Origin of the sequence: Streptomyces sp. NPDC059649 (assembly GCF_042734445.1) — a bacterium.
Lineage (GTDB): Bacteria > Actinomycetota > Actinomycetes > Streptomycetales > Streptomycetaceae > Streptomyces.
Window position 1 is genome coordinate 57,672 of the sequence record NZ_JBHWDV010000008.1, and the last position, 87,639, is coordinate 145,310.

Consider the following 87,639-nt stretch of genomic DNA (forward strand, 5'->3'; position numbering starts at 1 on the left):
GCGGGGTCGGGCTGGTCGCCGGCGAGGGCGATGGCGGCGTCGCCCGGCAGCGCCTCGGTGAGCGCGAAGACCAGCAGCACCACCGCCACGGTCTGTGCGACTCCGAGGAGCAGCCGCCGGGCGACGAAGGATCGCAGTCCCGTCACGCCAGCCACACCTTGTCGAACCGGGCCCAGTCGAGCGTGTTGGCGGGCGCCTTCCGGTCAACCCCCTTCACCGTGCGCGCCGTTCCCAGGATCCAGTCGGCGAAGCCCCAGATCAGGAAGCCGCCTTCGGTGTACAGGCGGCGCTGCATGCGCGCGTAGACGGCTGCGCGGGCCTTGGTGTCGGGGGTGGACTGCGCCTGCTGGTAGAGGGCGTCGAAGTCCTTGTGGTGCCACTTGGTGGCGTTGGTGGTGGAGTCGGTCAGCAGCCGTTGGGAGAGGTGGGCCTCGATGGGCATGGCTCCGGAGCGGTAGCAGCACAGGGTGCCGGAGTCGAGGATGTCGCTCCAGTACGTGTCCTTGCTGCCCGTCTTGACGTTGATGGTGACGCCCGCCTTGGCTGCCTGGTCGCGGAAGATGCTGGCGGCCTCGGTGAATCCGGCGGCGACGGCCGAGGTGTCGAGGGTGACCTCGAGCTTCTCGGCGCCGGCCTGCTTCAGCAGGGCACGGGCACGGCCCAGGTCCTGCTCGCGCTGAGGGAGGCCGTCGGCGTAGTACTGGTAGCCCTTGCCGAACAGGTCGTTGCCGATCTCGCCGGCGCCGGACAGGGCGCCGGCGACGAGCTCCTTGCGGTCGGCGATGAGGAAGAACGCCTGGCGCACCCGCTTGTCGTCGAACGGGGCCCGGTCGGTCTTCATCGCGAAGCCCTGCATGGCGCTGTTGCGCAGCCGGATGATCTCGATCTGGCCCTTGCCTTCGTGCGCGCGGGCGGTGGTCGGGTCGAGTTCGTGGGCGTACTCGACCTGTTCGCCGAGGAGTGCATTGACGCGGGCGGACTCCTCGTTGGCGACGACGAATTCGATCTCGTCGAGGTACGGGGCGCCCTCCCAGTAGTCGTCGTAGCGGCGGAAGACGGCCGAGCGGCCGGGGGTGAAGGAAACGAAGCGGAAGGGGCCGGAGCCGATCGGATTCCTGTCGAACGCGGTCGTGTTCTCGGGGACGATGTACGCGCCGAATGCAGCCAGGACGTTGGGGAATTCGGCGGTGGGGCGCTTGAGGACGAAATCGATGCTCCGCTTGCCGGTGGCGCGGCTCACGTCGAGGTCGATGGGTTCCAGGGACGCCTTGGCGCGGAACCCCTTCTTCGGGTCGGCGATCCGGCGGTAGCTGTACAGGACGTCCTGGGCGGTGACCGGCTTGCCGTTGTGAAAGGTGGCCTTGCGCAGGGTGACCTGCCAGCGGTCCAGGGTCTTGTTCGCCTGCCACTTCTCGGCGAGGCGGGGTTGCGCGGACAGGTCGGCGCCGTAGTCGGCCAGCTTGTCGAAGAGCGCCTTGGCACGGGCGACATCGGCGAAGAGGTTGGCCAGGTGGGGGTCGAGGGTCTCGCTCGCGCCACCTCCGGCGAAGGCGGCGCGTAGCCGGCCGCCCCGTCGGGGCCGGCCGTCGCCCTTGCCCGTGCCGTCGTCGGAGCCGGGGCCGCCGCAGCCGGTGAGCGCGAGTGCGCCGAGCGAGGCGGCGCCCGTGGCGGCGAGGAAGCCGCGGCGGGGCAGGCACGGGAAGGGCTGTTCGGCACGGAAGCCGAGGTGGCGGGCGGTTTCTTCGTTCATGCGGGTGTCCTCGTGGTGTGGATGGGTCACGGTGCCTGCTCGATGAGCCGGGCGACGACGTGCAGCCGGTCGGCGTCCGTCGTCTCTCCCGGGGCCATGCCTTCTCGCCAGGGCGGCTCGGTGCGCGGGCCCGGACCGTCGTGCAGGTCGAGGACCTCGAAGCCGTGCCCCGCCAGGAGACGGCGGAGTTCCAGCGGGAAGAGCAGCCGCCATGCGGAGCGCTGTTCGACGGGCAGGGACCCGTCGTCCGCGGTCCATACACGGGTTCGGCGCAGGAGTTGGGCGGTGCGGTCCACGGTGAGCGTGGTGGTGGACCGGTAGGCGGTGCCGTGCCAGATGAACTCGTGGACGGTGGGGGTGTCGAGCAGGTCGGTACGGCCCAGGAAGTAGGCGCCGTTACGCATCTCCGCGACGAGCAGGCCGCCCGGGGTCAGCGCGCGACGGCAGGAGGCCAGAAAACCGTCGAGCTGTGCGTCGGTGTGGCAGTACAGCAAGGAACTGTCCAGGCAGACGACCGCGTCGAATGCGCTGTGGCCCAGGTCGAATCCGTGCAGGTCGGCGTGGACGTACACGGGCCCGGGGTGGTGGGCGCGGGCGTGGGTGAGCATCGCCTCGGAGAGGTCGGCGCCGGTCACCGTCCGGCCGCTGCCGTGCAGGTGGGCGGCGTCACGGCCGGTGCCGCAGCCCATGTCCAGCACCCGCGGGCCGGCGCCGTACCGCCGCAGGCAGTCCTCCGTCCAGCGGCCGGCCAGCCGGTCGGCGTCGGGGAAACGGGCCTCGTACAGCTCGGGGTGGTCGGTGAGCAGGTTGTGCATGTCCTCGGTGGCGGTGCGGGTCATGGCGTCTCCTTCCTCAGGCCGCCACCGTCAGGGCCGGTTTCGGCGTCGTCGGCAGCGCGTTGCGCCGGTGCAGCCAGGCCACGCCGCACGCGGAGGCGAGACCGAACAGGGCGCAGCACGCCCAGGGCAGCCAGGGAGCGCCGCGTTCCCCGGTGTCCATGGCCCAGCCGACGGCGGTGTTTCCGGCCGCGGCGGCGATGCCGGAGACCACGTAGAAGATCCCGTAGTAGGTGCCGGTCAGCTCCGTGCGGCCGAATCCGGGGATGAGCTCCAGCACGAAGGGCTGGGCGATCATGACGCCGAGGTAGAGCAGGAGGGCGCCGAGCAGGACGGGCAGCGTGCGCAGCACCGCGTCGGCGGTGCCGTCCGGGGCGCCGGACCCGCCTGCCACCAGTGCCGGCGGCAGGAAGGACAGCGCCATCACCACGAGCCCGACGGAGATCCAACGCGCCCTGGAAGCACGGCCTTTGAGGGCGCGTGTGATGCGCAGTTGCAGGGTGAGGTTGGTGACGGTGCCGACGAGGAAGACGAGGCCCGCCGCGCCGTCCCAGCCGGTGGTCCGCCGGGCTCCGTCGGGCAGCAGCAGGTAGAGCTGGTTCTGCAGGGTGAACATGCCGACCATGGCGAGCGCGAAGGCCAGGAAGGCGCGGTTGCCGAGGACCTCGCGCCAGTCGGCGAGGACGCCGCCCTCGCTCGGCTCCACCTCGCGCGCGGGCAGGACTACGGCCTGGGCGACGGTGAGGACGGCGAAGATGCCGGCGGCGGTGAGCGCGGACGTGCGGAAGTCCACGAACAGCAGGGCGCCGCCCAGCAGCGGACCGATCAAGGCGCCGGTGGTGGCGAAGACGTTGAACAGGGCGAACGCCTCGGCCTTGCGCTCCCCCGCCTCCTGTGCGAGGTAGGCACGCACGGCCGGGTTGAACAGGGCGCCGGCGAGCCCGCTGAGCACGGAGGCGGCGAGCAATACGGCCAGCCCGTCGCCCAGCGCGAACAGCGCGAACCCTACGGTGCGCAGGGCGCAGCCGGCGATGATGACGCCACGCGCGCCGAGCCGGTCGGAGGCGGAACCGCCGATGAGGAACAGGCCCTGCTGGCTGAGGTTGCGGACACCGAGGACGATCCCCACGACGGCCGCCGACATGCCCAGGTTCTGGCTGAGGTGGGTGGCGAGGTAGGGGATGAGGAGGTAGAAGCCGGTGTTGACACCGAGCTGGTTGGCCAGCAGGAGGCGGACGGCCAGAGGAAATCGACGCATCTCGTGCCAGATCTTCACGCCGCCTCCTCCCCCGGGCTGCGCCGGACGCCCAGACCGGGCAGACCACTTGCCCGTACGAAGCCGTCCGTGCCGCCGATCCCGGCCCACGGGTCGTGAGCGAGCAGCAGGTGTCCGTCGAGGTCGGCCCAGCGGGCGCGGTCGGCCAGGTGGACGGTGGGAGCGAGGCCGAGGCTGCTGGCGGTGAGGCAGCCGAGCATCAGCGCGGTGCCGCTGCCGTCGATCGCTGCTGCGATGCGCAGGGCCGCGTGGACACCGCCGCACTTGGCGAGCTTGACGTTGACACCGTGCACGCGTCCGGCAAGGCGGCGGGCGTCATCCAGGCTCACGGCGTCCTCGTCGGCGATGACCGGCAGTGGTGAGCGTGCGGCGAGCGCGCCGAGCGCCTCCGGATCGCCGGGTGCGAGGGGCTGTTCGACGGCCTCGACTCCGAGTTCCGCGAACCGGGGCAGCAGGGCGTCGGCCTGGGCCGTGGTCCAGGCACCGTTGGGATCGAGGAGCAGCCTGGCCCGGGGCGCGGCGTCACGGATGACGCGCACCCGCTCCACATCTTCCTCGGGGTCGGGCGCCCCGGCCTTGACCTTGATGACCGCGAAGCCGCTCGCCGTGAGGCATCGCGCCTCGGCCGCGGCCCGCACCGGCGAGGTGATACCGATGGTGCGGGCCGTGGCGACCACCGGGGCGGTGGCGGCGCCGAGGAGCCGGTGGACGGGGCTGCCGGCGTGTTTGCCGGCGAGATCGAGGAGCGCGGACTCGACGGCGGCGGTGACGGCCGGCGGGGTGTCCTCCCCCGCCAGTTCGCCCGCCCGCAGGGCGTCGAGCGCGCTTTCGGGGTCACGGAAGCGCCGGAGGTCGGTGGCGACGGCCGCGAGGAGCCGTTCGAGGGTGTCGAGGTCAAGGCCGTAGTAGACGCTGGTGACGGCCTCGCCGTGGCCGCGCAGCCCGTCGTGTTCGACGGTCAGCCACACGGCGTCGCGGGCGGCCATGGTGGAGCGGGAGATGCGCAACGGCTCGGCGAGGTCGAGGCGTACGGTGCGCTGAGTGGCCTTCACAGTCTCTCTTCCGAAGGATGCAGGGATTCGGGCGCCCGGAGCGGGTCGGTGATGCGGGTACAGCGGACCCACCCGGCGGCCTCGGCCGCACGGGGGTGCGGTATCTCGACGGGTCGGGCGGCCGCGGCGGACGGGGCGAGGCCGTGCGCGGTGGTGAAGTCGTCGTCGTAGACGGTGCCGAGGTAGCGGTGCGGGCCGTCGGGGAAGACGGTGGCGACCTCCGCCCCGGGGTGGACGCGGGCTGCCCACGCGGCGACGCGGGCGACCGCGCCGGTGCTCCAGCCGCCGCTGACGAAGCTGCTCCGGGCAAGCCGCCGGCAGGTGTCCACGGCCTCGGCCGGGCCGACCCAGTGGACCTCGTCGAAGGCGTCGTAGGCGACGTTGCGCGGGTGGATGCTGCTGCCCAGTCCGCGCATCAGCCGGGGGCGGGCGGGCTGCCCGAAGATCGTGGAACCGGTGGCGTCGACGCCGATGAGGCGCAGGGCAGGCCACTGCCGCCGCAGGGGAGCGATGACCCCCGCGCTGTGGCCGCCGGTGCCGACGCTGCACACCAGGACGTCGAGGTGGTCGAGCCGGTCCGTGAGTTCGGCGGCCAGCGAGGCGTAACCTGCGGTGTTGTCGGGGTTGTTGTACTGGTCGGGCCAGTAGGCGTCGGGCAGCACGGCGAGCAGCTCGCGCAGCCGGGCGAGCCGGGCGGCCTGCCAGCCGCCCTCGGGAGCCGGGCGGTTGACGAGTTCGAGACGAACGCCGTGGGCACACAGCAACTGCCGCATGGACGGCTCCAGTTCCCGGTCGCCGACCAGCACGACCGGGTGGCCGAGGGCCTGCCCGGCGAAGGCCAGGCCGATGCCGAGGGTGCCGGAGGTGGACTCCACCACCGGTGCGCCGGGACGCAGTTCGCCGCGCTCGCGGGCGCCCCTGAGCATCGACACGGCGGCCCGGGCCTTCATGCCGCCGGCTGCGAGCCCTTCGAGCTTGGCCCAGAATCCGGGGTGGGGGTCCGGCAGATCAGCGGTGATGCGCACCAGTGGCGTACGGCCGAGCAGGGCGAGCAGCTCCGGGCGAGCGGTGGGGCGGACCGCGGTCGCGGTCATATGTGGCCTCCCTGACAGGAGTCGCCGTGCGGTCCCCTGTAGCGGTGGACGACTCCGGCGCCGCCGTCGAGCCAGAAGAAGGGGTACGGCTCGGCGCACACCGCGCTCACGCCCTGGCCGAGGAAGCGGGGCAGCACGGCGCTGCCGGTCTGCGCGAACATCACCAGCTGCTTGTCGTGCTGCTGCGCGTGCCGTCGAAGCGGTTCGAAGGTGCCGTTGCCCAGCGTCATTCCGGAGACGAGCAGCGCATCGCAGCGGCCGGCCGCCGCGAGCGCATCGGTGACGACCGGCTCACCCCACTCCGTGACGCCGCCCTTGAGGTCGCACGGCACGTACCGGAGGCCGCGACCACGCAGCGCCTCGAGGAGGGAGTTGACGACTCCGATCACCAGCACGGTGGCTCCGGGCGGCAGGTCGATCAGCTCGGCGACCGCCTCCGCGCGCGCCCGGGACTTCTCCAGCGACGGTCCGGCGGGCAGCGGGAAGGGACGCGCCCCGCTCTCCGGGCTGTGCGGGGTGGCGTGCATCAGATAGGCGTCCAGAGCGGCCACTCGCACCGGCAGCAGCGGATGCTCCAGGAGTCGGGCCACATCGGCGCCCACACAGTCGTCGAGCGCGCTGTCGGGCAGTGTGCCGGGCTCGACCGCACAGGAGCCGACGGCCTCGGCCAGGCGCAGGCTGAGCACTTCGTTGCGGTAACCGGTGCCGCGCCCGTCGTGGCGTACGGCCTGCCGGGTGGTGAAGGCCACGGTGATCCGCTGTGAAGCCGGGTCGGGGCCCAGCCCGCCCGCGCGGACACGGTCCACGAGGTCGGCGTACGTCCGGCACGTCTCGTACGCCACCGCGCCGGCCGCGTCGGTGACGGCGGTCATCGGATCACCAGCCCCGCGCGCAGCCCGGCCAGCAGGGCCTCGACGCGGTCGCGGGCCCCTGGCCCGTCGGCGTCACCGGCCATGATGTGCCCGAGGTACTCGTTGTTGCTGCCCGCCGCCTTCACCACCTTGCCGGGGTCGGCGAGCTGCACCTCAAGCACGCCGGGTGCGTCCCGCAGTTCGCCGCCGTCCAGCGCTTCGAGCGTGCCGGCGGCCTGCGGCACCAGAAATCCGATGGCGGCGCTGCGCAGTCCGGTGTCCGTGGGCCGCAACTCGGGTTGGCGGCCCAGCGCGACCTCCACGAAGGCCGCCGCGAGGTCGATGCCGGTGACGTGGCGGATCAGTTCGGTGATGCGGTTACCCGCGGGACGCGGGTTGACCTCGACCACGCGCGGCCCGTCGGCGGTCAGCTTGATCTCGGTGTGCGCCACGACGCCATCGACGAGCCCGAGTGCCTTCAGGGCGTGCAGCGCGGTCTGTTCGGCGGCCTCGGCGTCGGCGTGCGTCAGGGCCGCGGGGAACATATGGCCGGTCTCGATGAACGCGGGCGCCCCGCCGATGCTCTTGTCGGTCACGCCGACCACGTGGACCGTTCCTGCGCACGAGACGGTCTCGACACTCACCTCGGGACCGTCCAGCAGCTCTTCGAGCAGGACCACGGGCGCGCGCCGCTGTCCGCGCGCATTGAGCGGGAAGTCCGCCAACGTCCGGTAGACATCGGCGAGTTGTGCCTCGTCATCCACACGCCGTACGTGCATGCCGGCGCACAGGTCGACGGGCTTGGCCACCAGCGGGTAAGCGATCTCCCGGGCGGCGCCCGCGATGTCGGCCCACTCCTCGTGTACGGCGAAGCGTGGGCCGGGCACTCCGGCATCGGCGAGCACACGGCGGGTGGCGTCCTTGCGGCAGGCGATCTCGACCGCTTCGGGCCCGGGGCCCGGCAGACCGAGCCGCCCGGCGATCCGCGCCACGGTCGGCAGGTAGTAGTCGCAGGACGTGATCACTCCGTCGAACCCCAACACCGCATGCAGCCGCTCGGCTTCGGACAGCAGGGCTTCGGTGTCGTTGGTCTCGGCGGTGATGACGTTGCGGGCCCCGAGCAGCGGGTGCGCCGCCCCCTCGGGCGCGGAGCGCAGATAGTGGTGCAGGTCGCGGGTGAGGAAGGTGAACGTGTGCCCGCCCTCCCGTATCGCCCGCGGCAGCAGTCGGCTCATCGCTCCGACCCAGCTCTCGACCACCAGCAGATGAGCCACAACTCCCCTTCCGGGCTTGGACTTCGAGTACGGGGCAGCCGAGTGCCCCTCCAGAGGAGGGGAGCGGGTTTGCCCGAGGCACACGTTAACGATAATCATTTTCATTGTCATCTTGGGGGCAGGTTTTTGCCGCCCCCTTGTTCGCCGAGCCCCTCGGAAGGCCCCGTGACCACTCCCCTAGGCCGCACCGCCGCGCTGTGCGCGTTGCTGACTGCCGCTACCCTCGTCCCCGTCGGCCCGATCCAGGCCGCCACCCCGACGCCCCCTCTGCGCTTCGGCACATGCCCTGACTCCCTGCCGAACCCGCCGGCCCCGGAACATGTCGAGTGCGGGCGGCTGCGGGTCCCGCTCGACTGGAACCATCCGCGGGGACCGCACATCGAGGTGGCCGTCTCACGGATACGCTCATCGGGCTCCCGCGGCGAGCGGCGCGGCATCCTGCTGGTGAACCCGGGAGGACCGGGCGGCTCCGGACTCTCCTACGCGGTCACGAAGCGGGCCAAGCTCCCGGAGAGCGTGCGGCGGGCGTACGACGTCATCGGCTTCGACCCCCGTGGCGTCGGACAGAGCGCCCCCGTGAACTGCGGCCGGATGGGCGGCCTCTTCACCAGCCCGGGCACGAACCCCGTACCCGTGGACAGGCCGGCGGAGAAGAACTACCTCACCTCGCTACGAAACACGGCCGACGACTGCGCCGCGGGCGTCGGCGACACGCTGTCCCACCTGTCCACAGAACAGACCGCGCGGGACATGGACGCCATCCGCGCCGCACTCGGCGAACGCCGGACGAGCTTCCTCGGCGTCTCCTACGGCAGCTACCTCGGCGCCGCGTACACCGCGCGCTTCCCGCACCGCGTGGGTCGCATGGTGCTCGACAGTGTCGTGGGCCCGTGGGACTGGTACGACTTCGACGTCACCCAGAGCCGCGCACTGCTGCGGCAGCGCGACACCTTCTTCACTTGGACCGCCGCCCACGCGGAACGCTTCGGCCTCGGCGAGAACGCAGCCGCCACGCGCCGGGCTTACCTGCGCGTGCGCCACGCACTCACCAGGCACCCCGTGGACGGCTTCGGACCCGCCGAGTTCGACCGCACCGTCTACCGTGCACTGGGCCGCACCGAACGCTGGGCCGGCCTGGCCGATGGCCTGCGCACCTACCTGCACGACCGACGCCTCGACGGGCTCCGTCCCACCACCGCCTTCGACAGCCCGGACTCGCGCAACTACGAAGCAGCGAACCGCGTCGTCAAGTGCGCCGACTCCCCCGCCCCCACACCGCACCGGATCCTGGCGGACATCCACAGCACCCGCCGGCTCGACCCGCAGCCGGTCCTGACCGGCATGGAGGCATCCACCTGCGCCTACTGGCACCACAAGCCTGCCCACCGCACCCCGCTCGGCAGCCCCGAGTCCCCACCCGTACTGCTGGTGGCCTCCGCGCACGACCCCGTCACCCCCATCGAGGGCGCACGCCGACTGCGCCGACTGCTGCCCGGCTCGCGCCTGGTCACGCTCGACAACGACTACTCGCACGGCGTGTTCGCCAGCCGGGGCAACGCCTGCGTGGACGACGCCGCGGCTGCCTATCTCGTCCACGGCACGACGCCGAAGGCGGACGTGCACTGCACCGGCCCCGGGCTGCCGGACGCGCCGTGAATGCCGGGGGTGGCACCCCAGCAACAGGGCCACCGCCCATCCGCGGCAACAGTGCCATCGCCTCCACACACCGCACAGAAGCATGCGCACCGAGCAAACACATACGCACCGTGTGCGCCAGCCTCTTCCACTCACTGGACCGTTTCGCCCAGGCATTTCGTTCGGCCCTCAATGGGCGGAGCAGCATCACGGGTGCATCCTGCCGGTGGACCCTTGGCTAGCGGCGGGGTGACTGTCCTTCGACGATGGCGGCTACGCCGTCGAGAAGGGGGCCCAACCCGAACGCGAACAGTTCGTCGAGGCGCAGGTCGTAGCCGTCCTTGAAAGCCCCGAGCATCTTGGTGAACACCGGGTACCGGTCGGATGCGACGATGGCCTGTACCGCGGGGGCCTGACGGTCCATCCACTGGCCATCGGTCAAGCCGGTGGTAGCCTCAACCTGGGCCTCCTGTTCCAGGTTGACCGCAAGGCCCTGGACGTAGCTGTAGAGGAGAATGTGCAGGTCCATCATGGTCTTCGGGTCCAGGCCATGGCCGTCCAAGGCACCGAGCGCCCATTCGGCGTGGACCATCAGGTTGGGCAACATCAAGGGCCGGGTGAGCGGGCTCAGCTGCGCCAGCCAGGGGTGCGAGCGGAAGACCGACCAGAGGACGTGCGCGCCAAGGTCGAGGCGGGATCGCCAGCCGTCGGGGGGCGTGGCGGGGTAGGTACCCTCACCGAAGGCGGCATCGGCCATCAGCAGCACCAGATCGTCCTTGCCGGTCACGTACCGATACGGAGACATGGCGGCCACGTTCAGCCGGGCGGCGACGCCACGCATGGTCAGCGCGGCAAGCCCTTCGGCGTCCGCGATCTCGATAGCGGCCCGGACGATCCGTTCACGGGTCAGCTCGTGATCAAGGAGGGCGGCGCGCCTGGCGGGGGCAGCCCGGCGCTTCGATGGTTCGGGTGCAGGGCCAGCGGCAACGACGGTGCCGACACGAGGGCGGGCCTCCACCAACCCCTCCCGGGCCAGGGCGGCCAGTGCTTTGGTCGCGGTGGCGAGTGCGACGCCCCACTCCTTGGAGATCTGACGGGTCGAGGGCACCCGGTCACCTGGGGCGAGCTCGCCGTCCGTAATACGCCGCCGGATCTCGCCGACGATGCGCAGATAAGGCGGATCTGTTTCCACAGCCATGGCTCGCTGCTGCCTCCATCCATTCCTGGCGTCGCCCGCCTGGCCCTCTTCCCGATTTTTTTCTCGGGCCCCTCGGCCCTGTACTAGTTCAGAACCTAGCAGCAGCGATGCCGCAGATCGAGCCTCTGAACTAGAACAGATGGGCTTCCAAGGGCAGTTGGCAGCGCTACGCGTACGCCGTACATTCAGTCGCGTACACCGTATGAAGGGGGCTTCCCATGCAGACCGTACTCATCTCCGGCGGCGGCATCGCCGGATCCGCGCTCGCCCACCTGCTGCGCCACCGCGGCTTCGCGCCCACCGTCGTCGAGCGCGCGCCAGGCCTGCGCCGGGGCGGCCAGGCCGTGGACATCCGCGGTGTCGCGCTCGATGTCGTCGCCCGGATGGGCCTGTTGGAGCAGGCACAGCAAGTCCGTACCCGGATGCGTGGGATGTCGCTCCTCGACACCGATGGCAACGAGATCGAGCGGTCCACCGAGGCGACCTACAGCAGCGGCCGGCTGGACAGCGGCGACATCGAGCTACTGCGCGAGGACCTGGTGCAGATGCTGTACGAGCGCACCCGCGACGACGTGGAGTACCTGTTCGGGGACAGCATCACGGCGCTCGACCAGGACGAGCGCGAAACACAGGTGCACTTCACGCACGCCGCTCCCCGCACCTTCGACCTGGTGGTGGGAGCCGACGGCCTGCACTCGACCGTGCGACGACTGGTCTTCGGTCCGGAAGAGGACTTCGCCCACCACCTGGGCAGCTACGTGTCCATCTTCAGCGCGGACAACTTCCTCGACCTGGACAACTGGCAGGTCTGGCTCAGGGACGGGGACGCCGGCTTCGGCATCATGCCCGTGCGCGGCAACACCGAACTGAGGATCGCCTTCGGGTTCCAGTCCGGGCCGCTCGACGGCGACCACCGCGACACCGACTGGCTCCGGCAGACCGTCGCCAACCGGCTCGCGACTTTGCGCTGGGAGGCGACGAGACTGACGAAGTCAGCATGGGAAGCACCCGACTTCTTCTGCGACGCGATGGCCCAGATCCGGATGGAACGCTGGTCACACGGCCGGACCGTGCTCCTCGGGGACGCCGGATACTGCGCGTCCCCACTGTCCGGCCAGGGCACCAGCCTGGCCCTGGTCGGCGCACACGTACTGGCCGACGCACTCGTCCAGGCAGACGGCGACCACCGCATCGCGTTCGCCCGCTACGAAGAGCGCATGCGGCCCTTCGTCACCCTCAACCAGGCACTGGCGACCGAGAACCCCGGCGGCCCGGCCTCCGAGGAATCCGTCACACGGGCCAAGAACGCCATCTCACTCGACCACTGATCCACAAACCCCGATCCCCAGTAGGCGAGGGGCAACGCCTTCGCCATTGCGGCGGTCAACAGGCCTCTGGGCAGGTAACCAGTCAGACGCCGGCGAACAGGGCCGCCCGTCGACAAGGCCGCCAACCTTCCTGTGGTGCGCCCGCTGATCGGCTGGGAGAAGCAGGGCGTGCCGAGGGAATGGCGTCCTCGATAGGCCCGCCTACTTCGACCGGCCGGGCCCCAGGGCGGTTCGGAGCGCGGAAGTCCTGTCCCACGTCCCGCACTCGGTCGATGCGAGTGTCCCTGTGACGCCAGACGATCCCAGAAGCCTGTCCGCAGCCGAGGCCGAGCAGCAGCCATCACGGGGCGGGCTCAGGTCAATGGGCCCACCACGGGATAGGGGACGCATGTGCTGCTGTTCTCGTTGACGGCCAGCGGCCGTCCCACGGACGGTACGGCGTGCTGAGGACAGTCGAGGCGTTCGCAGACGCGGCAGCCCATGCCGATGGGTGTGGCGGCGGAGGCGCTGTCGAGGCCGAGGCCGAGGCCGTCGGAGTAGACCACGCGCGAGGCGTGGCGGATTTCGCTGACCGAAGGCGACGGACTGGCCGAGTGGGGGGATGGACCAGTACGAAGACGACGAACGCACCGTCAGCGACCCGCTGATGGACCAGATCGAATTCGCCGACGTCATCGTCCTCGACAAGACCGCTCGTCGATACAGACAGCGCCGATCGTCTTCGTGCCCCGCTCACCCGCCTCAATCCAGCCGCCCATATCGTGTCCGCCCGGCACGGGCGAGTGAAGCCCGGCGACATCCTCGGCACCGGACTCTTCGACCCGAACGAGCCCAGCAGGCCCCCGGCTGGGTACAGGAACTCCATGGCGTGCGCGGTCTGCCAGGGCGGGAAGTCCGCGGGCAGGTTGCGCCCCAACGCGGGTGACAGTGACGGTAGCCGGGGCGTACAACGGCATCACAGGACCTTTCGGCGCAGCAGGGCTCGACACCGCTGTCGATACCGGAAAGCACTGGCTCGTCAGACCGCTTCTCTCATTCCTCCCCAATCGCTTCGCGAGCAGTTTGTCACGGGCATTTACACGACGCCGCCAGCGCCGGGCTGCGATGCGGCATTGAGAGCCGCGTCGTGAGCACGTGCGGCGTTTCTTGCGGCACCGGAGTCGACTCGCCGCAGCACAAAAAGCCCAGCCAGTGACAGCACACTGGGCCCGGCAAGCAGCCCGGAAAGCCAGGGCAGGCCGTTTATCCCTACGATCACCGCAGCGGAGAGCATCGCGACAACAATCAGGAAACCGCCGACCAGTCCGCCCAGGTACAGCAGATGAGCCCTTCGTTCTCTCTCTGTTTGAGCCGCCAGCTGGACTTGAATCACCCGCAGTTGATGCTGTCTGGCAAGCTCTGGTTCGAGCGCATCCAGCGCGGCTTTCAGGTGCTCGGCAGGAAGCTGTGCCCATTGCAGCGCGATCTCAAGCCCAGTTGAGTCGCCCTGTGGCTTCGAATCCGTCACCGTTGACCACCTCCCCCTCCAGGTGCTTCGGATCTGTACTCGCCCAGCAGTTCTTCGGGAGGAGGGCCTAGTTCTCGAAAGATCCGTTCCATGCCTGTGAAGAGAGTAGCTGCGGCTGCAGGAGCACCCTCATTGGCAATGAGGTCAGACAGTTCGGCAGGAATGCCATGATGGCGCCCCTTCACCGCAGCCTTGTTGGCCGGGCGAGCCACTGGGTCCCGCTCGGAAACACGTTTAGCCATGCGCGCGGGCGCGGCACTGACCAAGAGCGTCACATTCTCTTGCTCGAAGAACTCATTGAGACGGCGCAGGAGATTCTTCCACTGGGCAACTGGAATCTGATCTGCTTCAAATGCGCGACGCAGGTCGTCGCCAGCAACCTGACCCTCAGCTCTGGCCCGCTCGACAAGATCTCTTACGGACTTGAATTGAGCGATCTCCAGAAGGAAAGTACTGGACGCTGGCTCGCCTTCGAAGCCGCGTTGAGGCATCCGGGTATCGTCTCCTCTCAGTGCAGCACATGAGGCTGGACGCCGAACGACCTGTGCACAGGACCGCACCTGCCGTTGGCCCCTTGAAGGGCAGCGTACCGGGCACTGGTTGCGTCGGTCACTGCTGCGGTGACAGCGTTCGCTCCACGTACCATCTGCGCGGCGATCAGGCCGTCCGCCGCTTCGACCCGGCGGGCGGCGATCTCGGCCTGCGCCCGCTCTCGCACCCCCACCCCCCTGCTGTTCAGCCGTGCCGAAGTAGCCCCCTGGGCATGCCGGTATTCCGGCTTCCTCATGACCGAAGTGATGCGCGGGACGAGGCCGTCCTCCGTCGGCATGACGGTGCCGCAACCCGGACCATCACGCCGGATACGACAGCACCGACGGGGACGGCGGCGCCGACGACCAGCAGAAGACCCTCCTGAGGTGCGCGAAGACGCACATCGCTGCTGAATTCAGTAGCCCGTCACATCAGTCACTGCCTGACGCCGATAGCTCAGAGTCGAGCACTCCGAGGCAGCGCCTCTCAACTTGTCACGGACAGAACAGGGCATAATTTTCACTGAGTGGAATTCACGCCCCGTCACGAGTTTCGCCTACTGAAAATGGACGGAGACAGGTGCCGGCCGCCGCGCAGCCTGAGGCGGTCAGGTTTGCACCGATGGAGGTCGCGACCGCCGCGCGAGATCTCTGCTTGACCGAGCATGCTTCAGCAAAACCCCAACAAGCCGTGCGCGGCCGTGCACACCACTGAAAGATGCATGGAAGCGTTCTTTCCTCGCGGGGCTCGTCTATGGTGGCCGGCGGTAAGAGGCGCCGTGCCGCCTCACGGCGAGCAGCTCGTCGACCGCAGCCACGTTCCCACTGCGCAGCAGAGTCGAACAGGTGAATCGAGACGATGCTCTTGGCACGCGAGATGCCTCCGACCCGGACCTGCCGATGCTGACTGCCATACAGGCAGCGCGACTTCGAGCACTCGCCGCCTCCCACATCGAGGACGGTCACCACTCCCCCCTGCACAACCTGGCGCACATATGCCGCCGGGTGCCCGAGGACCGCTGGCCCGATCTCGTGGAGTCCCACTTCGCCAATTTGCGGCAGGCCAGTCGTAGCGGCGAGAGCGCTGCAGAACTGCTGGCTGGTGTGCATGCGCGGCTGCTGCCCGTCGAGTCGTTCACCGCGGACTTGGCAGGCTCTTTGAGCTACGCGCGCCTGGTGGCCGACGGGCTCGTCTTCACCTATGCCCTTGACGGGCCCACCACCGTGCGGATCCTCACCGACGTCGACGTGAACCGCGCCGGTCTGGAGAAGCTGGGGCAGGCGGCATACGCGAATTTGATGGGCGTGCCGGTCGAACACGAGGAGGTTGCCATCGACGGACGGGCACTGCTGCACTCGGCCTACGGCGACTCTCCGTTCGTGGAGAGCAAGGCACTTTTCCTGTCCGAGCTGGCCCGGCAGGTGACCGGTGAGCCGCTGCCGAAGGCCGGGGCTCTTGTCGTTGTGCCGACCCGGCACCTGCTGGCGTACCATCCCATCGTCGATGGGTCCGTGGCCGATGCCATCAACGATCTTGCGGCCTACGCCCTCGGTGCGTACGAGGACGGCCCGGGCGCGCTGTCGCCGCGGGTCTACTGGTGGCACCAGGGCGGCCTGCAGTCGCTAACGGTCATCGACCACGCCACCCGCACCTTCTCCCTGCAGCCGCCACCGGACCTGCTCGGCCTGATGAAGGGCCTGGTGCGCCTCGACCAGGCCGGACGACTCGCCAGCCGTGCCACGGCCAAAGCGCCTGGAGGCGCTGCCGGCCGACGTGAGCGACCTGTTGTGGGACCTGAAGCAGGTGCCCTTCATGGACGTCACGGTCCTGCACCTCCTTTTCGCCCCCATCGCCCGTGGCGGCACCGGGCGCACCACCACGGTCACGGATCTGCAAGCACATTCTTGCGACTGCTGCTCCTGGCCACCGACGTGCACCCCACCGTCTTTGATCTCTCTCGGCTGCTTCCCGATACACCCCTCACCGCGTCTCGGTGAGTAGTTCTGCACGCGAGGCCGCGGCCTTGGGCGGCGGCCTCGCCGTGCAGTGACGGTCCCTGCCGTCGGTCGCAGTTTCGCCTGGTCGAGCAGCGGTGGACCAGCCGCGCTGGAGGGTCCGGCGCCCCTTCGCTGGGCTCAGGACAGTGGGGTGTTCGCCATTATGTGGAATCAGGTTTGTCCAGATTCACTCCTGTTTTCCTTGGCGGACTTCCAGGATGGGCAGCATGGCGACGGCGCAGTCCACGAGGACGCCTCTGCATCGAGTACAGCGAGCCTGACAGCCACGTGTCCGCCGCACTGGTATCTCTGGTGTGGCACCGGGTAATCCGGTCGGGTGAGCTCGGCGGCCACCAACTCCTGCCCCTGGCGGGGCACGTTGGGGCATCATGCTGGCATGGCAACGTTTAACCAAGGCAACCAGACGGTGCACGGCAACCAGTACATGGGTGACACCGTCAATGTCACTCACGGGAACCGCAGCCCCATCGATGCCCGGACGGTGGCGAGGGAGTTCGACCAGGCGTTGGCCGCAGTGCAGGAGCTGGAGGTACCCGCCGCCACCCGCGAGCAGGTGACCGCCGAGCTGACCGCAGCGCGCGGAGAGCTGGAGGCTGGGGACACCGGCGCTGCACGGGGCCGCCTTGCCGGGCTCCTCACCATGGGTGGCGCAGTCGCAGAGATGGTGAACAACCTTGCTGGTGCCGTGAGGGTGTTCCTCGGTGGGTAACGCGTACGACCGCGACCGCGGGGACTCCAGAGGTAACCAGGGGCGGGGGGCAAGCTTCAACCAGCAGGGTCAGCAGGTCAACGGCCCCCAGTACAACGCCGACCAAATCAACATCGGCGAATCCATCTCTCCGGATGACATTGCCGAAGGCTTAAGGCGAGACCGTGAGCGCACGCTAAGAGAAAGGGAGAGCGCCGCCCAGATCCAGCGTGAACGTGCCGCCCAGTTCCAGCGTGAACAGGCCCGGCGCAGACAGGAAGAACGGGACCTCGCGACATACGGATACCGGCACTACACGCGGGACAGGAACAGGTGGTTGCAGAGTCTGCCACCCCAGGAAAGGTGGAACGAGGAACGGCGCCGGAAGGCCCGAAGCAAGAACGGAACGACGCCGTGGCGTCACCATCAGCGAATCCTACGTGCCGGAAATCTCCCCCCTGAGACGAGCCCTGCCGACCCTCGATACGTGCAGGCAAAGAGGGAGGTTGAGCGCAAGGGAGATAAGCGCGAGCTGAACTACACCATTGCAAGCCTTGTGGTCGCGCTCGCCCTAATTCTGATCGCCGTATTGGACAATGCCCTCTGGCTGGCTGTAATCCTGGGGTCTCTGGTGATCATTGGCCTTGTGTCGGGCTACCGTAAGGGCAGGGCTTCGCCGTAGTCGGGTGATGTCTGGTTGATCACCTTGTTCCGAGGATGGTCAGGGCCTGGCGAGATCGCAGACGGTGTGTGGGCAGACGGTGGCGATGTTGGTGTGCCGTCTTGGCGGAAGACGCTGACGGCTCCTTTCGGCAGCACATGGCGCGCAGTGCCTGGTGGGCATCGGCGTAGTCGAGGTGACGGAATGTGACCGACTTCAGTTGATGTGGGATCAGGTTTGCCAAGATTCACTCCTGTTTGCCTTGACGGACTTCCACAATGGGCAGCATGGTGACGGTGGCCGGGAGATCAAGCTCCCGTGGTACAGGGCCGGCCGGTGTGGGAATCTCGGTGCGCCGGGCAAGGAGCGCGTCGATAGCGCTTTGGCCGTCGCCGACCGCGGCACGTTCGTCCTCAGTCAGCGGGATGGAGGCGAGCATGTGCTGCAAGTTCTCCTTGGCTTCGGGGAGTTGGGCCTTGCTGGAGTTCTTCGGGGTGTAGAAGTCGCAGCGGGCGCAGGCCATCCGGTGCTGGCACTGTTCGAAGAAGGAGTAGGTGCACCAGCCGTGGCCCAAGTCGTAGTACTGCCAGGGTTCACCGCTGGCTGCTGCCCCGGAGGCCACGGCGTCGCGGTCGACGAGGACCTCGATGGTGCGCACGTTCCGGGCGAAGTAGCCGGCTTCGCGGTATGCCTTGGTCAGGGTCTTGGGGGAGATCTTTAATGGTGGAGTCGGTGTGCCGGTGTCCGGCGAAGGTGGCGATCGCCTGCACCTCCCAGCCCGGCCTCCACGGCGATCCGGTGCACCACCTTCGACCACGTCCACAGACTCAGCGGCTGGGCGAAGTTGCGCCGCGACTCCGACAGGAACAGCCCACCGCGCGCCCGACTGACCGTGGCCCGACGCACCAGATACCGAGACAGCAGGACCCCGGTCGCCGCCGAGTAGGGCACGATCCGTTCCCGGCGGCTCTTGGCGTCTCCGCCCGCACCCGCACCAACCGCCGACCCGGGTCCAGGTCATCGATACGCAGCGAGCACAACTCCTCCCGGCGCAAGGCTGCATCTTAGGCCAAGGCCAGCATCAGCCGGTTGCGCACCGGCTCGGCGGCGGCGATCGCCAGCACGGCCCGCCACTGCTCGTCGCTGGGGATTCAGGGAAGTTTCACCAGCCTCCGCACCAGCCCACGCTGCTGCCCACCACCACGGGCCCCCGGGTGTAGCGGCCTCGGCCGACGGGGTTGCCCTGGCGCAGCCCCTCCTCGATCAGGAAGTCATAGAACAGCCGCACCGACACCCGGCGCTGCTGGAGCGTCGCGTTCGACAACCCGGCACCGGAGTCCAGAGCCACGGCCTTACTTCCCCGGCGGCTCGGCCGCGAGACCAACTCCCGTACATGCAAGGCGATATGGGCCCGCGTGGACCGCACTGGGTCCACGCTCTCCCGCTTGCACAACTCCAGGTACTCCGCCAATCCCCGGGCGTAGGCATCGATCGTCCTCGGTGCCCGTCCCAGGTCCTGCCACATCTGTAGCCAGGCCGTCGCCTGCTCGTGCCGACCGATATTCGGCACTTCTTCCTCAGCTCGACCATCTGGTACGGCTGATCCCTTCAGTCCGTGAGTCCCCGTACGAGACCACCAGCCTCGCAAGTGATTCCACGTAACTTCTAGGACGCGGCGCAGGATGCTCCAGGAGAGGTCGGACTCGGTGGCGAAGGCGCGCTGCTCCTTGGACTCCTCGTCGATGGAGTTGAAGGAGTCACGGCTGTAGCTGTCGCCGTCGTCGTCCTGGACGCCAGTGCCATCGTCCAGAACGCCGGTCTGCTCCGGGTTGAGGTAGACGTGGAAGCTGGCGCCGAATTCGGCGGTGGCGTTCATGTAGCCGGGGCCGGTGGAACCGCCGCCGCCGTCCATCGGGCAGTACACCCGGTGCACGGCATAGTTGTCCTTGGACAGCCAGGCGCACTGGCCGGGAGAGAGGGTGATCAGGCCGAGTTTGCGGGCGGTCCAGTTGAGGTGTTCGTAGATCGCCGCCCGCGGCCACGACATCTACCGCGACCAGGTCCGCGCCCGCGGCATCGTGCCCGCGATCGCCCGCCGCGGAACCCTGCACGGCACCGGACTGGGCACCCACCGCTGGTTCGTGGAGAGGACTTTCGCCTGGCTGCACGGCTTCCGACGTCTGCGCATCCGATGGGAACGGCGGGCCGACATCCACGAAGCCTTCCTCAAACTCGCCTGCTGCCTGATCACTCACCGGCCGCTCGGCGTTTTGCGCTGGTAGAGGTCATCGCGCGGCTGAGCGCTACGGCGACGCAGATCTGCTCTGGGAAGCATCCGTCGGCCTATGAAACGGCAACACCATGCTGCGGTTCACACCCGTCGTGCGGGAGGTGCAGTCGGCGGAGGTCTTGCAGTGCAGCGATGGGAAAGGGTTGCTGAACCCACTTCGCCCGATAGCCGTCCTCGCCATGGGCCTGCAGTACTGACTGAGCGGCCTCCATGACGACGTGAGCGAGAAGGTTTCGCGGCTGCGTAGAGTCCCAGACGAGTGTGCCGTTCTGGTCGGGCACATTGAAGCTCGCGGACATGTCGGGGAAGCGGTAGATCGACACATCAACCTCCGACCCCCTGCGTCGCAAGACCCACCTCACTTCAGCAGGTTCAAGGTCGAAGGAGAAGCGCTGGACAGGTACGGGGCCATACAGACCCGCCACACCGTGAAGCAAGTCGGCAAGAGCATCCGTGCAGTAGCTGACGACGTCCTTCCGCTCCGAAGAACGATCCTTGATGAGGCACGTTGCCCAGCCGCTGCCACTCAGTTGCCAACTGAACTGAAGACCGTTGGTCATCCCGCCCCTCCCGGTGATCGTCTCCGAAGACGGTACAGCGCAGAGATCGGCGGATCCCTCGTGTCCAACGCAGCCCACCGCCGCGGCCCGCCGGCCAGGGGACCGACCAGTTCGCTTGGCGGGTGCCGCCGGCGCGCCCTTCATCTTCCTTGTGTTAGCCGCTGTGAGCCGCGTGCGTTGAGGCGGATGAACCATTCCGTGTTCTCTGCGCCGACCCCGGGCACAGCAACCTGTCGAGCACTGGGCCATTCGAGTGAATGCCCAGCAACCGCGTTGCCTGCGCATTCATCTGGATGGATTACTGGACTCGAACCGGTGGGCCGCCCACTCCCTCCCGGCGATCGGCAGCCCATGGCACGTGTTTCGCCCCCGTGCCCCGCATGCGTCCTCCGCACACGTGATACGGCAATGCCGGTGCCCTCTGGCGTTCCTCAGCCGAGGACAAGCAATCCCCCCAACTCATCGCGAGCGAAGGGGTCTCCATGACCACCGACCTCCCCCAGCTGCTGGGGGCACAGATACCCGCTTTTCTCCATCAAGTGCAGCCTTGGGAACAGGCTGATACCGACCGAGTCGTTGCCGCATTCTCGGCCCTCCAGCTACTGAGGCCGTTCTTGGCGACGGTGCTCACCATTCCTGCCGGGCACCGTTCCGTCGGGGGTGGCGATAGCTCCCAACGGCCACATCTACGTCCCCAACGCCGGCTCGAACGATGCGACGGCGATCAGCAGCACCAGGCTCCAGTCCACGAACAGCCTGCCGCCCTGCATCCCGCCCGTGTGACCCACCCGGCCCCGCCCGACGGGGCGGTTGTCATCGACGTTCGCGACGGACGGGCCGCCCCAAGGGCCGTCCCCGGTCCGCCAGGCCAGAAACGGCCTGCTCCAGTTCTCACCAGAGGGTAAGGGACTCCCCGTGAACCTCGCAGCGTTCCTCATGGCCCTCGGTGCCACCTGCCGCATCACCCGATTCGTCACCAAGGACTCACTGGCCGCCGGGCTCAGGATCTGGGCCGCCAACCGATTCGGCGACGAGTCCAAACCCGCGGACCTGGTCAACTGCAGCTGGTGCACCGCAACCTGGACAGCAACCATCGCAACCGCTTCCGCGTACCTGCTCCAAGATTCCCCCTGGTTCCAGGCTCCGGCAACAGCTCTGACCCTCTCCTACCTCACGGGAATCGCCTCCCGCTGGCTGGACTGAACACCCAACCGCACCTACCGGAAGGACTCGGCACATGGCCTGCAACTGCGGCGGGACGACACCCTCCCCCCAGCCAGTCATCCTGTACCAGCTGACCCTGCCCGACGGCACTCTCCGCCGGTACTTCACCTACCAAGAAGCCCACGCAGCCAACCAACGCGCAGGCGGAACCGGCACCATCACAGCCGTCACCCAATAACCCGCCCACCAGCGCCCCGGAAGCGGAAACGACGCTCGGCGACCCTGGCGGCGCTGCCGCCCGCATCGTGGATCGGCAGCGTCTGCCCGTGCTGCACGCCAAGGGACTTGATCGTTCAGCTGTCTTGGGGTATCTCCGGTGCGAACATGCACGACAGCCACGGCTGGAACCCCTCGTACGCGGCATCCCGCCCATCCGGTCCCGTCGCGGCCCGCGCCGCCGACGGCCGGCGAAGCTGCACGCGGACAAGGGCTACGACTACGACCACCTCCGCCGAGGGCGCCGCAGCCGGGTATCACCCACCGCATCGCCCGCAAAGGCGTCGAGTCGTCACAACGGCTGGGCCGCCACCACTGGGTCGTCGAACGGACCGTGTCCTGGTTGGCAGTCTGCCGACGGTTGCACCGCCGCTACGAACGCAAGGCTGAGCATTTTCTCGGGTTCGTCGGCATCGCCGCCGTTCTGATCAACTACCGTCACCTCACACGCTGAACCGCGCCCGGCCCAGCCTTAAAACGCTGGGAGAATCGATCGCGTGATCCGATGGATACGCCAGACTCCGCGGTGGGTGGTGGAACTGGTGGCCGTGTATGTCGTCGTGCTGGTCTTCGTGGGCGCCACTTCACACATCGCCGAGCTCGTCCGCAGCGGCCTGCATCGATACAGCTGGGCTCCGGACTGGTTGAACCTGTACTGGTCCTCACTGGCGGTATTCGACTCGCTGGCCGCCCTGCTCCTGGTAGGCGGGAGGAAAGCGGGCTGCGCCATACCTGTGGCACATTGCCGACGTGATGTCGAAGCCGGGATCGGTGCCGGTGTCGAAAGGCCCCCGAGGCTCCAGTTCTCCAGCGGGAGTTCGTGGACGACGATCTGAACGCGTCAGTACCTGTTGGTGAACCCAAAGTGGCCTTGCTAGGCATAGATGCCGGCCACGCCTGCGCCAGGTGGCTTGCCGATCCCTCCGCTGAACTCGCCGCATCACAGCATCGTCTGGGGTGATGGGCGCATAGTCCCGCGTCAGCGTAGGTCGATGTATTGGGTCTGCTGCTCGTACGGGCCCCGGGGTTGGTACCGGCTCACGCGCTGCGCAGCTTGCAGATGCTCGCCTCTCTGGTGGCGGCACAGGGGCTTCGCCGAGGTCCGCTTCTTCGTCGGTCGGGCGCCAGAGCGTCGTGCGGCAGGTTGGTGGCGGCCACCTGACAGGAAATGGGCACCCGCTCGACGCACCCGTCCTTAAGTGCAGCGCCCGAGGCGGTCGCCGTGGCCACTCACGTGCGTCGTCGCTCCGGGGTGCGTCAAGGCGGCGGCAGGCGCACGGCTCCAAGCCTGCTCTACTGCGTACGAAAGCTGATACAGGAAGCCGGCACCTGCCCAGACTCCCCACGGCACCTGTAGCCGATCAGTTGCTCACTGCCGCCCGCCGGGGCCGCTTATACCGGGCGCGGGGCAGGGGCCGGCGCACGACCTGGACACCAGGCAGGCTTGCGCACCGGCTTGGCGGGGACGTCCGATGGATCGAAGGGGGCCGGGAGTCGGCTCAGGGCTGTACGCACCATGGCCGCCGTCGCCTGAGGCACGCGGTCCGATACGACGATGCGCGCGAAAGGCGAGTCCGTCGGGCGGAGGTCGATGCGGACCACCGGAAGCTGCCAGGGCCGGATGGCAACAAAATCCTGCATCCCTGCTTGCTGCCGCACACCGAGGCACAGGGAACCCGGAATCCACACCCCCCGGCCGGGTGTGCCGCGCAGAACGTGCCGCCACGAGGGCTCAACGGTTGCCCTCTTCACCGCACAGATCGGCACCTTGACGTCGCCTCGTCGTGCGGCGATCTTCTCCCACCAGCTCAGTTTGACGATCAGCTCTTCCTTTCGGATCACAAGCCGAGCCATGGCCGGAATACCTCCTCGCGACAGTCAGCGATCGCTGGGCGGACTTCTCGAACCCGGGCCGAGAGGACCAGCGGCGCATCGGTGAAAGCCCGAATCCGCGCCGGACGCTCTTCGAGGGATACGCCCCTGTTCTCTGAGGGACTCGTGCTGGGCACTCCTTAGGCGTCATCTCAATTGGTCCTGCTGTGCACTGAATGAGGGTGGCGCTGGATCGGGCTCTACCGCATGATCACGTCATGACGAATCCGGCTTCCTTCCGGGACCAGACCAACTGGTCCGATGGCTACTACGAGCTGGCCATCGAGGTTGGATCGAGTGATGATGACCAGCTTCAGGCCGTGCTGAGTGCTCTGTGGTCCGCCGCAGACGTTCACGGGTGCTTTGGGCACAGTGACCGTGAACCTGAGGAGCAGGATCCCGTGCCGTGCACGGTCGGCTCTCTGACCGAGTTCGGCCATCTTCATGGTCAGGTCCGTCTGCCGACGGGCCAACTGGTCGTGTGCGGTTGCGTGGCGATCCGCGGCGGTGATGACAGTGGCGACTGGCTGGACTTTTACGTCCCCGTAGGTGCGCTTGATCACGCGGGTCTTGCGTACTGGGACGGCCGGCCGTTCTTCAGGTCCCACGTGATGGACGACTGGCTGGCCGCCATTGGGGCTGAGACTTTCAAGAGCGCCTCCTTCAGCCTGGGGGTCGTCGGCTTCGAGGTCTCTGGTTGCACCGACGCATCGACGCTGGCAGGAAAGTTGCCGCAGACACGAGACATCGGATACCTGCTTCCACAAGGCGACGTTTTGCACTACGGGGCCGCCAACACCTGAGTCTTGCTGCTCCGGTGGGCACGAGCCTGCGGTAGCAGATGAGGGTGCAGGCGATGCTCGTGAAGGCGAGAAAGTGTTCCGCTTTGCGCTCGTAGCGTCGGTGGAGACGTCGGCAGCCGGCGAGCCAGGCCATGGTGCGTTCGAGGTCCAGCGATGACGGCCCAGTCGCGTCGAGGTCTCGTTGCCCTTGCGGGCGATGCGGTGGGCGATGCCACGCCCGCGTAACCATCGCCGCAGGTAGGGGTAGTCGTAGCCCTTGTCGGCGTGGAGCTTTCCCGGCCGGCGTCGCCGTCGTCCGCGGCGTGAGCGGATCGGCGGTATGCCCTTGACCAGGGGGATCAGGACCTGGCTGTCGTGCAGATTCGCCCCCGAGATCCCGACGGACAGGGGCAGACCGGTCCGCTCGGTGATCAAGTGGATCTTCGAGCCATACTTGCCCCGGTCAACAGGATTCGGGCCCGTCAGGTCCCCCTTTTCGGGGCCCGCATGTTCACCGAGTCGATCGCACAGCGGGACCAGTCCAACTCGCCACGGGAGCCGAGTTCGTCGAGGACCAGACGGTGGAGCTTGGCCCACACCCTGGCCTTGGTCCACTCGGCGAAGCGCCGGTGAGCCGTCGCACCCGACGGCCCGAACGACGCCGACGGCAACTGCTGCCAAGTGCAGCCCGACGTGGCCACGAACACGATCGCAGCCAGCACCTCCCGGTCACCATGACGGCGTCGGCCACCGCCCTGAGGCCGCGTCGGCGCCTCCGGCACCACGCGCTGGAACAGCTCCCACAACTCGTCCGGCACCAGCCGTTCAACGATCCCCACCACGACCGACAGCCTACCGAGCCAGCCAAATGAGATGACGTCTTAAAACTGCGGCAGCCCTGCAGGCGTTCCCTGAATCCTGACTAGCATCCGCTGCCTTTACTTGCCTCCGCTCGACTCAACTTTCTACCCTTATTTTTCACGGGACGAGTGGTGTGTCGAGAGGCGGGGCTGAGGTGTTGGGTGATGCCTGTGGTGTCTTCACTCCTCGACAGCAGAGCGGCGCGGATGGCGGCAGGCCGGCTGAGGGCACGGGCAGGAACGACGGCCGGCCAGTCGTCGCTGGACGAGGCCCGTCACGGCAATGGTGGTCGGTGGGCGGTGCCGCCGGGAGTGTCGTTCGTGGAGGCGCGCGCCCAGGACCTGGCGCCAGTGACGGTGGCCTGCGAGCGGCAGGGCCATGGTGAGCCGCTGGTACTGATCCATGGCTTGGGACATCACCGGCAGGCTTGGCGGCAGGTGGTGCCGTTGCTGGCCGACGACGGGCAAACCATCACGATCGACCTGCCGGGCTTCGGGCACTCGCCCGACCTCGACCCGGCCGTGCCCCGGAACCTGAGCACCGCGACAGCCTGGCTGGAAGCCGTCTTCACGGCCCTGGGAGTGGACACCCCGCATGTGGTGGGCCACTCACTGGGTGGACTGATCGCGTTCCGCCTTGGACAGGCCGGTCTCGCCCGCAGTGTGACCGCCCTGGCCCCCGCCGGATTCTGGACCGAAACCGAGCGGCGGTACGCCTACGCGGTACCGACCGCGGCTCGACAAGGGGTTCGCTTCCTACCAGAGGCCACCATTGACCGGCTGGCCGGCACCGCCGCCGGACGGACCGCCCTCATCGGCACCCTCTACGGCCGCTTCGAGTCCTGCGATCCGAAAGCCGCTGCAGCTGCGTTGCGGGCCCTGCGGGACTCCGCCGCTTTCACCGCCACTCTGCGCGCCGGCCGTGAGCGAGGTCTGTTCAACGGTGACATCCCTGACGTGCCGGTCTCCATCGCCTGGGGGACCAACGATCACTTCCTGCCGCCCCGACAGGCCGCCCGCGTCAAACTCATGATCCCGGCCGCCCGGCTCGTCCCACTGTCCGGGTGCGGCCACGTACCCATGAACGACGCCCCCGACCTGGTGGCCCGCGTGATCCTGCAAGCGACGAGCACCCCGGCGGACCATCCCCGACCTTCTGCGCCCACGAGAGGGAAGACCTCGACCGAGGGGTCGCCAGCCGGTGGCCGAGCGGTCCGGAGCGACGCTGCATGCAGGAGGCAGCCATGGAGTGGTTCACGGACGCCGACTACTGGCTGAGCAGGCTGGTCTTCCAGCGGGGGCTCGCCGTCATCTACGGGGTCGCCTTCATGAGCTCGGCCCTGCAGTTCCGGGCGCTCATCGGGGAGCGTGGGATGCTGCCGGTGCGCCACTTCCTGGCGGCCATACCGTTTCGGCAGGCGCCGAGCATCTTCCACTGGCACTACTCCGACCGCTGGTTCGCCGTGGTCGCCTGGACGGGTGCTGCCCTATCCGCCGCCGTCACGGTGGGCACGGCAGACCTCGTACCCCTGTGGGCCGCGATGTTGATGTGGGCGGTGCTGTGGGCTCTGTATCTGTCGATCGTCAATGTCGGGCAGACCTGGTACTCCTTCATGTGGGAGTCATTGCTGCTGGAAGCCGGCTTCCTCGCGATCTTCCTCGGCAATGACAAGATCGGCCCGCCGGTCCTGCTGCTGGGGCTGCTGCTGTGGCTGCTGTTCCGGCTGGAGTTCGGCGCGGGGCTGATCAAGCTGCGAGGCGATTCGTGCTGGCGCGACCTGACCTGTCTGTACTACCACCACGAGACCCAGCCGATGCCCGGCCCGCTCAGCTGGTTCTTCCACCACCTACCTCGCCCCGTGCACCGGGTGGAGGCCGCCGCCAACCACCTCGCACAGCTGGGCGCACCTCTCGCTTTGTTCGCCCCGCAACCCGTCGCCAGCATGGCCGGCGCTTTTATCGTCGTCACCCAGCTGTGGCTGATCGCGTCCGGCAACTTCGCCTGGCTCAACTGGCTGACGATCCTGCTCGCCCTGTCCGCGATCGACGGAGCTCGGGCCGCGCATCTCCTCCCGCTCCCCGACCCGCCGACGGCCTTCGAGCCCACGCCGATGTGGTACGTGGGCATGGTCATCGCGGTCACCGCCCTGGTCTGTGTGCTCAGCTACTGGCCCCTCCACAACCTGTTCTCCCGCCACCAGCGGATGAACGCCTCCTTCAATCCCTTCCATCTCGTGAACACCTACGGAGCTTTCGGCAGCATCGGACGCATCCGCTACGAGATAGCCATCGAGGGAACCGACGAGACGGACCTCACCGAACAGACACGATGGAAGGAGTACTCCTTCAAGGGCAAACCGGGTGCCGTGCACCGCAGGCCACCGCAGATAGCCCCGTACCACCTGCGACTCGACTGGCTGATGTGGTTCGCCGCGATCTCACCCGCCTACGCCGGATCCTGGTTCCCCCAGCTCTTCCTCGGGCTCCTCGACGGCAACCCGGCCATCCTCAAGCTCCTACGCCACAATCCCTTCCCCTCCACCCCGCCCACCTTCCTGCGCGCCCGGCTGTACGCCTACCGATTCACCACCTGGCACGAGTTCCGCCGGACCGGAGCCTGGTGGCATCGCACACTTGCCGGCGAATACCTGCCCCCGGTCACAAAAGCGGACGGCCTCGCTCCCACGCCGCCCGCCGACGATCCGTCGACCTAATGCCTGGGACGCTCGCGATCCCTGGGGCGCGGGGAGGTGGCGAGGACGCCGGCGAGGGAAATCAGCTCAGGGGCACACGCACACCACGGCGCCTGGCAGCGATCTTCTCCCACCACGCCAGACGGATCGCCAGAGCATCGCCCTTGATCACCAGATCAGCCATCGTCTTGCCTGTGATGCGCGGCAAAGCTGGGCGCTACTCGGTCCCCTGCTGCGCAGCCCGCTTCGGCTGGACGTGCGCGTCGGCTGCCAGCAGCGGCGCCTCGCGCCGTTCAGGGCGATGTCCTGCGGAGTCGGTGATCTCCTGGCGCGGTGTGCCCTGCGGGCCTGGTGGAGTCGGTATTGGCCGGCGGGCGAGCAGCCGTCCGATCCAGCGGCGACCACACTGCGGGCACGGCAGGGCACCGACCACTGGACCGGTCTCACCGTGGGTCAGCGTGTGATCTTCTGTACCGTTGTTCCCTGGCTGATCTCGATCTTGCGGGCCTGGGCGGGTGTTCGGCCACCGGGATCCGCACAGTCAGCACGCCGGCGTCGTAGCAGGCCTCGATCATGTCAGGTCCAGGTTCTCGCCGAGGAAAAGCTGCCGTGTGAACACCCCGTAGGGCGGCTCAGCCACCAGCGTCTCGCACCCCTCGGCCTCGGGCTTCGGGTGCCCGGCCTGGACGGTGAGCACGTCCTGCGCGACGCACAGGCCGGTCCAGTTCACCGAAGGGATCCGCGCGAATCAGCACCGTCGGTCACACTCCTTTCGCCGCTTGCGCAGGGAATCCGTGCGCCCCTCTGCGCAGGGCACCACTCATCCCTATACCCTCACGCAGCTAACTTGACAACAGTAGACTCAAGTTTGGCCGAGTGGAAAGGAAGGTACCTACACATATGCAGGTCGCGGCACCGCCGGTGGAAGGAGGTGAGTGCGGTGAGCGCGCAGCGAGCTGGAGCTCCCCGCGATCTCTACGCTGTCCTCGGCGTCCCCTCCTCGGCTTCGCCGCGGCAGATCACCTCTGCCTACCGCCGTCTGGTGCGCACTGTCCACCCGGACACCCGGGCCGGACAGCTCGGATCGGAATGCGACCTGGCCGAGGTGCTTGCCGCCTACGACACCCTGCGCAACCCTCAGCGGCGCGCGGCCTACGACGCCGAACGCGCACGACCGCAGCCGCCCCCACTGCCCGGCCGGCCCGCCCCCGTCTCCATACACGTCACCCCGGCCCGGCCCGCGCCCATCCCCGTGCACGTAACCCCCGCTCCAAGGCCCTCGAATCGGCCCGTCTACGCAGTCCCCTGCGGGCCTGTCCGCCGTGAGTGTGAGACGTCGGAGGCCATGGACCTGGCCGCCTGGATCCACCCATGGCTGAGCGTGGAGGTCAGATGGCTGTGACCCGAAACCGCTGCGGCGCCGTACCAGGCAAGCCGGACGAGCGCGTCCTCCCCGCTGTGCCGCCAGGATGACGCGATGCATTTTCCAAGTGGCGCGAGGCCGAGCGCGTGCCCCGGTCTGGTGAAACCCGCGCCATCGTGTTCAAGCCTGTGGTGGGGCTCCAGCCCGCTGCGCCCCCTGGACTGGGCTGGGCGTTCGCGCGGTTGGTCCGATGGGATCGAAGTGGCCGTTGGGGTACGGACGGTGGCTCGCACCTGGTAAGCCTCGGTGGCGGTTTCCCGTGCCACCGAGGCATTTTCGACCGGCGGGGGACGAGGGTAGCCCTCGCCCGTACGGCAAGATCCAAGGATTGGCCGGTCAGCCCTCGATCTCGATGTGGCGGGGCTTGGCCGTCTGGGCCTTGGGGATGGTGACGGTGAGGATGCCGTCGCTGAGGTTGGCGTGCACGTCCTCGGCCTTCACGTCGGCAGGCAACAGCGCCCGGTAATCGAAACGCCCCGTGCGGCGCGTGGTGCGGCGCAAGATGCCTTCACGTTCACGCTCCTTGAGGTCACCGGTGATGTGCAGATCCCGTTCGCTGACCTCCACATCGATGTCCTCGCGTTTCAGACCGGGAAGCTCGCACTGGACCTCGTATGCCTCGTCGGTCTCGCGCAGGTCGGCCAGGGGCGTCCAGGCTGCGGTCTCGCCCCAGGCCGGTGCCGCCGACTCCAGGAACCGGTTCATTCGCTCGAAGAGCTCGTCGAACTCGGCGACCATCGGTTCACGCTGGAATGCCCGTTCCAGCAGCCTGCCAGGTCGGTTGCGTGCGGGCAGGGTCATACCGCTCACCTCCGAGGTGTGCAATTGAGGGCTGTTCGTTCCCTTTCCATCCTGAGCAGTTGCGCCGCGTACTGCGACCCGGCAGCAGCTGCCTTCCAATAGGACGGATCCCTCATGACGGACCGTGATGGGGCGACTTCGCAGATGCTCGGCGGTCTGCTGAGTGGCAGCCATTTGACGACGCCAGGGCACCTGTCGGCGAAAGTGGCCGAGCAGGCGGCAGTCGCCGGACTGCTCGACGTCCTGATCTACGTTTGCGACGTACAGCAGCGGATATTGCGTCTCTTTCCCCGACCAGGTGTACCGGCTGCCCATGGCTGTGGTGGCGACACCCTGGAGCTGTCCGTGGACAGCACCTTGGCGGGGAGGGCTTTCCAACACGCTCCCTGCGCGACGACGCCACCGTGCTGCTGATGGATGCCCGGTCCGCTTCCGCTGCGTGGGCTGCGGCCGCTTCCGCACCGACGTCGCCTACCTGCCCGATCTGGAGGCATACCTCGCCGATCTGCTCCGCAATCGGGAGCGCCTGGCCGCCTTCACCAGCGCCGACGACTGGGCCAAAGCCGAGACCATGCCGTCCGAGGACGAAATCACGCGTGTCCGGCGCCTTGTCCAACGCGTCCGCGCCGACCTCGATGACCTCACCGGCGAAGACCGGGCCCAGATCCAGGAAGCGGTCGCCGTGGTCCGCCGATCCCGCACCGTCTTGCTGGGCTGCCCGGCCTCCGACCCCGCAGGACCACATGAAGTTCGTCCATTGAGCAGGCCAGGGAGCCGGCCGGGATGTCGTCCCCGTACCTGCGGGGTAGTTCCGCCGTGAGGACCGCGCCGAACACGAGCTGGCGGTCGTCCCCGCACCTGCGGGGGTAGTTCCACGCGCACGCCCCTCCTAAAGGGTGTCCCGCAAAAGATCGTCGGGGGCGGTGGGCCATCCCGTGACCGCTCGGGCTACGTCAGGAATCGCCAGTAGGTCGTCCTCCACGTCCCGCAGACTCAGCCGTCACACGGTCCCGCTCAGCACCCACAGTTTCCAGCCGGGTCCGAGGACGGACCCTTCGCCGTGGCCCACGGCCTTGGAGGACGACACCCGGAGCCGATGACCACGTGACCTGGGACGAGGCGTTCGCCGGCAGATCCCGTGAGGGTGACTGAGCCTACGCGAGTTCCTTCCGCATCAACGTGCGGATCGTTTCGTAGCGGCGCAACGATCCATCAGGGGCTTGCTCGTCCCACGAGTCCGGCTGACGGTCGTACGCGACGTATCCCAGTCGTTCGTACAGTGCACGTGCCCGGGGGTTGTTTTCCTCCACAGCCAGCTCAGCCTGCCGCAGACCGCGGTTCCTGATCCGCAGTTCTGCGGCTTCGACAAGGAACGTGCCGATCCCACACGATTGCAATGCGGGGTGGACCGCCAGTTGCCACAACGTGCCGGCACCGTCCTTGACCTGATAGTCGACGCCACCCTTCGCCACAGGGATGTTGGTTGCGGGGCAGACCGCAAGGTAGTCGACCTCACCGATCCGGGCACGTTCCAACTGCTTGGCGACGCCAGCCAGGTGGTGGTCAGACCCTGCCCACCTGCACGACGCCAAGTCCGCATGCACCAAGTCACGGGCTGACAGCTTCAACACAACGTTGGTCATCTTCAGTACCTCCGGCGAGCCGGCTTCCACGCCGATCACATGGGACGCAAAGCCGTTTCCTCGGCCTGCGCTCCTGGCTCACCGGTCACCGTGAATGCCCGGCAGCTGAGATGGTCTTGCTGTGGCTGGTGTGATCACGGCGTCGGAGCCGTCCTGGATAGCCCCGTTCAGCGGACTGAGCCCGCGACAGTTCGGCAAGCTGATCACGGCGTTACGACGCGAGGGCGCAGAGCCCCTTCCCATGGCGATCGACGCCCTCACGGCCTGAGCGCCGCACGCACCGGGCGAGGGTAGGACGGCCAGCAGCTACGTCCACATCGTGGACGGCGAACCAGTCTGCGTCAGGCCCGCTCCGATCGTGTTCGTGGCCACGACACGCTCAAGCCCGTGTCAGGTGGTCTTGATCTGCCCGCCATCGATGACAAATTCGGCACCGGTGATGTTGCCGGCCCGCGGGGAGGCCAGGAAGGCAACGAGGTCGGCGACCTCGTGAGGTTCGGTGATGCGCCCGGTGGAGATGCCCATCTGCTGGGGTACGACCTGGTCCAGGGCCTCCTGCGCCGTGCCGCCTGCACTGGCCGCGACGGTGTCGGCGAAGGCGCCGGGGGCAGTCCAGAACGGAGTGCGTACGGGCCCGGGAGCGACGGCGTTGACGCGGACTCCACGGGGGGCGAACTCCTCCGACAGAGCTTTGGTGAGATTGCTCAGGGCGGCTTTGGCCGCTGAATAGTCCACCACCATGGGGAAGGGCAGGCGGGCGTTGACTGAGCTGATGTTGACGATCGCTCCCTCGCCGTGAGCCAGCAGGTGCGGCAACGACGCACGGCTGGCGCGCACCGCGCTCAGGAATGTCATGTTGAGGGCATGCAGCCATGCTGCATCACTGACATCGAGGAAGCTGGAGCGTGGGCTGGTGGCACCGACGTTGTTGATCAGCACGTCCAGTCGGCCATGCCGGTCTACTGCCGCTTGGACCAGCGTGTTGGCACCGTCGGTGTCGGCCAGATCGACCGCGTGGAAGGCAACGTCGTACTGCTCACGCAGGGCGGACAGTTCCGACGTTTCCCTGCGGCTGCCAACCACCACGCGCGCGCCCTCACGGCCGAGTGCCCCGGTGACGGCCAGGCCGATGCCCTTGCTACCTCCGGTGACAACGGCGACCTTGTCCACGAGGTTCAGCTCCACCGCAATCTCCTCCTGCGCCAGGCTTCCCGATATGCCCAAAGTGGCGCATGAAGCGAGTATCGACCCTCAGTTCGGAGTGGCACTGTCGCCACGCGGCCCGAGGCCCTGTCTGGCGGATCACGGCACGGCTGGCCGAACAGTGCCTCAGGTTCGGCCGCCGTCCAGAACCGTGCCGATCAGGGCCTCAGCCGCCCCAGGGTCGCCGGCGAGCCGCCCGGCGTCGCGGATCTGCTCCTCGTCCACGGCCCCGGCCTTCGCCAGCTGGATTCCGGAGGGGGCGGAGGCCATGACGGTTCTCATCGAGTTCCCTACCGGCGACCCCGGCACCCCACCACACAGACCGCGCACCCGCGGATAGGCGGGGGTGGGCAGCGCCGAGGAGACCGACGAGGCAGTCGCCAACGGCCAGAGCGGGGCACTGCTGGCCACCGGCAACGCCCCGTTGGTCGCCCGGGACGAGGTGATCGCCGTGCCGGTCCGGGGCATCTCCCCATCGAAAGATCTAAGAATCAGTCCCAGCGCCGCCCGACAAACAACGGGCGGCGTCGTCGACCGGCTGCCGAACCGCTACGACACCCGCGTCGGCGAGATCCGGCTCTCTCCGGCGGTGAACGTGCTGGAGCTGCGCCACCCCCGTCCCCGTGTCACCGGCCGGCCGTCAACCGTCGGCCGGACCATCGGGGGCGGGATCGCCGAGCAGCGGATCAGGGAGGTCCGCCCAGCTCTCGACGCCGCACGACAGCTCTCGGTCGTCGAGCAGGGTGGCGTCCAGGGTGCGCCGCAGCTCGTCCTGGTCCAGCTCGGTGCCGGTGAAGACGACCTCGTTGCGCCGCTCGCCGTAGTAGTCGTCCCAGAACCAGGAGGCCAGCGCGCGGCGTAGCGGCGATACGCCTCGCCATGCCGCCGCGTCGTCCTGCTGCAACCAGTCGCCGGTCTCGCGCAGTTCCAGGTGACGGCCGGCGGAGCGCCAGCCGACGACCGACTGAGGGCGGGTGGCCAGCCACAGGTGCCCCCGGCTGCGTACGACTCCGGACATGATCCGCGGCAGGCTGTCCGCCAGCCGCTCGGGGTGGACGGGACGGCGGGAGCGCCACAGTACGGACATCACGCCGTGGTCGACACCGCCCCGGCGCACCGGCGCGATCACGGGGTCGAGACGCTCGGCGGGGCCGGCCACGGACCACCGCGGATCGGGCTTCACCAGAGTCCCGAGGGCGTCTTCGCCGGCCTCCGAGCCGGAGAGCACGTCCGCGGAGGGATTGAGGTGGCCGAGCAGGGCCCGCACGCCCTCCCGCGTGCCGTCGGCGAGGTCTCGTCCTGGGCTCAGCAGCACGGCGCCGGCCGCCTCTACTTGGCGGGCAGCGGCCTCGGCGAGCGTGAGCGTGAGCGTGAGCGAAACGGTATGGGCGCCTGGGCCGTGGAACCGGACGGGCCGGTGGACGCATCGCAGGTCGCTGAGGAAGCGGTCGGGGTCGAGGCCGACGGTCAGCGGCCCCAGGGCGTAGTGGTGCGCCGTCGGCGTGCGGCCCAGCGGGGTCTGCCACACAGCGGCGAGGAAGAGTGCCGCATCGAGTTCGCCGGGGAGAGCGAGCACGACGTGTGGGTGCTTGGTACGGCGGGCGATGGTCTCCAGGTCCTGACGGATTATCACGGCCGGGTCTCCTGTGGTCGCCCGGCAGAGGTCACCGCGCAGTTGCTGGTCGTGGCAGGAGACGGTGCGCTGGACGGATGGGTACCGCCCGTCCGGCGCACCGTCGACCGAGACGGACAGCACCACGGCGTCGGGAGCGGCGCGACGGAGGACGTCGACGGCGCGACCGCGCGTCTGAGGGGTGTTGCCGCAGACGACGGTGAGCAGGCCCCGGGCCGGGCCTCCGCCTATGCTCATGTGCCCACCCCGGCGATCGCGGTCACGAGTGTGTGGGCGGCCCTGCGTCCCCATGCCACGGCCAGCGGAATGTTTCGCATCGAGGTCGGTTACCGGGAGCCGTAGGGGATGAGGGCCATCTCGCGGGCGTTCTTGATGGCGCGGGCTATCTGCCGCTGCTGCTGCCTGGTCACATGGGTCACCCGGCGGCTGCGGATCTTGCCTCGGTCCGAGATGAACTTCCGCAGCAGGTCGGTGTCCTTGTAGTCGACGTACGTGATGCCGGCGGCGTCCAGCGGGTTGACCCTGCGCTTGTCGGCCTTGGGATTGAGGTTGCTGCGGCGGGACATGTCAGGTCCTTTCTCTCGGTTGCGCGTGGTGCGCGTTCAGGTGACGGGGTCGAGGAGTTCGTCGAAGGCGTGGGTCAGCAGGGACGGCCCGAGCGTGCCCTCGCCCACCCGCAAACCCTGTGCGGCCGGGGCGAGTTGGGCGAGCAGTGCGAGGTCGGCGTCGTCCGCCGGTTCGTCGCCTTCGGCGAGGGCGAGCACCGTGGGGTACTCGATGTGCCGGGCGAAGGTGTCGGCGACCGTGCGCTGATCGGTGGGAGCGGTGGCGAGGCCGGACTCGGCCAGGTCGTCCCCGTTCGACAGGCACGGCAGGACGAGCGCCGGGTCGACCGCGGTGGCGACCCCGGCCAGCTCCAGCGCTTCGCTCTCGGCGGCGATGACGGCTGCCATGGCCTGCGGCTCGACGGAGTCCCACAGCTCGACCACGGCCAGCCGGTACGTCCGCTCGACGGTCTTGTCGCTCGTCGCGGTGGCTGGGGTCTCCCCTGCTCGAACGAAGTTGAGAGCTTGGGGAAGGGTGAGGAAGGCGTGGTCGGCGGCCCGGTCGCGGAAGACGACGGGCCGGTATGCGGGGTGGATTCCGGGCTTCATGGCTGCTCTCAACGCTCCTCGCGGAAATCGACGTGCCGGCCGACGACCGGGTCGTACTTGCGCAGCGTCAGCCGATCAGGGTCGTTACGGCGGTTCTTGCGGGTCACGTGGGTGTATCCGGTCCCTGCGGTGGACCTGAGCTTGATGATCGGGCGGAGTTCGTTCCTGGCCATACCCCGCAGCATACACAAGTGGTTTTCATTTTCATTAAGCTGCTACGGTGCTGCGGTATCGACCACCACACGACAAGAGGGGCCATGTCCGCTCACTGCCAACTCACCGGCCGGCAACCCGGCTTCGGCAACACCATCTCCCACTCACACCGCCGCACCAGCCGCCGGTTCGACCCCAACATCCAGCGCAAGCGCTACTGGCTGCCCAGCGAGAACCGCCACGTCCGGCTCACGCTCAGCACCAAGGGCATCAAGACCGTCGACACGATCGGCATCGAGGCCGCCGTGGCCCGCATCCGCGCCCGAGGAGGAAAGGTCTGATGGCGAAGAAGAGCAAGATCGCCAAGAACGAGAAGCGACGCGAGATCGTCGCGCGTTACGCGGAACGCCGCGCCGAGCTGAAGGCCATCATCGCCAACCCCGCCACGCCCGACGAGGCACGCGCCACCGCGCAACAGGAGCTGCGCCGCCAGCCGCGTGACGCCAGCGCCACCCGGGTCCGCAACCGCGACGCCGTCGACGGCCGCCCCCGCGGCCACCTGCGCGCCTTCGGCCTCTCCCGCATCCGCCTGCGCCAGATGGCACACGCCGGTGAACTCCCCGGCGTGACGAAGAGCAGCTGGTGACAGCCACCAAGTCGACCTGACACCCAACCACCCACCCGTTCCGGCAAAGCCGGAACGGGGCCGCCAGATGCAGGCCGCCATGCCGTCCGGGCACCCCGGGCGGCATCTTCATGTCAGCCCGGCTCCACGTCCGAAGGCGGATCGCGCGCTCCGAGCCGCAGGTGCTCGATGTGGTAAATGGCCTCGTCGAGCAGCTGGGCGACATGGTTGTCGTAGAGGCTGTAAGACGCTGCGGTGGCCCTGCCGGGAGCCCGTGACCAGACCCAGGGCGCGGAGCAGCCGCAGTTGGTGGGAGATGCCCCTGAGAACATGCGCTTTGCTGACCGGAGTTGGCGGAAGATTGACCAGTCCTCGGCCGAGCCCTGACGCTTTCCGGCCATAAGGTCTGCCGCATGCCCCCACACCCCCCGAGGCCCTCGGCGCTTCCTGTCCTCCCCTACCGCAAACCCACGCGCGGCCGGGACTACTGGGTACTGGACGACGTACTGCCCGACATCGACGCCGTGCGGGCCCGCACCCTCACCAGGGACGACTGGGCCGAGGGCTACCCCCACAAGCCCGAGAGCTGGCCCGGTCTGCGCACGATGCCGGGACTCGAACCGACGGAACTCGCCCATGTCGAAAGGCTGGTGAAGAAGAACACCGGGGCGGGGCGGCTCTGGCAAGAAACAGCCCCGGGCGGCGGCACCCTCAACCACAACTGCATCCAAGTCGTCGGCAAGGACGAGTGCGAGCCGCGCCCGCACACCGACTCCCGCTCCCTGTGCCGCTACGCCGCCGTGCTCTACCTCAACCCGGACGTGCCGAAGGACTGCGGAACCAGCTTCTATCGCCAGAGCCTGCCGGGCGGCAGGCTGGGCGGGAACACGGTTTCGGCGCCGCACAACAACCTCGTCGACGTGCTCGGCACGCGCTTCGTCCCGCCCGACTCCTTCACCGAGGACGTGCGCGTGCCGCACCGATACAACCGGCTGCTCCTCTACACCGCCAACCTGATGCACAGCGCCACCGGCTACTGGGGCAGCACCCTGGAGGACAAGCGGATGACCGCGGTCTTCTTCTGGATGGCCTGACACCGACCGCATTCAGTCCGCTGCGTTCGATTCACCCCGCGGGGACATACCCCGACGTGTGCTCGTGCTCACAGGCGTCGTCGATGCCGTACGTCTCCCAGGACGGGAACGGGTCGCACAGCCCGGTCACGGACTCGCCGTCCTCGAGGAGGCAGGCGGTGAGCCGTTCGGCCAGAGCCTGCTTGCGCAGGCCGGTGCCGATGAAGACCAGCTCCTGCGCCTGCTGCTCCCCGCTGCGGACACCGGCCGGCTCGAAGCGTGCGACGACGCCGGCCTGGGACCACAGTCCGGTGACGGCGGGACGGGTGGCAAGCCGGAAGAAGCCCTTGGAACGCAGGATGCCGCCGTACGCTCCGCCGTCCAGGTCCTCGGCGACGAAGCGCCACAACCGCTCGGGGTGGAAGGGGCGGTCGGCGCGGAAGACGAGGCTGGAGATTCCGTACTCCTCGGTCTCCGGGACGTGGTCACCGTTGAGTTCGGCGACCCAGCCCGGGGCCTGCTGAGCCTTCTCCACGTCGAAACGCCCGGTGCCGAGAACGCGGACCGGGTCGACCTGCCCGTGGCTGACGGGCACGATCTCGGCGGAGGCGTTCAGCCGGGCCAGCGCGGCTCGCAACCGGTCGGCTTCCGCGTCGGTGACCAGGTCGAGCTTGTTGAGCACGATGACGTCGGCGAACTCGACCTGGTCCATCAGCAGATCGCTGACCGTGCGCTCGTCGTCCTCGTACTGGTCGAGGCCCCGCTCCGTCAGTTCGTCTCCGCGCGCCAGCTCGGACAGGAAGTTGGCGGCGTCGACGACGGTGACCATGGTGTCCAGCACCGCGACGTCCGCGAGCATCGCGCCGTCGTCGCGCGCGAAGGAGAACGTGGCGGCCACCGGCATGGGCTCGGAAATGCCGCTGGACTCGATGAGCAGGTAGTCGAACCGGCCCGCGCGGGCGAGCCGCTCCACCTCCTCCAGCAGGTCGTCCCGCAGCGTGCAGCAGATACAGCCGTTGGTCATCTCCACCAGCCGCTCCTCGGTACGGGACAGCGCCGCTCCCCCGCCCCGCACCAGCTCCGCATCGATGTTGACCTCGCTCATGTCGTTCACGATCACCGCCACGCGCAGCCCCGCGCGGTTGTTCAGGACGTGATTGAGCAGCGTGGTCTTGCCCGCGCCGAGGAATCCGGACAGCACGGTGACGGGCAGACGGCGGTGGGACGGCGCGGCGGGGGCTGACACGGGACGGCTTCCTCAGTTCTCGTACGGAGCGCGGGTGCGGGTGCGGTAGCGGCGGACGGACCGTCAGCTCTTCCCGGGCAGCGGCAGCAACCCGCGTTCGTAGGCGCGCACAAGGCGCCGGGGCACCTGGTACTCGACACCGTCGACGTGGATCGGGGCGAGCTCCGGAGTGCTCGCCTTCCACTGCGCGCGGCGGTGGCGGGTGTTACTGCGGGACATCTTGCGCTTGGGCACGGCCACGGCGGGAACCTCCGAGAGACGGATGGAAGAGACGGGTCGGACGCCGTCAAGCTACATGAAAACGAATGTCGTATGCAAAAACTCATGGAACTCTGTCAGGCTGTGCACGATGACCGGCCCGTGATCTGCCGGTTGCTGAAACAACGGCACGAGTCGCGTTCCCCACCACACGACCATGATCAACCCATCAGGCCTGGCGTCTCACTGCCTACCGTGCATGGGCTCGTTAACCGGGCGGGCCGAAGCCCCGGTACGCGTCAGCCGATATCGCCCCGCTGATCACCCTCGGTCGCACGGGGGCCCGCCAACTCGACCATGGCATCAGCCAGACGCAGGATGCCGGCATCCCCCCGGCAGGCCGCTGAGGTGTAGATGGCGCCGGGAATGGCAGCAGCCGATGTGGTCAACAGCTTGCCGAGCTCATCCATCAGGTAGCCCTCGTTCCAGCGGATGCGGTACCGGCCCTCGGGGCGGCGGGAGTACTCGGTGACGGCATGGTGAGCGAAGAGATCCTGACGCGCATCGCGTTCAAGGCCCGCACCGCGGTCCTGGACCGCAAACGGGCCCTGATCGCCAAGAACCTGCCGGTGTTCGAGGCGTTCTTCGCCGAGTCTCCCGACGTCTCCGAACGGCAGACGCCGGACGGCGGCTGTGTCCGGCTCATGGACGACACCACCGCCCCGCCAAGTAGGCATCGAGCAGCGGTTGTTCGATCAGCAAGCAAGGAGAGCCCACCGCGCTCGGAAGCGTGGAAGACGGCGCTCACTGTGCACCGGTGACGTGACACAGCGGGCGGAAGCCTGACCGCGGGGCCGGCGTGCACGTCCGTCTTCCGCACTCCGCCGGGCCGTTGATCCGACGCCACCCGTTGCACAACGACGTGTTCGGGAGGCAGCGCGCTGCGTACGCCCGGTGCTTACGCCGCCGTGCTCCAGGCGGCGGGGTACGGCGCAAAATGGCCCTGAGAGGGATCTTTCCGGCAGCCCATACTGAGGGCGCTTCGAGACCGGCCGCCCGGAAACGTCGGCAATGGTGCGCTCGCTGGGCACACTCCTCTGTCTTTCTGCCGTGGACGTCGTAGCGGCGCGGTTTCTTTGCCCCGCAAGGAATCGACCCTCAAGGGGGCGACTCTCAAGGAATCGCCCCTCAAGGAAGAAGCGGAGTCTCTGTCATGCGCCGAATTCCCTCCATCGCCCTTGCCGCGACCGCGCTGGTCGCCGCACTCGGCATCACGCCCACCGCGAGCGCGGCTCCCGAACAGCCCGCCCACCGGGCGGCGTACAACTGCGCCCCCGGATACTTCTGCATCTACAGCGACTGGAACGGCGGCGGAACGCGGTGTCAGTGGTCGCAGTCGAGCAAGGCGAACACCGCTGACGACTGCTCCTTCATCCAGCGTGGCATCAATGTGCGTTCCGTGTGGAACAGCACCAGGCACCGTGTGCAGTACTACACGCAGACCAATTACCACGCGCGTGTGGGGTCCACGCCGTCCGGCGCGGGTGGCAACCTACAGGGCAGTTACCAGATTCGCTCGTTCCGGCCGCAGTAGGGGCTCTCCGGCTCTCCGGCTCTGCAGCTCTGCAGCTCTGCAGCTCTCCGGCCCTCCGGCCTTCCGGCTCTCCAGGGCACGGTGGCAGTCCCTGTCGCCGTGCCCTGCGCAGGCAATGCGTGACGTCTCAGACAGACCTCAGCGGTTCCTGCATCCCAGCACGTCAGGGCCTGGGCCGTCCCACAGGGTCCCCGGCCCGGCGGCGGGGCTGGGCATCCACCGGCGGCATCACCATGCTCTTCCCCAGATCGGCCACACCGTTCGTCACGAAGGGAAGCACGCCCATGATGTCCACACGTCTGTCCGCCCGGAGCGGCCTCGCTGCCGCTGCCGTCACCGCGATCGCGGTGGTCGCACCGCTCCTCACCGCGGATGCCGCGTCCGCCAGCGGTACGAAGTTGACGCAGGCCCAAGCCGCCGGCCGGCTGCGGGCGGCGGGTATCAGCTGGAGCTCCAGCGGCCACTGTTCGGACCGCAACAACCCGCGGTGCACCTCGTTCTCCCGGATCAACTCCGGCACCGTCAGCGGGATCATCACCTTCAAGCGGGCCAGTCACTGCGCGGTCACCATCACCGGTGGTACCGAGACCGGCCACGCCTCCGGCCGGTACAGCCACTGGAACGGCTACAAGGTCGACATCGCTCCGACCGGCTGTGTCACCACCTACATCAAGCGCGAATTCCGTTACATCGGCAGGCGCGGGGACGGCGCACCGATGTACCGGTCCTCCGCCGGCAACATCTATGCCCGCGAGAGCAGCCACTGGGACATCACCTACCTGTGACGGGACTCCGCGGCGCGCGCCGGGCTCCGGCCCGTCGGCATGGCGCGGGGAGAAAGGAGCGAGACATGGTGGGCATCAGGACACTGGGACGACTCGCGGTCGCCACGGCCGTCCCCCTGTTGTTGGCGGCCTCCGGGACCGTCCCCGTGCAGGCGGCGGCACCCGGCGCGGTCATGGCGCAGTGCTCGGGAAGCGGCTGTTCGGGGCGGAACCCGGTGGGCACCGGCTGCGACCGCGACGCGCGAACGGTCCGCCGCAGTGCGGAGATCGGCCCGCTGATCGAGCTGCGGTACAGCGCGCGGTGCCGCGCGGCCTGGGTGCGTGTCACCCACGGCAGCGGCGGAGACCGTATCGAGGCGCGGAACCGGAGCGGAGCCTGTCGTTCGCCGTCCTGCTACAGCAGGACCCTGGCGCCGGGCCACAGTTCGATCTACACCGCGATGGTCAATGACAAGGGGATCAAGGCCTGGGGCTGCCTGTACCGGCGGAACGGCAACGCCGTGTGTACGGACGGATATTGATCCGCCACCGATCCATCCGGTGACCGGCAGCGCCTCTGGAGGGGCGCAGCCCGGCTCGGCGGGATCGGGTGGTGTGGTCGGCGTTCCCGCGACGTGCAGGCCGTGGGAGCGCCGCCCGGTGCGTCAGAGGGTGTCAGTGGGCGTCAGAGGGCGTGAGAGGCCTCAGAAGGTGAGCGTTCGTCCCTCGTGCCAGGCCCGCTGTTCGGTGTAGGCGAGGCCGTGGATCTAAAAGGCCGGCCGGGTCCAGCAGGTGATCGCTCCACCCTGGTCGCCGAGCCGGAAGCCGTTGTGCGCCGGGACCACGAGGGTGTCGCCCAGCGCGAGGCGCTCGGCGGCGGGCCCAGTTGGTGTTTCTGCTGGTCGGAGAGGTACCAGCCGTTGAGATCGACCGGGGGCGGCGGCGGATGTGTTGACCAGGGCGACGGTCTCCTCCTCGGGTGCCGGGCCGGCCGGGTTGACCATGGCAAGAGGACGACCTTCACCCGTGACATGCCCGCTCAGACCACCGCAGCCACCTCCCAAATCAACTGGGCGGGGCACCGCCGGCGCTGCAACCGCGGTGCCAACGTCCTCAACCCGACCGTCGAGTCCTATAGCGGAGCCACCAGCGACTCGATCCCGAGGGCATGACAGCACCCTGAGGATCAGCTTCGTGAAGGAAGGCGGCCGCAGCCTCCATAAACTCGTCATGCGTCTGCTCGACCTCGTCCCTTCGAGCGACTAGGCACTGTCCTGGTGATCAAGTGACTGATGACTTTGTCGGATCGTTGTCCCGCTCGTGAGGCGGGGAAATCTGACGGGCAGCCAGTGGGAGCGGTTGCGGCCATTGCTTCCGGTCAGCACCGGGAGGTGCGGACGGTGGCGGGATCTGCCGGAGCGGTGATCAACGGGATTCTGTACCGGGTGCGGACCGGCGTGCAGTGGCGGGATCTGCCGGAGCGGTTCGGACCGTGGAAGACGGTGTACGAACGGCACCGGTTGTGGTCGGCGGACGGCACATGGGAGCGGGTACTCCAGCAGGTGCAGGCGGCGGCCGACGCAGCCGGCCAGATCGACTGGCAGGTGTCGGTGGACTCGACGGCGATCCGGGCTCACCAGTCGGCGGCCGGTGCCCATCACGCTCCCCCTCCCGCGCCCGCGGGCTCGTCAAAGGGGGCATTGGGTGCAGAACACCAGCGCGAGCGTCCGTGGCGGGGCCTGCTGGTGGGGGTAGTGCAAGAGGTCAGGGACTCGGCCGCTCCCGCGGTGGCTTCACCTCAAAGGTCCACCTGAGCGCGGACGGTCACTGTCGGCCGTTGTCATTGGTAGTCTCGGCCGGGCAGCAAGCAGACACCACCCAGTTCATCCCGGTGTTGGAGAAGATCCGGGTGCCTCGGCTGGGACCGGGACGTCCACGCAAAAGGCCGGACAGCGTCGCTGCGGACAAGGCGTACAGCAACCGTCCCTGCCGCGACTACCTGCGAAGGGGCGGCATCGCGCACACCATCCCGGAGAAGTCGGACTCCCGGGCCGCCCGCTCACGTCGCGGCAGAGGCGGCGGCCGACCGCCAGGCTTTGACCTGGAGCGATACAAGCAGCGCAACACGGTGGAACGCCCCATTAACAAGCTCAAGCAGTCGCGGGCAGTGGCCACCAGGTACGACAAGCGCAGTTACGTCTTCCTCGGCACTGTCACAGCTGCCGCACTCGTCATCTGGCTCAGGTCGTGATCGCTAGTAACCGGTTGCACGGAGCCACCGCAGCATAGTGACGATCTCTTCGCCGAAGTCCTCGCACAGCACGCGCAACTCGCGTCTGACGGCGGAGTCGAGGAGTCGTCCACCGGGGAGGGACCGGAGGGCGTCGTGGCAGGTCGACTCGATGACGGAGCTCCGGGCGGCGAGATAGCCCTGGCCGCTGACCTGGCCCGCCAGGTCGGCAAGGTAGCGCCGGTGTGATTGCTCCCACGGGTGGGAGCGGAACGCGCCCTCGACCAGACCGTCGAGGTAGTTCGCCAGGCCGGACGCGGTGTCGACTACTCGCTCGACCTCGACTGCGCGGCGGCAGTCGAGCAACGCGCCGAAAGTCAGCAGGCTGTCGATAATCTCCAACTGGACGAGCTCAATCGTGTCCGGCTCCACTTCGGACGCGAACAGCTGGGCTGTGCGCAGCTCGGCGACGGCCTGCCGGTACGCCTGATCCGACTCTGGACTGGAAGCCTCTCCCACCAGGCGAAACAGCGACTCCAGCATGGATGGGTCGATACCCCACGCTTCGTCCAGTCCGAACGCAAGCAAGGGCGCACGCCACGGCCACAGGGCTACCGCAGCGACCTGACGCTGCTGGTCAAACGTCAGGACCGCCAACCGCTCGTTCTGCCGCATGTCCCTTGTCAGCCCTTTCGATTCGCCTTCTCCGCTTCCCCAGTTCGCCCTCGAGCAGTGTAGGAGCCTTACACATTGCGTGATCGCCAGGACAGTGCCTGGTGAGTACAGCATGCTTCGTTGGCAGACACTCACCACGCTGGGATGTGCGCACGACCCGGCTCAGGGCGGCGTGGCGTAAGCCAGGTCGCTACCCGGGCCGGATGGTTGCTCTCCATACGGGCCGATCTCGTGGGAACCAGCTGACGGGACTACACCGCCTGAAGTTGCCGGAACTCGTGGTCAGGGAGGGGAAACCGAGAGGAAAGAATGTCGGAGCGCAGGTCACCAATAAGGGCGGCGACCAGGAACTGAGTGCAGGTGTGGGAGAAGTGTTCCCAACGCTCGCCCCGCGCCTCATTGACCATGATGGTCCATTGATCGGGGTGCTGACCGGGACGGACGAGCCAGTAGAGGCACTCGCCGTTGTCGGTGGTGGCCCACGGGATGACTCGGGTTCCTTCTTCTTCGAGCTCAGTGGGCCTTTTCTCGAATTCCCACAGTCCGTCGAGCGCTTCGGTTTGCTGGTCTTCCCATTCGATGAGGTCGTAGTTGTCGTTGGGGCAACCGGGCTCCAGGACGTAGAGGTAGTCGTCCCAGTTGCTGCCCCCGTACGTGTGGATAAGCTCCTTGTAGTCGCTGGGCAGTTGGATGCCAAGTGCCTGCTCCACGCTGTCCCAGTCTTTACCTCGGGGCTGTGCGGGCGGGGGCATGATGTGCGCGAGTTGTTCGAGGGAAGTAGTCATCACGTGTCCTTGTGCCAAACGCTGGTGGGATCGTACGCGCCGTCGCTGTGCGCCTTTAGTGAGCGTTTGGTTCTTCGATGTCTGTCTTATTTGGCCTGGCTGTCGCGCCAGTTGGGTGTGGTCTCGTGTGCGAGGTGGCGGGTCATGAGGTTGATGGCGGCTGACGGGGGCGGAGACCCAGCGGCTCAACGCGCGGGTGGACGTGGACGGGGAGGACCCGCACGAGGTGGCGAAGGACTGGCTGGTGCGGGAGGGCTTCATCCGGGAAGGCTGAGGCCGTACGGCACGGCACCCGCTCCCGCCACCACCGCTCCGCACCCAGCGGATAGACGAGCCTCGAAATGGGGAGAGACCAGGCGGCGCAGCCACAAGGGGAGGGGAGCACGTATGGGGACGGTGCTGTTGGCGGCGTTAGCCGCGGTCGCACTCGCAGTCGTCGTCGCGGGGCTCGTGCGCGCCGGACGACGCGAGGTCCAGGCCGAGAAGGCCCGGCTCGCCGAGGACGCACAGCTCCAAGCCCGCCGCTCCCTGGCGGCGGTGTGGGCGATGGACGACCGCGCCTTCGAGGAGTACGTCGCCGATCTGTGCCGCCGCGACGGCTGCACCAAGGTGGAGCGCGTGGGCGTCTCGGGCGACCTCGGCGCCGACGTGATCGGCTACCTGCCGGACGGCAGGAAAATCGTCGTGCAGTGCAAACACTTCGCCAAGCACCGCTCGGTCGGAAGCCGCGACATCCAGACGTTCAACGGCACCGCCCGCGCCGAGCACGGTGCCGACGTGCCGGTGTTCGCGGCGTCGTGCGTCTTCACACGTCCGGCCCGGGACTTCGCCGCGCGGCACGGTCTGTGCCTCATCGATGTCGACCTGCTCGGCTTCTGGAACAGCGGCACCACCCTCAGCTCCCTGGTGGAACTCGACATCGGCCGGTCCGGCAACCACCGCAAGCTCAGCCCCGACCCCGACTGACAAGGGCCCCCACCGTGCAGGAGACCGAGCCCCGCTTACACGCGTGGCGCATCGAAGAGCGGGAGTACCGACGCCAGGAGCAACGGCGCGGCCGCCGCTTCGCCTATCCCCACCTCACGCCCGCCCGCACTGCGCTGGTCGTCATCGACATGGTGCCGTTCTTCGTCGACGCCAACCCATACGCGCGTGGCATCGTCCCCAACATCCAGCAGCTCGCCGACCGGCTGCGTGCGGCCGGCGGCACGGTCGCCTGGGTGCTGCCCGCTCGCACCGAACGTACCCCGGTCAGCGACGAGTTCCACGGCCCCGAAGCGGCCGAGATGTTCCGCAACGCCAGCGGCACCGGGCCGCTGCCTGGCCGACTGTGGCCGGGCCTCGCCACCCGCCCCGGCGACATCTTCGTGGAGAAGAGCGTACCGAGCGCCTTCTTCCCGGGCCGCTGCTCGCTCCCGGACATCCTCGAAGAGCACCGCATCGACACCGTCCTGGTCACCGGCACGGTCACCCAGGTGTGCTGTGAGTCCTCGGCCCGTGACGCGTCCACGCTCGGGTATCGGGTGGTCATGGTCGCCGACGCCAACGCAACCGGCCGCGATCAAGACCACAACGCCACGCTCGCCACGATCTACCGCTCCTTCGGCGATGTACGCCCCACAGCAGAGGTCCTCGACCTGATCGACGCAGCGCCGTAAGGCCAACCCCTCAAAAAACTCGGGCGTTCAAGAACCCCAGACCGCCGCTTTCCTACGGCTCGGTCCGCGATTGATGGTGGGTGTAGCTACGTCTCGTCGGCAGCTGATCTGGGGTGTTGCTACGACCATTGAACAGCCCCGGGGTGTGGTGATGGACGGTGCTCGGTCGGGATATTCGCTGGTCGCCGCTTGTTGATGGTGGTCATACTGCCGCGGTGGATCCAGTGCCGCTTGAGACCGACCGTCTGGTGCTGCGGGCCTTCACACCTGCCGACGTGGATGCGGTGTACCAAGCCTGCCAGGACGAGGACATCCAGTCCTACACCCCGGTGCCGGTGCCGTACCGGCGTGCGGACGCGGAGAACCTCGTCGGCCAGAAGCTGCCCGCCCAGTGGCCCGAGGACAGGGACTACACCCTCGGCGCATTCCGCAAGGACACCGGCGGCCCGCCAATTCGGCGGCTGCCCGCGCGGCCTGCGTCCAGTCGGTACGCAGGGCGACTGGCGGGTCCAGCTCGCCGCGGGCGGTGAGTGCGGCGAGCCAGGTGAGGTCGGTCCCAGCCCTACGGCATCGTCCAGCAGGTGGTAGGCGGCGATCTGGCGGCTGTGACGATGGCCGTTGCCGAAGAGGGCTCCGTGGGGGAACTGCTCGCTTCGCCGGATATGTGCCCCTGCCGCAACCAGCACGCCGTTCTCGGCCAGGGCGCCGCCTGCGGCAACCATAGCGGCGCCGCCGACTAGTTCGACCACGCCGTGCACCGGTTCGAGGTGCTGGAGCGCGGTCAGGTCGGCGACGATCTCGTGGGCGCCGAGTGCGCGCAGTCCGTCCGCCTTCGCCGGATCGCTGGTCACTGCGGTGACATGTGCGCCGCCTCGGACTGCGAGCTGCAGGGTGAAGCGGCCCACGCCGCCGCCCGCGCCGGTCAACAGGACGCGATGTCCCAGGTTCGGTCCGATGCGGCGCAGAGCGCGCAGGGCCGTGCCCGCTGCGACCGGCAGCGTGCTGATCGCGCAGAGGTCGGCTCCCTCGGGCACGGCCCTCCCGTTCAGGCGCCGAAAGCCCTGAGGGTCTCGTCGCCAAGTGAGGCGGCGTATGCGGCGGTCAGCTGGCCGCTGCGGTGCAGTCACCGCTGGAAGAGGGGGCACGGAGCACTTTCGACGACCAGGTCGAGGTCAAGGTCGGCGTCGGCGTCGAGCTGGCCGACTTCCCGGGCACTGTGCAAGCGCGCTTTCTTCACTTTTTCCAGCGTCTGGGCCAGCTTCGTGCGGTATTCGGCCGCCAGCACGGCACCGTTGGCGATCTCGGTGTTGAGGGCCTCGATCAGCCTGCCGAAGGACGGGTCGGCGAACTCCTCCGCCGTGGCACGCATGACAAGCTTGAGGTCTGCCTGAAGGTCGCCCGTGTCCGGCAACGCGACCGACTGCCCGTCCGCATCCTCGCTCAGAGCCAGAAGGGTGCGAAGGCGACCGCGCTCTTCGACGGCCAACTCCGGTAGATCGTCTGCTTGCCGACGCCGGCACGGGCAGCGATGGCTTCGACAGTGACCTCCTCGTACGCCTCCTCTGCGACCAGCGCGCGGGTAGCCGCGAGGATTGCCTGCCGCGACCGTTCCTTGCGCCGGGAGTGGTCCGGCCCCTTCTCGTTGGCCATGCATGCAGAGACTGCCCCTGAAACGAAACGAGACGGTCCGTATTGATTAGCTTCGAGTGATGCCCTAGATTCAAAACGAATCGAGACGAACCGTTTTCTTTCCGGAGAGTGAGGCGCCGTGGCGACTGCAAGAGTCTGGCTCATCACCGGTGCATCCCGCGGCCTGGGCAGAGCTTTCGCCGAGGCCGCCTTGGCGGGCGGCGACCGAGTAGTGGCTGCCGCCCGCGACGTCGGGCCCCTGGAGGAGCTGACCGACGAGTACCCCGGCCACCTGGTCCCGCTTTCGCTGGATGTCGCCGACCGTCAGGGCGTGTTCGAGGGGGTGGAGCGGGCGGCAGCTGCGTTCGGCAGGCTGGACATTGTCGTCAACAACGCAGGCGGAATGCTCTACGGCATGGTGGAGGAAGCCACGGAGGAGCAGATCCGGGCGCATATGGATGTGAACTTCTTCGGCGCCGTGTGGGTGGTTCAGGCGGTCCTTCCTCACTTGCGCGCCCAGGGCGGGGGACGGCTCCTCCAGGTCACCTCGATGGGCAGCGGTAGCGGCATGGCCACCGTCGGGTTCTACGGCGCAGGCAAGGCCGCGCTGGACTCGTTCAGCGAGGCACTGGCGATGGAGGTCGAAGGGTTCGGCGTCAAGGTCACCAACGTGCAGATGGGCGGCTACAACACCGGCCTGTTCACCGCCGGCACTACGACCACCGAACCCCTGACGCAGTATCAGCCCCTGCGCACCGAGATGGAGGCGATGTGGGGCGACGCCATCAGCCCGGAGCCGGAAACCGCTGCCCCGGTCATCATGGAGCTGGCCGCACTGCCGGACCCGCCCCGACGGCTGATAGTCGGCAGCCAGTCCTTTGATCACGTCTTGGAGATGGGCCGGGCCCGAGCGGATCTGTACCGGTCCTGGGAGCACCTTAGCCGTATCGCCCCTGGATGACCGGGGCTCGCACCACGACATTCCCGTCCCCTCCCCGCCGCGCAGTCACCGGGACGGGCGTGTACCGAGAAGCACGCTGTGCCGGCAGGAACCGCCGGAGTCGACGGCAAGGCAGGCTGCCCGCCGGCCCGGAAGCGCTGTTCGGCCGCGCCGGATTCGAACGACCACGCAACGACGCGTCCACCTGTCTGAGCGCCCAGACCCTAATAGCCGGCACCGGCGAGGGGACGATCCGGCCATGCAGCCCCGCTCACCGAGCAGGGGTGTGGACCAGCTGGTAGCTACAGCCAGCCCTTCAAGGCATCACGGAGATGGTGGTCCTCCCCACGCACGAACAGAGCCGGAATTTCGCCATCGGGGCTTGTCGCAGCTCGTTCTTCATCCTCGTCTACGCCCCCGCCGCCGGGTTGGATGACGAACGGCTTGTCGTCCGGATGGCCACCCGGCCGTTGCTGCCACTCGAGCCCGTGGCAGTTGCAGAACACGCCGAAGTACCAGTAGGCCACCTGGACGAAAGTGGTTTCTTCGGCGGCCTCGATCTCCCTGATAGAGGAGTAGCGGCTCCGGATGAGGTTCTCGAGCCGGTCCAGCGAGTCCATGCTGAAGTCCCAGCCGCGCCGGTCTCCTGCGCCCACTCCTCGAATCCGGCCTTCTGGCGGGCCAGCACTCCTGCAGCAGTGGGTTGCTCGTCCAGGCGGTCTCTTCGGACAGGGTCATGGTCATGGTAAACGACCCTACGTTAGGGCGCTTGAAGCCATGAACTTGCCTATCACGCAACAGAGTTGGGGTACTGAATCCCCAATGGACGGCCCCTTCACGTGGCGATGTGGCCGTATCCGATGAAGGCTGATGCGGCTCTCCGTAGGAAGGCGAGGGAGTACGGTCACGGGCGCGGCGGTTGAGGGCCGACGATCGCAGCAGATGGGAGGCCGCACGTGCGTCCCGTTGCCGTGCCTGACAGTGAGAAGTGGCCCCGGCGTGCGGCACGGTGAGGGACCTCATAGCCTGGTGATCGAACTCGTCCTGGCTCACCAGGACGACAGCAATACGACTGGGGGATCTGTTATGACTGCGTACTCACCGCCGCCTGAGGGGCCGACTCCCTACGGCCAGCAACCCGGCCCGGCCCCGTACGGGCCGCCCGCAGGTCATCACGTCGGTCCGGCCCCCTACGGGCCGCCCGCCGCTGGTCCGCACTTCCACAGTCCGCAGCCCGCATACGGGCATCCGCCGCTGCAGCAGCCAGGCGTCCCGATGTTCACGCCGACGGGACCCGCACGACGTCCTTGGCTTCGGCCGCTCATCGCACTCGGCATCGTGAGCGTGGTCGTTGCAGGGTTTTCGGTACTGAACGCGGTGGTCGACGACGGCAAGCCTCCGGAGAAGGTCGCCAGTGACGCGGGCGCCGGGGACTGTCTGGAGAACCGCGGAACCCACGCCAACCCGGTCATGTTCACCATCCCCTGCAGTGACACCAAAGCCGACTACAAAGTCATGTTCAGCGCCACCCTCCAAGGGAAATGCCCACCGGAATTCGACGAGTACACCGAGCGGGGAGGCCGGCAGGGCGACACCACGCTGTGTCTGACCCGGGTGCATCACTAAGGGCCGCCCCGTAAAAGATCTCCGGGGGCGGCGGTGCGCGCTACCCCATGACCGCGCGAGCCGCGTCCAGAAACGCCAGCCGGTTGTCCTCCAGGTAGTCCCGCACGCTTTCGCCGTCGGGCAAGCCTTCCCACACCGTCCGGTTGAGGTCGAGGAAGTACGCGCGTGCCGCGTCGTGCACGGGCAGGGGGAACTGGATGCGGATGAGCCGCTCCGCAACCCACAGCCTGTTCATGACGTCCCGGGTCGTGAGGAACCAGGCGTCGGTGTCCTCCCACTCGGAAGGCCGACTGAAGGCGGAGCGTTCGGCCTCGGCCCCCACCTCGATGAACCGCTCCAGCAGCGCCAGCCGTTCCCCGCGCCGGGCCTCCGACAAGGCGATCTGCTGCCGTTGCTGTTCAGCGCGTTCCGCCGAGAGTTGAGTTCTGTGCTGGACGAGGTAGGACAACGAGCCGCCGAGGACAACGCCGCCCAGCGATATGAGTGACACCCAGACCTGACCTGACATGGCGGTCGTCGTGCCATGCCGTCGATCTTTGAGACGATCTCGCTGTGGCTGGTGTGATCACGGCGTCCGAGCCGTCCTGGAGAGCCCTGTTCACTGGGATGAGCCCGCGTCAGTTCGGCAAGCTGATCACCGAGCTACGGCGCGAGGGCGCGGAACCGGTCCGCAAGGGCCGGCCCGTGGCGCCTGCCGCTGGAGGACCGGGTGTTGCTGGTCGCCGCGTACTGGCGCACGAACCTGACACTGCAGCAGCTCGCCCCGCTGTTGGGCATCTCGAAGTCCGCAGCCGACCGCATTATCGACCACCTCGGGCCGTCGCTCGCGCTCCAGCCGCGCAGGCGGTTCCGCAAGGACACCGTGCTGATCGTGGACGGAACCCTGGTGCCCACCCGTGACCACACAGTCGCCGAGCAGTCGAAGAACTACAGGTACTCGACCAACCACCAGGTCGTCATCGATGCAGACACCCGGCTCGTGGTCGCCGTCGGCCGGCCCTTGCCCGGCAACCGCAACGACTGCAAGGCGTGGGAACTGTCCGGAGCCAAGCAGGGGCAGAATTCGGCATGGATACCGGGTGTTCACCTACAGCCTCTCATCGCATAGACCGTGGCGCTGGCGGCAGGAAAACAACTGCCGGGATCCCACCGGGCCCGACCGCGGAGCCCCCATGCGATCGGTGCAACGACCGCGAGCGCCTCGTGCGGGGGAACCTCAGGGGCAGACTCAGGGTACGGGCCAGGCGCCGGCGCGATCTGGTGGTCGCCACGACGTACGGTCGGCTCCGGCGCGATCAGGCTCAGCTGTCCTCTCCGCACCGGACGCCGCCAGGCCCTGTACGGGGTGTCGCGGGGTGGCAGGCCCGTCCGCGTCAGCCGCCGACCGGATGCGGGCGGAGCAGGAGCAGGGCGATGTCGTCGCGGCGGGCATCGGTGTGCAGGTCGCGGCCAACGAGGGTGTCGGCGAGGGCGTCGATGGTCTCGTTCGGAGTTCGGGCGAGGAGATCGGCCAGGTCGGCGGTGGCATCGTCGAGGTCGACGCCGGGCGCTTCGACGAGCCCGTCGGTGTACAGGGCCAGTACGGAGCCCGGCGGCAGGGGCATCTCGGTGGCCGGGTAGTCGGCGGCGGGGTCGATGCCGAGCAGGAGCCCTGGCCGGATGCGAAGGACCTCCGTGTGACCGTTGGGGTGGCGCAGGAGCGGGGGCGGGTGGCCGGCGGTGCCCAGTTGGACGCGGTGGTGGGCGAGGTCGAGGTGAGCGTAGAGACAGCTCGTGAACAGTCCGCTTTCGACGTCGGTGAGCAGGCGATTGGTGCGGGCGAGGACTTCGCCGGGGGGTGCACCGGCGGTGGCGTGGACTGCGGTGCGCACCTGGCCCATGAGCGCGGCGGCGTTCACGTTGTGGCCCTGGACGTCGCCGATGGCGGCGGCGACGGTGGTGTCGTCGAGGCGGATGAGGTCGTAGAAGTCGCCGCCGATGTCGATGTCGCGTGCCGCGGGCAGGTAACGCGCAGCCACCTCCAGGCCGGGTACGGCCGGCAGCTCGGCGGGCAGCAGGCCGGTCTGCAGGCCATGCGCGAGCTGGTGTTTGGCGTCGTACAGGCGAGCGCGGTCCAGGGCCTGGGCGATCAGTCCGGCAAGAGAGGTCAGCACGGCGCGCTCGTCGGGGGCGAAGGGCCGAGGGCGGTCGAAGGAGACCACACAGCAACCAACCGGTCGCCCGGAGACGATCAGCGGCAGAAACGCCCAGGCCGCCCTGCGGGTCAGCCGCGGAATCTCGGGGTTGAGCCGCGCCATTTCGGAGGTCGAGGCGAAGAAGAGGGGGACGCCGGTGGTCAGCGCGCGCACGGTGGGCGCTGCTGCGTCCCTGAAGGGCGGCAGATCGAGGCGGCTGAGGACTTCGGATCGGTAACCGCGGGAGCCGACGATGCGCAGCCGCCCGCCTTCGGCCACGGACACGACGAAGCCCTGGGCACCGAAGGCGGGCATGATCTGGTCGGCGGCCAGCTCGACCACGTCCCGTACGCTGACCGCCTCGGTGAGCGTGACGGCCAGGTGCATCAGGTCGTACAGCGAGCCTGCCCGCCTCGCCATGGCGTGGCTTCCGCTGCGGGCCGGCCCCTCCGCCCGGGTGAGGTCGTCGGTGGTGGTGATACGAACGCTGATGCCCGAGGCGTCCGGGTACAGCCGGAAGTCCAGGCGACGGTCAGGTGGGCGCAGGGCGATGAAGGATGTGGGCTCGCGGCTGATCACTGCGGCCCGGTAGCGGTCTTCGAAGACCGGCTCGTCCAGCCACGGCAGCGCCTCCCACAGCAACGCTCCGATCAGGTCCGGGCCGTTGCAGCCGACCAGGTCGGCAGCGGCGGCGCTGAGGAAAGTGATGCGGCCCTCCAGGTCCAGAGCGCAGCAGCCCTCCGGGAGGCGGTCGACGAACCTCGCCACTGCCTGCGCCTCGACCGGCTCGGCTGTGGGAGCACTCGGCGCGGCCGACGCATGTGGCTCACGTCCCGGCAGGACCGGACTGCCGTTGTCGGCGGCACGCCGCAGGAGCGCACCCATGTGCTCACAAGCGGTGCTGATCGCGTCGCGCTCGTGCGCACTCAGTTGCTGCGGGCGTGCACCGGGCCACAGCAGCACCAGCGCGCCCCACGCTGTGGCGCCGGTGGTGACCGGTGCGGCAGCCAACGCCAGGTGGTGGGGCAATACGAGCGCGGCCCTCGGGTAGCCGTGTGCCAGCTGTGCGTGACTGCCGATCCACACCAGGCGCCGCTCGCGCACGGCCTCGGCCACCGGGATCGGGTCCCCCAGTGGCACCCGCGCCCAGGGCGCCGCGAACCGCGGGGGAACTCCGGACAGAACCGCCAGCCGCAGTAGCCGCTCCCCCGGCGACAGCAGGTACACCGAGCCCACCGACGCGCCGGTCTCCCGCACCACCTGGGCCAGGGCGGGATCCAGGAGCTCCGGGCCCGAGCCCGCAGCAGGACTGAAGCCGGCAGCGTCGTGCACGTTCTCATCCTCCCCCGGTGGCGCTGGATGACGGTCCCCGTGCACTCCTGAAACGGCTCCCGGCCCCCGCCGCACGCCTGCGAGCTCCCGCCACGGCCCGACACGGAACCAGCAGACCCGCCCGCTGCCCCGTCGCGTGAGCCCGGGCGGGCAGGCCCGCTCCGTCGCACACAGGCCCCTGCCGTGTCTCCGCCGCAGCCCGCCACCGATGCCGCCCCCTCCGGACCGCCTGCTGGCGCCTCGGACGGCCATACCGTCGGTTACAGCAAGCTTCCACCAGTGGTGGAGCCTCACATCGGCCGTGCAGAACACCACCCACATCAGCACAATACGCCCGCATCGGATGGCGTTGCTTGCGTGCGCGACAGGGTCCCAGCGCTCGCGGCGCGAGCCCTCTTCCCGGACGGCGGCTCACTCGTCCCCACACGGATTCCGCCGACAAACCACTACGCGTGCAGGGCCTCGCAGCCGGTGTCCGCCGCCCGGGGAGGGGCGGATATCCGGCGCGAGTTCCGCTACGGCAGGCCGCAAGCAGCAGCGTGCACCCCCGGCCGGGATCAGCGAGGGATCACCGGTGCCTGCGGCAGCTGGGAGAGGAGCAGAACAGTGTCGCCATCGCCTCCGAGGAAAAGGTTTTGGGCATGCTGCCGTCCGGATGTTGAGGTGGCTCGATGACCCACCACGATGAGGCGGCTGTCCGACCGTTGACACTGGCTTGGGTGCGCCGGCACCTGGAGGTCGGCGAACGGATCGTCAGCGCTGACGCACTGCACGGCGGCATCACTGCCGAATTGCGGAGGCTGACCATCAGCACGCGCGATGGGGGTACCCGTGACCTGGTGCTGCGGACCTTCGTCGACCCGTTCTCCGTGCAGCGCGCCGAGGACTGGCTGAACAGGGAGGTCTGCGCCCTGACCCAGCTTGCGGGGACCGACGTGCCGGCTCCTGGACTGGTCGCGGTAGATCCGACCGCCGCGCATTGCGAGTATCCGTCGCTCCTGATGACCCATCTGGCGGGCCGGCCAGTCCTCAACGATGAGGGATTGGAGACGCGCATTCACCTGCTGGCCCGTCAACTCGTGGCGATCCACGCGGTCCGGCCCATCGAGCGGCCGAGGGAGTATGTGGCGTTGACGACCGCCGACACTGTCGTCACTCCAAAGGGCGCCGACGCGGGGGCATGGGCCGCGGCGATCGACGTGATCCGCAGGCCCGCGCCGCCCTGTGAAGGACGATTTCTGCACCGGGATTTCCAGCCCGGCAATGTGCTGTTCGACGTGCCGTCACCAAGGCCGGAAGGCGCCCGGATCACGGGGGTCGTCGACTGGGCAGCGGCCTCCTGGGGCCCGGCGGATCTCGATGTGGCGCACTGCTCGACCATTCTCGCGCTCTTGCACGGCCCGGCATGGGGTCCGCGGTTCACTGAGGCGTACGAGGAGGCCGGCGGGGTGCTGGCCACGGCCGCGAGCGAGCGGCTGTACTGGCGGGTGCGGGACGGGCTGGCCTGCTCAGAAGAAGTGCAGCAGGTGTCGCAGCCATGGCGGGAGGCAGGAAGGACTGACCTGACCAGGCGAGTTGTGGAGGAGCGGCTGGATGCCTACGTCACCGCCCTGATGACCGCGCTGGGTTGAACCAGGGCGGCCTGGGGCGCGAGCACGGTAGCGAGCGCCGGGCCTGCTGCCATATCCGGTAGCGAAGCCGATCACCTACCCGCACCGGGGCGCGCCGAGTACGGGCTGGTTCCCGGCCGACAGCTCTGCGACGCCCAGCGCCACCGGCCCCTCCGCGTGCGTCCACGCCCGCCCGTACATGTGGAGGCCTGCGACGCGGGGCCTGTACAAGATGCTCGGCTTCCGCTTCGCCCCGCGCTTCCGCGACATGGCCGATCATCGGTTCTGGCGGGCCGACCAGCCCGACGGTGAGGAGCCGGCCGCCGCCGCGTACGGGCCGTTGTCCCGGAGCCCTAAATCGCACGCTCCTGAACGGGTTCCCGGGATTCCGGGTGATCTGGATCATCGGCCGGGGCGGCGGCACGCAGCGCCGCCTCAACCCGACGGTTGCTGGTCATGGTCGCGGTGACGGTGGTCATGGTGAGGAGGAGGCCGGCGGCGGTGTAGAGCGGGGTGCGTACGTCGAATGTGGTGGCCAACCAGCCGCCGAGGAAGGCGCCGAACGGGGCGGCGCACATGGCGAGCATGCGGGAGGTGGAGGCGACCCGGCCCATCAGGTGGGCGGGGACGATCGCCTGTCGGAGGGAGGGGCCGAGCACCATCGTGGCGCCCATGCCCGCTCCGCAGACGGCGAGCGCGAGGCCGGCGACGTACGGGTTCGGGGCGGCGGCCAGGCCCAGGATGGCGAGCCCCTCGACCGCGGCCGTGCAGGTCAGCGCGGTGCCGGTGCCGAGTCGTCGGCCGAGGAAGGAGGCGATGCCCGCGCCCAGCAGACCGCCGGTGGCCTCCGCCGTGAGGAGCAGACCGAAGCCGAAGGTGCCGATTCCGAGACGATCGTGCGCGAAGAGGGCGAGGACGGTCTCCACGGCGAGGAAGGCGATGTTCCCGACCGCCGGACGCAGCGCGAGCCCGAGCAGCAACTGATCCCGGAAGACGTACGAGGCGCCGGCCCGCGCCTGCCGCAGCAGCGACTCACGGGCCTGCGGTACGGGCCGGGGTGCGGCAGGCAGCGACCGTACGAGCAGTGCGGAGAGCGCGAACGACACCGCGTCGGCGAGCAGCGGAGCCGCCCGCCCGAGCGCGAGCAGCGCACTGCCCGCGGGCGGCCCGGCGAAGCCGGACGCGGCGGTCTGGGTGCCGCGCAGGCGGGAGTTGGCGCGCTCCAGGAGCGCTGGGTCGCGGCCGAGCAGATCCGGTAGATAGGCCGTCGCGGCCGTATCGAAGAAGAGTCCGCCGAGGCCGAGGAGGAAGGCGAGGGCCGCGAGCAGTGGAATGCTCAGCACGTCGAGCGCGGCCGCTGCCGCCGGTATCGCGAGCAGCACCGCACGCGCCGCGTCCGTGACCCACATCGTGCGCCGACGGTCCCAGCGGTCCACCAGCGCACCGCCGAGCACCCCGAAGAGCAGCCACGGCAGCGTTCCGGCGGCAGTCACGACGGCGAGCGCCATCGGATCCCGCGTCAACGTCAGCGCGAGCAGCGGCAGCGCGGCATGCGACACCCCGTCACCGAGCGAGGACACCGTCTGCGCAGTCCACAGCCGTCCGAACCCGGTCGGCAGCTTCCGAACGTCTGAGGTCACTTGGTGTCCCCTTCGGCCTGCTCGCGCGACGCCGGGTGGAACAGTGCGAAGACGAGTGACGCGTCCGGCAGCGACGGATCGGACAGCTCCCGGTACTCGTCCGCCAGTGCCTCAAGCCGCGCCCCCAACTCGGCGAACTGCTCCTCGGTGAGCCGCAGATGCGCCATTTTTACGTGCCGCTCGCTATCGGCCGGCGCTGCCTCCAGGTCGGCCACCGCATGCCGCATCAGCACATCCGGGCCTCCCTCGCCCGGATCCGGCAGCACGATCGCCCGCGCGGCCATTGCGTAGTACCGCTCGGTGACCCCCCGGACCTTCCGAGTGCGTACCACCTTCACCAGGCCGGCCCGCTCCAGCAGCCGTACGTGGTAGCTGGAACTCCCCTTCGCAAGGCCAACCCGCTCGGCGATCTGCGTAATCGTCGCGGGCTCGAAGCGGAGCACGGCCATGATCCGGTGACGCGTCAGATTGGAAACGGCGCGCAGCTGCTCGTCAGTGGTGACGTGAAACGTCTCCGGAAGATCATCGGTAGGCATGCGAGAAATGGTCAACGATTCTTGACCATTGGGCAAGGGGATTTCGCGCGGGCTCCCAGAATCTGCTGTCCGGCACGCGCAACCTTCCGTCAAAGCCCCCACCTGACGGCACGGGCGTGCTCGTCGCCGAGCCGCTCGTCCGCACCGAGATCAAAATCGGCTACGCCCGGGCGTCGACCGGCGGGCAGACGCAGACGCTGGAGCGGCCGCTCGACGCACTCACCGCTGCCGCGTGCCGGAAGACCTTCGCGGACAAGAAGTCCGGCAAGGACGCGCTCCACCCTGAACTCAAGGCGTGCCACGCGTTCCTCGACACGGGCGACACGCTCGTGGTCCCCTCGCTCGACCGCTACGGCCGTAGCCTCCGGGACCTCATCAACATGGTCGCCGAGCTGCGCGAGCGCCGCATCGGCTTCACCTCGCTGCACGAGAACCTCGCCACCACCACCCCGGCGGCAGCCTCGTCTTCCATGTGTTCGCCGCGCTCGCCGAGTTCGTCCGCGAACTCATCGTCATCGGCACCGAGGAGAGCCTCCTCTCAGCCCGGACCCGCGGCCGCGTCGGCGGATGCCCCGGCGTCGCCACGGAGGAGATCATCCGCGCCGCCCGCGACCCGTCGCCCGACCCGGGCCGCTCGATCACCTCGATCGCGAAGCAGCTGGGCGTCTCCCCGGGCGCGCTCTACCCCCACATCCCGGACCTACGCGAGCTGCGTGCCGGCGCCGTTCCTGGTCAGCTCAATGCGCCCGAGCGGTAGACGGCTCCGAGCAGGATCAATCTCAGCGGCCCTTTCTAGTACCTCAACTACTCACACCCGGACGAGGACTCACTCACCTCCGTTGGAGGCGGTCCGGGAGCTCTTCGGCGCGTCCTCCCAGATGGCCGGGCGGGTGACGGGCGCCGACGTGACCGCTTCCGCTCACTGCGCACCCGGCTTCGTGCGGTCTCCACGGCGGCTACACCGCCCTCCCCACGATCGGCCTCGCCTCCCCCCTGACGCAGCTCGGCCCCGACCGCTGCGCGACCCGCACCAGCGTGGCCGCCTGCCGACCCGCAAGCGCCTGGAAGTCGAGCTGCGTCAGGGGGAAGGCACCCCAACGGGCGTGAAGCCCCCAGAACCCCTCTGCGGCATGGACGGGCAACGTGAAGCCGGACCGTGACGGACTGCTCGGCGGCCGTTCCCCCTTCGGGTCTCGAAGTCAACCGCCCACTGCTGTTTCCTGATCTGGTCCAGAACGGAGTGTGGGGCCGGCTGCAGTCACGCCGTCAGCACTGCTCCGTCCACTTGCGAGGCCCACGACTCTGGCTGACACTCAGGGAGGTGGCTCCCGTCTCCCGGCTCGGAGAATGTTCAGTCGATACAGAACTCGTTGCCCTCGATGTCCAGCATCGGGATGCACGACTCGTTTTCCTCATCGGCGTACAGCGTTTGCACATGGGTCGCACCAAGCGCGACCAGACGTGCGCACTCGGCTTCGAGCGTAGCGAGTCGCTCGTCCCCCACGAGCCCGGTGCCGACCCGGACGTCGAGATGCACCCGATTCTTAACGATCTTGCCTTCGGGGACGCGCTGGAAGTACAGGCGGGGGCCCACGCCTGAGGGATCACTGCAGGCGAACCATGACCCCTGCTTCTCAGGAGGCAGAGTGCGGTTGAAATCGTCCCAGGTGGCGAACCCCTCCGGTGGCGGCGGTACGACATACCCCAACACTTCACACCAGAAGCGAGCGAGGCGCTCAGGTTCAGCACAGTCAAAGGTGACTTGGAACTTCTTGATCGCTGACATCGGCGCACCGTACCGCGTACCAGGGGGACCCTGCCGCTCATTTCCCAGGTCGGATCCGCCCGTCACCCGTCGCATCCTGGACCTCCTTGGGCACCAAGTGGTCAAACCGGACAGTCCACGAGAACGACACGACCGTGGCGGCGGAGCGCCCCAGTGGTCCCCAGGATCCAGTCCTGACCAACAACCTTCAGGCCAAGATCAGTTGCGGGGCAACCCTTAGGTCGTGTCCACAAAGTGGTTGGCGCGTTGCTCTGTTCGTGGTGCGTCGACATGAGCTGACTGATGAATCGTGGGCGGTGATCGAGCCGTTTGCCGAGCAGGGAAGCTCGTCTCCTGATCACCACCCGTTGCCGCCCGGACTGCCGCGGACCGCTGCCCTGCCGGCGGCCCGCCGTCGCAGTCTCGCTGGCGTCGGTCATAAGCGGCGCATGTGCTCGGTGAGGTACGGCGAGACCTGCGCCAGGTCCCCCGGATCGACCTTATTGGATGGTGCGGATGGCCCGTCCGACCCCGCGGAAGGCGGTGTAGGTGGCGTGCTTCATCGCCGCAGGTCAGCGGTTCCTCCGCGTCCGCGCTACCCAGCACCGCGTCTGAATCTGCCGCCTGTCACCCTGCACGAACCCAACCCGTCGCCCCAACTCATCGTGCCACCCGTGGCGTTGGCTCCCCAGACGATCGCCAGGGACTCGCACCCGCCTTCCAGGGTCTGTTGCGAAGGTGCTGGTTGCAGCCGCTCGTTGAGGACTGCGACTGACGCACGGCAGTTGCTCGCATCTCATGGCGGCAGCGCCACCGCGCAGGAGCTTCTGACGGTTGCGGACTCGGCCCGCCGGAACGGGGATCGTTGCCTTGATCCCGCCAGAAGTGCGAACGACTCGCGGCTGAACGGAAAGCCATCGCGAAAATGCAGGAGATCCCCGGCGATATCCCCGCATGTTCACCCACTGGCGCTGCACCGTCGCAGCCATGATGATCTGAACCAGCCTTGACCTCAACCAGACTTGAGGTCCTAGTTTGGCGATCATGACGACCGTAAGCACCCCACAGAATGGCACCACCACGCTCGGCCAGCGGCCCATCGCCCTGGCCGCCTGGGGCGCCACCGAGGCGATCCTGCGGCACTCACAGGCCGCCCTGGCACGCATCGACATGGCCCAGCCCCAGTGGTGGGCGCTCAACAACATCGTTCGAGCTGAGCACGGCCTCACCAGGGAGGAGATCCGCGCCTTGGCTGTGCCCTACGGCATGGGCACCCAGGTGATGGTCCACGCCGCCGACGCCCTCGTACACCGGGGCTGGCTCGACATCGGCGCGGACGGCCGACTGACCCTCACGGAGCAGGGCCGCGAGGGCCTGGCGACGGCGAAGGAACACATGGACCGGGTGCGCGCGGAGCTCCTCGGCGACATCACGGAGGAGGAGTACGCGACTGCGGTCTCCGTGCTCCAGCGCGTCACCGACAACCTCGCCCAGAGGCAGTTGTGAAGGTGCTGGTCACAGCCATTCGTTGATGGCCGCGACCAGCACGGTCACCTCGTAGCGAACGGCAAGCTTGTCGTAGCTCGTTGCCACCGCGCGGTGGCGCTTGAGCCGATTGATCCCGCATCCAACCGCATGGCGCTCTTCGTGGTCGGCCTCGTCGAACTTGGGCGGGCGACCGCCGCGGAAGCCGAGTTTCTTGCGGTTGCGGATCTGGTCGGCCTTCTCCGAATGGTGCAGCGGATGCCGCGTCAGCGCAGGTAGGCGCGGTTCGTGCAGGAGCCGTACGCCCTATCGGCGCGGACCTTGTCCGGCTTGTTCCGCGGCCGACCCGGGCCGATACGGAGCACACGGATGCCCTCCAGGACGGGCTGGAACTGCGGGCTGTCGTGCCGCTGACCGGCGGTGACGAGCAGGGACAGCGGCTTCTGCCCCTGCTCGACCGCCAGGTGAAGCTTCGTTGTCAGCCCACCGCGCGAGCGCCCGAGGCCGTGGTCGCCGGGTTCGCTGCCGACGCCACCAGGAGGCTCCTTCCGCAGATCCCCCTTTTACGCGTCCCGGCGCCGGCCTGGTGGGCCCGGGCGATCGTGGAGTCCATGGTCACGTCCCATGTGATCAGGCCTTTCGCATCGGCCTCGGCTTGAAGCTGCTCGAAGATCCGTTGCCAGGTGCCATCGCGCTGCCCGCGCCGGAACAGGTCGTAGGCCCGGTCCCACGGGCCTTATCGCTCCGGGAGATCGCGCCACGGCGCGCCGGTCCTGGTCCGCCACCGTATGCCCTCGATCAGCTGCCGCCGCGTCCACACTGGCGGTCGGCCCGGCTTCTTACCCATCGGCAACAGCGAGTCAACCCGGTCCCACTGACAGTTCGTCAGATCACCTCTCCCCACGGCCGGTGATCACCACGACCTTGATCCACTTTCGCAACGGACCCTAGGGCCACGTGCTCTGAAGGTAGAGAGTCGGTGTTTTCTCGCTGTTGGATATGGGTGTGCCGAAGAGCGATGACTACACGAGAACCAGTGCTCGACTGACCGTCTGGGGCTGCCTTGCCGGGCTGGCCGTGGCCCTGGCCATTCCGATGACCATACTGGTAACCGTCCTCCTATTCGGGATGCCGACCCCGTAGAGCTGTCGGTTGCCCAGTGGCACACCCTCTGGCTGTACAGGTGGCGGACGGAGTGGCCCGTCAACAGCGGTTGTCAATGAGTAGCTGCTGACCTGCACTTTCGCAACAGGCCCTAGCGCGGCCAGACCCGTCATCGCACCCACGACACTCGCCACCTGACCCGCAGTGTCCAGATCACCGGCCACCGCCAGTACGGTCAGGCCCACTGCCACCGCCCCGCCAGAACTGCCGATGCCCACCACAAGAAGCGCCGCCACCCTGCCATGACCCCATCTTGACGGCACGGACGGGACAGCACACCGTGATCCTGCTGAGTCGGACCAGGAGTTCCTGGCGGCGATGGAGCGGCACAAGGACGACGACCCGGCCATGGCCGCAGTGCTCGGCGCCATCAAGGCGACCGTCAAGAGCGGCGTCGGCAAGCTCCGCGAGCGCTCGCAGGGACGCCACTACAAGGACGGCGAGAGGTGGCCGGCCTTGGAGCGCCACGGCGAAGATGACGGGCCTGTATCCGCTGGCCGTGCTGTCCGACTGCGTCGTCCGCCCCTCGCCGGGGGCCTTGCCGCTGGACTTCCTGCCGTACGCCGCCTCCGGCAAGCGCCGCTGGGCGGGTTCCGCCTCGGGGTGCCAGTTGCCGCAGCGTCAGGTTAGCTCGCCAGTACGCCGCTACCAGGAGCACTCGGTCCCGAGCGGCAGTGATCAGGTGCGCCCCTGGCGAGTTCGGTCAGCCCCAACCCGTCGCAGCATCGTGATCAGCTTGCGGAAGTCGCGCGGGCGCAGCCCTGTGAAGGGAGTATCCAGGACTGTTCCGACGCCGTGATCACACGAGTCACACCGGGATCATTTCATCGTGACCCGCTACAGCTTGATATGCCCCGTGAGCCACCAGTCGAGGTACTTGGCCAAGCTCGGTGCCACCCAGGTGCGGCTGTCGTCCTCGTGGTTCCAGACGAAGACATCGGGCCTGTCGATCCTGGGGAGGAGGGCGAACAGGTCACCATTGCCTGCGTCCGCGAAGAAAAGGAGTGGGTCGAACGGCATGTACAGGGAGGCGAGCTCGGCGTCCTGGCGAAGGCTCTGGTTCTCGGAGGCGATGCGCTCGGCAGACCAGATGAGCCCGTCTCCGTACTCGCCCTCGATGCCATTACTCTCACGGAGTAGGGCGGCGAGGTCCACAGGAAGTGGGTGGCCGAGGATCGTGGCGCAGCGGGTCAGTGACGACTGCGAGGCGGGGGGTTGGAAGGCGGCCGTGCCGGGCAGGGCCGCAACGACTTCCGTCCACACGGTTGATTCGACCTCCACGAGTCGGGCTTGTGGTCGAGTCGGGCTACAGCCCGTCGGCAAGTGCCAGGCCCGCGACTCGACCAGCGTGACTGATCACTGAACGAACCATACGGCCCCGGCCGAGCCAGCCACTCACCGACCACAACGCAATGCGGGACAGACCTCAGACAGCAATGCCGTACAGGGATGCCGCGTTGGCCGACGAGAACTGCTTGCGTTCCGCGTCTGACGAGAAGTGATTCAGGAACGAAGCGATCTCTTCTCTGGTCGGCTGTTGGAACGGGTAGTCCGTCGAGAAGATCAACCTGTCGACGGAGGTGACGGACAGGACGTGCTGCAGGAACGCCGGATTGAGCATGCCGGAGGTAGTGATATAGAAATTTGCCCGGACGTAGTCCGATACGGATCGCTCCAAACCGGCGATGCGGGCAAGACTGTCAGCTCGGTCGAGCCAGAAGAGCAGCATCTCCCCCCAGTGGCCGAGCACAACTTGAAGGTCGGGATGACGGTCGAACGTTCCTCGCAGCATCAGCCGGAGCACCGCGATTGCGGCGTCCAGGTGCCACCCCCACCCGAAAGTGGCGAGGGCGAGGTCCGTCACGGGGTCGAATCCGCGGTATGAGGCGTCTCGGACTGCGATCGAGGGCAGCTGCGGATGGATGAACACGGGCTGGCCGAGCTCTGATGCGGCGGAGAAAAAGTCGTCATAGACGGGGTCGTCGAGGAACAGGTCGCCCGATCGGCCATAGACCATGGTGCCTACATGCCCCATGTCCGCAGCTCTTTCCAGCTCGCCCCGGACGTCCTCTGGTGACGACATGGGGAGAGTGGACAGCGATCGGAAACGGGTCGGGTGCCGGGCAACGGCCGCCGCAGCCATATCGTTCGCTGCGCGGCTCAGAGCCAGCGCCTCCCTGGGCGGCAGCGGCTGGACTCCCGGCGGTGTCAGGGCGAGGACGGACACGTCGATTCCCTGAGCGTCCATGGCGGCGATGCGGCCGGCCCCCAGGTCCTCCAGACGTTCCTGGTTGTCTCCCATTTCATTGAAGGCAAGGCTTTCGTCAGGCTGCGAAACAGCTCGGAGGCGGGACGTCACGTCCGGCATGATCCAGTGTTCTTCGATGGCGATGAGAGGCACAGCCGTCAATCCTTTGTGTTCGCCTGCGTGTTGGCCACATCAGACACGGGTGATGGGGAGTTTCGAGCGATGAAACCGCTTACGGTGCCTGCTGGTCGTCAGGCCATCCACAAGGGCCGCTCGGTGGGGCTTACCAGGCACTTTCTGACCCGAGCGGTCCAGATAGTCTGCTTGCCGTGCTGCCGCAGGCGTGATCCAGGCAGATCGATACGTGGGATTCCCGCTATGACAGGTCTATCAATGTCTGAATCGCACGCGATCCAGCCCGGTGATGTGCGAATCATTCGTGCGTTGCACGTCACCCCGAGAGCCTCCTCCTCCTCGACAGCAGCCGCACTCGGCTTCACCGAAGGCACTATCAACCGCCGGTATCGGCGCCTGCACGCCGACGGCGTCATCCGCGTAGGCGGTTTGGCGGGTGCGGGGCAGCAGTTCGCGTCGACGATCGCCTCGCACATCTCCTGCAGGACTGGTTCGGTCCAGCCGCAGCGTTGCGGGTCGACGGCAGAGAGGGGGCGGCCGCGGACAAGGGTCTGGGTGAGTGCGTCATGGTCGAGTACGTCCGCGAGGAGCGCGGTGGCGGTGATGCCTTCGGCTTCGAGCCGGCCGACCGAGTAATTGTCAAGATTTGTGGATCGGTTCGAGGCCGTTCATGCTGCCTGGTCTCGGGGCGTTCGACGAGGAGGCGGTTTGAGGTGGGCATCGGCGTGGAGCAGGGCACCGAGGTGGGGCGCCCTTCTCGTTCCCCCAGGATCAACCCAGCGGCATGCCGATTGCGGAGCACTCGTCGCGATGGTCCCCGCGTTTTGCACCCAGCCCGTGTAGGGCGGAGTTGACTGGTCCGTAAGGTCCGTCTGTTGTCTTGGGAAAAGACGCGGTGACCACGCGGTTGGCGAACACCACACTCGACTGCTGGTCACCTTCGACTTCAAGGAAGGCGACCGAGCCCGTGAACGAGTCGGAGAAGCCGACCGCGCGCAGGACGGTCGCCATGAACCAGTCCAGGCTATTGGCGGAATCCTGGTCGGCCGCCAGGGCCGCACCGATGCGGTCCCAGTCCTCTTCTGTAAGCGGGATCAGGACGAGTCCCTGCTCCAGCGTCTCGGGATCACGTCCAGGCAGATACCTCCGTACCTCGTCCGCCACGGCTACCAGTGCGGTCCAGGGATCCGGATTGAGCGTTGTTGGATCGATCATGCCGCGAGGGTACGGGGACGCTCGACGAGGTGGCCGCGTTCGAACCGGGCGCCTGCGCGGACCAGGGCGACGAGGTGAGGTGCGTTAACGGACCGCCAGCGGGCTTGGGCCGACTCGCCGAGCTTGAAGACCATGGCCAAGCCAGCGGCCCTGCTGCCGGCGCCCTTGGTCACCTTCGCCCGCAGTCGCACGGTCGCGAAGGTGGACTCGATCGGGTTCGTGGTCCGCAGGTGGATCGAGTGCTCGGCGGGGACGTCGAAGAACGCCAGCAGCTCGGTCTCGTCGTCGATGATCTTCTGGACGGCCTTGGGATACTTCGCGCCGTACTGCCGGGCGTCGGCCAGGGCGATCTGTTCCTCGGCGCCGTCCGCGCGGACGCCCATCACGCGGCAAGCGCTGCGTGCCGAGATGCTGGATCGGGAAGGGCTACGCGCAGTCCTTCCCCGCCTACACCCTTCCGCTGCGTGCGAAGGCGACACCATCACCGTCGAGAAGACCGTCGACATCGACGTCGACTGCCCTGAAGGACTCATTCTCATACCGTCACTGTTCATCACCGACCGGATCCAGTGCACCACCTCGGACCACTGGACCCCGGCGATCTACTACCCGGCAGCCGGGCGGTACCTCTGGACGGCACCTCCCACCCCGAAGTCACTCGACCGCCTTCTGGGGACGACCCGATCGAGAATCCTGACCGCACTCACCACTCCCCTACGGACAACCGTTGTCGCCAGGCTGGTGAGCGTCACCCCTCCGACCGCCAGCGAACACCTGGCAATCCTGCGAGACGCCGGGTTGATCGACAGCAGCCGGGCCGGTCGCGCTACCACGCACGAACTCACCAAGGCTGGACGTGCTCTTCTGGACGCGGCCTCGCCGCGGCCATGACAGGCCGGAGAGCTGCTGATGGTCAGTCAAGCGCGGCGCCTACCCCGCAACCAAACCCTCGCCCCCCACACCACGCCTCGCCGACAGCAAGCCGCGAGCCACCGCAAAGCCCCCCCCCCGCATATTGCCGGGTTCGCCGACAGCAGGCCGTGCTGGAGAGCGATTGCGAGCTCGGGGCGGTTCACTCGACGGGCCGACGTTGGACATCCATCATCACGGGCTGTTGAACGCTACCTGCACCCCTCCGGCAAGGTGGCCCCGTGGTCGGACAGGTGCGCGAGGGCGGTGGCGAAGGAATAGCAGTCGAACAGCGCTGAATGCTCCTGCCCGGCTACGGGTTTGGGCAGGCCGAGCACGTCCCACAGGCGGCCGACGTTGGCTGTGGTTGTCGTTGGGGCCACGGTGTTCACCCAGGGGCGGATGTTGACGAACGCAGCGTCGAGCATGCTGTGCTTGAGCTCTTCTCCTCGTGCGCGCGCCCAGCCGATGTTCTCTCCGAGGACGACCATGTCGTTGCCGTAGGAGAGTACGGTCTGCCCCTGACAGAACCCAAGGAATTCGCCCAGTGCCTGTGCGGGTGGGACCCCGTCCTGGTCCATGAACTCCTGGGTGATCCCCGTGAGTTCGGTGAAGTACGGAGACAGTTGCGGGTTGACCACGGGCCTCACCAGCGTCTCGTACTCCTCGAGGACCGAGCAGTCCTCACTCAAGCGCAGGGCGCCGATCTGCACGACCTCACGCAGCTGCCCGGGCGCCCCCCAGTCCTGCTCCAGCGCACCGGGCCATGACGTGAACTCAAGGTCGAACACAACGAAGGAAGACATGGCCGCACTCTCCCAGCCGATGTACGGGATTGCTGCCTCATCGTGGATTCGTCGTCACCTGTTTGCCCACCGTGCATCCGCCATTGGCATGTGCGGCGAAGGATATCTCTTCCGCTTCCACCGGAGCGGTCCGAACACATCCGTCTCATCACGGGAGTTCTCGTTGACTACGACCGGTGTACACCCTGCGGAGTTAGCAAACCGCGTCGCCACAGAGGGCTGGGCCATCGCTCGGCAGCGCCTCGACGCGGATGAAGTCCACACCGCTCGGACCTTGATCGCCACGCACTTCCAGACGGGTCATGGCGTGTCACTTCAGGGGGCGAAAGTACAGCCGGCTGCGGCGCACTTCGTGCCCGGCCTGTCCTGGCTCTATGCACATCCCCAGGTGGTGGACCTCGCTCGATCGGCTCTCGGCGTTCGCGAAGTCATCTTCACCGGGCACAGCGACGCTCACCACGGTTTCACCCAGGGCTGGCACAAGGACAGCGGTAGCCAGGCCCAGGGGGATCCGCTCTCCGGCTACTTCGGTGAGTCGCCTGAATCCCTCTTTCAGGGGCCACCCGAGGTCGTCAAGGTCGGCATCTACCTCCAGGAGTCGACGAGCATCAACTGCCTGCGTGTGGACCCCGGTTCGCATCTGCGGCCCGAACTCGAACCCGCGCATCCCACCGGGGCGCTGATGGAGGCAGGTGATCTCGTGGTGTTCGACGTCCGGATCACTCACGCAGGCGCGGTGGTTCCGGGGCCCGATTCTTCGGATGCCGACGCGCTGCACGAGAGGATTTCGGCCTTCGTCACCTTCGGCCGGGACACACAGCGCACGAGAAACTTCGCGCGAGCGAACATGGCTCGCCAAAGGCAGCAGATCGGCCTTCACGGGGCGACCACGGTGATGATGGACCAAGGGCACGCGGCTCTCCTCGCCTCCCAGGGAGTTCGCGCGTGGGACGAGGGCTGATGCCGCCGACGGGCGAACCTCGGCGGGGCCAGCTCGAAGTGGGGCATGGGGCGCCTACCGGAAACCCGGAGACCGCCTCCCGGGCGCTGAACCCGTCAGGCGGCCGGGGGGCTGCGGCAGGAGTCCCCACCCGGGCGTGGGTGGCCTGGGCGGCCGGCACGTTGACGTACATCGTGGCCATATTCCACAGGGGCAGCCTCGGCGTTGCGGGCACCATGGCGGCGGACCGTCTCGGGATCGATGCGACGCTACTGTCCTTGTTCAGCGCGGTCCAGCTCGGCGTCTTCGCCGCCACCCAGGTACCGGTCGGCCTGCTGGTCGACCGGTACGGGCCGCGGAGGCTGCTCACCCTCAGCCTGACGGTCATGGCGGGCGGGCAGGCAATGGTGGCGGGTGGCACATCCTTCGCCGCTGTGCTCGCGGGCCGTGCCCTGCTGGGCTGCGGGGACGCCATGGTGATGCTCAGCGTACTGCGCTTGATCGCCGCATGGTTCCCCGCTGCCCGCGCCCCCGTTCTCGCGCAGGTCACCGTCGTGGTGGGCACGGCGGGCGGCCTGGCCGCAGCCCCTCCGCTGTCCGCCGCACTGCGGGCCTTCGGCTGGGGGCCCGTCTTCTTCTCCGTCGCGCTGGCCACCTCATGCTTGATCGTCGCCGTATGGTTGGGCGTGCGCGACGCACCTCCTGATGCTCTACGGTCCGGGAGAAGCGGCTCCCCGGGCGAGACCTTGCGCGTTTCGCTGGCCGAGGCGTGGCGGCAGCCCACGACGCGGGTGGGCCTCTGGCTGATGTTCACCGTCCACTTCCCCGTCCAAGTCTTCGTACTGCTCTGGGGATTCCCCTTCCTGACGCAGGGCCAAGGGCTGTCCGCAACGACGGCCAGCTATGTGACGGCCGTGCCCTTGGTAGTGACCATGGCGCTGGGGCCGGTGTTCGGTGTGATCTCCGGCCGCCGCCCCCACTGGCGCATCCCTCTGGTGCTCGTCATCGTCGGTGCCACTTCGGTGATGTGGGGACTCGTGCTGCTCTGGCCTGGTGCGCACACACCATTGCCCGTCCTGTTTCTGCTGGCGATCGTGCTCGGCCTAGGAAACCCGGCCGCGGTGTTCGGCCTGGATATCGCGCGATCCGGCAGCCCGATGCACCGCGTCGGCGCGGCAACGGGCATCGCAAACATCGGCGGTTACACGGCCGCCCTGCTGGCCATGATGCTCATCGGCGTCACCCTCGATCGCGCACACGCCACCTCTGCGGATCCGGGCGTTGCAGACTTCCGTCTCGCCCTGGCCACCCAGTTCCTCCTCCAGGCCCTCGGCGTCATCCTGCTCTTGCGTCTGCTCAGGAGGCGCCGAGCGGGATCGCAGGGTCAGCCGCTCCCATAGCCGCGCTGCAAGGGTTTCGTAGGCGCCGCCTCGCCATACCGGCGTACCGCTTTCCTCCACGCAGACATCCCAGGCTGGCTTTGTTCACGAGAACCGACAGCACCTGCACACGAGTTTGGGCAGCATCGAAGCTCTGCAGACATCGAACAGTTCATGGCTTCGGGCAGCGCGGGCCCCTACCCAGAGTCTGGCAGGGGCCCGTGGTGTAGAGAGCCGAGGAGAGCCGGGACCTGTCCCTGGATGAGCAGCATCCTGGCCAACACGGCTTACCGTCTGCTGGTGGCCTGACGGCCCGGCGTCACTTCAGGTGTCGGGCGAAGAACTGGCCCGCGGCGTCCCCCGCGAACTGTGGGACGCCGGTGTGCCCGCCCATATTGGCGTGCAGCGTCTTCTCCTTGGAGCCGAAGGCGTCGAACAGGTCCAGGGCCGCCTGCCGGTCGTTCCCTTCGTCGTCCCACTGCAGCAGGACGTGCAGCGGAATGGCGACCTGGCGGGCCTCCTCGAACACGGCGCGAGGCACGAAACTCCCAGCGAACAGAACGGCGGCCGAGATGCGCGGCTCGACCACCGCCAGCCGGGTCCCGATGGAGATCACTCCCCCCGAGTACCCGACCGGGCCGCCGATGTCGGGCAGCGACAGGAGGGCGTCCAAGGCTGCCTGCCATTCCGGGACCGCCTTGTCGACCAGCGGGAGGATGAGGGCGTCGATGATCTCGTCGCTGACCGGCTCGCCGGCCTCCATGGCCCGGCGCAGGTCGGCGAGGGCCTGCTCGGCGGCGGGCCAACGGGGCCGGTCGCCGCTTCCGGGGAGCTCGATGGTGGCCGTGGCGAAGCCGTCCGCCGCGGAGTGCCGGGCCCGGGCCACCAGTCGGGGGTACGTCTTGCGCAGCCCGAGGGGAGGGGGGCTGAGCAGGATCAGCGGCGCCGGTGCGGAGGCGGGCGTCCACAGGATGCCGGGGATCTCGCCGAGGGTGAATTCGCGCTCGAGGACGCCGCCGTCGAGACGCCGTTCAGAAGTGAATCGCATGGTCGTGCCTTTCGGGAGTGCCTTGGAACGGCGCTCCCGGAACGACCTATCGCCCGACCATGACCCCGGAGGGGAGCACCCATGTCGATACGTTCACGGGTACCACCTCCTCGTTCTCTTGCACGGCCTCCGGAAACGTAGCAGTGGCCGCCGTGGTTCCACCAACGGGTTTTGCGACCGGGGTTCCTCACCTCGCATGACCCAGGCTTGCTGTGGCGGCCCGGTGCCAGGACGGGGCCGCGACCAGCGTGGTGGATCCTGCGCGGACGGCCGTCAGGATCCGTCGGCCGGGGCAACCGTCACGTGGGCTGCCTCATAGCCGACCTTGAGGCGGCTCGACTTGATTTTGACGGAGCGGATGGAGACATCGGTGAGGCAGCTCAGGTCGGTGACGTGTGTGCCACCGCAGAACTCCGTCGCGAGCCCCTCGATGGTGATCGTCCGCCGCCCGTCGCACTCACCGGAGCTGATCGGGAGGCCCTGCGCGATGGCCTTGGCCACTCCCTCCTGGACGGATTCGGCCAATTGTTCCTTGGCCACTTCCGCGCCCTCCAGCTCGTATTCGACCCGAGCCTGACCGGGAAAGTGGTTGCTGCCCACGTGCCGCACCCCGAAGGGGCGAATCAGCGCGTCGACCAGGTGACCCGCACTGTGGAGGGCGGCATGCAGGCGACGTTGTTCGGCGTCGATGGCCGCGGTGACCACTTGCCCCTCGGAGAATTCCAGCTGGTCGTTTCCGGATTCCAGGGCCAGGTCGACGTAGACCCAGCCCGATTCCGGGTCGCGGACGGGGGAGGCAGGAATATCGTCGACCCGGCCCCGATCGCTCGGCTGCCCTCCGCCCTGCGGGTGAAAAATGTTGTCCACCAGGGCAAGCCGAATTCCGGCGGCGCTCGCCGCGCAGCTCAGAATCCTGGTCTTGGCCTCGTAGGTGTACGTCTGGGTCAGATAGACGTTGTTCTGCGTGTCCACTGTGCGTCGGGTGCCTTCCATGCGGCTCACGGTGCGTTGCGAGAGAGTGCTCATGGTGCGCTACAGGAGAAGTTGAGGGGCAAGAATGGCGAATTATTTAAGCCCTGGTGCCGCCGGTCCGGGCCGCTCGGCCGGTCGGGCCGTTCTGTGATGGGACGGCGGCTCCTTCCTGTCCGGCCCGTCCGTGTGGACCGTCCCGGACTCTGCGGCCAGCGCGTCGGTGGCATCGTCGCGGACGGCCCGGCGTGGGCGGCGATTGATGAGTGCGACGCCCGTGATCCCGAGCACCCCGCCGACCAGCGCCAGGGGGGACGGCACCTCCCCCAGCCATACGTAGGCGACGACGAGGGCGACCGGTGGCACGAGGTACAGGGCCGCGGTGGACGAGGCGATGGAGAGCCGGGCGACCGCGTACCCCCACGCCACAAAGCCTACGGCGGAGGGGAAGAGTCCGAGAAAGACGGTGGACGCCAGCGACGCCGCCGACGCGGTCGCGAAGCCGTGCACCATCCAGGGGAGGAGGGGCAAGAGGAAGAGAGTCCCGGCCCACATCGCGTAACAGGCGACCTCCAGGCCGGTGTACCGGACCAGGAGGGGCTTGGTCGCGAAGTGGTAAACGCCCTGGACAACGGCCGCGGCGAGGACGACCCAGGCCGAGGCGGTGTATTCGGCGTGACCTCCGGCCACCGCGATCACCGCCGCGCCGACGATCGCCACCACGCTTCCGACGGCCTTCAGCCAGGTGATCCGCTCCCCCAGGAAGGCTGCCGCGAGCAGCACGCTGAACACCGGCGCGACGGCGATGAGCAGGCTCGCGGTGCCGGCGGGGACGTGCACCTCGCCCCAGTTCAGAAGAATTTGGTAGGCCGACATGCCGCTCGCACCGCACAGCACGATCATGGGCAGGTCGCGCCGGCGTGGGGTGCGTACACCGAGGAACGGTGCCGCGATCGCCAGGGCGACCGAGGCGACCATGAGGCGGGCCAGCGAGAGACCGGCGACACCGAAGCCTCCCAAGCCCACGCGAATGGCGGGGAAGGCCGATGCCCACGCGAAGACAGTGAGGGCCAGGGCCCAGATGGCTTTCGGGATCTTCACGAGCCCGATCGTGTCACCGACGCATGTATGGATCAAATGACCCAGACGTGAGTGAAGGGGTGTCGGGTTATTTCTGGCCACGCACCTTACGCTGACCGCTCGCACTCTTTTACGAAAAATCACCGGAACGTGTAATTCCGTTCCCGTTTTTACCGATAGGTTCGTACCCTTGCCTGAAGCATCCGGCCCGTATGGGGCCGTCGGCCGCAACTCGAACAAGCGAGGCAGGGCCCTTCTTATGGCTGATTTCGGCTTCACGCGGATTCTGATCTACGCGTTCAACTACGCCGACCGGATACTGCAGGAGGTGTCATACCTTCAGTACTCGGCGGAGCGGAGCCTTTGCTTCCTGTGGGACCTCCGCGACCCGACGGTGCGGGCTGTCGTCGTGACGTCGGAACCGGTCGATCCCTACACGCTTGAGTACCACTTCCGCGATGTTTTCCAGTTCGACGACCGCATGGTCGAAAGCGCCCGTGAGCGGCTGACCCTGCTGACGCCGAGCTCCGACCAGCCGCGCCCGCTCGATGACCTGGTCCTCGGCGAGGACCGGATCGTGGACGCGCTGCGGGGCGCCGCGCAGGAGAGTGCACGGACGTCCATCGTCCACTTCATGGCCTCCCACTCCCTCGACACGTTGGCCCGCAGGATCGGTGCCGATCTCGAAGAGGGCCACCGGTCGTTCGTCGCCCGCTGGGGGAGCAAGGCCGGCGGCAAGGAGATCCTCCTGCGCGCCGGTGTCGCGGTGCCCGACGGGCCGGCGGAGGAGCTGCGCAGCGAGGAGGCCGTGGTACGGGAAATCGAGCGGCTCGTCTCGGGCCCGCGCAGGGCGCGGCGCGTCATGGTGAAGCTGAGCCCGGACACGTATGCCGCGTCGATCGGCAATGTGCTGGTCGACTGCGGCAAGCTCAGCAGCACGGGGGACCTCCTCGCAGCGGCCGAGGTGATCCGGATGCCGTCCGACGACTTCTACCGGGAGCTCGCCAGCGGAGGGGCGATCGTGGAGGAGTTCCTCGACGACGTCACCTCGTCGCCCAGCGGGCTCGGGGACATCGGCGCGGACGGCACGGTCAGGTTCGTCGCCAGCCACGACCAGGTGCTGTCGGGCGGCCAGTACTGGGGGTGCCGGTTCCCGGCGGAGGAGCGGTGGCGGCCCGTCATCAGCGACGCGGTCCTGCGCACGGGTGCAGTGCTGGCCGAGCTCGGCCACCGGGGCACGTTCGGTATCGACTTCGTGGTCGCGGGAGAGCGCGGGCCGCTGGCGGTGGAGATCAACCTGCGCAAGGTCGGTCCCAGTCACGTGCTGAGGTATGCCGAGGCACTCGTCGGCACGGAGGTGGGGAACGACGGGCTGCTGCGGCGAAGCGACGGGCGGCCGATGTACTACGTGCACGGGCGGCTGCACGAACCGGAGGCGCTCGGCAGGATCGACCCGAGGACCGCTGTCGAGCGGCTGCGTGCGGAGGGGTTGCTCTACCACCCGGACAAGGGCGAGGGTGTGGCCCTGCATGTGCTGGGGGCCCTGAAGTCCTGTGGCTTCGTGGAGTTGACCGCCCTGGCGCCCACCTTCGAGGCCGCCGACGCGTACGGCAAGGCGGCGAGAGCATCCCTGTTGCGCGATTGAGGGCGCGTGCTCATGAAAGGGGAACCGCCCCAGGTGTACCGGGGCGGTTCCCCTTCCTCAGAGGGGGCGCAGGGCCTGCTCGAAGGTCTCCACGATGCGCTCCGGTTCCTCGGTGCCGACGGAGATCCGCAGCATGTCCCGGTGCAGTCCTCTGGCTCGCAGAGCGGCCCGGCCCTCCGGCGTCGAGAGCAGGTCGTAGTGCGCGATGAAGATCTGTGGTGACGCCATCGTGAACTCGGCCCCGAAACTGGGGCCCTTGGCAACCGCGAGGCGGTCATATACCTGCTCGAGCGGGACTTTGAGGTCCACCATGAGCAGGCCCCCCGGTGCGTCGGGCCGGCGTTCGACCTTGCGGTAGTTGCCCCGGGAAGCGGCGTCGTACGCCCAGCCGACGTGTCGGACCACTTTGTCGTGGCGGGCGAGACAGGCCGCGAGGGCAAGGGTGTTGGCGTTCACCCGGTCCATACGTTCCGCATAGCCGCGGATCCGGGCGGCAACCCGTGCCGTGTCGCGGTGGTAGGGCTCGTCGCCGTGGCGCCGCAGCTCGGTGCGGAGGTCCGGCCCGAAGGAAGAGGCCGGGTTGACCACGGCCGCGCCCATCAGGACGTCGGCCGATCCGGTGGCGTACTTGGTGAGGCTCTCGCAGACGACGTCGGCGTGCGGGAGCACCTCGACGTTGTAGGGGGTGGCGATCGTCGCGTCGACCACCAGCGCACAGCCGGCCCGGGTGGCGATCTCCCGCAGCGCCGGGATGTCCGGGGTGCGCAGGCTCGGATTGCTCGGAACCTCCGCGATGATGCCGGCGAGCTCCCCGGCGTGGGCATCGGCGGCGCGGGCGATCTCCGACAGGTCGAACGGGTCGGGGACCGTGGTGTGTTCGACGTCGATGACGCGCTTCTCCAACAGGCTCATGGTGTCGAAGAAGATCCAGCCGAGCTGGAGCCATCTGCGCCGGCCGTTCTCCCGCTGGATCCCGGAGACCGCGGCGAGGGCCGCCGCCACCGCGTTCATGCCGCTGTTGTGCAGCGATACGTCCGCGGCGTCGCGCACACCATAGGCCTGGGCGAGGACAGCCCGGACGGCTTCCGCGGGCGCTTCCTCCACCGCGGCCTCGGCTTGCCGGTTCTCGATCAGGCCGGCGTCGAGCAGGATGTCCTCCGCCTCGCGCGAGGACAGGTGGCTGCCCGTGTGCTGTACGTACGCACGGGCCCGTGCGGCCGAGGGGCCGTCGGCGGGGAGCCGCACCCCGTGCAGGCCGTTCCTCTCGATCACAGCTTCAGGGGTGAGGCCGGCGTACGTCGCGGCGGCCCCTGCGGCTCGTGCCGAGCGGGTCAGGAGGAGGCCGTTGGCCGGACCGATGCCGTCCTGAGCGAGGAGCTCCGCCACCCGTGTCACATACGGGTGGGTACGGAAGCGCGGGTAGCCCCAGGAGATGCGGCTCCGGGTAGCCGCGTCGCCCGACTCGTAGCCGATGACCGCAGCGACGTCGGGGATCGAGACGGACACCGAGTGGAGGGAGCCGGGGACGGGGCGGCCGACGGCGGTGTGCCGCAGGCTGCAGGCCGCCCCGAGCTCCCCGGATGCCTCGGTGGTCATACCTTGAGGCCCACGAGTTGCTGCACACCGTCCCAGTAGCGCTCCACGAGCCCGAGGAATTCGAAGGCCCCCTCCTCGAACTTCTCCCGGGTGGCCGGCGATCCCACATAGGGAGCGATCGCGTTGAAGACGGAGTTGCTGTGGCCCACCTCGACGTCGATGTGCAGTTGCCAGAAGTGGCGCAGGTCCTTGTCGTAGCCCTGATTGGCCAGGCCGTCATTGATCTTGGAGACCATGATGGACGACATGGTCTCGTCGGCGTACAGCGCGCCGAGAGCCTTGTGGATCGGCGATTCGGTGTAGAGGACCCGGATTCCGTCGTTCAGGCGCTTGGTGACCTCAAGCGGCTCGTAGCCGTCGAGGTGTTCCTTGTCGATTCCGATCCGGGCGAGGAAATCACCGAAAAGAACGGAGTGGGTCGGATCGCCGCCGACCTCGTCGGCCACGTTCAGGATGATTTCCCGGAGGATCATCTCGTCCCGGGTCTTGATCGCCATCCCGGTGATGTAGAAGGGGAGATGGCGGAAGAAGTAGTAGCACTCGCTGTACATGAGGCGTTCTTGCTCGGGGGTGAGCCGCGTGGTGCGGTAGGCGTTCAGGTACGGGTGCTCGACACCGCGGTGTCCGGCGATACGGACCAGCAAGCCGTCCAGGTATTCCTTGATTGCCGGGTCCTGGACGGCTATCCGGCGGCGGATCCCCGGTTCGACGTTGTCGAAGTGGTCCCGTAGCGCCGTGGCGGAGTCCGGGGTGTTCATCTCGGTCATGGCCGTCTCTCTTCGTGGGCGGGAATCGGTGTCGGGGACTTTCACTTCTTGATGGCGGACGCCGCCGAGACGTTGGCGTCGTCCCACCACCGGTCGTCCGCGTCGAGCTCGCGCTTCAGGTCCCGGTCACCTGCCCACGTCATGTTCAGGATGATGCGGGTGGCATCCTCGCGCAGCGGGATCGTGCGGTGCAGCGTGGTGTCGGTCCGCAGGAAGTACACGTCTCCCGAAGCGAAGTAGTAGGTGTTGATGGGGTTTTCGGCGAGGTAGTTGTTGATCCGCGGTGCGGCCTTGTCCCACGTGGTGTGGGGCACGCACTGGAGCAGGCCGCCGACGTCGATCGGCGGTGCCACGAGCACCCAGATGAGGGCGAAGCTGAAGTCGCCCCAGTGCCAGCCGTGCGTATCCCCGCGCTGTTCCTGGCGGGTGATCAGGTATTCCTCGTCGGCCTTCGGGCAGGGGTGCAGCTTCTCGCCGGCGAGGGCTTCCAGAGTGCGTATGAGCTCGGGGTTCGAGTAGATCGAGGTCACCAGTTCGCTGTTGGCCGCGATCATCTCGCTGGGCACCACGGACATCGAGCGGCGGGTATAGCCGGTGGTCTGAAGGCGTAAATCGCGTCGCTCGGCGTGCTTCTCAAGGAGGCGTTCCGCTTCGGTGCGCACCAGTTGACGTGTGTGCCCTTCGATCAGGTCGGTCACGGTGGCGATGCCGTACCGGTGGTAGTGGTGCGACAACCGGCGGATCTCGCTGCTGTCCAGCGGTGTGCATACGCTCGTGGGACCAAGTCCGTTACCGCTCACGAAGTGTCTCCGATGTTCGGCTGGTGAATGCGGGATCGGCTGCACTGATCAGAGGGGACGCCTGGTGGAAAGCGTGTTCAGGACCGTAAGTGCGCTTCCCGGCCCTGATCAACCACGCGATCACGGGAAGGTGTACGTTCCGGTCAACTCGTCCGGCAAACTCCATGCACTTATGGCAGGTTGGCGCAGGATGACAGGTGCCGCACGATGAAGTCGCGGGTGATCCACTGTCGGGGTATGGGCAGACGAGCGTTCGGGGCCGACAGGATGGATCTTCCCGGCCGCTCACCACGTCACCGCCCGATTAACGTGGCGTGAATCGCATGACGGCCATTTTCGACCTCTCGACGGTTCGACAACTACGTTCTACCGAGGGGGCATTGCTACGCTGCCCACTCGCGCGAATAATCAGCGGGACATATCGTGGTGCGTCCCAACGTCCATCAGGCTCCGCATTCCGGTAGTTGACGACCGCCCGGCCCCTTGCCCGATGGGCGCCGCCAATGTCCGGAGCCCGTACATTCCCGTGTGCGAAGACGCTGCTCTGCCTCGCCCTGCCCCAACCCCGGCACCCCAGTCTTGACATCGGATGTGGAGGCATGATGCCCAGCACAGCGCTCGACCCGAGTTTCTTTGCCGAGGACGTGTCCGCCTTCTCCAAGGAGCACATCACCGCTATCGCGACGGGCGAACTCGCCGCGGCCCGCATACCCGGCTTCTTCGACCGGGCCGGTCTCGACGGCATGACGTCCGTACTGCACCGTCTGCCCACCGTCGACTACTACCCGGTCCGGGTCGCCATGACGAGGTTCGGCCCGGCCCTCAACGACTACCGCACTCCCCAGGGTGTGTTGCAGGCGGATCGCTACTGGCCGGATGCCGAAGCCGCGGAGCGGATGTGGCGGGAGGCCGGCATGCATCCGGACCCGACCGCGGTGTCGCTGGACATGCTCGGCGAGGCATGGGGGGCGAAGGTGACGACCGCCACCATCGGTGGGCGGCCCGCCTTCGTGGGGATGATGCGCGAGATCAACGCGGGCACACTCCTGCACTACGACGACATCCACCTCGAGTACCCAGGTGGCCTCTTCGATCAGGAGATCGTCTCCCAGCTCACCTACAACGCCTACCTGGTGGTGCCGGAAGAGGGCGGCGGGACGAGCCTGTGGCAGCACCGCTGGGAGGCGTCCGACGACGTCCACCGTCAACGGTACGGGTACGCCCCCCGTGTGGTGGACGGCTGCCGGCGCCTCACCATTGCCCCCGGCCTGGGGGACGCCCTGCTGTTCAACCCGAACCACTACCACCGGGTGCTGCCGAACGGGGAGGGCCAGCGGCGGATCACGGTGACGTTCTTCCTCGGCCTCACCCCGGCCGGTGATCTGGTCGCCTGGTCCTGAATCCGCCCACCACACGGCCTGGAAGGAAACGGCGCCCGATGGACGTCATGACCGCGATCGTCACCCGCAGGAGCGAGAAGGTACTCGGCGAACCGGCCCCGAGCGACGAGGAGTTCGAGTACCTCCTCCGCGGCGCGGCCACAGCGCCCGATCACGGAAGGCTGCGCCCTTGGCGCTGGATACTGGTGCGCGGTGACGCACGCGCCGCTCTGGCTCGTACGCTGACCACAAGGGACCCCCGCGCCGTCGAGAAGGACCCCTCCAGCCTCCTGGAGCCGCCGCTGCGGGCGCTGCTGGTCTTCGCCCCCGTTCCGGGACACAAGATCCCCGAATGGGAGCAGCTCGCCGCCAGCTGCTCCATGACGCACGCGCTCATGATGCTGCTGCACGCCCGGGGCTACGGCAGCATCTGGCGCACCGGGCGGCTGTGCACCAGCCACGGCCTGCGCGGCCTGTTGCACATGGCGGACGGCGAACGATTACTGGGCTCCCTGGACATCGGTACGCCTCCGAAGGGTCCCCGGCAGCGCAGGCCGCTTCCGGACATCTCGGACCGGGTCTCCGTCTTCGAGGCCGTGCCCGCCGTGCGGGCAGCGGGCGGGCCCCGCGAAGTGGTCAGCGCGGAGTGAGCGGCGGACTTCTCGTGCCGGCCGGCGTGCTGCTGGCCACGGCCCTGGTCCTGGGGCGGCTGGCCGTACGCGTCGGCATGCCGGCGGTGGTCGGTGAACTGTGCGCGGGGATCCTGTTGGGCCCCTCGGTGCTCGGCCACGCCGTCCCCGCCCTGTCGTCCTGGCTGCCCCGCGCGGCAGTGCCGCACGGTCCCCTGGACTCGCTCGGACAGCTCGGCGTGGTGCTCCTGGTGGGCACCACCGGTATCGAGATCGATACGAAGATGCTGCGCCGCAGGAAAGCGGCGACCCTGACCGTAGGCACCACCGGCCTGCTCGTACCGCTGGGCCTGGGTGTGACGGCGGGGTTCCTGTTGCCGTCGTCGCTGGTCGCCGTGGGAAGCGGGCAGCCGGTGTTCGCCGCGTTCCTCGGCGTGGCGCTGTGCGTCAGCGCCATCCCCGTGATCGCCAAGATCCTCGCCGATATGCGCCTGCTTCATCGCACCGTGGGACAGCTCATTCTCGGGGCCGGCATGGTGGACGACGCCATCGGCTGGCTCCTGTTGTCGGTGGTGTCGGCCATGGCCAGCAGCCAGGTCCGGGCCGGCCACGTCCTCCTTTCCGTCGGGTACATGGCGGGCGTGGTGATCCTGGCACTGACCGTCGTCCGGCCCCTGGTGCGCCGGGCGCTGGCCATGGCGGAGCGGGCCGGCGATGCCGGCCCCACGATCGCCGTGGTCACGACGGTCCTCGTCCTGGGCGCCGCCGCCACGCAGTCACTCGGCCTCGAAGCGATGCTCGGAGCGTTCATCGGCGGCGTTCTCATCGGCTCCGGAAGCGACGTCGACCTCAGGAAGCTCGCTCCGCTGCGGGCGGTGGTCATGGCGGTGTTCGCCCCCCTGTTCTTCGCCACCGCGGGCCTGCACCTTGACCTGGCCGCCCTGGCCCATCCCGTGGTGGCACTCGCCGCAGGGGTGGTGCTGGCGATCGCCGTGCTCGGGAAGTTCGCCGGAGCGTTCCTCGGGGCGCTGCTCGCCCGGCTCGGGATGTGGGAAGCGGTGGCCATGGGTGCGGGGATGAACGCGCGCGGTGTCATCCAGATCGTCGTCGCCACGGCGGGGCTGCGCCTGGGCGTACTGACCACCGCCACGTACACCATCGTCGTCCTGGTCGCGGTCGTGACCTCGGTGATGGCTCCCCCCGTCCTGCGTGTCGCGATGCACAGGATCGAACAAACCGAGGAAGAGGAGCTGCGCCGCCGCGACCTCGCCGCGTTCTCCGAACCGAGCATCGAGGGCCCGCCTCCACAACGGCAGTGACCGGGCTGAGCCGGTTCTTTGCCGCGTAACCATCTGCGCAGGTCGGGACTGTCATATGCCTTATCGGCGTGCAGCCACTGAGGCTTGAAGCGGCGACCGCGGTGGGGGTCGTGTCTCGATTGGTGACCGGCCACCATCGGCTTCAGACCTTCGCTGTCATGGACGTTGGCGGCCGAGGTGCCGACGACCTGGCGCCGCACCAGATTCCACGCCAGCTCGTCCGCCGGAACGGTCGTGGGCTCCGATTCGTCGTACCTGCCCGCTCTTCGTTGTTGGTCTGAGCCGTGCCCGTGACGGGTTCAGGTGCGGTATCCACCGGGCGACGTAGGTGCCGTGGTACCACGGTGCCGTCCCCCGGCACCGGATCCGTACCGCGGTGCCGCCGAGGTCTGGCCGGGTGTCCCTAGGGTTCGAAGCAGGTCGTGGGCAATGCCTTCGACCCCCGAGTCCCCGGACACCACCACGGGGCCTGCAACAAGACCCGAGCGCACCCCAAGGACGCAGACATGATCGAAATCCGGCGGCTGGTCAAGCGGTACGGCGGCAAGACCGCCGTGGACGGCCTGGACTTTACCGTGAAGCCCGGCGCGGTCACTGGCTTTCTGGGCCCCAACGGCGCCGGCAAGTCCACCACGATGCGCATGATCGTTGGATTGGATGCACCCACCAGCGGGTCAGCGACCATCAACGGCCGCGCCTACGCACAGCACCGCGCTCCGATCCAGGAGGTCGGTGTCCTGCTGGAAGCCAAGTCCATTCACCCGGGCCGCTCCGCTTTCAACCATCTCAACGCGCTGGCTCTCACCCACGGTATCCCGCGCCGTCGCGTGGAGGAGGTCGTCGAGCTCGTCGGGCTGGAACAGGTGGCTCGCAAGCGGGCCGGTGCATTCTCCCTGGGCATGGGCCAGCGCCTGGGAATCGCCTCGGCCCTGCTGGGCGACCCGCAGACGGTGATGCTCGACGAGCCCGTCAACGGTCTCGACCCGGAGGGTGTGCTGTGGATCCGCAACCTTCTCACCGGGCTCGCCGCCGAAGGCCGCACCGTCATGCTCTCCTCACACCTGATGAGTGAGATGGCACTGACCGCCACCAACCTGATCGTCGTCGGCCGGGGCAAGCTCCTGGCCGACACCACGATCGAGCAGTTCGTCCAGGATGCGGGCGGGCACGGCGTGAAGGTTGCAAGCTCCGACCCCGCCCGGCTGCGCGAGCTGCTGCTCGGCCCGGACGTGGACATCACCGGTGCCGTGGGCTCCGAGGAACTGCAGGTCACCGGCCTGACGGCCCGCGAGATCGGTGCGACGGCCGCCGACCACGGCATCGCCGTGTACGAGCTCACCGAGCAGTCCCCCTCCCTGGAGGAGGCATTCATGGCTCTGACCGGCGACTCCGTCGAGTACCACGGGGCAACCGGCGCCACCACCCCTGCCACCGTCCGGAGCATCGCATGAGCACCACCACACCCACCTCCAACTCCGCCCCCAGCCAGCCCAAACCCCGCCCCGTCTACAAGCTCACCGCACGGCGGGTGCTGCGTTCAGAATGGGCCAAGCTCTGGTCCCTGCGTTCCACATGGATCACCTTGGGCGTCGCCCTGCTGGTCCTCGTCGCCTTCGGTCTGATCGCGGCAGCAACCTACTCCCCGTCCACCGGCACCACGAGCATGGGAGGACCCCCAGGATCGGGAACGGGCAGCCAGGATGCCATCAGCATCGCCCTGACCGGCGGCAAGTTCGCCCAGCTGGCACTCGGCGTTCTCGGCGTGCTCATCACCGCCGGCGAATACTCCACGGGCATGATCCGCTCCACCCTGACCGCGGTGCCCAAGCGGCTCCCGGTGCTGTGGTCGAAGGTCATGACCTTCGGCGTGGTGGCCCTCGTGGTCGGCACCGTAGGCTCCATCTCTGCCTTCCTCAGCGGCACCGGGTTCCTGCACGGCGAGACGATCTCGCTCACACTGTCCTCCGCCGGCGTCCTGCGCAGCCTGCTCGGCGCGGGGGTCTTCTTCGCCCTGGTAGGCGTCATGGGCGTGGCCTTGGGCGCGCTCTTCCGCTCCGTCGCCGGCGGCATCAGCGTCCTGGTCGCCGGACTGCTGCTGCTGCCGGCACTCACCGACCTGCTGCCCAGCTCACTGAAGGACGACATCAGCTCCTATCTGCCCGGCAACGCGGGCAGCTCCATCTACGCACTGCACCAGGCCAGCGACACCCTCAGCCCCGGTGCCGGACTCGCCGTCTTCGCCGGATGGACCGTCCTGACCGTGGTCGGCGCCGCGTACCGGCTGGCCCGCACCGACGCCTGAGACAACCCGGACCGCCGCGCAGTGGGCTACGGGGGGACGGCGCGACCATGGACACGTGCCCACCTTCAAGAACCAAGGAAACCCGTCGTGACGTCACCCCGTACCCCACCCGGCACACCGCCGCCCCCGGATTCTGCTGGGGAATTCCCCCGGGTGGGCCCGTGGCCGGCCCCGGCCCCGGGCCCGTGGCCGGGGCCGGTACGCCGACTGCACCACGCGGCTCAGGTCCATCCGTGGTTGCTGGACGCCCTCCTCGCAGCGGGTGTCCTCGCCGTCGGCGCCGTCGGCTGGAGCCAGAGGCCGCACGCACTCGACAGCGGAGCGTATGCCGACGCGGCGTTCGTTTTGACGACCATCGCCGTCCAGTCCGCCGCGCTGGCCTGGCGCCGCCGGGCGCCGCAGCTCGTCTTCGTGGTCGTGCTCGCGGTCTGCGTCGTGCAGTGGTCGCTGCGTGTGATCGTGCCCAGCGACATCGCCATGATGATCTCGTTGTACGCCGTGGCACGCTATGCGGAACGGCGCCTGCTTCCCTGGGCCATCGCCGCCACCCTGGCCAGCCTGCCCGTGGCCGCCTTCCGCGCGACGCCGCTGCAGCACCAGCCACTGCTCGGTTTGTTCTTCCTGACCACCGCGGCCACCGCGGGGGCCACCCTGGGCCTGGTAGCGCGAAACCGCCAGGTCCAGCTCGCAGCCCTCGCCGACCGGGCCACCCACCTGGAGCTCGAACGTGAGCAGCGCGTCCGGCTGGCCACCCTGGCCGAACGGGCCCGCGTCTCGCGCGAGATGCACGACATCGTCGGGCACAGTCTGGCCATCATCGTCGGACTCGCCGACGGTGGAGCCATCCAGGTCGCAGCCAACCCCGAGCGCGGCGCGCAGGCCCTGCACATCATCGCCGACACCGCGCGCCAGGCACTCACCGAACTGCGGCGCACCCTCGGTGCCCTGCGGGAGCGGCCGCTGACGGGGACCGGAGACGAGGAGCCGGAGCTGAGCCCCCAACCCGGTGCCGCTGACCTGGCCCGGTTGCTCGACCGTGTCCGCGCCGCAGGACCCCGGGTCGGCTACCGCACCGCGGGCGACCTCTCCGTCCAGGCTCCGGGCGTCCAGCTCGCGGTGTACCGAATCATCCAGGAGGCGCTGACCAACAGCCTCAAACACGCAGGCGCCCACACCACTGTGAGCGTCACCCTCGAGATCGACGACCGGGAGATCCGGGTCGCCGTCGAGGACACCGGCCCACCGCAGGACTCGCCCGCCAGCCACCGGGACACGAGTGAAGGCCAGGGACTGGTCGGCATCCACGAACGCGCGGCTCTGGCCAGCGGCACCGCCCACACCGGCCCCCGCCCGGACGGAGGCTGGACCGTACGAGCCGTGCTACCACTGTCACCGAACAAGGAACAGCCATGACCACCGTCCTGATCGTCGACGACCAGCCCCTGCAACGGCTGGGCTTCCGCATGCTGCTGGACGGCACCCCCGAAGTCACCGTGGTCGGCGAAACCGACCACGGCGCCGACGCCGTACGCCAGACCGCCGAGCTGCGACCCGACGTCGTCCTCATGGACATCCGGATGCCCGGCTTGAACGGCATCGAGGCAACCCGCCGCATCGTCGCCGCCGGCGACCGCTCCCGAGTCCTCGTCCTCACCACCTTCGACCTGGACGAATACGTCTACAGCGCTCTTCGGGCGGGAGCCAGCGGCTTCCTGCTCAAAGACGCCCGGCCAGACGAACTACTCGCAGGCATCCGCGCCGTGGCAGCCGGCGACGCGGTGGTCGCACCCGCCCTGACACGCCGTCTGCTCAACACCTTCACCCCCCACCTGCCTGCCAGCCCCGCACAAACCGAGAACGCCCCCCTCCTGAGCGCCCTCACCGAACGCGAGCACGAAGTCCTGCTCGCCCTCGCCACCGGCCTGACCAACAGTGAAATCGCCGACCACCTCCACCTGGCTGAATCCACCGTCAAGACCCACGTCAGCCGCCTGCTCACAAAGATCGGTGCACGGGACCGCGTCCACGCAGTGATCATGGCCTACGACGCCGGACTCGTACGCGCCGGCAACTGATTGTGATGATGTTCCTGATGACGCCGCCGGTGGGTCCGACCCGCCAACTGACTGACACCTCGACTGGTTTGCGATTTGTCGGCCTACCGGGGGTCACCACGCACGCGGCCGGACGGGCGCTTGTGACCTCATAGCGCCTCTGTGCGTCAAGCGGCTGTGGCGCGGCGCGTGTGATGGTCTCGCTTCATGATCCGGTAGACCACGTTGGACAGGCGCTTAGACCATGTCCTACATGGCGAGTTTGAGGAGTCGCTTGTGGCAGCAGATGGCGGCTGCCAGTCCGAGAAAGGCCAGGTAGTTGCCCGGTTTTCGCTCCGAGCTGCAGTCCAAGCACCCCCACACAGCAGGCGTGCGGGAGCTGGTGGCAGCCTCGGGGATGCAACAGGTCTCACCACGCTGAAGGCCTCATTCAAACTCACGGCACAGTGCCCGAGGCCCTTGTCGGCGCCAGGAGGTCGCACTGTCCCCAGACCTGCTGCGCCGGCTGGAAGATGACCACGCGTTCTTGCAGCCACCCCGCGACGGCGCGCAGGGCTTTGACCTCTGCTCGCTCGGCGTACCCGAGTCGGTGTACCTGCACGAGCGCACCGGCGGCTGCTTGAAGCTGCTGTCCCAACTCATCTGGCAGGCACCCATTGCGGCCATCGATCACGGCATCGAAGACATCACGAAGGCCTGCTGGAGGACATCGGCATTGGCGGCCGATCGGGACTCATGCAGCCAGCGCAGGGGGTGCGCCGAAGACCTCTTCGAAGGGGTGTGCTCGTTGTGTGGCGACCAGGATCCACGCTCCGCTGCGGTGAGGCCGCTGCCGGTGTTGTCGGTTCCGCACCTGCGGGGGTAGTTCCCGAGTGCTGCGTCCCGGGCGGCGTACCTGCAGCGCAGCCAGCTGCGGTCCCTCGTCACCGCCCTGCTCCTGGCCCAGCCGCACTCGCACACGGCCGAGCTGCGCCATGGTCCTCCACCCGGCCACCCGCGTGCGGTGCGCGCAGCCCTCGCGTTCATCGAGGCGAACCTCGCCGAACACATCAGCCTCAGTGACATCGCTCAGGCCGCCCACTGCAGCCCTCGCACCCTCAGCTCGGCGTTCCACAACCGGCTCGGCGTCTCGCCCCCGTCCTACGTCCGCAATCTGCGGCTCGACCGGATCCGTGCGGACATCCTCGCCTCCACCGACCCCATCGGCACGATCGCCTACCGGTGGGGCGTCTCCCACCTCGGCCGATTCGCGAGCGCATATCGCGACCGCTTCGCCGAACTCCCCTCCGGCACCGCAGCCCGAAGGTAACCCCAGCGGTATCCGCAGCCTCCTGCGGAACGAAGCAAACCTGTGGGCGCGGGGGGCGGCGGGCCGGGCACGACGGCGCCCGGCCCCCCCCGGTGCATGAAGGGAAAACGAAACACCCGACACGCACGCACGACGTTGTGAGGATAGGCGAGTGG

The 87,639-nt window shown here is 68.2% G+C and carries 88 protein-coding genes and 17 pseudogenes (1 of these 105 cut by a window edge); 49 read left to right on the plus strand and 56 right to left on the minus strand.

Annotated elements, in window-relative coordinates:
* The 8 genes in view from ACFV1J_RS12650 to ACFV1J_RS12685 are tightly spaced (at most 26 nt apart) and all read right to left on the minus strand, a layout consistent with a single transcriptional unit that may run on beyond the window.
* Positions 1-146 carry the beginning of an ABC transporter permease gene (locus ACFV1J_RS12650; protein ID WP_385857319.1) on the minus strand. The gene continues 808 nt to the left of window position 1, outside the view, so the window shows 146 of its 954 coding nt (coding positions 1-146); it begins with the start codon at positions 144-146; its stop codon lies off the left edge, out of view.
* Complete coding sequence (locus ACFV1J_RS12655; protein WP_385857320.1) at positions 143-1,750, minus strand: ABC transporter substrate-binding protein; 1,608 nt, start codon at positions 1,748-1,750, stop codon at positions 143-145. The genes ACFV1J_RS12650 and ACFV1J_RS12655 overlap by 4 nt, the downstream gene beginning before the upstream one ends.
* Positions 1,751-1,776: 26 nt before the next feature.
* Positions 1,777-2,589, minus strand: coding sequence for a class I SAM-dependent DNA methyltransferase (locus ACFV1J_RS12660; protein WP_385857321.1), 813 nt, complete (start codon positions 2,587-2,589; stop codon positions 1,777-1,779).
* 13 nt (positions 2,590-2,602) lie between these two features.
* The gene (locus ACFV1J_RS12665; RefSeq protein ID WP_385857322.1) at positions 2,603-3,862 is read right to left on the minus strand and encodes an MFS transporter; all 1,260 of its coding nucleotides are present in this window, start codon (positions 3,860-3,862) and stop codon (positions 2,603-2,605) included.
* Entirely contained in the window at positions 3,859-4,914 is a 1,056-nt protein-coding gene (locus tag ACFV1J_RS12670; RefSeq protein ID WP_385857323.1) for a dipeptide epimerase, read from the minus strand. The genes ACFV1J_RS12665 and ACFV1J_RS12670 overlap by 4 nt, the downstream gene beginning before the upstream one ends.
* The gene (locus ACFV1J_RS12675) at positions 4,911-6,008 is read right to left on the minus strand and encodes a PLP-dependent cysteine synthase family protein (RefSeq protein ID WP_385857324.1); all 1,098 of its coding nucleotides are present in this window, start codon (positions 6,006-6,008) and stop codon (positions 4,911-4,913) included. Before ACFV1J_RS12675 ends, ACFV1J_RS12670 begins: the two co-directional genes overlap by 4 nt.
* Entirely contained in the window at positions 6,005-6,880 is an 876-nt protein-coding gene (locus tag ACFV1J_RS12680) for a Rossmann-like domain-containing protein (protein WP_385857325.1), read from the minus strand. Before ACFV1J_RS12680 ends, ACFV1J_RS12675 begins: the two co-directional genes overlap by 4 nt.
* Entirely contained in the window at positions 6,877-8,133 is a 1,257-nt protein-coding gene (locus ACFV1J_RS12685) for an ATP-grasp domain-containing protein (protein WP_385857326.1), read from the minus strand. Before ACFV1J_RS12685 ends, ACFV1J_RS12680 begins: the two co-directional genes overlap by 4 nt.
* A gap of 165 nt (positions 8,134-8,298) precedes the next feature.
* Here ACFV1J_RS12685 and ACFV1J_RS12690 point away from each other — a divergent pair, with 165 nt between their 5' ends.
* The gene (locus ACFV1J_RS12690) at positions 8,299-9,789 is read left to right on the plus strand and encodes an alpha/beta hydrolase (RefSeq protein WP_385857327.1); all 1,491 of its coding nucleotides are present in this window, start codon (positions 8,299-8,301) and stop codon (positions 9,787-9,789) included.
* A gap of 217 nt (positions 9,790-10,006) precedes the next feature.
* On the opposite strand, the gene ACFV1J_RS12695 is transcribed toward ACFV1J_RS12690, so the two are convergent.
* Positions 10,007-10,966, minus strand: a complete 960-nt coding sequence (locus ACFV1J_RS12695) for a TetR/AcrR family transcriptional regulator C-terminal domain-containing protein (protein ID WP_385857328.1) — start codon at positions 10,964-10,966, stop codon at positions 10,007-10,009.
* Between the two features lie 218 nt (positions 10,967-11,184).
* On the opposite strand from ACFV1J_RS12695, the gene ACFV1J_RS12700 reads away from it, so the two are divergent.
* A complete protein-coding gene (locus ACFV1J_RS12700; protein WP_385857329.1) occupies positions 11,185-12,294 on the plus strand; it encodes an FAD-dependent monooxygenase in 1,110 nt (369 codons plus the stop codon).
* 353 nt (positions 12,295-12,647) lie between these two features.
* On the opposite strand, the pseudogene ACFV1J_RS12705 reads toward ACFV1J_RS12700, so the two are convergent.
* Positions 12,648-12,860: pseudogene (locus tag ACFV1J_RS12705) on the minus strand (short-chain fatty acyl-CoA regulator family protein); the annotation flags it as partial.
* Positions 12,861-12,892: 32 nt separating this feature from the next.
* Here ACFV1J_RS12705 and ACFV1J_RS12710 point away from each other — a divergent pair.
* Positions 12,893-13,162 (plus strand): annotated as a pseudogene (locus ACFV1J_RS12710) (GTP-binding protein); the annotation flags it as partial.
* Between the two features lie 207 nt (positions 13,163-13,369).
* Here ACFV1J_RS12710 and ACFV1J_RS12715 read toward each other — a convergent pair.
* A complete protein-coding gene (locus tag ACFV1J_RS12715) occupies positions 13,370-13,801 on the minus strand; it encodes a hypothetical protein (protein ID WP_385857330.1) in 432 nt (143 codons plus the stop codon).
* Positions 13,798-14,292, minus strand: coding sequence for a hypothetical protein (locus tag ACFV1J_RS12720; protein WP_385857331.1), 495 nt, complete (start codon positions 14,290-14,292; stop codon positions 13,798-13,800). The genes ACFV1J_RS12715 and ACFV1J_RS12720 overlap by 4 nt, the downstream gene beginning before the upstream one ends.
* Before the next feature lie 885 nt (positions 14,293-15,177).
* On the opposite strand from ACFV1J_RS12720, the gene ACFV1J_RS12725 reads away from it, so the two are divergent.
* The 3 genes from ACFV1J_RS12725 to ACFV1J_RS12735 all read left to right on the plus strand — a co-directional run bounded on the left by ACFV1J_RS12725 (position 15,178) and on the right by ACFV1J_RS12735 (position 17,720).
* The gene (locus tag ACFV1J_RS12725) at positions 15,178-16,329 is read left to right on the plus strand and encodes a hypothetical protein (protein ID WP_385857332.1); all 1,152 of its coding nucleotides are present in this window, start codon (positions 15,178-15,180) and stop codon (positions 16,327-16,329) included.
* A gap of 397 nt (positions 16,330-16,726) precedes the next feature.
* The gene (locus tag ACFV1J_RS12730; protein WP_385857333.1) at positions 16,727-17,059 is read left to right on the plus strand and encodes a hypothetical protein; all 333 of its coding nucleotides are present in this window, start codon (positions 16,727-16,729) and stop codon (positions 17,057-17,059) included.
* Positions 17,052-17,720 (plus strand): hypothetical protein, encoded by a 669-nt coding sequence (locus ACFV1J_RS12735; protein WP_385857334.1) that lies wholly within the window; start codon positions 17,052-17,054, stop codon positions 17,718-17,720. The genes ACFV1J_RS12730 and ACFV1J_RS12735 overlap by 8 nt, the downstream gene beginning before the upstream one ends.
* A 226-nt stretch (positions 17,721-17,946) precedes the next feature.
* On the opposite strand, the gene ACFV1J_RS12740 is transcribed toward ACFV1J_RS12735, so the two are convergent.
* Together ACFV1J_RS12740 and ACFV1J_RS12745 are read right to left on the minus strand one after the other, a co-directional pair.
* On the minus strand, positions 17,947-18,357 hold the full coding sequence (locus ACFV1J_RS12740) for a hypothetical protein (RefSeq protein WP_385857335.1): 411 nt from the start codon (positions 18,355-18,357) through the stop codon (positions 17,947-17,949).
* 504 nt (positions 18,358-18,861) lie between these two features.
* A complete protein-coding gene (locus tag ACFV1J_RS12745) occupies positions 18,862-19,746 on the minus strand; it encodes a hypothetical protein (protein WP_385857336.1) in 885 nt (294 codons plus the stop codon).
* On the opposite strand from ACFV1J_RS12745, the pseudogene ACFV1J_RS12750 reads away from it, so the two are divergent.
* Positions 19,727-19,981, plus strand: a pseudogene (locus tag ACFV1J_RS12750) (transposase); the annotation flags it as partial. The gene ACFV1J_RS12745 and the pseudogene ACFV1J_RS12750 overlap by 20 nt on opposite strands.
* 61 nt (positions 19,982-20,042) lie before the next feature.
* On the opposite strand, the gene ACFV1J_RS12755 reads toward ACFV1J_RS12750, so the two are convergent.
* Positions 20,043-20,549, minus strand: coding sequence for a hypothetical protein (locus ACFV1J_RS12755; protein WP_385857337.1), 507 nt, complete (start codon positions 20,547-20,549; stop codon positions 20,043-20,045).
* Positions 20,550-21,464: 915 nt separating this feature from the next.
* Here ACFV1J_RS12755 and ACFV1J_RS12760 point away from each other — a divergent pair.
* From ACFV1J_RS12760 to ACFV1J_RS12770, 3 genes and pseudogenes are all read left to right on the plus strand, one after another.
* Positions 21,465-21,752 (plus strand): hypothetical protein, encoded by a 288-nt coding sequence (locus tag ACFV1J_RS12760; protein ID WP_385857338.1) that lies wholly within the window; start codon positions 21,465-21,467, stop codon positions 21,750-21,752.
* Between the two features lie 318 nt (positions 21,753-22,070).
* Positions 22,071-22,443 (plus strand): annotated as a pseudogene (locus ACFV1J_RS12765) (transposase); the annotation flags it as partial.
* A 43-nt stretch (positions 22,444-22,486) separates the two neighbouring features.
* Complete coding sequence (locus ACFV1J_RS12770; RefSeq protein WP_385857339.1) at positions 22,487-22,825, plus strand: hypothetical protein; 339 nt, start codon at positions 22,487-22,489, stop codon at positions 22,823-22,825.
* 556 nt (positions 22,826-23,381) lie between these two features.
* Here the strand turns inward: ACFV1J_RS12770 and ACFV1J_RS12775 are convergent.
* Entirely contained in the window at positions 23,382-23,843 is a 462-nt protein-coding gene (locus ACFV1J_RS12775) for a hypothetical protein (protein WP_385857340.1), read from the minus strand.
* A gap of 236 nt (positions 23,844-24,079) precedes the next feature.
* Here ACFV1J_RS12775 and ACFV1J_RS12780 point away from each other — a divergent pair, with 236 nt between their 5' ends.
* A complete protein-coding gene (locus ACFV1J_RS12780) occupies positions 24,080-24,664 on the plus strand; it encodes a hypothetical protein (protein ID WP_385857341.1) in 585 nt (194 codons plus the stop codon).
* A 22-nt stretch (positions 24,665-24,686) separates the two neighbouring features.
* Here the strand turns inward: ACFV1J_RS12780 and ACFV1J_RS12785 are convergent.
* A pseudogene (locus ACFV1J_RS12785) lies at positions 24,687-25,476 on the minus strand (IS5 family transposase); the annotation flags it as partial.
* Positions 25,477-25,815: 339 nt separating this feature from the next.
* On the opposite strand from ACFV1J_RS12785, the gene ACFV1J_RS12790 reads away from it, so the two are divergent.
* Entirely contained in the window at positions 25,816-26,781 is a 966-nt protein-coding gene (locus tag ACFV1J_RS12790) for an alpha/beta fold hydrolase (protein WP_385857343.1), read from the plus strand.
* Positions 26,748-28,217: a lipase maturation factor family protein gene (locus ACFV1J_RS12795; protein ID WP_385857344.1), complete on the plus strand. Its 1,470-nt coding sequence runs from the start codon at positions 26,748-26,750 to the stop codon at positions 28,215-28,217. The genes ACFV1J_RS12790 and ACFV1J_RS12795 overlap by 34 nt, the downstream gene beginning before the upstream one ends.
* A 550-nt stretch (positions 28,218-28,767) precedes the next feature.
* Here the strand turns inward: ACFV1J_RS12795 and ACFV1J_RS12800 are convergent.
* Positions 28,768-28,926 (minus strand): hypothetical protein, encoded by a 159-nt coding sequence (locus ACFV1J_RS12800; RefSeq protein WP_385857345.1) that lies wholly within the window; start codon positions 28,924-28,926, stop codon positions 28,768-28,770.
* Between the two features lie 210 nt (positions 28,927-29,136).
* Here ACFV1J_RS12800 and ACFV1J_RS12805 point away from each other — a divergent pair, with 210 nt between their 5' ends.
* A complete protein-coding gene (locus ACFV1J_RS12805) occupies positions 29,137-29,598 on the plus strand; it encodes a J domain-containing protein (protein WP_385857346.1) in 462 nt (153 codons plus the stop codon).
* A 357-nt stretch (positions 29,599-29,955) separates the two neighbouring features.
* Here the strand turns inward: ACFV1J_RS12805 and ACFV1J_RS12810 are convergent, their stop codons facing one another.
* Positions 29,956-30,420, minus strand: a complete 465-nt coding sequence (locus ACFV1J_RS12810; RefSeq protein WP_385857347.1) for an Hsp20/alpha crystallin family protein — start codon at positions 30,418-30,420, stop codon at positions 29,956-29,958.
* Between the two features lie 114 nt (positions 30,421-30,534).
* Here ACFV1J_RS12810 and ACFV1J_RS12815 point away from each other — a divergent pair, with 114 nt between their 5' ends.
* Positions 30,535-30,834, plus strand: a complete 300-nt coding sequence (locus ACFV1J_RS12815; RefSeq protein WP_385857348.1) for a hypothetical protein — start codon at positions 30,535-30,537, stop codon at positions 30,832-30,834.
* A 740-nt stretch (positions 30,835-31,574) separates the two neighbouring features.
* Here the strand turns inward: ACFV1J_RS12815 and ACFV1J_RS12820 are convergent.
* Positions 31,575-32,063: a GNAT family N-acetyltransferase gene (locus ACFV1J_RS12820; RefSeq protein WP_385857349.1), complete on the minus strand. Its 489-nt coding sequence runs from the start codon at positions 32,061-32,063 to the stop codon at positions 31,575-31,577.
* A gap of 121 nt (positions 32,064-32,184) precedes the next feature.
* On the opposite strand from ACFV1J_RS12820, the pseudogene ACFV1J_RS12825 reads away from it, so the two are divergent.
* Positions 32,185-32,295 (plus strand): annotated as a pseudogene (locus ACFV1J_RS12825) (IS5/IS1182 family transposase); the annotation flags it as partial.
* 158 nt (positions 32,296-32,453) lie between these two features.
* Here ACFV1J_RS12825 and ACFV1J_RS12830 read toward each other — a convergent pair.
* From ACFV1J_RS12830 to rpmG, 6 genes and pseudogenes are all read right to left on the minus strand, one after another.
* Complete coding sequence (locus ACFV1J_RS12830; protein WP_385857350.1) at positions 32,454-33,248, minus strand: oxidoreductase; 795 nt, start codon at positions 33,246-33,248, stop codon at positions 32,454-32,456.
* A gap of 144 nt (positions 33,249-33,392) precedes the next feature.
* Positions 33,393-33,734 carry a hypothetical protein gene (locus tag ACFV1J_RS12835; RefSeq protein ID WP_385857351.1) on the minus strand — a complete coding sequence of 114 codons (342 nt, stop codon included), beginning with the start codon at positions 33,732-33,734 and terminating at the stop codon, positions 33,393-33,395.
* A 172-nt stretch (positions 33,735-33,906) separates the two neighbouring features.
* A complete protein-coding gene (locus ACFV1J_RS12840; RefSeq protein WP_385857352.1) occupies positions 33,907-35,136 on the minus strand; it encodes a GTP-binding protein in 1,230 nt (409 codons plus the stop codon).
* An 89-nt stretch (positions 35,137-35,225) separates the two neighbouring features.
* Positions 35,226-35,465 carry a 30S ribosomal protein S18 gene (gene rpsR / locus ACFV1J_RS12845; RefSeq protein WP_385857353.1) on the minus strand — a complete coding sequence of 80 codons (240 nt, stop codon included), beginning with the start codon at positions 35,463-35,465 and terminating at the stop codon, positions 35,226-35,228.
* Positions 35,466-35,540: 75 nt separating this feature from the next.
* Positions 35,541-35,900 (minus strand): annotated as a pseudogene (locus ACFV1J_RS12850) (cobalamin biosynthesis protein CobW); the annotation flags it as partial.
* A gap of 161 nt (positions 35,901-36,061) precedes the next feature.
* Positions 36,062-36,226: a 50S ribosomal protein L33 gene (gene rpmG / locus ACFV1J_RS12855; protein WP_385857354.1), complete on the minus strand. Its 165-nt coding sequence runs from the start codon at positions 36,224-36,226 to the stop codon at positions 36,062-36,064.
* A gap of 84 nt (positions 36,227-36,310) precedes the next feature.
* Between rpmG and rpmB the strand changes: the two genes are divergently transcribed.
* Positions 36,311-36,547 (plus strand): 50S ribosomal protein L28, encoded by a 237-nt coding sequence (gene rpmB / locus ACFV1J_RS12860; protein WP_385857355.1) that lies wholly within the window; start codon positions 36,311-36,313, stop codon positions 36,545-36,547.
* On the plus strand, positions 36,547-36,852 hold the full coding sequence (gene rpsN / locus ACFV1J_RS12865; protein WP_385857356.1) for a 30S ribosomal protein S14: 306 nt from the start codon (positions 36,547-36,549) through the stop codon (positions 36,850-36,852). Before rpmB ends, rpsN begins: the two co-directional genes overlap by 1 nt.
* A 113-nt stretch (positions 36,853-36,965) precedes the next feature.
* Here the strand turns inward: rpsN and ACFV1J_RS12870 are convergent.
* A pseudogene (locus ACFV1J_RS12870) lies at positions 36,966-37,146 on the minus strand (transcriptional regulator); the annotation flags it as partial.
* 98 nt (positions 37,147-37,244) lie between these two features.
* Here ACFV1J_RS12870 and ACFV1J_RS12875 point away from each other — a divergent pair.
* Positions 37,245-37,925 (plus strand): DUF6445 family protein, encoded by a 681-nt coding sequence (locus ACFV1J_RS12875; protein WP_385857357.1) that lies wholly within the window; start codon positions 37,245-37,247, stop codon positions 37,923-37,925.
* 31 nt (positions 37,926-37,956) lie between these two features.
* On the opposite strand, the gene ACFV1J_RS12880 is transcribed toward ACFV1J_RS12875, so the two are convergent.
* The 3 genes from ACFV1J_RS12880 to ACFV1J_RS12890 form a co-directional block, all read right to left on the minus strand.
* On the minus strand, positions 37,957-39,150 hold the full coding sequence (locus tag ACFV1J_RS12880) for a GTP-binding protein (protein ID WP_385857358.1): 1,194 nt from the start codon (positions 39,148-39,150) through the stop codon (positions 37,957-37,959).
* A 63-nt stretch (positions 39,151-39,213) separates the two neighbouring features.
* The gene (rpmF, locus tag ACFV1J_RS12885; protein WP_069570074.1) at positions 39,214-39,390 is read right to left on the minus strand and encodes a 50S ribosomal protein L32; all 177 of its coding nucleotides are present in this window, start codon (positions 39,388-39,390) and stop codon (positions 39,214-39,216) included.
* A 257-nt stretch (positions 39,391-39,647) separates the two neighbouring features.
* Positions 39,648-39,818 (minus strand): hypothetical protein, encoded by a 171-nt coding sequence (locus tag ACFV1J_RS12890; protein WP_385857359.1) that lies wholly within the window; start codon positions 39,816-39,818, stop codon positions 39,648-39,650.
* Positions 39,819-39,884: 66 nt separating this feature from the next.
* On the opposite strand from ACFV1J_RS12890, the gene ACFV1J_RS12895 reads away from it, so the two are divergent.
* The 4 genes from ACFV1J_RS12895 (at position 39,885) to ACFV1J_RS12910 (ending at position 42,248) form a co-directional block, all read left to right on the plus strand.
* Positions 39,885-40,169, plus strand: a complete 285-nt coding sequence (locus ACFV1J_RS12895) for a hypothetical protein (RefSeq protein ID WP_385857360.1) — start codon at positions 39,885-39,887, stop codon at positions 40,167-40,169.
* Positions 40,170-40,561: 392 nt separating this feature from the next.
* Positions 40,562-40,942, plus strand: coding sequence for a peptidase inhibitor family I36 protein (locus ACFV1J_RS12900; protein ID WP_385857361.1), 381 nt, complete (start codon positions 40,562-40,564; stop codon positions 40,940-40,942).
* A gap of 284 nt (positions 40,943-41,226) precedes the next feature.
* Complete coding sequence (locus ACFV1J_RS12905) at positions 41,227-41,727, plus strand: hypothetical protein (RefSeq protein ID WP_385857362.1); 501 nt, start codon at positions 41,227-41,229, stop codon at positions 41,725-41,727.
* A 65-nt stretch (positions 41,728-41,792) separates the two neighbouring features.
* On the plus strand, positions 41,793-42,248 hold the full coding sequence (locus tag ACFV1J_RS12910) for a DUF2690 domain-containing protein (protein ID WP_385857363.1): 456 nt from the start codon (positions 41,793-41,795) through the stop codon (positions 42,246-42,248).
* 225 nt (positions 42,249-42,473) lie between these two features.
* Here ACFV1J_RS12910 and ACFV1J_RS12915 read toward each other — a convergent pair whose 3' ends face one another.
* Positions 42,474-42,710, minus strand: coding sequence for a hypothetical protein (locus ACFV1J_RS12915; protein ID WP_385857364.1), 237 nt, complete (start codon positions 42,708-42,710; stop codon positions 42,474-42,476).
* Positions 42,711-43,026: 316 nt separating this feature from the next.
* Between ACFV1J_RS12915 and ACFV1J_RS12920 the strand changes: the two are divergent.
* Positions 43,027-43,957: pseudogene (locus ACFV1J_RS12920) on the plus strand (IS5 family transposase).
* Positions 43,958-43,960: 3 nt separating this feature from the next.
* On the opposite strand, the gene ACFV1J_RS12925 reads toward ACFV1J_RS12920, so the two are convergent.
* Together ACFV1J_RS12925 and ACFV1J_RS12930 are read right to left on the minus strand one after the other, a co-directional pair.
* Entirely contained in the window at positions 43,961-44,611 is a 651-nt protein-coding gene (locus ACFV1J_RS12925; protein WP_385857365.1) for a hypothetical protein, read from the minus strand.
* A gap of 251 nt (positions 44,612-44,862) precedes the next feature.
* A complete protein-coding gene (locus ACFV1J_RS12930) occupies positions 44,863-45,396 on the minus strand; it encodes an SMI1/KNR4 family protein (RefSeq protein WP_385857366.1) in 534 nt (177 codons plus the stop codon).
* Positions 45,397-45,553: 157 nt separating this feature from the next.
* Between ACFV1J_RS12930 and ACFV1J_RS12935 the strand changes: the two are divergent.
* From ACFV1J_RS12935 to ACFV1J_RS12950, 4 genes and pseudogenes are all read left to right on the plus strand, one after another.
* Positions 45,554-45,670 (plus strand): annotated as a pseudogene (locus ACFV1J_RS12935) (glycine betaine ABC transporter substrate-binding protein); the annotation flags it as partial.
* A gap of 113 nt (positions 45,671-45,783) precedes the next feature.
* Positions 45,784-46,362 carry a restriction endonuclease gene (locus ACFV1J_RS12940; protein ID WP_385857367.1) on the plus strand — a complete coding sequence of 193 codons (579 nt, stop codon included), beginning with the start codon at positions 45,784-45,786 and terminating at the stop codon, positions 46,360-46,362.
* Between the two features lie 14 nt (positions 46,363-46,376).
* Positions 46,377-47,054 carry an isochorismatase family protein gene (locus ACFV1J_RS12945; RefSeq protein WP_385857368.1) on the plus strand — a complete coding sequence of 226 codons (678 nt, stop codon included), beginning with the start codon at positions 46,377-46,379 and terminating at the stop codon, positions 47,052-47,054.
* A gap of 284 nt (positions 47,055-47,338) precedes the next feature.
* Positions 47,339-47,584 (plus strand): hypothetical protein, encoded by a 246-nt coding sequence (locus ACFV1J_RS12950; protein WP_385857449.1) that lies wholly within the window; start codon positions 47,339-47,341, stop codon positions 47,582-47,584.
* Positions 47,585-47,737: 153 nt separating this feature from the next.
* On the opposite strand, the pseudogene ACFV1J_RS12955 reads toward ACFV1J_RS12950, so the two are convergent.
* The 3 genes and pseudogenes from ACFV1J_RS12955 to ACFV1J_RS12965 all read right to left on the minus strand — a co-directional run.
* Positions 47,738-48,199, minus strand: a pseudogene (locus tag ACFV1J_RS12955) (hypothetical protein); the annotation flags it as partial.
* Positions 48,178-48,540 (minus strand): TetR-like C-terminal domain-containing protein, encoded by a 363-nt coding sequence (locus tag ACFV1J_RS12960; protein WP_385857369.1) that lies wholly within the window; start codon positions 48,538-48,540, stop codon positions 48,178-48,180. The gene ACFV1J_RS12960 and the pseudogene ACFV1J_RS12955, both read right to left, overlap by 22 nt.
* The gene (locus ACFV1J_RS12965; protein WP_385857370.1) at positions 48,495-48,704 is read right to left on the minus strand and encodes a TetR/AcrR family transcriptional regulator; all 210 of its coding nucleotides are present in this window, start codon (positions 48,702-48,704) and stop codon (positions 48,495-48,497) included. The genes ACFV1J_RS12960 and ACFV1J_RS12965 overlap by 46 nt, the downstream gene beginning before the upstream one ends.
* 118 nt (positions 48,705-48,822) lie before the next feature.
* Here ACFV1J_RS12965 and ACFV1J_RS12970 point away from each other — a divergent pair, with 118 nt between their 5' ends.
* Positions 48,823-49,644 (plus strand): SDR family NAD(P)-dependent oxidoreductase, encoded by an 822-nt coding sequence (locus ACFV1J_RS12970; RefSeq protein ID WP_385857371.1) that lies wholly within the window; start codon positions 48,823-48,825, stop codon positions 49,642-49,644.
* Between the two features lie 281 nt (positions 49,645-49,925).
* Here the strand turns inward: ACFV1J_RS12970 and ACFV1J_RS12975 are convergent, their stop codons facing one another.
* Positions 49,926-50,243, minus strand: a complete 318-nt coding sequence (locus ACFV1J_RS12975; RefSeq protein ID WP_385857372.1) for a hypothetical protein — start codon at positions 50,241-50,243, stop codon at positions 49,926-49,928.
* Positions 50,244-50,961: 718 nt separating this feature from the next.
* Between ACFV1J_RS12975 and ACFV1J_RS12980 the strand changes: the two genes are divergently transcribed.
* Positions 50,962-51,249, plus strand: a complete 288-nt coding sequence (locus ACFV1J_RS12980) for a hypothetical protein (protein ID WP_385857373.1) — start codon at positions 50,962-50,964, stop codon at positions 51,247-51,249.
* Positions 51,250-51,289: 40 nt separating this feature from the next.
* Here ACFV1J_RS12980 and ACFV1J_RS12985 read toward each other — a convergent pair whose 3' ends face one another.
* Entirely contained in the window at positions 51,290-51,757 is a 468-nt protein-coding gene (locus tag ACFV1J_RS12985) for a hypothetical protein (RefSeq protein ID WP_385857374.1), read from the minus strand.
* 44 nt (positions 51,758-51,801) lie between these two features.
* Between ACFV1J_RS12985 and ACFV1J_RS12990 the strand changes: the two are divergent.
* A pseudogene (locus tag ACFV1J_RS12990) lies at positions 51,802-52,300 on the plus strand (transposase family protein); the annotation flags it as partial.
* 322 nt (positions 52,301-52,622) lie between these two features.
* Here ACFV1J_RS12990 and ACFV1J_RS12995 read toward each other — a convergent pair.
* A complete protein-coding gene (locus ACFV1J_RS12995; RefSeq protein ID WP_385857375.1) occupies positions 52,623-54,755 on the minus strand; it encodes a SpoIIE family protein phosphatase in 2,133 nt (710 codons plus the stop codon).
* Positions 54,756-55,426: 671 nt separating this feature from the next.
* Between ACFV1J_RS12995 and ACFV1J_RS13000 the strand changes: the two genes are divergently transcribed.
* Positions 55,427-56,386, plus strand: coding sequence for a phosphotransferase family protein (locus ACFV1J_RS13000; RefSeq protein WP_385857376.1), 960 nt, complete (start codon positions 55,427-55,429; stop codon positions 56,384-56,386).
* A gap of 332 nt (positions 56,387-56,718) precedes the next feature.
* On the opposite strand, the gene ACFV1J_RS13005 is transcribed toward ACFV1J_RS13000, so the two are convergent.
* Both ACFV1J_RS13005 and ACFV1J_RS13010 read right to left on the minus strand, forming a co-directional pair.
* Positions 56,719-58,005, minus strand: a complete 1,287-nt coding sequence (locus tag ACFV1J_RS13005) for an MFS transporter (RefSeq protein ID WP_385857377.1) — start codon at positions 58,003-58,005, stop codon at positions 56,719-56,721.
* Entirely contained in the window at positions 58,002-58,541 is a 540-nt protein-coding gene (locus tag ACFV1J_RS13010) for an ArsR/SmtB family transcription factor (RefSeq protein ID WP_385857378.1), read from the minus strand. The genes ACFV1J_RS13005 and ACFV1J_RS13010 overlap by 4 nt, the downstream gene beginning before the upstream one ends.
* Positions 58,542-58,657: 116 nt before the next feature.
* On the opposite strand from ACFV1J_RS13010, the pseudogene ACFV1J_RS13015 reads away from it, so the two are divergent.
* A pseudogene (locus ACFV1J_RS13015) lies at positions 58,658-58,936 on the plus strand (recombinase family protein); the annotation flags it as partial.
* Between the two features lie 77 nt (positions 58,937-59,013).
* Complete coding sequence (locus ACFV1J_RS13020) at positions 59,014-59,298, plus strand: hypothetical protein (protein ID WP_385857455.1); 285 nt, start codon at positions 59,014-59,016, stop codon at positions 59,296-59,298.
* 594 nt (positions 59,299-59,892) lie between these two features.
* Here the strand turns inward: ACFV1J_RS13020 and ACFV1J_RS13025 are convergent.
* Positions 59,893-60,327 carry a VOC family protein gene (locus ACFV1J_RS13025; RefSeq protein WP_385857379.1) on the minus strand — a complete coding sequence of 145 codons (435 nt, stop codon included), beginning with the start codon at positions 60,325-60,327 and terminating at the stop codon, positions 59,893-59,895.
* A 1,023-nt stretch (positions 60,328-61,350) separates the two neighbouring features.
* Here ACFV1J_RS13025 and ACFV1J_RS13030 point away from each other — a divergent pair.
* On the plus strand, positions 61,351-61,812 hold the full coding sequence (locus tag ACFV1J_RS13030; RefSeq protein WP_385857380.1) for a MarR family winged helix-turn-helix transcriptional regulator: 462 nt from the start codon (positions 61,351-61,353) through the stop codon (positions 61,810-61,812).
* A gap of 9 nt (positions 61,813-61,821) precedes the next feature.
* On the opposite strand, the pseudogene ACFV1J_RS13035 reads toward ACFV1J_RS13030, so the two are convergent.
* The 4 genes and pseudogenes from ACFV1J_RS13035 to ACFV1J_RS13050 form a co-directional block, all read right to left on the minus strand.
* Positions 61,822-62,695, minus strand: a pseudogene (locus tag ACFV1J_RS13035) (IS5 family transposase).
* Between the two features lie 837 nt (positions 62,696-63,532).
* Positions 63,533-63,767, minus strand: a pseudogene (locus ACFV1J_RS13040) (IS5/IS1182 family transposase); the annotation flags it as partial.
* Between the two features lie 25 nt (positions 63,768-63,792).
* The gene (locus ACFV1J_RS13045; RefSeq protein ID WP_385857381.1) at positions 63,793-64,236 is read right to left on the minus strand and encodes an SMI1/KNR4 family protein; all 444 of its coding nucleotides are present in this window, start codon (positions 64,234-64,236) and stop codon (positions 63,793-63,795) included.
* A gap of 145 nt (positions 64,237-64,381) precedes the next feature.
* Positions 64,382-65,356: an amidohydrolase family protein gene (locus ACFV1J_RS13050; RefSeq protein WP_385857382.1), complete on the minus strand. Its 975-nt coding sequence runs from the start codon at positions 65,354-65,356 to the stop codon at positions 64,382-64,384.
* A gap of 240 nt (positions 65,357-65,596) precedes the next feature.
* On the opposite strand from ACFV1J_RS13050, the gene ACFV1J_RS13055 reads away from it, so the two are divergent.
* Positions 65,597-65,974, plus strand: coding sequence for a winged helix-turn-helix domain-containing protein (locus ACFV1J_RS13055; RefSeq protein ID WP_385857383.1), 378 nt, complete (start codon positions 65,597-65,599; stop codon positions 65,972-65,974).
* A 135-nt stretch (positions 65,975-66,109) separates the two neighbouring features.
* On the opposite strand, the gene ACFV1J_RS13060 is transcribed toward ACFV1J_RS13055, so the two are convergent.
* Both ACFV1J_RS13060 and ACFV1J_RS13065 read right to left on the minus strand, forming a co-directional pair.
* On the minus strand, positions 66,110-66,553 hold the full coding sequence (locus ACFV1J_RS13060; protein ID WP_385857384.1) for a hypothetical protein: 444 nt from the start codon (positions 66,551-66,553) through the stop codon (positions 66,110-66,112).
* A pseudogene (locus ACFV1J_RS13065) lies at positions 66,550-66,894 on the minus strand (transposase); the annotation flags it as partial. The gene ACFV1J_RS13060 and the pseudogene ACFV1J_RS13065, both read right to left, overlap by 4 nt.
* Positions 66,895-66,961: 67 nt before the next feature.
* Here ACFV1J_RS13065 and ACFV1J_RS13070 point away from each other — a divergent pair.
* Positions 66,962-67,444: an ArsR/SmtB family transcription factor gene (locus tag ACFV1J_RS13070; RefSeq protein WP_385857385.1), complete on the plus strand. Its 483-nt coding sequence runs from the start codon at positions 66,962-66,964 to the stop codon at positions 67,442-67,444.
* Between the two features lie 230 nt (positions 67,445-67,674).
* On the opposite strand, the gene ACFV1J_RS13075 is transcribed toward ACFV1J_RS13070, so the two are convergent.
* Positions 67,675-68,268 (minus strand): 3'-5' exonuclease, encoded by a 594-nt coding sequence (locus ACFV1J_RS13075; protein WP_385857386.1) that lies wholly within the window; start codon positions 68,266-68,268, stop codon positions 67,675-67,677.
* Here ACFV1J_RS13075 and ACFV1J_RS13080 point away from each other — a divergent pair.
* Both ACFV1J_RS13080 and ACFV1J_RS13085 read left to right on the plus strand, forming a co-directional pair.
* The gene (locus ACFV1J_RS13080) at positions 68,267-69,229 is read left to right on the plus strand and encodes a phytanoyl-CoA dioxygenase family protein (RefSeq protein ID WP_385857387.1); all 963 of its coding nucleotides are present in this window, start codon (positions 68,267-68,269) and stop codon (positions 69,227-69,229) included. The genes ACFV1J_RS13075 and ACFV1J_RS13080 overlap by 2 nt on opposite strands.
* A 140-nt stretch (positions 69,230-69,369) precedes the next feature.
* Positions 69,370-70,608, plus strand: a complete 1,239-nt coding sequence (locus ACFV1J_RS13085; protein WP_385857388.1) for a nitrate/nitrite transporter — start codon at positions 69,370-69,372, stop codon at positions 70,606-70,608.
* 298 nt (positions 70,609-70,906) lie between these two features.
* Here the strand turns inward: ACFV1J_RS13085 and ACFV1J_RS13090 are convergent, their stop codons facing one another.
* The 3 genes from ACFV1J_RS13090 to ACFV1J_RS13100 form a co-directional block, all read right to left on the minus strand.
* A complete protein-coding gene (locus tag ACFV1J_RS13090) occupies positions 70,907-71,635 on the minus strand; it encodes an alpha/beta hydrolase (RefSeq protein ID WP_385857389.1) in 729 nt (242 codons plus the stop codon).
* Positions 71,636-71,908: 273 nt separating this feature from the next.
* Positions 71,909-72,628, minus strand: coding sequence for an alanyl-tRNA synthetase (locus ACFV1J_RS13095; protein ID WP_385857390.1), 720 nt, complete (start codon positions 72,626-72,628; stop codon positions 71,909-71,911).
* A 72-nt stretch (positions 72,629-72,700) separates the two neighbouring features.
* Positions 72,701-73,705, minus strand: coding sequence for a DMT family transporter (locus ACFV1J_RS13100; protein WP_385857391.1), 1,005 nt, complete (start codon positions 73,703-73,705; stop codon positions 72,701-72,703).
* 238 nt (positions 73,706-73,943) lie between these two features.
* Here ACFV1J_RS13100 and besA point away from each other — a divergent pair, with 238 nt between their 5' ends.
* Positions 73,944-75,329: an L-propargylglycine--L-glutamate ligase BesA gene (gene besA / locus ACFV1J_RS13105; RefSeq protein ID WP_385857392.1), complete on the plus strand. Its 1,386-nt coding sequence runs from the start codon at positions 73,944-73,946 to the stop codon at positions 75,327-75,329.
* A gap of 57 nt (positions 75,330-75,386) precedes the next feature.
* Here the strand turns inward: besA and besB are convergent, their stop codons facing one another.
* From besB to besD, 3 genes are read right to left on the minus strand one after another with little or no spacing between them, the layout of a single operon-like run.
* The gene (besB, locus tag ACFV1J_RS13110; RefSeq protein ID WP_385857393.1) at positions 75,387-76,925 is read right to left on the minus strand and encodes an L-2-amino-4-chloropent-4-enoate dechlorinase/desaturase BesB; all 1,539 of its coding nucleotides are present in this window, start codon (positions 76,923-76,925) and stop codon (positions 75,387-75,389) included.
* A complete protein-coding gene (besC, locus tag ACFV1J_RS13115) occupies positions 76,922-77,692 on the minus strand; it encodes a 4-chloro-allylglycine synthase BesC (protein ID WP_385857394.1) in 771 nt (256 codons plus the stop codon). Before besC ends, besB begins: the two co-directional genes overlap by 4 nt.
* A 41-nt stretch (positions 77,693-77,733) precedes the next feature.
* Positions 77,734-78,492, minus strand: coding sequence for an L-lysine 4-chlorinase BesD (gene besD, locus ACFV1J_RS13120; RefSeq protein WP_385857395.1), 759 nt, complete (start codon positions 78,490-78,492; stop codon positions 77,734-77,736).
* A 599-nt stretch (positions 78,493-79,091) separates the two neighbouring features.
* Between besD and ACFV1J_RS13125 the strand changes: the two genes are divergently transcribed.
* The 3 genes from ACFV1J_RS13125 to ACFV1J_RS13135 are packed head-to-tail and all read left to right on the plus strand — an operon-like array spanning position 79,092 to position 81,819.
* Positions 79,092-79,892, plus strand: a complete 801-nt coding sequence (locus tag ACFV1J_RS13125; protein WP_385857396.1) for a 2OG-Fe(II) oxygenase family protein — start codon at positions 79,092-79,094, stop codon at positions 79,890-79,892.
* Positions 79,893-79,930: 38 nt separating this feature from the next.
* Entirely contained in the window at positions 79,931-80,521 is a 591-nt protein-coding gene (locus ACFV1J_RS13130; RefSeq protein ID WP_385857397.1) for a nitroreductase, read from the plus strand.
* Positions 80,518-81,819, plus strand: coding sequence for a cation:proton antiporter (locus tag ACFV1J_RS13135; RefSeq protein WP_385857398.1), 1,302 nt, complete (start codon positions 80,518-80,520; stop codon positions 81,817-81,819). The genes ACFV1J_RS13130 and ACFV1J_RS13135 overlap by 4 nt, the downstream gene beginning before the upstream one ends.
* Here ACFV1J_RS13135 and ACFV1J_RS13140 read toward each other — a convergent pair.
* Positions 81,753-82,007, minus strand: a pseudogene (locus ACFV1J_RS13140) (transposase); the annotation flags it as partial. The gene ACFV1J_RS13135 and the pseudogene ACFV1J_RS13140 overlap by 67 nt on opposite strands.
* Before the next feature lie 318 nt (positions 82,008-82,325).
* On the opposite strand from ACFV1J_RS13140, the gene ACFV1J_RS13145 reads away from it, so the two are divergent.
* The 6 genes from ACFV1J_RS13145 to ACFV1J_RS13170 all read left to right on the plus strand — a co-directional run bounded on the left by ACFV1J_RS13145 (position 82,326) and on the right by ACFV1J_RS13170 (position 87,484).
* A complete protein-coding gene (locus tag ACFV1J_RS13145; protein WP_385857399.1) occupies positions 82,326-83,270 on the plus strand; it encodes an ABC transporter ATP-binding protein in 945 nt (314 codons plus the stop codon).
* Positions 83,267-84,121 (plus strand): ABC transporter permease, encoded by an 855-nt coding sequence (locus ACFV1J_RS13150; RefSeq protein WP_385857400.1) that lies wholly within the window; start codon positions 83,267-83,269, stop codon positions 84,119-84,121. Before ACFV1J_RS13145 ends, ACFV1J_RS13150 begins: the two co-directional genes overlap by 4 nt.
* A gap of 237 nt (positions 84,122-84,358) precedes the next feature.
* On the plus strand, positions 84,359-85,534 hold the full coding sequence (locus ACFV1J_RS13155; RefSeq protein WP_385857401.1) for a sensor histidine kinase: 1,176 nt from the start codon (positions 84,359-84,361) through the stop codon (positions 85,532-85,534).
* Positions 85,531-86,196, plus strand: a complete 666-nt coding sequence (locus tag ACFV1J_RS13160; RefSeq protein WP_385857402.1) for a response regulator — start codon at positions 85,531-85,533, stop codon at positions 86,194-86,196. The genes ACFV1J_RS13155 and ACFV1J_RS13160 overlap by 4 nt, the downstream gene beginning before the upstream one ends.
* A 505-nt stretch (positions 86,197-86,701) precedes the next feature.
* A complete protein-coding gene (locus tag ACFV1J_RS13165; protein ID WP_385857403.1) occupies positions 86,702-87,040 on the plus strand; it encodes a hypothetical protein in 339 nt (112 codons plus the stop codon).
* A 138-nt stretch (positions 87,041-87,178) separates the two neighbouring features.
* Positions 87,179-87,484: a helix-turn-helix transcriptional regulator gene (locus ACFV1J_RS13170; RefSeq protein ID WP_385857404.1), complete on the plus strand. Its 306-nt coding sequence runs from the start codon at positions 87,179-87,181 to the stop codon at positions 87,482-87,484.
* Positions 87,485-87,639 lie beyond the last annotated feature (155 nt).

Coding starts and splice junctions, on each gene's coding strand:
- ACFV1J_RS12910 (WP_385857363.1), top strand. CDS start 41,793: ATGGTGGGCATCAGGACACTGGGACGACTCGCGGTCGCCACGGCCGTC.
- ACFV1J_RS12940 (WP_385857367.1), top strand. CDS start 45,784: ATGGGGACGGTGCTGTTGGCGGCGTTAGCCGCGGTCGCACTCGCAGTC.
- ACFV1J_RS13030 (WP_385857380.1), top strand. CDS start 61,351: ATGACGACCGTAAGCACCCCACAGAATGGCACCACCACGCTCGGCCAG.
- ACFV1J_RS12930 (WP_385857366.1), bottom strand. CDS start 45,396: ATGACTACTTCCCTCGAACAACTCGCGCACATCATGCCCCCGCCCGCA.
- ACFV1J_RS13160 (WP_385857402.1), top strand. CDS start 85,531: ATGACCACCGTCCTGATCGTCGACGACCAGCCCCTGCAACGGCTGGGC.
- besC (WP_385857394.1), bottom strand. CDS start 77,692: ATGACCGAGATGAACACCCCGGACTCCGCCACGGCGCTACGGGACCAC.
- ACFV1J_RS12915 (WP_385857364.1), bottom strand. CDS start 42,710: ATGGTCAACCCGGCCGGCCCGGCACCCGAGGAGGAGACCGTCGCCCTG.
- ACFV1J_RS12965 (WP_385857370.1), bottom strand. CDS start 48,704: ATGGCCAACGAGAAGGGGCCGGACCACTCCCGGCGCAAGGAACGGTCG.
- ACFV1J_RS13060 (WP_385857384.1), bottom strand. CDS start 66,553: ATGATCGATCCAACAACGCTCAATCCGGATCCCTGGACCGCACTGGTA.
- ACFV1J_RS12975 (WP_385857372.1), bottom strand. CDS start 50,243: ATGGACTCGCTGGACCGGCTCGAGAACCTCATCCGGAGCCGCTACTCC.
- ACFV1J_RS12905 (WP_385857362.1), top strand. CDS start 41,227: ATGATGTCCACACGTCTGTCCGCCCGGAGCGGCCTCGCTGCCGCTGCC.
- ACFV1J_RS12675 (WP_385857324.1), bottom strand. CDS start 6,008: ATGACCGCGACCGCGGTCCGCCCCACCGCTCGCCCGGAGCTGCTCGCC.
- ACFV1J_RS13010 (WP_385857378.1), bottom strand. CDS start 58,541: ATGCCTACCGATGATCTTCCGGAGACGTTTCACGTCACCACTGACGAG.
- ACFV1J_RS13145 (WP_385857399.1), top strand. CDS start 82,326: ATGATCGAAATCCGGCGGCTGGTCAAGCGGTACGGCGGCAAGACCGCC.
- ACFV1J_RS12700 (WP_385857329.1), top strand. CDS start 11,185: ATGCAGACCGTACTCATCTCCGGCGGCGGCATCGCCGGATCCGCGCTC.
- ACFV1J_RS12815 (WP_385857348.1), top strand. CDS start 30,535: ATGACGGACCGTGATGGGGCGACTTCGCAGATGCTCGGCGGTCTGCTG.
- ACFV1J_RS13075 (WP_385857386.1), bottom strand. CDS start 68,268: ATGTCTTCCTTCGTTGTGTTCGACCTTGAGTTCACGTCATGGCCCGGT.
- ACFV1J_RS12835 (WP_385857351.1), bottom strand. CDS start 33,734: ATGCCCCGGACCGGCACGGCGATCACCTCGTCCCGGGCGACCAACGGG.
- ACFV1J_RS12660 (WP_385857321.1), bottom strand. CDS start 2,589: ATGACCCGCACCGCCACCGAGGACATGCACAACCTGCTCACCGACCAC.
- ACFV1J_RS12900 (WP_385857361.1), top strand. CDS start 40,562: ATGCGCCGAATTCCCTCCATCGCCCTTGCCGCGACCGCGCTGGTCGCC.
- ACFV1J_RS12795 (WP_385857344.1), top strand. CDS start 26,748: ATGGAGTGGTTCACGGACGCCGACTACTGGCTGAGCAGGCTGGTCTTC.
- ACFV1J_RS12890 (WP_385857359.1), bottom strand. CDS start 39,818: ATGGATGAGCTCGGCAAGCTGTTGACCACATCGGCTGCTGCCATTCCC.
- rpsR (WP_385857353.1), bottom strand. CDS start 35,465: ATGTCCCGCCGCAGCAACCTCAATCCCAAGGCCGACAAGCGCAGGGTC.
- ACFV1J_RS13000 (WP_385857376.1), top strand. CDS start 55,427: ATGACCCACCACGATGAGGCGGCTGTCCGACCGTTGACACTGGCTTGG.
- ACFV1J_RS12730 (WP_385857333.1), top strand. CDS start 16,727: ATGGCAACGTTTAACCAAGGCAACCAGACGGTGCACGGCAACCAGTAC.
- ACFV1J_RS12745 (WP_385857336.1), bottom strand. CDS start 19,746: ATGTCGTGGCCGCGGGCGGCGATCTACGAACACCTCAACTGGACCGCC.
- rpsN (WP_385857356.1), top strand. CDS start 36,547: ATGGCGAAGAAGAGCAAGATCGCCAAGAACGAGAAGCGACGCGAGATC.
- ACFV1J_RS13130 (WP_385857397.1), top strand. CDS start 79,931: ATGGACGTCATGACCGCGATCGTCACCCGCAGGAGCGAGAAGGTACTC.
- ACFV1J_RS12810 (WP_385857347.1), bottom strand. CDS start 30,420: ATGACCCTGCCCGCACGCAACCGACCTGGCAGGCTGCTGGAACGGGCA.
- ACFV1J_RS13090 (WP_385857389.1), bottom strand. CDS start 71,635: ATGCGATTCACTTCTGAACGGCGTCTCGACGGCGGCGTCCTCGAGCGC.
- rpmG (WP_385857354.1), bottom strand. CDS start 36,226: ATGGCCAGGAACGAACTCCGCCCGATCATCAAGCTCAGGTCCACCGCA.
- ACFV1J_RS12985 (WP_385857374.1), bottom strand. CDS start 51,757: ATGTCAGGTCAGGTCTGGGTGTCACTCATATCGCTGGGCGGCGTTGTC.
- ACFV1J_RS13095 (WP_385857390.1), bottom strand. CDS start 72,628: ATGGAAGGCACCCGACGCACAGTGGACACGCAGAACAACGTCTATCTG.
- ACFV1J_RS13125 (WP_385857396.1), top strand. CDS start 79,092: ATGATGCCCAGCACAGCGCTCGACCCGAGTTTCTTTGCCGAGGACGTG.
- ACFV1J_RS12925 (WP_385857365.1), bottom strand. CDS start 44,611: ATGCGGCAGAACGAGCGGTTGGCGGTCCTGACGTTTGACCAGCAGCGT.
- ACFV1J_RS12820 (WP_385857349.1), bottom strand. CDS start 32,063: ATGACCAACGTTGTGTTGAAGCTGTCAGCCCGTGACTTGGTGCATGCG.
- ACFV1J_RS12895 (WP_385857360.1), top strand. CDS start 39,885: ATGGTGAGCGAAGAGATCCTGACGCGCATCGCGTTCAAGGCCCGCACC.
- ACFV1J_RS13080 (WP_385857387.1), top strand. CDS start 68,267: ATGGCCGCACTCTCCCAGCCGATGTACGGGATTGCTGCCTCATCGTGG.
- ACFV1J_RS12780 (WP_385857341.1), top strand. CDS start 24,080: ATGACGAATCCGGCTTCCTTCCGGGACCAGACCAACTGGTCCGATGGC.
- ACFV1J_RS13055 (WP_385857383.1), top strand. CDS start 65,597: ATGTCTGAATCGCACGCGATCCAGCCCGGTGATGTGCGAATCATTCGT.
- ACFV1J_RS12875 (WP_385857357.1), top strand. CDS start 37,245: ATGCCCCCACACCCCCCGAGGCCCTCGGCGCTTCCTGTCCTCCCCTAC.
- ACFV1J_RS12720 (WP_385857331.1), bottom strand. CDS start 14,292: ATGCCTCAACGCGGCTTCGAAGGCGAGCCAGCGTCCAGTACTTTCCTT.
- ACFV1J_RS13150 (WP_385857400.1), top strand. CDS start 83,267: ATGAGCACCACCACACCCACCTCCAACTCCGCCCCCAGCCAGCCCAAA.
- ACFV1J_RS12655 (WP_385857320.1), bottom strand. CDS start 1,750: ATGAACGAAGAAACCGCCCGCCACCTCGGCTTCCGTGCCGAACAGCCC.
- ACFV1J_RS13025 (WP_385857379.1), bottom strand. CDS start 60,327: ATGTCAGCGATCAAGAAGTTCCAAGTCACCTTTGACTGTGCTGAACCT.
- ACFV1J_RS13070 (WP_385857385.1), top strand. CDS start 66,962: ATGCTGGATCGGGAAGGGCTACGCGCAGTCCTTCCCCGCCTACACCCT.
- ACFV1J_RS12680 (WP_385857325.1), bottom strand. CDS start 6,880: ATGACCGCCGTCACCGACGCGGCCGGCGCGGTGGCGTACGAGACGTGC.
- rpmB (WP_385857355.1), top strand. CDS start 36,311: ATGTCCGCTCACTGCCAACTCACCGGCCGGCAACCCGGCTTCGGCAAC.
- ACFV1J_RS12775 (WP_385857340.1), bottom strand. CDS start 23,843: ATGGCTCGGCTTGTGATCCGAAAGGAAGAGCTGATCGTCAAACTGAGC.
- besA (WP_385857392.1), top strand. CDS start 73,944: ATGGCTGATTTCGGCTTCACGCGGATTCTGATCTACGCGTTCAACTAC.
- ACFV1J_RS12840 (WP_385857352.1), bottom strand. CDS start 35,136: ATGAGCATAGGCGGAGGCCCGGCCCGGGGCCTGCTCACCGTCGTCTGC.
- ACFV1J_RS12755 (WP_385857337.1), bottom strand. CDS start 20,549: ATGACCAACGGTCTTCAGTTCAGTTGGCAACTGAGTGGCAGCGGCTGG.
- besB (WP_385857393.1), bottom strand. CDS start 76,925: ATGACCACCGAGGCATCCGGGGAGCTCGGGGCGGCCTGCAGCCTGCGG.
- ACFV1J_RS12695 (WP_385857328.1), bottom strand. CDS start 10,966: ATGGCTGTGGAAACAGATCCGCCTTATCTGCGCATCGTCGGCGAGATC.